At 69.2% G+C, this 107771-nt stretch carries 120 protein-coding genes and 1 pseudogene (2 of these 121 cut by a window edge); 61 read left to right on the top strand and 60 right to left on the bottom strand.

Annotated features, from left to right (window positions below):
• Nucleotides 1-239, top strand: the final stretch of a protein-coding gene (locus NLF94_RS18435) for an ABC transporter ATP-binding protein (RefSeq protein ID WP_254839102.1). It extends 526 nt beyond the left edge of the window; 239 of the gene's 765 nt are visible here — the last part of the coding sequence; the start codon falls outside the window, past its left edge; it ends in the stop codon at nt 237-239.
• Between the two features lie 31 nt (nt 240-270).
• On the top strand, nt 271-954 hold the full coding sequence (locus tag NLF94_RS18430) for a TOBE domain-containing protein (RefSeq protein WP_254839101.1): 684 nt from the start codon (nt 271-273) through the stop codon (nt 952-954).
• 12 nt (nt 955-966) lie between these two features.
• Here NLF94_RS18430 and NLF94_RS18425 read toward each other — a convergent pair whose 3' ends face one another.
• On the bottom strand, nt 967-1800 hold the full coding sequence (locus NLF94_RS18425) for a TrmB family transcriptional regulator (RefSeq protein WP_254839100.1): 834 nt from the start codon (nt 1798-1800) through the stop codon (nt 967-969).
• A gap of 290 nt (nt 1801-2090) precedes the next feature.
• Here NLF94_RS18425 and NLF94_RS18420 point away from each other — a divergent pair, with 290 nt between their 5' ends.
• Nucleotides 2091-2885: a TrmB family transcriptional regulator gene (locus NLF94_RS18420; protein ID WP_254839099.1), complete on the top strand. Its 795-nt coding sequence runs from the start codon at nt 2091-2093 to the stop codon at nt 2883-2885.
• Between the two features lie 102 nt (nt 2886-2987).
• Nucleotides 2988-3302: a DdfA family disk-determining factor gene (ddfA, locus tag NLF94_RS18415; protein ID WP_254839098.1), complete on the top strand. Its 315-nt coding sequence runs from the start codon at nt 2988-2990 to the stop codon at nt 3300-3302.
• A gap of 93 nt (nt 3303-3395) precedes the next feature.
• Here the strand turns inward: ddfA and NLF94_RS18410 are convergent, their stop codons facing one another.
• Entirely contained in the window at nt 3396-3749 is a 354-nt protein-coding gene (locus NLF94_RS18410; RefSeq protein WP_254839097.1) for a DUF7344 domain-containing protein, read from the bottom strand.
• Nucleotides 3750-3999: 250 nt separating this feature from the next.
• Here NLF94_RS18410 and NLF94_RS18405 point away from each other — a divergent pair, with 250 nt between their 5' ends.
• The 6 genes from NLF94_RS18405 to nucS all read left to right on the top strand — a co-directional run bounded on the left by NLF94_RS18405 (nt 4000) and on the right by nucS (nt 8837).
• Nucleotides 4000-4905 carry a serine/threonine-protein kinase RIO2 gene (locus NLF94_RS18405; protein ID WP_254839096.1) on the top strand — a complete coding sequence of 302 codons (906 nt, stop codon included), beginning with the start codon at nt 4000-4002 and terminating at the stop codon, nt 4903-4905.
• 316 nt (nt 4906-5221) lie between these two features.
• Nucleotides 5222-5812 (top strand): 50S ribosomal protein L15e, encoded by a 591-nt coding sequence (locus NLF94_RS18400; protein WP_254839095.1) that lies wholly within the window; start codon nt 5222-5224, stop codon nt 5810-5812.
• Between the two features lie 96 nt (nt 5813-5908).
• The gene (locus NLF94_RS18395) at nt 5909-6274 is read left to right on the top strand and encodes a response regulator transcription factor (RefSeq protein WP_254839094.1); all 366 of its coding nucleotides are present in this window, start codon (nt 5909-5911) and stop codon (nt 6272-6274) included.
• Between the two features lie 60 nt (nt 6275-6334).
• Complete coding sequence (locus tag NLF94_RS18390; protein ID WP_254839093.1) at nt 6335-7492, top strand: site-2 protease family protein; 1158 nt, start codon at nt 6335-6337, stop codon at nt 7490-7492.
• 42 nt (nt 7493-7534) lie between these two features.
• Nucleotides 7535-8068, top strand: coding sequence for a DUF6735 family protein (locus NLF94_RS18385; protein WP_254839092.1), 534 nt, complete (start codon nt 7535-7537; stop codon nt 8066-8068).
• A gap of 25 nt (nt 8069-8093) precedes the next feature.
• On the top strand, nt 8094-8837 hold the full coding sequence (gene nucS, locus NLF94_RS18380) for an endonuclease NucS (RefSeq protein WP_256558658.1): 744 nt from the start codon (nt 8094-8096) through the stop codon (nt 8835-8837).
• Here the strand turns inward: nucS and NLF94_RS18375 are convergent.
• From NLF94_RS18375 to mutS (NLF94_RS18360), 4 genes are read right to left on the bottom strand one after another with little or no spacing between them, the layout of a single operon-like run.
• Nucleotides 8834-10156, bottom strand: a complete 1323-nt coding sequence (locus NLF94_RS18375; RefSeq protein ID WP_254839091.1) for a restriction endonuclease — start codon at nt 10154-10156, stop codon at nt 8834-8836. The genes nucS and NLF94_RS18375 overlap by 4 nt on opposite strands.
• A gap of 45 nt (nt 10157-10201) precedes the next feature.
• Entirely contained in the window at nt 10202-10681 is a 480-nt protein-coding gene (locus NLF94_RS18370) for a PIN domain-containing protein (protein WP_254839090.1), read from the bottom strand.
• Entirely contained in the window at nt 10678-10944 is a 267-nt protein-coding gene (locus NLF94_RS18365) for an AbrB/MazE/SpoVT family DNA-binding domain-containing protein (protein ID WP_254839089.1), read from the bottom strand. Before NLF94_RS18365 ends, NLF94_RS18370 begins: the two co-directional genes overlap by 4 nt.
• 40 nt (nt 10945-10984) lie before the next feature.
• Nucleotides 10985-13600 (bottom strand): DNA mismatch repair protein MutS, encoded by a 2616-nt coding sequence (mutS, locus tag NLF94_RS18360; RefSeq protein ID WP_254839088.1) that lies wholly within the window; start codon nt 13598-13600, stop codon nt 10985-10987.
• 241 nt (nt 13601-13841) lie between these two features.
• Between mutS (NLF94_RS18360) and NLF94_RS18355 the strand changes: the two genes are divergently transcribed.
• The gene (locus NLF94_RS18355; RefSeq protein ID WP_254839087.1) at nt 13842-14666 is read left to right on the top strand and encodes a transposase; all 825 of its coding nucleotides are present in this window, start codon (nt 13842-13844) and stop codon (nt 14664-14666) included.
• A 67-nt stretch (nt 14667-14733) separates the two neighbouring features.
• On the opposite strand, the gene NLF94_RS18350 is transcribed toward NLF94_RS18355, so the two are convergent.
• The 3 genes from NLF94_RS18350 to NLF94_RS18340 all read right to left on the bottom strand — a co-directional run bounded on the left by NLF94_RS18350 (nt 14734) and on the right by NLF94_RS18340 (nt 17398).
• On the bottom strand, nt 14734-15072 hold the full coding sequence (locus tag NLF94_RS18350) for a hypothetical protein (protein ID WP_254839086.1): 339 nt from the start codon (nt 15070-15072) through the stop codon (nt 14734-14736).
• A 218-nt stretch (nt 15073-15290) separates the two neighbouring features.
• Entirely contained in the window at nt 15291-16037 is a 747-nt protein-coding gene (locus tag NLF94_RS18345; protein WP_254839085.1) for an SIMPL domain-containing protein, read from the bottom strand.
• 62 nt (nt 16038-16099) lie between these two features.
• Nucleotides 16100-17398, bottom strand: coding sequence for a TIGR00341 family protein (locus NLF94_RS18340; protein ID WP_254839084.1), 1299 nt, complete (start codon nt 17396-17398; stop codon nt 16100-16102).
• 86 nt (nt 17399-17484) lie between these two features.
• Between NLF94_RS18340 and engB the strand changes: the two genes are divergently transcribed.
• Both engB and NLF94_RS18330 read left to right on the top strand, forming a co-directional pair.
• Nucleotides 17485-18105 (top strand): GTP-binding protein EngB, encoded by a 621-nt coding sequence (gene engB, locus NLF94_RS18335; RefSeq protein WP_254839083.1) that lies wholly within the window; start codon nt 17485-17487, stop codon nt 18103-18105.
• Nucleotides 18106-18334: 229 nt separating this feature from the next.
• A complete protein-coding gene (locus NLF94_RS18330; RefSeq protein ID WP_254839082.1) occupies nt 18335-18790 on the top strand; it encodes a YbhB/YbcL family Raf kinase inhibitor-like protein in 456 nt (151 codons plus the stop codon).
• A gap of 144 nt (nt 18791-18934) precedes the next feature.
• Here NLF94_RS18330 and NLF94_RS18325 read toward each other — a convergent pair whose 3' ends face one another.
• The 4 genes from NLF94_RS18325 to NLF94_RS18310 all read right to left on the bottom strand — a co-directional run bounded on the left by NLF94_RS18325 (nt 18935) and on the right by NLF94_RS18310 (nt 22452).
• On the bottom strand, nt 18935-19633 hold the full coding sequence (locus NLF94_RS18325) for a TMEM165/GDT1 family protein (RefSeq protein ID WP_434085379.1): 699 nt from the start codon (nt 19631-19633) through the stop codon (nt 18935-18937).
• A gap of 153 nt (nt 19634-19786) precedes the next feature.
• The gene (locus tag NLF94_RS18320) at nt 19787-20293 is read right to left on the bottom strand and encodes a redoxin domain-containing protein (protein WP_254839081.1); all 507 of its coding nucleotides are present in this window, start codon (nt 20291-20293) and stop codon (nt 19787-19789) included.
• Nucleotides 20294-20372: 79 nt separating this feature from the next.
• Nucleotides 20373-21131 (bottom strand): endonuclease/exonuclease/phosphatase family protein, encoded by a 759-nt coding sequence (locus NLF94_RS18315; RefSeq protein WP_254839080.1) that lies wholly within the window; start codon nt 21129-21131, stop codon nt 20373-20375.
• A 37-nt stretch (nt 21132-21168) separates the two neighbouring features.
• Nucleotides 21169-22452, bottom strand: a complete 1284-nt coding sequence (locus tag NLF94_RS18310) for an eIF2B alpha/beta/delta subunit family protein (protein WP_254839079.1) — start codon at nt 22450-22452, stop codon at nt 21169-21171.
• Nucleotides 22453-22507: 55 nt separating this feature from the next.
• Here NLF94_RS18310 and NLF94_RS18305 point away from each other — a divergent pair, with 55 nt between their 5' ends.
• The 3 genes from NLF94_RS18305 to NLF94_RS18295 all read left to right on the top strand — a co-directional run bounded on the left by NLF94_RS18305 (nt 22508) and on the right by NLF94_RS18295 (nt 24875).
• Nucleotides 22508-23002: a metallophosphoesterase family protein gene (locus NLF94_RS18305; RefSeq protein WP_254839078.1), complete on the top strand. Its 495-nt coding sequence runs from the start codon at nt 22508-22510 to the stop codon at nt 23000-23002.
• A gap of 48 nt (nt 23003-23050) precedes the next feature.
• On the top strand, nt 23051-23806 hold the full coding sequence (locus NLF94_RS18300) for a coenzyme F420-0:L-glutamate ligase (protein WP_254839077.1): 756 nt from the start codon (nt 23051-23053) through the stop codon (nt 23804-23806).
• Between the two features lie 79 nt (nt 23807-23885).
• Nucleotides 23886-24875 carry a 5,10-methylenetetrahydromethanopterin reductase gene (locus tag NLF94_RS18295; protein ID WP_254839076.1) on the top strand — a complete coding sequence of 330 codons (990 nt, stop codon included), beginning with the start codon at nt 23886-23888 and terminating at the stop codon, nt 24873-24875.
• Here the strand turns inward: NLF94_RS18295 and NLF94_RS18290 are convergent.
• Nucleotides 24826-25056 carry a DUF8024 family protein gene (locus NLF94_RS18290; RefSeq protein WP_254839075.1) on the bottom strand — a complete coding sequence of 77 codons (231 nt, stop codon included), beginning with the start codon at nt 25054-25056 and terminating at the stop codon, nt 24826-24828. The two genes, NLF94_RS18295 and NLF94_RS18290, sit on opposite strands and share 50 nt — an antisense overlap.
• Nucleotides 25057-25132: 76 nt before the next feature.
• Here NLF94_RS18290 and NLF94_RS18285 point away from each other — a divergent pair, with 76 nt between their 5' ends.
• From NLF94_RS18285 to yciH, 6 genes are all read left to right on the top strand, one after another.
• Nucleotides 25133-25411, top strand: a complete 279-nt coding sequence (locus NLF94_RS18285) for a DUF7573 domain-containing protein (RefSeq protein WP_254839074.1) — start codon at nt 25133-25135, stop codon at nt 25409-25411.
• Nucleotides 25412-25523: 112 nt separating this feature from the next.
• Nucleotides 25524-25718, top strand: a complete 195-nt coding sequence (locus NLF94_RS18280; RefSeq protein WP_254839073.1) for a cold-shock protein — start codon at nt 25524-25526, stop codon at nt 25716-25718.
• Between the two features lie 248 nt (nt 25719-25966).
• Nucleotides 25967-26929 carry an AAA family ATPase gene (locus NLF94_RS18275; protein WP_254839072.1) on the top strand — a complete coding sequence of 321 codons (963 nt, stop codon included), beginning with the start codon at nt 25967-25969 and terminating at the stop codon, nt 26927-26929.
• 8 nt (nt 26930-26937) lie between these two features.
• On the top strand, nt 26938-27936 hold the full coding sequence (locus NLF94_RS18270) for a DUF58 domain-containing protein (protein WP_254839071.1): 999 nt from the start codon (nt 26938-26940) through the stop codon (nt 27934-27936).
• Nucleotides 27933-30149: a transglutaminase TgpA family protein gene (locus NLF94_RS18265; RefSeq protein ID WP_254839070.1), complete on the top strand. Its 2217-nt coding sequence runs from the start codon at nt 27933-27935 to the stop codon at nt 30147-30149. The genes NLF94_RS18270 and NLF94_RS18265 overlap by 4 nt, the downstream gene beginning before the upstream one ends.
• A gap of 35 nt (nt 30150-30184) precedes the next feature.
• Complete coding sequence (gene yciH, locus NLF94_RS18260; protein WP_254839069.1) at nt 30185-30478, top strand: stress response translation initiation inhibitor YciH; 294 nt, start codon at nt 30185-30187, stop codon at nt 30476-30478.
• A 66-nt stretch (nt 30479-30544) separates the two neighbouring features.
• On the opposite strand, the gene NLF94_RS18255 is transcribed toward yciH, so the two are convergent.
• From NLF94_RS18255 to NLF94_RS18220, 8 genes are all read right to left on the bottom strand, one after another.
• A complete protein-coding gene (locus NLF94_RS18255) occupies nt 30545-30904 on the bottom strand; it encodes a rhodanese-like domain-containing protein (RefSeq protein ID WP_254839068.1) in 360 nt (119 codons plus the stop codon).
• 37 nt (nt 30905-30941) lie between these two features.
• Nucleotides 30942-31535, bottom strand: a complete 594-nt coding sequence (locus tag NLF94_RS18250) for an NUDIX hydrolase (protein WP_254839067.1) — start codon at nt 31533-31535, stop codon at nt 30942-30944.
• Nucleotides 31532-31966: a hypothetical protein gene (locus tag NLF94_RS18245; RefSeq protein ID WP_254839066.1), complete on the bottom strand. Its 435-nt coding sequence runs from the start codon at nt 31964-31966 to the stop codon at nt 31532-31534. Before NLF94_RS18245 ends, NLF94_RS18250 begins: the two co-directional genes overlap by 4 nt.
• A complete protein-coding gene (locus tag NLF94_RS18240) occupies nt 31954-32376 on the bottom strand; it encodes a DUF5809 family protein (RefSeq protein WP_254839065.1) in 423 nt (140 codons plus the stop codon). Before NLF94_RS18240 ends, NLF94_RS18245 begins: the two co-directional genes overlap by 13 nt.
• A gap of 25 nt (nt 32377-32401) precedes the next feature.
• Entirely contained in the window at nt 32402-32872 is a 471-nt protein-coding gene (locus tag NLF94_RS18235) for a DUF5810 domain-containing protein (RefSeq protein WP_254839064.1), read from the bottom strand.
• 39 nt (nt 32873-32911) lie between these two features.
• Nucleotides 32912-33373 (bottom strand): ribosomal protein S18-alanine N-acetyltransferase, encoded by a 462-nt coding sequence (rimI, locus tag NLF94_RS18230; protein WP_254839063.1) that lies wholly within the window; start codon nt 33371-33373, stop codon nt 32912-32914.
• Nucleotides 33374-33696: 323 nt separating this feature from the next.
• On the bottom strand, nt 33697-35682 hold the full coding sequence (locus tag NLF94_RS18225; protein WP_254839062.1) for an aconitate hydratase: 1986 nt from the start codon (nt 35680-35682) through the stop codon (nt 33697-33699).
• A 401-nt stretch (nt 35683-36083) separates the two neighbouring features.
• Complete coding sequence (locus NLF94_RS18220; protein ID WP_254839061.1) at nt 36084-37061, bottom strand: NOG1 family protein; 978 nt, start codon at nt 37059-37061, stop codon at nt 36084-36086.
• 146 nt (nt 37062-37207) lie between these two features.
• Between NLF94_RS18220 and NLF94_RS18215 the strand changes: the two genes are divergently transcribed.
• From NLF94_RS18215 to NLF94_RS18205, 3 genes are all read left to right on the top strand, one after another.
• Complete coding sequence (locus tag NLF94_RS18215) at nt 37208-37570, top strand: DUF5518 domain-containing protein (RefSeq protein WP_254839060.1); 363 nt, start codon at nt 37208-37210, stop codon at nt 37568-37570.
• Nucleotides 37571-37594: 24 nt separating this feature from the next.
• Complete coding sequence (locus tag NLF94_RS18210; RefSeq protein WP_254839059.1) at nt 37595-37915, top strand: ASCH domain-containing protein; 321 nt, start codon at nt 37595-37597, stop codon at nt 37913-37915.
• 63 nt (nt 37916-37978) lie between these two features.
• Nucleotides 37979-38173, top strand: a complete 195-nt coding sequence (locus NLF94_RS18205) for a hypothetical protein (protein WP_254841449.1) — start codon at nt 37979-37981, stop codon at nt 38171-38173.
• Between the two features lie 2 nt (nt 38174-38175).
• Here NLF94_RS18205 and hisE read toward each other — a convergent pair whose 3' ends face one another.
• The gene (hisE, locus tag NLF94_RS18200) at nt 38176-38478 is read right to left on the bottom strand and encodes a phosphoribosyl-ATP diphosphatase (RefSeq protein WP_254839058.1); all 303 of its coding nucleotides are present in this window, start codon (nt 38476-38478) and stop codon (nt 38176-38178) included.
• Nucleotides 38475-38918, bottom strand: coding sequence for a bifunctional nuclease family protein (locus NLF94_RS18195; RefSeq protein ID WP_254839057.1), 444 nt, complete (start codon nt 38916-38918; stop codon nt 38475-38477). Before NLF94_RS18195 ends, hisE begins: the two co-directional genes overlap by 4 nt.
• Before the next feature lie 132 nt (nt 38919-39050).
• On the opposite strand from NLF94_RS18195, the gene NLF94_RS18190 reads away from it, so the two are divergent.
• The 3 genes from NLF94_RS18190 to NLF94_RS18180 all read left to right on the top strand — a co-directional run bounded on the left by NLF94_RS18190 (nt 39051) and on the right by NLF94_RS18180 (nt 41187).
• Nucleotides 39051-39812: an SDR family NAD(P)-dependent oxidoreductase gene (locus NLF94_RS18190; RefSeq protein WP_254839056.1), complete on the top strand. Its 762-nt coding sequence runs from the start codon at nt 39051-39053 to the stop codon at nt 39810-39812.
• Nucleotides 39813-39877: 65 nt separating this feature from the next.
• Nucleotides 39878-40933, top strand: coding sequence for a S66 family peptidase (locus NLF94_RS18185; RefSeq protein ID WP_254839055.1), 1056 nt, complete (start codon nt 39878-39880; stop codon nt 40931-40933).
• Between the two features lie 62 nt (nt 40934-40995).
• Nucleotides 40996-41187, top strand: coding sequence for a DUF7333 family protein (locus NLF94_RS18180; RefSeq protein WP_254839054.1), 192 nt, complete (start codon nt 40996-40998; stop codon nt 41185-41187).
• On the opposite strand, the gene NLF94_RS18175 is transcribed toward NLF94_RS18180, so the two are convergent.
• The 4 genes from NLF94_RS18175 to NLF94_RS18160 all read right to left on the bottom strand — a co-directional run bounded on the left by NLF94_RS18175 (nt 41184) and on the right by NLF94_RS18160 (nt 46378).
• Nucleotides 41184-42548: an MFS transporter gene (locus NLF94_RS18175; RefSeq protein WP_254839053.1), complete on the bottom strand. Its 1365-nt coding sequence runs from the start codon at nt 42546-42548 to the stop codon at nt 41184-41186. The genes NLF94_RS18180 and NLF94_RS18175 overlap by 4 nt on opposite strands.
• 43 nt (nt 42549-42591) lie before the next feature.
• Entirely contained in the window at nt 42592-43803 is a 1212-nt protein-coding gene (locus NLF94_RS18170) for a carboxypeptidase regulatory-like domain-containing protein (protein ID WP_254839052.1), read from the bottom strand.
• Between the two features lie 180 nt (nt 43804-43983).
• Nucleotides 43984-45198 (bottom strand): hypothetical protein, encoded by a 1215-nt coding sequence (locus NLF94_RS18165; protein ID WP_254839051.1) that lies wholly within the window; start codon nt 45196-45198, stop codon nt 43984-43986.
• A 43-nt stretch (nt 45199-45241) separates the two neighbouring features.
• Nucleotides 45242-46378, bottom strand: a complete 1137-nt coding sequence (locus NLF94_RS18160) for a PGF-CTERM sorting domain-containing protein (RefSeq protein ID WP_254839050.1) — start codon at nt 46376-46378, stop codon at nt 45242-45244.
• 141 nt (nt 46379-46519) lie between these two features.
• On the opposite strand from NLF94_RS18160, the gene NLF94_RS18155 reads away from it, so the two are divergent.
• Complete coding sequence (locus tag NLF94_RS18155; protein ID WP_254839049.1) at nt 46520-47110, top strand: TetR/AcrR family transcriptional regulator; 591 nt, start codon at nt 46520-46522, stop codon at nt 47108-47110.
• Here NLF94_RS18155 and NLF94_RS18150 read toward each other — a convergent pair.
• From NLF94_RS18150 to mutL, 5 genes and pseudogenes are all read right to left on the bottom strand, one after another.
• A complete protein-coding gene (locus NLF94_RS18150) occupies nt 47107-48036 on the bottom strand; it encodes a PfkB family carbohydrate kinase (RefSeq protein WP_254841448.1) in 930 nt (309 codons plus the stop codon). The two genes, NLF94_RS18155 and NLF94_RS18150, sit on opposite strands and share 4 nt — an antisense overlap.
• 63 nt (nt 48037-48099) lie before the next feature.
• A pseudogene (locus NLF94_RS18145) lies at nt 48100-48260 on the bottom strand (site-specific integrase); the annotation flags it as partial.
• 25 nt (nt 48261-48285) lie between these two features.
• On the bottom strand, nt 48286-48786 hold the full coding sequence (locus NLF94_RS18140) for a DUF8154 family protein (protein ID WP_254839048.1): 501 nt from the start codon (nt 48784-48786) through the stop codon (nt 48286-48288).
• On the bottom strand, nt 48779-49474 hold the full coding sequence (locus NLF94_RS18135; RefSeq protein WP_254839047.1) for a nucleotidyltransferase domain-containing protein: 696 nt from the start codon (nt 49472-49474) through the stop codon (nt 48779-48781). Before NLF94_RS18135 ends, NLF94_RS18140 begins: the two co-directional genes overlap by 8 nt.
• Before the next feature lie 108 nt (nt 49475-49582).
• Nucleotides 49583-51613: a DNA mismatch repair endonuclease MutL gene (gene mutL / locus NLF94_RS18130; RefSeq protein ID WP_254839046.1), complete on the bottom strand. Its 2031-nt coding sequence runs from the start codon at nt 51611-51613 to the stop codon at nt 49583-49585.
• Between the two features lie 95 nt (nt 51614-51708).
• Here mutL and NLF94_RS18125 point away from each other — a divergent pair, with 95 nt between their 5' ends.
• Nucleotides 51709-52011 carry a putative quinol monooxygenase gene (locus tag NLF94_RS18125; RefSeq protein ID WP_254839045.1) on the top strand — a complete coding sequence of 101 codons (303 nt, stop codon included), beginning with the start codon at nt 51709-51711 and terminating at the stop codon, nt 52009-52011.
• A gap of 29 nt (nt 52012-52040) precedes the next feature.
• Here NLF94_RS18125 and NLF94_RS18120 read toward each other — a convergent pair whose 3' ends face one another.
• From NLF94_RS18120 to mutS (NLF94_RS18110), 3 genes are all read right to left on the bottom strand, one after another.
• Nucleotides 52041-53417, bottom strand: a complete 1377-nt coding sequence (locus NLF94_RS18120) for a DolP-mannose mannosyltransferase (RefSeq protein WP_254839044.1) — start codon at nt 53415-53417, stop codon at nt 52041-52043.
• An 82-nt stretch (nt 53418-53499) separates the two neighbouring features.
• Nucleotides 53500-54525 carry a helix-hairpin-helix domain-containing protein gene (locus tag NLF94_RS18115; protein WP_254839043.1) on the bottom strand — a complete coding sequence of 342 codons (1026 nt, stop codon included), beginning with the start codon at nt 54523-54525 and terminating at the stop codon, nt 53500-53502.
• Nucleotides 54526-54674: 149 nt separating this feature from the next.
• On the bottom strand, nt 54675-57326 hold the full coding sequence (mutS, locus tag NLF94_RS18110) for a DNA mismatch repair protein MutS (RefSeq protein WP_254839042.1): 2652 nt from the start codon (nt 57324-57326) through the stop codon (nt 54675-54677).
• A gap of 145 nt (nt 57327-57471) precedes the next feature.
• On the opposite strand from mutS (NLF94_RS18110), the gene NLF94_RS18105 reads away from it, so the two are divergent.
• A complete protein-coding gene (locus tag NLF94_RS18105; protein ID WP_254839041.1) occupies nt 57472-57642 on the top strand; it encodes a DUF1059 domain-containing protein in 171 nt (56 codons plus the stop codon).
• Between the two features lie 10 nt (nt 57643-57652).
• On the opposite strand, the gene NLF94_RS18100 is transcribed toward NLF94_RS18105, so the two are convergent.
• On the bottom strand, nt 57653-58378 hold the full coding sequence (locus NLF94_RS18100) for an alanyl-tRNA editing protein (RefSeq protein ID WP_254839040.1): 726 nt from the start codon (nt 58376-58378) through the stop codon (nt 57653-57655).
• A gap of 66 nt (nt 58379-58444) precedes the next feature.
• On the opposite strand from NLF94_RS18100, the gene NLF94_RS18095 reads away from it, so the two are divergent.
• A complete protein-coding gene (locus tag NLF94_RS18095; RefSeq protein WP_254839039.1) occupies nt 58445-58735 on the top strand; it encodes a hypothetical protein in 291 nt (96 codons plus the stop codon).
• Here NLF94_RS18095 and thiD read toward each other — a convergent pair.
• Nucleotides 58700-60085, bottom strand: a complete 1386-nt coding sequence (gene thiD / locus NLF94_RS18090; RefSeq protein WP_254839038.1) for a bifunctional hydroxymethylpyrimidine kinase/phosphomethylpyrimidine kinase — start codon at nt 60083-60085, stop codon at nt 58700-58702. The two genes, NLF94_RS18095 and thiD, sit on opposite strands and share 36 nt — an antisense overlap.
• A gap of 82 nt (nt 60086-60167) precedes the next feature.
• Between thiD and NLF94_RS18085 the strand changes: the two genes are divergently transcribed.
• Nucleotides 60168-60344 (top strand): hypothetical protein, encoded by a 177-nt coding sequence (locus tag NLF94_RS18085; protein ID WP_254839037.1) that lies wholly within the window; start codon nt 60168-60170, stop codon nt 60342-60344.
• Here the strand turns inward: NLF94_RS18085 and NLF94_RS18080 are convergent, their stop codons facing one another.
• Both NLF94_RS18080 and NLF94_RS18075 read right to left on the bottom strand, forming a co-directional pair.
• Nucleotides 60345-60737 (bottom strand): DUF5611 family protein, encoded by a 393-nt coding sequence (locus NLF94_RS18080; RefSeq protein WP_254839036.1) that lies wholly within the window; start codon nt 60735-60737, stop codon nt 60345-60347.
• Between the two features lie 25 nt (nt 60738-60762).
• Nucleotides 60763-61380, bottom strand: coding sequence for a DUF7093 family protein (locus tag NLF94_RS18075; RefSeq protein ID WP_254839035.1), 618 nt, complete (start codon nt 61378-61380; stop codon nt 60763-60765).
• A 98-nt stretch (nt 61381-61478) separates the two neighbouring features.
• Between NLF94_RS18075 and NLF94_RS18070 the strand changes: the two genes are divergently transcribed.
• Together NLF94_RS18070 and ygfZ are read left to right on the top strand one after the other, a co-directional pair.
• Nucleotides 61479-61790: a DUF6432 family protein gene (locus tag NLF94_RS18070; RefSeq protein ID WP_254839034.1), complete on the top strand. Its 312-nt coding sequence runs from the start codon at nt 61479-61481 to the stop codon at nt 61788-61790.
• 63 nt (nt 61791-61853) lie between these two features.
• Nucleotides 61854-62939 carry a CAF17-like 4Fe-4S cluster assembly/insertion protein YgfZ gene (gene ygfZ, locus NLF94_RS18065; RefSeq protein WP_254839033.1) on the top strand — a complete coding sequence of 362 codons (1086 nt, stop codon included), beginning with the start codon at nt 61854-61856 and terminating at the stop codon, nt 62937-62939.
• Between the two features lie 54 nt (nt 62940-62993).
• Here the strand turns inward: ygfZ and NLF94_RS18060 are convergent, their stop codons facing one another.
• The 3 genes from NLF94_RS18060 to NLF94_RS18050 all read right to left on the bottom strand — a co-directional run bounded on the left by NLF94_RS18060 (nt 62994) and on the right by NLF94_RS18050 (nt 65736).
• Nucleotides 62994-63488: a DUF7979 domain-containing protein gene (locus NLF94_RS18060; RefSeq protein WP_254839032.1), complete on the bottom strand. Its 495-nt coding sequence runs from the start codon at nt 63486-63488 to the stop codon at nt 62994-62996.
• Nucleotides 63489-63583: 95 nt separating this feature from the next.
• Entirely contained in the window at nt 63584-65419 is a 1836-nt protein-coding gene (locus tag NLF94_RS18055) for a ribosome biogenesis/translation initiation ATPase RLI (protein ID WP_254839031.1), read from the bottom strand.
• A complete protein-coding gene (locus NLF94_RS18050) occupies nt 65419-65736 on the bottom strand; it encodes an EMC6-like membrane protein (protein WP_254839030.1) in 318 nt (105 codons plus the stop codon). The genes NLF94_RS18055 and NLF94_RS18050 overlap by 1 nt, the downstream gene beginning before the upstream one ends.
• Before the next feature lie 132 nt (nt 65737-65868).
• Here NLF94_RS18050 and NLF94_RS18045 point away from each other — a divergent pair, with 132 nt between their 5' ends.
• Nucleotides 65869-66150, top strand: a complete 282-nt coding sequence (locus NLF94_RS18045) for a MarR family transcriptional regulator (protein WP_254839029.1) — start codon at nt 65869-65871, stop codon at nt 66148-66150.
• Between the two features lie 527 nt (nt 66151-66677).
• Here the strand turns inward: NLF94_RS18045 and NLF94_RS18040 are convergent.
• Nucleotides 66678-68537, bottom strand: a complete 1860-nt coding sequence (locus NLF94_RS18040; RefSeq protein ID WP_254839028.1) for a PINc/VapC family ATPase — start codon at nt 68535-68537, stop codon at nt 66678-66680.
• A 133-nt stretch (nt 68538-68670) separates the two neighbouring features.
• On the opposite strand from NLF94_RS18040, the gene NLF94_RS18035 reads away from it, so the two are divergent.
• The 3 genes from NLF94_RS18035 (at nt 68671) to NLF94_RS18025 (ending at nt 73328) form a co-directional block, all read left to right on the top strand.
• Nucleotides 68671-69747 carry a M20 family metallopeptidase gene (locus NLF94_RS18035; protein WP_254839027.1) on the top strand — a complete coding sequence of 359 codons (1077 nt, stop codon included), beginning with the start codon at nt 68671-68673 and terminating at the stop codon, nt 69745-69747.
• Nucleotides 69748-69822: 75 nt separating this feature from the next.
• Nucleotides 69823-71328 carry a carboxypeptidase M32 gene (locus NLF94_RS18030; RefSeq protein WP_254839026.1) on the top strand — a complete coding sequence of 502 codons (1506 nt, stop codon included), beginning with the start codon at nt 69823-69825 and terminating at the stop codon, nt 71326-71328.
• Between the two features lie 188 nt (nt 71329-71516).
• Nucleotides 71517-73328: a flippase activity-associated protein Agl23 gene (locus NLF94_RS18025; RefSeq protein ID WP_254839025.1), complete on the top strand. Its 1812-nt coding sequence runs from the start codon at nt 71517-71519 to the stop codon at nt 73326-73328.
• On the opposite strand, the gene NLF94_RS18020 is transcribed toward NLF94_RS18025, so the two are convergent.
• The 3 genes from NLF94_RS18020 to NLF94_RS18010 all read right to left on the bottom strand — a co-directional run bounded on the left by NLF94_RS18020 (nt 73238) and on the right by NLF94_RS18010 (nt 75900).
• Complete coding sequence (locus tag NLF94_RS18020; protein ID WP_254839024.1) at nt 73238-74665, bottom strand: hypothetical protein; 1428 nt, start codon at nt 74663-74665, stop codon at nt 73238-73240. The genes NLF94_RS18025 and NLF94_RS18020 overlap by 91 nt on opposite strands.
• Nucleotides 74662-75405: an ABC transporter ATP-binding protein gene (locus NLF94_RS18015; protein ID WP_254839023.1), complete on the bottom strand. Its 744-nt coding sequence runs from the start codon at nt 75403-75405 to the stop codon at nt 74662-74664. Before NLF94_RS18015 ends, NLF94_RS18020 begins: the two co-directional genes overlap by 4 nt.
• Before the next feature lie 87 nt (nt 75406-75492).
• On the bottom strand, nt 75493-75900 hold the full coding sequence (locus NLF94_RS18010) for a hypothetical protein (protein WP_254839022.1): 408 nt from the start codon (nt 75898-75900) through the stop codon (nt 75493-75495).
• A 126-nt stretch (nt 75901-76026) separates the two neighbouring features.
• Here NLF94_RS18010 and NLF94_RS18005 point away from each other — a divergent pair, with 126 nt between their 5' ends.
• Entirely contained in the window at nt 76027-76941 is a 915-nt protein-coding gene (locus NLF94_RS18005; RefSeq protein ID WP_254839021.1) for an oxidoreductase, read from the top strand.
• Here NLF94_RS18005 and NLF94_RS18000 read toward each other — a convergent pair.
• The 5 genes from NLF94_RS18000 to NLF94_RS17980 form a co-directional block, all read right to left on the bottom strand.
• Nucleotides 76938-77075 carry a DUF7331 family protein gene (locus NLF94_RS18000; RefSeq protein ID WP_254839020.1) on the bottom strand — a complete coding sequence of 46 codons (138 nt, stop codon included), beginning with the start codon at nt 77073-77075 and terminating at the stop codon, nt 76938-76940. The two genes, NLF94_RS18005 and NLF94_RS18000, sit on opposite strands and share 4 nt — an antisense overlap.
• Nucleotides 77076-77138: 63 nt before the next feature.
• The gene (locus NLF94_RS17995) at nt 77139-77771 is read right to left on the bottom strand and encodes a DsbA family oxidoreductase (protein ID WP_254839019.1); all 633 of its coding nucleotides are present in this window, start codon (nt 77769-77771) and stop codon (nt 77139-77141) included.
• An 80-nt stretch (nt 77772-77851) separates the two neighbouring features.
• Nucleotides 77852-78832, bottom strand: coding sequence for a magnesium/cobalt transporter CorA (gene corA / locus NLF94_RS17990; protein ID WP_254839018.1), 981 nt, complete (start codon nt 78830-78832; stop codon nt 77852-77854).
• Nucleotides 78829-78996: a hypothetical protein gene (locus NLF94_RS17985; RefSeq protein WP_254839017.1), complete on the bottom strand. Its 168-nt coding sequence runs from the start codon at nt 78994-78996 to the stop codon at nt 78829-78831. Before NLF94_RS17985 ends, corA begins: the two co-directional genes overlap by 4 nt.
• A 54-nt stretch (nt 78997-79050) precedes the next feature.
• Entirely contained in the window at nt 79051-79809 is a 759-nt protein-coding gene (locus NLF94_RS17980) for a CehA/McbA family metallohydrolase (RefSeq protein ID WP_254839016.1), read from the bottom strand.
• Nucleotides 79810-80012: 203 nt separating this feature from the next.
• Here NLF94_RS17980 and NLF94_RS17975 point away from each other — a divergent pair, with 203 nt between their 5' ends.
• A complete protein-coding gene (locus NLF94_RS17975) occupies nt 80013-81215 on the top strand; it encodes a potassium channel family protein (protein WP_254839015.1) in 1203 nt (400 codons plus the stop codon).
• A gap of 2 nt (nt 81216-81217) precedes the next feature.
• Here the strand turns inward: NLF94_RS17975 and NLF94_RS17970 are convergent, their stop codons facing one another.
• From NLF94_RS17970 to NLF94_RS17960, 3 genes are read right to left on the bottom strand one after another with little or no spacing between them, the layout of a single operon-like run.
• Nucleotides 81218-81733 carry a magnesium transporter gene (locus NLF94_RS17970; RefSeq protein ID WP_254841447.1) on the bottom strand — a complete coding sequence of 172 codons (516 nt, stop codon included), beginning with the start codon at nt 81731-81733 and terminating at the stop codon, nt 81218-81220.
• A 44-nt stretch (nt 81734-81777) separates the two neighbouring features.
• On the bottom strand, nt 81778-82353 hold the full coding sequence (locus NLF94_RS17965) for a magnesium transporter (protein WP_254839014.1): 576 nt from the start codon (nt 82351-82353) through the stop codon (nt 81778-81780).
• Nucleotides 82354-82397: 44 nt separating this feature from the next.
• Nucleotides 82398-82700: a hypothetical protein gene (locus NLF94_RS17960; RefSeq protein ID WP_254839013.1), complete on the bottom strand. Its 303-nt coding sequence runs from the start codon at nt 82698-82700 to the stop codon at nt 82398-82400.
• 774 nt (nt 82701-83474) lie between these two features.
• Here NLF94_RS17960 and NLF94_RS17955 point away from each other — a divergent pair.
• The gene (locus tag NLF94_RS17955) at nt 83475-83927 is read left to right on the top strand and encodes a hypothetical protein (protein ID WP_254839012.1); all 453 of its coding nucleotides are present in this window, start codon (nt 83475-83477) and stop codon (nt 83925-83927) included.
• A gap of 542 nt (nt 83928-84469) precedes the next feature.
• On the opposite strand, the gene NLF94_RS17950 is transcribed toward NLF94_RS17955, so the two are convergent.
• Nucleotides 84470-85081 (bottom strand): translation initiation factor IF-2 subunit beta, encoded by a 612-nt coding sequence (locus tag NLF94_RS17950; protein ID WP_254839011.1) that lies wholly within the window; start codon nt 85079-85081, stop codon nt 84470-84472.
• 75 nt (nt 85082-85156) lie between these two features.
• Between NLF94_RS17950 and NLF94_RS17945 the strand changes: the two genes are divergently transcribed.
• The 3 genes from NLF94_RS17945 (at nt 85157) to NLF94_RS17935 (ending at nt 87131) form a co-directional block, all read left to right on the top strand.
• On the top strand, nt 85157-85507 hold the full coding sequence (locus NLF94_RS17945) for a dihydroneopterin aldolase family protein (protein ID WP_254841446.1): 351 nt from the start codon (nt 85157-85159) through the stop codon (nt 85505-85507).
• 66 nt (nt 85508-85573) lie between these two features.
• Entirely contained in the window at nt 85574-86605 is a 1032-nt protein-coding gene (locus NLF94_RS17940; protein ID WP_254839010.1) for a DUF7544 domain-containing protein, read from the top strand.
• 109 nt (nt 86606-86714) lie between these two features.
• Entirely contained in the window at nt 86715-87131 is a 417-nt protein-coding gene (locus tag NLF94_RS17935) for a DUF5790 family protein (protein ID WP_254839009.1), read from the top strand.
• Here NLF94_RS17935 and NLF94_RS17930 read toward each other — a convergent pair whose 3' ends face one another.
• From NLF94_RS17930 to NLF94_RS17920, 3 genes are all read right to left on the bottom strand, one after another.
• Nucleotides 87132-87857 (bottom strand): creatininase family protein, encoded by a 726-nt coding sequence (locus NLF94_RS17930; RefSeq protein ID WP_254839008.1) that lies wholly within the window; start codon nt 87855-87857, stop codon nt 87132-87134.
• 132 nt (nt 87858-87989) lie between these two features.
• Nucleotides 87990-88523 (bottom strand): 50S ribosomal protein L16, encoded by a 534-nt coding sequence (locus tag NLF94_RS17925; protein WP_254839007.1) that lies wholly within the window; start codon nt 88521-88523, stop codon nt 87990-87992.
• Nucleotides 88524-88666: 143 nt separating this feature from the next.
• A complete protein-coding gene (locus NLF94_RS17920; protein WP_254839006.1) occupies nt 88667-89461 on the bottom strand; it encodes a hypothetical protein in 795 nt (264 codons plus the stop codon).
• A 243-nt stretch (nt 89462-89704) separates the two neighbouring features.
• On the opposite strand from NLF94_RS17920, the gene NLF94_RS17915 reads away from it, so the two are divergent.
• The 7 genes from NLF94_RS17915 (at nt 89705) to NLF94_RS17885 (ending at nt 97680) form a co-directional block, all read left to right on the top strand.
• A complete protein-coding gene (locus NLF94_RS17915; protein ID WP_254839005.1) occupies nt 89705-90928 on the top strand; it encodes a PGF-CTERM sorting domain-containing protein in 1224 nt (407 codons plus the stop codon).
• A 208-nt stretch (nt 90929-91136) separates the two neighbouring features.
• Entirely contained in the window at nt 91137-92282 is a 1146-nt protein-coding gene (locus NLF94_RS17910) for a PGF-CTERM sorting domain-containing protein (RefSeq protein ID WP_254839004.1), read from the top strand.
• Nucleotides 92283-92521: 239 nt separating this feature from the next.
• Entirely contained in the window at nt 92522-93988 is a 1467-nt protein-coding gene (locus NLF94_RS17905) for a substrate-binding domain-containing protein (RefSeq protein ID WP_254839003.1), read from the top strand.
• Nucleotides 93988-94917: a branched-chain amino acid ABC transporter permease gene (locus tag NLF94_RS17900; RefSeq protein ID WP_254839002.1), complete on the top strand. Its 930-nt coding sequence runs from the start codon at nt 93988-93990 to the stop codon at nt 94915-94917. The genes NLF94_RS17905 and NLF94_RS17900 overlap by 1 nt, the downstream gene beginning before the upstream one ends.
• A complete protein-coding gene (locus NLF94_RS17895; protein WP_254839001.1) occupies nt 94917-96128 on the top strand; it encodes a branched-chain amino acid ABC transporter permease in 1212 nt (403 codons plus the stop codon). Before NLF94_RS17900 ends, NLF94_RS17895 begins: the two co-directional genes overlap by 1 nt.
• Nucleotides 96125-96916, top strand: a complete 792-nt coding sequence (locus tag NLF94_RS17890) for an ABC transporter ATP-binding protein (RefSeq protein WP_254839000.1) — start codon at nt 96125-96127, stop codon at nt 96914-96916. Before NLF94_RS17895 ends, NLF94_RS17890 begins: the two co-directional genes overlap by 4 nt.
• Nucleotides 96913-97680 carry an ABC transporter ATP-binding protein gene (locus NLF94_RS17885; RefSeq protein ID WP_254838999.1) on the top strand — a complete coding sequence of 256 codons (768 nt, stop codon included), beginning with the start codon at nt 96913-96915 and terminating at the stop codon, nt 97678-97680. The genes NLF94_RS17890 and NLF94_RS17885 overlap by 4 nt, the downstream gene beginning before the upstream one ends.
• Here NLF94_RS17885 and NLF94_RS17880 read toward each other — a convergent pair.
• Nucleotides 97677-98633: a CPBP family intramembrane glutamic endopeptidase gene (locus tag NLF94_RS17880; protein ID WP_254838998.1), complete on the bottom strand. Its 957-nt coding sequence runs from the start codon at nt 98631-98633 to the stop codon at nt 97677-97679. The genes NLF94_RS17885 and NLF94_RS17880 overlap by 4 nt on opposite strands.
• A gap of 76 nt (nt 98634-98709) precedes the next feature.
• Between NLF94_RS17880 and NLF94_RS17875 the strand changes: the two genes are divergently transcribed.
• The 9 genes from NLF94_RS17875 to NLF94_RS17835 form a co-directional block, all read left to right on the top strand.
• The gene (locus NLF94_RS17875) at nt 98710-99639 is read left to right on the top strand and encodes a hypothetical protein (RefSeq protein ID WP_254838997.1); all 930 of its coding nucleotides are present in this window, start codon (nt 98710-98712) and stop codon (nt 99637-99639) included.
• A 65-nt stretch (nt 99640-99704) separates the two neighbouring features.
• Complete coding sequence (locus tag NLF94_RS17870) at nt 99705-100868, top strand: alpha-1 4-glucan-protein synthase (RefSeq protein WP_254838996.1); 1164 nt, start codon at nt 99705-99707, stop codon at nt 100866-100868.
• Complete coding sequence (locus NLF94_RS17865; protein ID WP_254838995.1) at nt 100865-101986, top strand: extracellular solute-binding protein; 1122 nt, start codon at nt 100865-100867, stop codon at nt 101984-101986. Before NLF94_RS17870 ends, NLF94_RS17865 begins: the two co-directional genes overlap by 4 nt.
• Before the next feature lies 1 nt (nt 101987).
• Nucleotides 101988-104039, top strand: a complete 2052-nt coding sequence (locus NLF94_RS17860; RefSeq protein WP_254838994.1) for a DUF7846 domain-containing protein — start codon at nt 101988-101990, stop codon at nt 104037-104039.
• Between the two features lie 117 nt (nt 104040-104156).
• Nucleotides 104157-104876: a competence/damage-inducible protein A gene (locus NLF94_RS17855; protein ID WP_254838993.1), complete on the top strand. Its 720-nt coding sequence runs from the start codon at nt 104157-104159 to the stop codon at nt 104874-104876.
• Nucleotides 104877-105038: 162 nt separating this feature from the next.
• Nucleotides 105039-105248, top strand: coding sequence for a hypothetical protein (locus NLF94_RS17850; protein WP_254838992.1), 210 nt, complete (start codon nt 105039-105041; stop codon nt 105246-105248).
• 154 nt (nt 105249-105402) lie between these two features.
• Nucleotides 105403-106530 carry a pyruvate dehydrogenase (acetyl-transferring) E1 component subunit alpha gene (gene pdhA / locus NLF94_RS17845; protein WP_254838991.1) on the top strand — a complete coding sequence of 376 codons (1128 nt, stop codon included), beginning with the start codon at nt 105403-105405 and terminating at the stop codon, nt 106528-106530.
• Nucleotides 106527-107528: an alpha-ketoacid dehydrogenase subunit beta gene (locus tag NLF94_RS17840; protein WP_254838990.1), complete on the top strand. Its 1002-nt coding sequence runs from the start codon at nt 106527-106529 to the stop codon at nt 107526-107528. Before pdhA ends, NLF94_RS17840 begins: the two co-directional genes overlap by 4 nt.
• Nucleotides 107529-107531: 3 nt before the next feature.
• Nucleotides 107532-107771 carry the start of a dihydrolipoamide acetyltransferase family protein gene (locus NLF94_RS17835; protein ID WP_254838989.1) on the top strand. 1368 nt of this gene lie beyond the right edge of the window, so the window shows 240 of its 1608 coding nt (coding positions 1-240); its start codon is at nt 107532-107534; its stop codon lies off the right edge, out of view.

Below are 107771 nucleotides of genomic sequence, written 5' to 3'. Positions count from 1 at the left end.
CGTCGGATCTGGATCCGCGGAACACCGCGGTCATCGAGGAGGCGATCGGGAAGGCGTGCGACCGGGGCATCGGGGTCGTGGTGGCGACGCACGACATGCACCAGGCCGAGCGCGTCGCCGACCGGGTCGCCGTACTGCTCGATGACAGTATCACCGAGGTGGCCCCGACGGAGGTGGTCTTCGAGAACCCCTCGGACGAGCGCACCCGGAAGTTCATCTCGGGGGAGTTGGTATACTGATGGCACCCGTACGGACCAGGAACGACAACCGATGACTCTCAGGAAAGGTTTCGAACCCCACCTCGCCGTCGGGGAGACGACCGTCACCGGCCGCGACGTCGAGATGCTCCGCGGCATCGACCGCCACGGGTCGATGCACGCCGCCGCCGAGGAACTGGGCCGGTCGTACCCGCACCTCCAGCGGCGCGTGGTCGAACTCGAGGAGGCCCTCGGTCAGTTGACGCGGCGGGACCGGGGCGGCAAGGACGGCGGCGGCACGCAGTTGACGCCGGCGGCCGTCGACCTCATCCAGCGCTTCGAGCGGCTACGGGTCGAACTCTCGGGCGTCACGGCCGTCCCCGAGTCGGTCGTCTCCGGGACCGTCACCGAACAGGACGGCGAACTGGCGACGGTCCGGACGCCCGCCGGCGAGGTGACCGCCCGCGTCCCGGCGGGAACGACGGACGTCGAGATAGCCGTGCGGGCCGACGCCGTCGTCCTGATGGACCCCCGCTCGGAGGGGGCCACGAGCCTCCGGAACCGGCTTCCGGGCGTCGTCAGCGACCTCACGATCGAGGCGGCGATAGCCACCGTGACGGTCGATGTCGCCGACGGTGTGACCGTCGAGTCGGTCGTGACCGAGGAGAGCGTCGAGGAACTCGACATCGAGGTGGGCCGGGAGGTGGTCGCGGCGTTCAAGACGACCGCGGCGCGGGCGATTTCGACCGACTCGTAGCGCCGCGGATTACTAATCGTGCCGGCCGTCGCCCGGGTCGTCGCCGACCGGCAACCCGGTCGCCATCAGCCGCCGAACTATCGCGACCAGCCCGTTGTCGAACCCGCGGCCGAACACGCCCTGTTCGTGCCTACGGCCGTCCACGTCGGTTTCGGTGAAGGAGCTCACGAGAATCGCCTCGCGGTCGGCCAGCAACAGCCGGCTTATCTCCGTGTCGTCGGACGGGAACGGCGACCCGCTCAACCAGTCCAGCCCCGACACGAACACCTCGACGCCCGGGAGTGCGTCCCGAATCTCGTCCCGGAGTTCCTCGTCTACTGCCCCGACGATGACGTTGACTCCGCGTTCTCGAGCCGCTCGCAACTGCCCGGCCAACTGGTCGGTGAAGATACCCTCGTGGCCGATGACGAGAATCACCTCGCTCGTCGCATCCTCGACCAGTTGCCGTGTCCGGCTCGTGAGACCCTGATCGCCCGAGAGAGCCCACACCTCGTGGGTCGCGTCCACCGTCCGGTCCTCTTCAGTCGGTTCGAGCCCGCCCAGTGCGTCCCGGAGGGTCTCCGTCCGCTCGACGTACTCCGACTGGAGGGTGTCGACGGCCTCGTCGATCGTGACGGCGCGAAACACCTGCGGGTTCGAGTGCTGCGTCTCAACGAGCCCCTTCGATTCCAGTACGCGAATCGCGTCGTAGACGCGCGTTCGGGGCACTTCGGAGGTCTCGCTGATGTCCTTGGCCGTCCCGCGCTGCCGGCGTGCGAGCGCCACGAACGATTTGGCCTCGTACTCCTTGAGCCCGAGTTGCTGGAGCAGTTCTATCGCTTGGTCCTGGTTTGAGGTGTCGTCCATTGGTCCCAACCCGACTGCAATCACCTCCTTGGTCCCCCAGGGGTTTAGTACGTCGCACCGTGATTGTAGTGTGTAACTCGAATCATCACACAACTCTGGGGAATTCCGGGGCGTACACCCCCCAGCACCCCGACCGTCCGGGGCGTTCACTCACTTAATCACAGTAATTCTATGTACGGGCAGCACGGAGAGGGAAGTGGCGTGGAGCCGCAGAACTGGTCCCAACCTCTCTGTCGCTACACGCCGAAACCACCTCACTCGGTGGTTTTCACGAGACCGGTGACGCGTCAATGACCCGCGACCCATCGGATCGGACACGGTCCACGGCGGTCGAACAACTCGAAGCGCTCGGCCTCAGTACCTACGCCGCCCGGACGTTCGTCGCGCTCGTCAGCCTCGGCGAGGGAACCGCCCAGGAGGTGAGCGAGTTGGCCGACGTGCCGCGAACGCGCGTCTACGACGCGGCCGACGAACTCCGTGGCCGCGGCCTCGTCGACGTCAAACAGTCGAGTCCCAAGCGCTACTGGGCCATCTCCACCGAGACGGCCGGCCGCCACTTCCAGCAGGAGTACGACCACCGCGTGACCGCGCTGACGGACGCCCTCGACAGGCTCGAAACCGAAACTAACACCGCGGAACAGCGGGGGGTCTGGACGGTGACCGGCCGGGACACCGTCTCCGAGCGCGTGGTCGATTTCGTCTCGACGGCCGACGACGAGGTCGTCTACATGACGGCCGAGGCGCTCCTGACCGACGACATCGCCGAGGCCCTGTCGAGTACGAATGCTCGTGGAGCGTCGATTCGGCTCGCGGAGATGTCCCAGTCCGCCGAGGACGAACTCGCCGAGGCGGTCCCCGACGCACAACTGTTCGAGTCGCTGTGGGACTGGTCGGATACGCCCGCCGGTCGTCTCCTGATGGTGGACTGGAAGAAGACCCTCGTGAGCGTGCTCGTCGACGGCAACGGTGCACACCCGCCCGAACCGCGCGACGAAACCGCCATCTGGGGGACGGGCCGGAACAACAGCCTCGTGGTCGTCCTGAAGGCGCTGTTCACCTGGCAACTCGGGAACGAGTATGAGTGAACTCATTCTGTTAACCCGAACAATCACAACAAGACTATACCGACGGGTGTCGAACCCCGCCAAACGGTATCGAGGCCTTCGAGATTCAGCAAGGAGTACACGATGAGCAACGACAGGGACGAGGATTCGGATACGACCGAACGGAACGGGAGTGTAGATGCGGGACCGACGACGGTTCGACACGACTGGACGCAGGCGGGGCGGCCAAGTGTGACCCTCGTCGAGGCGGTTGCTGCGGCGACCGGCCGGAGGACGACCGATCTGCCGCCCCTGCACGGGACCGTCGACACGGACGCACTCGATACGCTGCTCGACGGACGGTCCTCGTCAGTGACGGTCTCGTTTCGGTACGCCGGTACCGGCGTCACGGTAACATCGAACGGCAGCGTCGAAATCCGGATCGACGATCCCCCATAACCGGAGACGACGAGTAGTGTGTAGACTGCTGAGGCACACCTGACGGTTCCTCTATTCGGCCAGCCCCCGCCCGTCGTGGGAGGACTGCGGCGGTCAGGACAGCTCCGTCGGCGTCTCCTCCCGGTGGTCTTCGATCACCTCCAGCAGGGAGAGCACGTCGTCGAATCTCCGACCTCGACGCACGACTCCCCGCTCGGCATCGTAGTCGATGACGTTCGCTTCCCGTAACATCGGCAGGTGGACGTGGTGGAGACGGATACCGTCACCTCCTGCGCTCCCGTTCCCGGCCGGATCTCCCGCGTCTTTCCCTCCCAGGTGGCTCCTGAGTTGATCGACGGTCGTCCCGTCGGGCGTGTCAGTCACCCGGCGGAGGATGCTTCGTCGCTGCTGTTCGGCCAGCAACCGTAGTGCTGTCTCGGTCGATATCGGCTGTTGTACGTCGCTCATGTGTGGTCCCTCCATGCTCAGTCGGGACTCCAGCTCGCACGAACATGGATTGAATACTTCACATGGCTAGCGGATATCGGTGACGTTCACCCGAATCGTCAAAGCACACGGGAGTGCAGTGGACGAACGACTCGATTCGGGTGGGTCTCTATCCGGCGCCAGCGATTTCTATATCCCGATATGTGGTTTATCAGATAAACGACGCCGCACGCGGGGCGCTTTTGGGCGTGCACGCGCTACGTAGGGTGAGATGGTCCAGAACGTCGCCACGCAGATGGCCGAGTTGGAACCGGAGGACTTCCACCTCCTGTCGGGGCTCGAACACGGGATGCGCTTCTCGAAGTGGGTCGCGGCGGGCAAGATCCCGGAGTTCTCCCGACTCGACGAGGAGGAGGTCGACTACCGGATCGACCGCTGTATGGACCGCGGCCTCGTCGAGCGCAAGACCATCCAGTACACGGGGTATCGGCTGACGTTCGAGGGGTACGACGCCCTGGCGCTGCGGGCCTTCGCCGAGCGGGACACCGTCGAGGGCGTCGGCGCGCCGCTGGGCGTCGGCAAGGAGAGCGACGTCTACGAGGCCCGCTCGTTCGAACCGCTCGCCCTGAAGTACCACCGCGAGGGGTACACCAACTTCCGGGAGGTCCAGAAGGAGCGGGAGTACACCGCCGAGAAGGAACACCGGTCGTGGCTCTACACCGCCCGAAAGGCCGCCGAACGGGAGTACGAGGCGCTCGAGGCACTGTATCCAGACGTTGCGGTGCCCAAGCCGGTCGACCAGAACCGCCACGCCATCGTCATGGAGAAGGTCGACGGCGTCGAACTCTCGCGGGCGAAACTCGACCCGGGACAGGTGGTCGGCGTCCTGGAGTTGATTCTGGAGGAGATGGCCGCCGCCCACCGGGCCGGCTACGTCCACGCCGACATGAGCGAGTACAACGTCTTCGTCGCCAGCGATGGCGTCACGATATTCGACTGGCCCCAGGCGGTGCCGACCGACCACGAGAACAGCCGCGAACTGCTCCAGCGGGACGTCGAGAACCTGCTCGGTCACTTCGAGCGAAAGTATCCCAACGAGACCCCCGACGTCGACCGCACGGCGCTGGCGGCGGCGCTGGCGGCCGACACCTTCGACGGCGTCGCCGAGACGGCCTGAAGGCGATTCGGAGCCGTTCTCCGCCGGTTTTCCGTTCGTGACGGATCTCCTCCCGACCTGCCGGTATAAACTGTATGTCGCAATACGAAACTCGGTCGTCCGGCAGAGAGGGGCCTGCGAAAGCGGGCCTCGTCGGCAGTGGTGCTACCGCGCCCGGCCGCGAGCGCAGTGGCTTTCGAAGCGCTTAACCGATATCGCGGGGAATTCACGACAACTCGCTGGACGACGGGCACCAGCGGGCGCCTGTCTACGCAGGTCGGGATGTGATTTCCCCGCTCGGGGAAATTGAACCACGCAACGCCCGTGGTGAACACACATGGCACGAAGCTTCTACTCGCACATCCGCGAGGCGTGGAAGACGCCGAAGGAAGGAAAGCTCGCCGAACTGCAGTGGCAGCGCCAGCAGGAGTGGCGCGACCAGGGCGCCATCGAGCGAATCGAGCGCCCGACCCGGCTGGACAAGGCCCGCTCGCTCGGCTACAAGGCCAAGCAGGGCATCGTCGTCGCCCGGGTGTCTGTCCGCAAGGGCAGCGCCCGCAAGCAGCGCTTCAAGGCCGGCCGCCGCTCGAAGCGCCAGGGCGTCAACAAGATAACGCGCCGGAAGAACCTCCAGCGCATCGGCGAGGAGCGCGTCAGCCGGAAGTTCCGCAACCTGCGCGTCCTCAACAGCTACTGGGTCGGCGAGGACGGCTCCCAGAAGTGGTTCGAGGTCATCCTGCTGGACCCGGAGCACGGCGCCATCGAGAACGACGACGACCTGAACTGGATATGCGACGACAGCCAGCGCGGCCGGGCGTTCCGCGGCCGCACCTCCGCCGGCCAGCGCGGCCGCGGCCAGCAGAAGCGCGGCACGGGCACCGAGAAGACCCGCCCGAGCATCCGCGCCAACGACAAACGCGGCAAGTAGTCCGCACCCGGACGGCCTTCGTCGCTCGTTTTTTCGGAACCTACCGCCGTCGCGCGATGCCGATAGATACAACCCGGGCGGGGCTCAGACCACGGTATGGGCGAGACGCGACGGGTCGTCCTCGCGGAGGACGACGAGGACATCCGCACGCTCGTCACCCGGACGCTCGATGGCGAGTTCGAGGTCGAGGCGTTCGAGAGCGGAACCGCCTGCTGGGAACGGCTGGAGTCGGGACCGCCCCCGGACGTCCTCCTGCTCGACGTGATGCTGCCCGGAACCGACGGCCTGGACCTGTACGACCGGGTGCAGGCGGACGACCGGCTCTCGACGGTGTCCGTCGTCTTTCTCACCGGGCGCGACGAGTCGGACCTCGTGGCGGCGGTCGGCGAGGAGGTCGACTACGTCGCCAAGCCGTTCAGCCCGAGCGAACTGCGCGAGCGACTCCGGGCGCTGACCGGCTGACCCGGTGGCGGCGTGGATGGCCCCACAGGCTTTTTTCGCTCCCCCGTGTCGGTACGACCCATGTGGAACTTCCGGGTCGGCACCGTCACCGACATCCCGATACGGCTGAACGTCACCTTCCTCGTCTTTCTGCCCGTGCTGGCGTGGCTCATCAGCCGCCCGGAACAACTGGCGTTCTACGCGGGCGCCGTGGAGTGGATATCGCCGCACCCCGTCGACCTCGCCGCGCTCCAGGCCGGCAACACCCCCATCGTCCTCGGCGTCGGCGCCGCGGTCGGCCTGTTCGTCGGCGTGCTGCTGCACGAACTCGGCCACTCTTGGACGGCACGCCGGTACGGCATCACCATCACCTCCATCACGCTGTGGATATTCGGCGGCATGGCCCACATGGAGGACCTCCCGGAGGACTGGAACGTCGAGTTCTACGTCGCCCTGGCGGGTCCGGCGATGAGCCTCCTCGTCGCAGCGGTCTGCTACGGGCTCCTGTTCGTGATTCCCGCCTCGCCGGTCGTCGTCTTCGTCGTCGGCTGGCTCGCGGTCATCAACGCGACGCTTGCGGTGTTCAACATGCTCCCGGCGTTCCCGATGGACGGCGGCCGCGTCCTGCGGGCACTCCTCGCCCGGTCGCGCCCCTACGCCGACGCCACCCGGACCGCCGCGAGCGTCGGCAAGGGGATGGCCCTCCTGCTCGCGCTGGCGGCCGTCTTCTCGTTTGCGCCCATCCTGCTGCTCGTGGCGATGTTCGTCTACGTCGCCGCCGGCGCCGAGTCCCGGGCGACCGTCCTCCGGGACCTGCTCGCCGACATGATCGTCCGCGACCTGATGTCGACCGACGTCCGGGCCGTCGCGCCCGACACGACCGTCGACGAGTTCCTCGAACGCGTCGTCACCGAGCGGACGACGGCCTACCCCGTCGTGGACCGCGACACCGTGACCGGCCTCGTCGCCCTCGCGGCGGTCCGCGACGTGCCTTCCGCCGAACGGCGGTCGCGGACCGTCGCCGACCTGATGGGCGCGGCACCGCCGTCGGTGGGACCGGACGCCGACGCCTTCGACGCGCTGCGGACGATGAGCGAGGCGGGGAGCGACCGCGTGCTGGTCGTCGAGGACGGCCGGTTCGTCGGCCAAATCACGAACGCCGACTTCCTCGACGCCATCGAGGTCCTGCAGGGACTCGGCCCGGGGCACCGCATCGAGGCACCCGACGGCTACGCCTGAGTCGGCCGCGAGTTTATGGCCGAAGGCGCGGCTACCCGCCCCATGGGACACCGGACGCTCGTCGCCTACGACCGCGACGGCTACGACCTCCACTACGCCCACTGGGGCGTCGACCCCGCCGACCTCACGCCGGAGACGCCGTTCGGCGGCCCGCCCGACGACGGGACCGTCCGTGAGCGCGCCGCCGACCTGCTGGACCCGTCGGGGGGCCGCCTGACCGACGAGCGACGGACCGCGGTCGACCCGGACCCGCTTGCGACCGGCCTGACCTTCGAGGAGGCGTGTGCCCGTCTCGACCCCGTCGAACACGAGGCGCTGTACGTCGTCGACCCGGACTTCGCGGTCCGTCGCTACCTCGTCTTCGCGCTCCGGGACGACCGCGCCGGCCCGCGGACCGCCCTCGTCGGCTACGACGACGCACGCGACGCCGCCTACCTCCGGGGGTGGCTGGCCGGCGCCCGCGCGGTCCGTGCCGTCGCCGCCCCCGCTCCCGGCGCCGTCCTCGCGGCGCTGCGGTGGCTCGACCCCGGCCGCGGCACCGTCGTCTATCCCCTCGACGACGAGCGAGGCGCTTAAGCGCACGACACCGCTACCCGGGCGTGTGTCCCCCGACGACGCGACGACCGACGCCCGCACGCTCGCGGCCCCGGACGCCGAAACCGCCGCCGGGTTCGTGACCGACGGCGTCGAGGACGGCGCCCTGGTCACGCTGTTCGGGCGCTGTACCGTCGACTACGAGGGTCGGGCGGCCTCGGAACTGGGCCCGGGCGACCGCCACGTCATGCTCAAGCCCGACGGCGCGGCGCTGGTCCACACCGACGAGGGCCAGCAGCCGGTCAACTGGCAGCCCCCCGGCTGCGAGCACGGCTGTCGCGCGGCGGACGGCGAGGTGGTCGTCGAGAGCCACCGGACGACCCCCGAGGAGTCGCTGGTCGTCCGCTTCTCGGCGGTCGCCCACGCCGCCGCCTTCGACGTCTCCGACCCCGAGAGCCTGGAGGTGGTCGGCACCGAGGCCGACCTCAAGGAGCGCGTCCTCGAGGACCCGGAACTCGTCGAGGCCGGCTTCACGCCGCTGGCGACCGAGCGGGAGACGCCTGCCGGCGCCGTCGACGTCTACGGCGAGGACGACGCCGGCCGGACCGTCGTCCTCGAGTTGAAGCGGCGGCGGGTCGGTCCCGACGCCGTCGGGCAACTGAACCGCTACGTCGAGGCGCTCCAGCGGGACCTCCACGCCGACGCCGAGGTCCGCGGCGCCCTGGTCGCTCCCTCGGTCACCGAGCGCGCCGAGGCCCTGCTGGCCGAGAAGGGCCTGGAGTTCGTCCCGCTGACTCCCCGGGGCGACTAGAGCGCGGCCACGGCGACGACCAGCAGGACGACCAGAACGACCGCGAGCGCCGCGGCAGCCGCCAGTTTCGGGTTCTCCATGGCCTTCCGGTGGGGCGGCATCGCCTCGTACTCCTCGCGGAACGCGGCGGCGTTGCTCTCGTCGAAGAAGTGCTTCTCGGCGTAGAAGAACTCCGCCGTGACCGAACAGCCGGTACAGACGACCTCGCCGGTGAGTCGCTCGGTTTCGGTGTGGGCCTCGCAACTGACGCTGCCGCAGTTCTCGCAGTAGGTGTAGGTCTCCCCCTCGCCCGACGCCCCGCAGTGGACGCAGCGCCGCACCGCGTCCCGGCGAATCGCCCGCCGCGGGCCGGCGGCGTCGTACGCGAGACCGTGCTCGTACCCGCTGAGTTCGACGCTCGCCTCGACCCGGGGGACGTACAGCGGCCGCACCCGGTGCAGTTCGACGTCGTCGGGCGAGGGACGGCACTCCCGCCGGTACGTGACGTTGTTGTCACCGGTGTAGGTGACCGTCGTCTCCAGGGCCGAACACAGCGTCTCCTTGGCGGCCTCGCGGTACTCCGCCTCGGTCGCCCCGAACCGGCGGGCCTCGCCGCCGTGGCGGTCCCGCTCGCGCCCGAGGTCGACGGGATCGACGCCGACCAACTCGACGACGCCCTCCGGTGCCGGTTCCGGCCCCTCCCGGTCGGCCTCGAGGACGAGGTGGTCCCGGCGGTCGATGCGGTGGATGACGCCGACGCTCGTCTCGAAGGTGGCCCGCGTGACCGCCTCGACGTCGACGACCGGCCGGTAGACGACCGACGTCTCCGGTGCCGGGAGTTCGGCCCGCGGCGGCGCGTTGGCGACGGTCTCGAAGGCCTCGGCGACGGCAAGTGCGGGCTCGCCGACCGGCAGCGTCTCCTCGCAGAGAATCTCGATGCGGCCGTTGTAGAGGTCCATCCCGACGGCCTCGCTGAGTTCGCGGAGGTCGTCGCCGTCGACGAGTTCGACCGGGTGGGGGTCGCCGCTGTCGCGTAGTTCGTCGGCGTAGGTCTCGGCCGGGCCGGTGAACCGCCCGGAGGTGACGACCATCCCGCGGGTCGGCCCGTCGTGGTCGTAGGTCGCGGCCGCCGAGTGGGTCTTCTGGACCGTCGGCCGCGAGACGGTGTCGGTGTGCTTGCACTCGACGACGTAGGCGGCGTCGCCGTCCCGCATCGTCACGTCGCGGCCCTCGTCGGCGACCCGGGCCGCGACCGCGACGTCCTCGTAGCCGTGGGCGCGGAACAGCGACGCCACCGCGTCCTCGAACTCGTGGCCGGAGAGGTCGTCGAGCAGCGTCACTGCCGGCGTGTGGGTGGCGGCCGACAAAAACCCGACGGCGGGCGGTTACTCCGTCAGGACCAACGTGGACGGGAAGTACGTCCCGTAGAACGCGGCGTCGAAGCTGACGAGCGCGTCGGCGTCGACACTGGCTTGGGCGCCGACGAGGAAGTCCGCCGCGATGTGCTGCCGGTCGGCGAGCGACTCGCCGCAGTCGGGACAGTCGGCGGTCCGCTCGGTTCCGCAGGCGGGACACGCGAGGCCGTCGGGCCGCCGGTCCAGGTACTCGCGGAACGACTCGCCGGCGCGGAACGTCGCGTCGCTGGAAGGCGGTTCCAGCCGGATGCTGAAATCCGACAGGAACGCGTCCAGGTCGGTGGACTCCTCGAAGTGGCCGTCGGCGGCGAGTTCGGCGTAGACCACCGGCGGGACGACGAGACGGCCCTCCCGGTAGGCCTCCCGGAGGGCGGCCTCGCTCTCGTCGGCGTACTCGTCGTCGTACAGGAGCGCGAGCAACGCGTTCGTGTCCACCACCGTCGTCGTCACGAGTCCGCCTCTCCGTCGTTCTCGACTCGACGGGGGTACTCGCCGCGGAGTCGCCGCATCCGTTCGGGCATCGCCCCGTCGCCCGCCGCGCCACGATGCCGCTCGAAGGGGTCCCCGCCGGCTTCCGTCGTCGGGGCCTCCTTCCGTATCTCGTATCCCGACCCCGTCTCGACGAACGTCACCTCGTCGCCCGGTTCGATGCCGAGTTCTTCGCGTATCCGCTTGGGAATCGTCACCTGCCCCTTCGTCGTTACTCGTGGCATGGTAAGGGATTTCGAGTAATACTGGATAAGTATTACCCGGCTACTCCACGCGCTTCTGGAGCCGTGCCAGCAGGTTCAGCGCCTCCAGCGGCGTCGTGTCGGCGAGGTCGACCGCCCGCAGTTCGGCGAGCAGCTCCTCGGGCAGTTCGCCGCCGTCGGTGGAGGCGGTCGCGTCGGCGGTGGAGACGGTAGCGTCTGCCGTTCGACCCGAAGCGGGGGGGTCGTCCGGGGCCCCGGTCGTCTCCTCGCCCAGCAGGGCGTCGGCCCGCTGGACGACCCGCGGCGGGACGCCTGCCATCTCGGCCACCTCGACGCCGTAGGAGGCCGTCGCCGGTCCCTCCCGGAGGTCGTGCTCGAAGGCCACGCCGTCGGCCGTGCGGTCGGCCGAGAAGTGGTAGTTCTTCGTCCGGGGAAGTTCGGCCGCCACGTCGGTCAACTCGTGGTGGTGGGTCGCAAACAGCGTGAACGCGCCCACCTCGTCGTGGAGGTACTCGGTCGCCGCCTGTGCGATGGCGTAGCCGTCCGCCGTCGAGGTGCCGCGACCCACCTCGTCGAGGACGACCAGCGAGTCGGGACCGGCGTCCTCGAGGATGGCGGCGAGTTCGGTCATCTCGACCATGAACGTCGAGCGGCCGCCCGCGATGTCGTCGGAGGCGCCGACGCGGGTGAACACCCGGTCGACGACCGGCAACTCGGCGCGCTCGGCGGGGACGAACGACCCCATCTGTGCCATGACACAGACCAGCGCGACCTGCCGCATGTAGGTCGACTTCCCGGACATGTTCGGCCCGGTGACGACCGCCATCGGTCGGTCGGCCGGCAGGTCGGTCGGGTTCGGGACGAACGCCGCCTCGGTCCGCTCGACGACGGGGTGGCGGCCGCCATCGATGCTGATCCCCTCGCTCTCGACCGTCGGCCGGCAGTAGTCGTACCGGGCGGCGACCGTCGAGAGCGAGCAGAGGGCGTCGAGTCGGCCCACGGCGGCCGCCGTCGCCTGGATGCGCTCGGTCGCCTCGGCCACCTCCTCGCGGACCTCGCGGAACAGTTCGTACTCGAGTTCGTCGGCCCGTTCGGTCGCGCTGATGATCTCGTCCTCGCGTTCCTTCAGTTCGGGCGTGTAGAACCGTTCGGCGTTCTTCAGGGTCTGGCGCCGCTGGTAGTCGTCGGGCACCGCATCCAGGTTCGGGTTCGTCACCTCGATGTAGTAGCCGTGCACGGAGTTGTGGCCGACCTTCAGCGAGTCGACGCCCGTCCGCTCGCGCTCCCGCTGTTCGAGGTCGTCGATCCACGCTTTCCCCTCGCGTTCGGTCGCCCGCAACTCGTCCAGTCGGTCGTCGTAGCCCTCCCTGACGACGCCGCCCTCGGTTATCTCGACTGGCGGGGAGTCGACGACAGCGCGGTCGATCAGGTCCCGCACCTCGGGGCAGTCGTCGAGGTCGTCGTGGATCGCCGAAAGCAGATCGCTGTCGTCGGTCGCCGCCGCGATACACTCCCGGAGGTCGGGCACGACCGACAGCGTCGACTCCAGGGCCCGCAGGTCGCGGGCGTCGGCCCGGCCGCGGGAGACCCGCGAGACGAGCCGTTCGAGGTCGTAGACCTCCGCCAGGAGATCCGTCGCCCGCTCGCGGTCGCCGACCCGGGCAACGAGCGCCTCGACGGCGTCCAGGCGGGCGTCGATGCGGTCGGCGTCGAGCAGCGGCCGGCGCAGCCAGTCCCGGAGCGTCCGGCCGCCCAGCGCGCTCGCCGTTTCGTCGACGGTCTCGACCAGCGCCGCCCCCTCCAGCCCGTGGACGTGTCTCGGCTCGAACACCTCCAGCGAGCGCAGCGCAACCGCGTCCAGCAGCATGTACTCGCGGGGGTCGTAGCGGGTGAGGTGGTTGATGTAGTCGAGTCGCTCGACGTCGCCGTCGGTGCTCGTCCCGCGGGCGTACTCGGCGTACGCGAGCAGCGCGCCGCAGGCCCGGATTTCGGACTCGTCGGCCAGCGACGCCGACCCGAAGTACGCCTCGACCGTCTCGCGGGCGTTCCCGAGGTCGAAGGCCGACCGCTCGTAGGGCGTCACCATGCAGTCGGCGCCGAACGGGTCGGTCGGCGCGTCGGGTCCGACGACGGCCTCGGCGGGGTCGAACCGCTCGAGTTCGGCCTCGACGGCCTCGAGGCGGTCCAGCCGTGTCGCGTAGAACTCGCCCGTCGAGACGTCGAGCAGCGCCAGCCCGTACCCCTCGGTGAGGCAGGCGACGAAGTTGTTGTCGGCGTCGGCGAGCAGTTCCGTCTCCGTCAGCGTTCCGGGCGTGACCACCCGCGTGACCGCGCGGTCGACCAGGCCCGTCGTCTCCTCGGGTTCCTGGACCTGGTCGGCGACGGCGACCCGGTAGCCCGCGTCCAGTAGCGTCTCGATGTACGACTCGGCGTTGTCGATGGGGATGCCTGCCATCGGGTACGTGCCGGTCGAGTCCTCCCGCTGGGTGAGCGTGATTTCGAGGATGCGCGCGGTCGCCTCGGCGGCCTCGCAGAACGTCTCGTAGAAGTCGCCGACCTGGAACAGCACGAGTGCGTCGTCGTAGCGCTCGCACAACTGGAGGTACTGCGACAGCATCGGTGTCAGCTCGTCGGCCTTCCCGGCCATCGCGGGCGGCGGCCCCAGCGCCTCGTCCATATCCGGGGGTGCGCCTCGGCGGTCAAATAGCCGTCGGACCGCCCGGGCGGTCACCGGCGGGCGACGGAGACCGACGGTCGCCAGTACTGTTCAGGAAAGTGGATTGCTATATCAGACTGACCCGGTAGCTTGCTAACATCTGTCAGGAGCCAGTTGCTGAATACAGTGCTCTATTGAAAATGGAAGACAGCGGCAGGATTACTCCGTAACGGTTTGAGGAAATGAGGTCGAGAAGGCGATTATGGGCGTCGCGTTGCTCGACCTCGTTGAGACAGCACTACGTGTAGCTAAACAAGCGTTGGGGAATCGAGCGGGCAAGCCCGACTCGGGCGGGCTTGCCCGCGAGGCCCACATCGTCGCGCACTGTATTCGCAAAGAAGAAGGTCACAGCTACGCCGAACTCGTTGATCGAGTGAGCCTCATGCCAGCGGTGTGTGATCGGCTCGGCATCCACCCAGACGCACCGCCTGATCCAACCACGTTCTACCACTCCTTCGACCGCTACGCGATGTACGTCTGGCGGGCGTTGCTGCGCATCTCCGCGCAGCAACACCCGCAGTCTGGTCACGCCGCATTAGACAGCACGTTCTTTGAACGGGAACAAGCCTCACAACACTACCTCCAGCGGTGTGGGCGAAGCGTCAAGACGATCAAAGCGACGACGCTGACCGATACAGAATCGTTGGCGGTGCTGGATGTCCACTGTTGTATCGAGCGTGAACACGATACAAGGGCTGGCCCGCGGGTCGTCCGCCGGAACGCGGACGACCTGCGGGCCGTCGCCGCCGATAACGGCTTCCAAGACTGGCACACTGAGTACGAGGTCGCTGCACTGGACATCGACTACCTCGTTCACTACCGCGGTTCAACAGCGAAGGCAACTGCGAATAACGCACTCATCCGGGCAAAGGGCTACACGCAGCGATGGATGGCAGAAACGTCCTACTCGACGGTCAAGCGAACACAGGACTCCGCCCTGCGTTCGCGGTTCTGGTACCGACAGTTCCGTGAGATCGTTCTCTTGTTCGCTCTCAACAACCTCAAGAAGCTCGCCAAAACGTTATGATCCTACTGCCGTACCGCATTTTCAATAGAGCAGAATACAGAGGGATAAGTTCAGCACCCACCACCGATTATTCCTGGGAAGTCGCTTCTGAGGATGCAACGTAGCGTTGTGTCGCGTAGAATCCGACGGCATAGATTCCGAATGCAAACGGTCCGATGGCGAAGATACCGACTGAAAAAATCCCGACCGCAAAGACACCTGCGGAGAAGATTCCGACCGAGAAGATGCCTGCAGAGAGCACACCAAGACTGAAATTCCCCGCTGCGAGGAATCCGAAGGCCGATTGTCCAGCCGAAAGCACTTCGTATCCTGCGACAGTCTCGATCCCGGCCAGCGTCAACACCAACGCAATTGCCAACAAACCAAGCGCAACAATACCACCTGAGTTTTGCCAATCTACGTTCATATACGACAATTTATCGGGCTTATGAATATAGGTGTGGGGGCGAGTGCGGGAGATCAATCGGGAGAACTTATACTGCATACGCGCCCTCTATTCAGCAGCGCTCCGTGAACATCAACGCAATCCGGTAGAATCTACGGCGGTACGTTCGCACGCCGGGTCTCACGGCTATCCCGGGTAGGTAATCGGGTGAAAACGAAGCGAAACCGAACGTCGGAGGTTCAGGCGCGGGTCGCGTTGTAGGTCACGCGCACCTGGTAGCTGACCGAGACCTCGCCGGTCTCGACGGACGTGTCGGCACCGCCGGCGTCGGCCGCGCGGGGAGCGGCCGACTCGTAGGCGACGGGGCGGTACTGCTGCTGGGAGGCGTCGACGCGGGCGACGCTCGTCACCTGCAGGTCGCCGTTGTCGGCGATGGTGACGGCCTGCGCTCGCGCGTCGTCCATCGCGTTCTCGATTGCCCGCTCGCGGAGTTCGGTGCGGCGCTCCTCCGAGAGGGTGAACCGGACGACCTGGATTTCGGCGCCGGCGTTCGCGGCGGCGTCGACGACGTCACCCGCCTTCTGGGGGTCGTCGAGTGTGACGACGAAGCCGTGGATGCCCCGGTAGTCGGGGGTCTCGCCGCCCTCCTCGGGCGGCCGTCGGTACTCCTGGATGCGGTACTCCTCGGTCTCGTAGTTGCTCTCGTTGACGCCGGCGGCGGCCAGTTCCGAACGGAGCGCGTCGGCGTTCGCCGAGAGGTTGTCCCGGACGGCGCCGGGGTCGTCGCCCGCGGCGGTCGCGGCGACCCTGACGACGGCCTCGTCGGGGGCGGCGTCGGCGTCGCCGGTCGCGTCGACGGAGATGGTCCGGTCGGCGTTCGCGTCGGGGTCCTGGGCGCCGGTCGGCGCCACCAGGGCGGCCCCGGCCAGCGTCGCGGCCAGCAGCGCCGCGACGACGACCAGGATGGGGAGTCTGTCTCGCTGCATACGTGACGGTGGACGACCGGATAGCGCTTATAAACGACGTAAGCTCAAACGGCCGTTTGAGCCTACCCGCTCCGCTCGATTTCGAGGTAGAGCACGTCGACGGTGACGTTCACTTCGTGGCGGGCCGCGAGGCGCTGCTCGATGGGGTCGGCTAGCCCGGGACGGGGGGCGTCGGGCGGGACGCCGACGGTGACGGTGACGTTCCGCGGCTGCCGGAAGAGCACCCGCTGGGCCTCGTTGCTGACCTCGATTTCGATGAGTTCGTACGCCTGGTAGGCCGAGCCGTTCAACTCGGCGACGACCGCGCCGCGTATCTCCTGTTCGGTCTGGGCCGTCCGGTAGGAGTCGTAGGTGACGCCGCCGAGGAACAGCGACAGCACCGCGATGGCGGCCACGAGGACGGCCACTCGCTTGAGCGTCGCCACGCGGGCTTCGTCCTGCCGGAAGAACTGCTCCGGGCGGTACCCCGAGTACCACAGGACGACCAGGGCGGCGAGGTTGATCGAGAGGACGTTCACCGCGACGAGGACGACCGACCCGAGCGCCAGCGCCGGTTCGCCGTAGGCGATGCCGATACCGACCGTCGCGGCCGGCGGGATGAGCGCCACGGCTATCATGACGCCGACCAGCGCCGTCGAGACGCCCGTCGTGAGGCTGATTGCGCCGGCGACGCCCGCGCCGATGGCGACCGCGAGCGACAGGAAGTTCGGCGAGAGCCGTTCCTCGACCTCCGACAGCGCCAGCGGGTCAAGCCCCGGCGGGACGAGGTTCGTCGCCTGCACGAGGATGGCGAAGGCCGTCGCCGCGGCAACGGCGAGCGTGACGCCGAGCGCCTGCAGGACGACCCCGCGGCGGAACATCTCGGCGTCGTCGACGACGCTGCCGACCGCCGCCGACATCGCGGGCCCGATGAGCGGCGCGATGACCATCGACCCGACCACGGTCGCCGGCGAGTCCAGCAGGAGACCGGCCGTCGCGATGACCGCCGACACCACCGTCATCACGAGGTACGTCGGCAGCGACGGCGCGAGGTCGTTGGCACGGGCCTCCAGTTCCTGGCGGGCGATGCGCTCCTCGCTCTCCTCGCGCTCGGCGTACTCCTCCTGGAGCGCCTCGAACTTCTCGGAGGCGACCGTCTCCGCGCTCACGACGACGGTGTAGGCCTCCCGTTCGAGGCCGGCCTCCCGGAGGGCCTCCAGTATCGGCTCGACGGCGTTGGTCGGCAGCGGGAAGTACGCGACCGCGGTGTACTCCCGGCCGCTCGTCTCGTCGGTGACGACGTAGTCGATGCCCTCCTCGTCGAGGAGGTCCAGTACCGCCTCCCGCTTGCCGGCGGGGATGGTCACCTGAACGAGTCGCACGCCCGAGGGTCGAACCCCGCACCGATAACGCTACCGACCGGCGACGGGACCGGTCGCCTTATCAGCGCCAGCGGCCAACCGACGGTATGTTCGACACGCGCCCGGACCGCGACGCCGAAATCGTGCTGGTCGGGCGGTCCAACGTCGGGAAGTCGACGTTGATGCGCGAGATCACCGGCCACGACTCGTTTGCGACCGGCGGCAGCCCCGGCGTCACGACGGAACCGAACCACTTCGACTGGGCCGCCGAGGATTTCGTCGTCACCGACCTGCCCGGCTTCGGCTTCATGGCCGGCGTCCCCGAGGACGTCCGCGAGCGCATCAAGACCGACGTCGTCCGCTACGTCGAGGAGTACGCCGAGAACATCCTCGTCGGCATCCTCGTCGTCGACGGGAAGGCCGCCGTCGACATCATCGACCGCCACTCCGGCCCCGACGAAATCCCCCACGACGTCGAGATGTTCGGCTTCCTGCAGGAGGTCGGGGTGCCGGCCGTCGTCGCCGTCAACAAGATGGACAAGGTCGACGACCGCGACGAGCGCCTGAACGAACTCGCCGAGCGCCTCGGTCTCTACCCGCCCTGGCAGCAGTTCGACCACGTTCTGGCGCCCGTCTCCGCGAAACGCGGCAGTATCGACCCGCTGAACGAGGCCGTCCGACACCACCTCCACGAGCAGCAGCGGGACGACCTGTTCAAGTTCTTCTGAACCCACTCTCGAACGCGCCGACGGCGTGGCCACTGGCGGTCGAGTCGAGCGGTGGCTCGGATGAATCCCTCATCACAAGGGGCTCAGCGGGGGTAATCGCTCGTCATCGCCACCATCGGTTCTCCGGCGCCGGGGCGCAAAAACCCGTCCCTCCGCGCCCGGCCGGGACCACCACCCACGCTTTTGTGTCACGGTCCGAACTACGAACGGGACAGGGGTCCCGACACCCATGACAGAACTCACCATCTCCAGTCCAGCGTTCGACGACGGCGGACCGATTCCCGACAGGTACGGCTACACGGCCGAGAACGTCAATCCCCCGCTGTCCATCGCGGGCGTCCCCGACGGCACGGTGTCGCTCCTTTTGCTCGTCGACGACCCCGACGCCGTCGAACCGGCGGGTCACATCTGGGACCACTGGCTCGTGTGGGACGTCCCGCCCGACACCGAGGAGATTCCCGAGGACTGGGACGCCGAGGGTGCCGTCGAGGGGCAGAACGACTACGGCGAGCAGGGCTACGGCGGCCCGAACCCGCCCGACGGCGAGCACACCTACCGGTTCCGGCTGTACGCGCTGGACGCCGAGTTGGGCCTGCCGCCGTCGGCCACCCGGGACGACGTCGCCGACGCCGTCACCGGCCACATCGTCGAGAAGGCGACGCTCGAGGGAACCTACGCGCCGTAGCCCGGTGGCGGTCGGGCACCTCGCGGACGCCCAGTTCCATCTCGACGGGAACCCGTATCGGTTCCGTCATCGCGTCGGCGCCGTGGTGCGACCCCCGGTAGCCGCACACCGTGCCGCCGTCACCGACGACGGGGCGTTTCGACCCTACGCGAGCGCGACGAGCAACTCCGCGACCGTCTCGACGACCGTCTCCCACACCGAGAAGCCGGTCAGTATCGCCAGCACGGTGTCCAGCCCGAAGAACGCGAAGAGACCGGCGGCGACGAAGTGGGCCGTCCGCATCTCGAAGAGGTGGGCGAACCGGTGGAAGAAGTACGCGTTCAGGAGGCTGACGGGGACGATGGCGGCCATCTCGCCGACCCAGATAGCCGAGGTTGCGCCGTACTGTGCGGCCAGCCCGATGGTGACGAGCTGGGTCTTGTCGCCGACCTCGCCGACAGCCATGAGTACGAAGATGGGCAGATAGCCGCCGAGGGCGTCCGGGACCGTCCGGTCGACGACGGGGACGCGGACGTCGTCGACGGCCAGGCGACCGCCGTCCGTCTCGGTCGGCACCTCCCGGTCGGACGCCGGCGCCGACCGCGCGAGCAGGACCGCGAAGACCAGAAACAGCCCGGCGGTGACCGCGTCGAGGACGACCGTCGGGAACGCCGACCGGAGCGCGCTGCCGAGCCAGATTTCGAGCGCCGTCCAGCCGGCGAAGGCCGCGCCGGCCGCGGCGACTACCCCGAGCGGGTGATACCGGGTCGACAGCCCGGCGATGATGAACTGCACCTTCTCGCCCGGCAGGACCGCCAGCTGGGCGACGAAGGCGACGGCGACGACGGTGAGGTAGTCGGCCACGGTCAGTCACTCATCCACGCACGCAACCGGGACACTGCCGGCGAGGACGACGCCCCCGCGTCGCGACCTCCTGGTTGCTGTCCCGTCACGTCTCGTGCGGACAATAGACGGAGCGAACCGCAAGGGCCTTTCCATCCGATTCCCCGGCGGGTCTCACAGCGCGGCCGAGTCGAGGTCCCGGACGGCCGCGAGGAACGCCTCGACGTCCGGCCGGTCGGCGGGCGTCGACCCCTCGTCGACGGCGGCGACCTCCGGGGTTCCGGAGCGGGCGTCGAAGACGACCGCCTTCGGCATCCGGCCGACGAGGTCGTGCAGCGACCCCAGGGCACCGAACCGGGTCGGCTGGTCGTACTCGTCGCTGACGGCCTTCGAGGCGTCGGCCAAAAGCGGGAACGGGAGGTCGTAGCTGTCCTGCCAGTCGGCCGCGCGGTCGTCGGGTTCCGGGAGTACCGCCGCGACGACGGCGTCCTCGGCCTCGAACTCCTCGTAACGGGCGGCCACGTCCTGTACCTGGCTCCGGCACTTCGTGCAGTGGTAGTCCCGCTGGAACAGCAGGACGACGGCGTCGACGCCCTCGTCGGATGCGACCTCCGAGAGGCGGAATGGGTCGGGACCGGCCGCGACGTTGGACAACTCGAAGTCGTGTGCTGACGTGCTCATTCGTGGGCGGCCGTTCGCCCGCCGGCCGATTACCCGTTTGGCGGTCCTGCGGAGTCCGCGGGAAAGCGCCGCCGCGCCCTCAGGGAGGTAGTTCCAGGTCCGCCAGCACCGCGAAGTGGTCGGAGGGGTACAGCCCCCGGTCGTCGAGGTCCGCGAGGACGGCGAACCGGCCGACATCGACGTCGTCGCTGACGAAGACGTGGTCGATACGTTTGCCCTCCTGTGGGTGCTCGAAGTCGTTGAACGTCGTCTCGGGGCCGTGGGGCGCGTCGGCGACGGCGCGTGCGTCCCGGAATCCGGCCTCGGTCATCGTCCGGTAGGGTCGGTCGTCCGGCGTGCAGTTGAAGTCGCCCGCGACCACGGCCGGGGGTCGGTCCCCGAACCGGTCGGCGAGCAGGGCCGCCCCCTCCCGCCGGGCCCGCTCGCTGTCGTGGTCGAGGTGCGTGCTGGCGACGACGACGGCCGCGCCAGTCTCGGCGTCCCGGAAGCGGGCCGCCGTCGTCACGCGGGGGACCGTCGTCTCCCAGTCCATCGCGTGGAGGTCTTCGGGCGTCTCCGACAGCGAGAACACCTCCCGGTCGAGAACCGACAGTCGGTCGGCCCGGTAGCCGACCGGCGTGTGCTCGCCGCTGGAGGTCCGCTCGCTGACCCACTCGTAGCCCGGCAGTCGCGCCTCGAGGTCGGCCAGTTGCGTCTCCCAGACCTCCTGCAGACAGACCACGTCGGGACGGTGAAAGCGGACGAGGCTGGCGACGCCGTCGCGGCGCTCCGGCCAGGCGTTCGGGTCGCCGTCCAGCGTCGCGTACCGGACGTTGTAGGTGAGGAGTCGGATGGACATCGTGGTTGCCGTCGGTCCGGCTTGGGTCCCGACCGGCTTAACGGTCGGTCCCGTCGTCCCCGCCGTCCGCTCCCGTCCGCTCCCCGGCACGCTCGGCCAGGGCGGCGTGCTCGTCGGCGACGGCCGCGATTCCCTCGGGCGACAGCACGCCCGTCTCGGTTATCAGGCCGGTGAACCGGTCCGCTGGCGTCGCCTCGAAGGTCGGGTTCAGGACGTCGAAGGCGCCGGCCGCGTCGTGGACCGCCCCGGGCGGACCCGATTCGAGGTCGGCGTCCGTCTCGGGGACTATCTTGTCCTGCGCGCAGACGGCGTAGCAGTCGGCGCCGGCGTCGGCCGCCGAGAGGGCCGCGGGTCGAGTGCCGACCTTGTTGACGACGGCCCCGTCGGCCAGCACCGTGTCGGCACCGACGAGGACGGTGTCGACGTCGTACTCGGCGAGGACGTGCCCGACGGCGGCGTCGACGCAGAGCGAGACGGCGACGCCGTCGTCGGCCAGTTCCTCGGCGACGCCGACCCCCTCGCGCGCCGGGCGGGATTCGGCGACGTAGACCGCCTCGGGGTCGGCCCGACGGAGCGCCTCCAGGACCGTCCCGGACCGCGAGAGCGTCAGGACCCGCTCGCCGATCCGGGCGGCGGCCTCGGCGGCCGCCTCCGCGTCGACCGCCACCGCGCGCTCGCAGGCCGAAGCCGCGCGGTCCCGCAGCGCGGCCGGGTCCCGGTCGTCGGCCGCAACCACGCGATTGACGCGGTTGCGGACGACGCCCATCGAGGGCCGGGCGGCCCGGAGGTCGGCGGCGGTTTCGAGGACCGCGTCGGCGCCCTCGCCCGTCGCCGCGGCCGCCGCGGCGGCGTCCCGGATGACCTCCAGGGCGCGCAGGGCGACGTAGGCCGATCCGTGGTCGGCGTCGCCGGCGACCGTCTCGACGGTCGGCGCGACCGCCTCGTAGGTCTCCCAGAGCCGCGGCACGGTCTCGCGGGCCAGGATTTCGGGCGGCTGGACCCACTCGTGGGCGGCTATCTCCTCGTTGGGGTCGACATCGGTCGACGCACAGTCGAAGAGGAACGGGTGGACCAGCCACCGGGTGCCGCGGCCCTCGTCGTCGACCGCCAGCGGGTCGGCCGAGCGGACGAACTCGACGGCGTCCAGCAGGCCGACCTCCTCGTCTATCTCCCGGCGGGCGGCCTCCTCGGGAACGCCCTCGGCGTAGCCGGAGACGGCGCCCCACCGGCCGCGGTAGGAGCCGACGGCGCCGCTGCGGCGGACCAGCAGCACCTCGGTGCCGTGGCGGAGAAAGCAGGTGACGACGGCCTTTTCCTCCATGACCGGGGACAGGAGCCACGGGCGGTTATACGTCCGGGGCGCCCTACGGGACGGTATGCAGGTCGTCGTCCTCAGCGACACGCACGTCAAGTCACGCGCGCCCGAGATATCGGAGTGGGTCCGGGCGGCGATAGCCGACGCCGACCACGCCATCCACGCCGGCGACTTCGACTCCCGGCCGGCCTACGAGACGGTGGCCGACCTCGCGGCCGACCTCACCGCCGTCCGCGGCAACACCGACGGCAACTACGGTCTCTCCGAGGTGGCGACCGCCGACCTCGGTGGCGTCAGGTTCGTCGTCACGCACGGCACCGGCCCGGACGCGGGCTACGAGGAGCGCGTCGCCGGAATCGTCGCCGAGAACGCCGCCGCGGACCGCCCGACCGTCGGCGTCTCGGGCCACACCCACCGCCTGCTGGACACCCGGGTCGACGGCTACCGCCTGCTGAACCCCGGCAGCGCGACGGGCGCCTGGCCGGCGGGCGAGACCACGTTCCTGGCGGTCGACGTCGAGGCCGGTGACCTGGACGTCGAGGTCCGGCGGGCGTGATTCGGCCGGGACCGCGACCCTTTTGACCCGCTCTCCCGCACTGCGGGTATGGAAGCGTTCGCCGTCGAGGGATTGCCGGAGGTCCGGGAGGGAGACGACCTCGCCGCGCTGATCGAGGAGCGGGTCGACCTCGAGGACGGCGACGTCCTCTGCGTGGCGAGTACCGTCGTCTCGAAGGCCGAGGGCCGGAAGGCCGACCTCGATGCGTTCCCGGCGAGCGACCGCGCCGTTGCCATCGCCGACCGGCTGGAGAGCCTCACGGGCGAACCGAAGGACCCCCGGTTCGCCCAGGCGGTCCTCGAGGAGAGCGAGGAGTTGCTCACCGAGGCGCCCTTCTTGCTGGCGGTGACCCGGTTCGGCCACGTCACGGTCAACGCGGGCATCGACCGCTCGAACGTCCCGGGTGCGGACCTGCTGTTGCTGCCGGAAGAGCCGACTGTCTCCGCGGAGCGGCTCTCGGCGGCGCTGGAGGTGCCGGTCGTCGTCACCGACACCTCGGGCCGACCGTTCCGCTACGGCCAGCGCGGCGTCGCCGTCGGGTGGCACGGCCTCCCCGCCGCCCGCGACTGGCGGGGCGAACACGACCGCGACGGCCGCGAACTCGGCGTCACCGTCCAGGCCGTCGTCGACGAACTGGCCGCGACCGCCAACCTCGTCGCCGGCGAGGGTGCGGGCGGCACGCCCGCGGTGGTCGTCCGCGGCTGGGAGTTCGGCGACCACGGCGAGAGCGACGACCTCTTTCGGGCCGACGAGGACGACATCGTGCGAGAGGCGCTCCGCGGCTGGGAGTTCGGCGACGGGTAGGCCGACGGGTTTTGCCCCTACGCCGCCGTTACAAGAGCGTCCGGAACGAAGACGGCGAACACGAGGAACCCCGCATCAGATGATAGGAATCGAACTCACGCCGGAGCATCCGGTCGACCGAATCGCGGAACTTGGCGAACGCGCCGAAGCGGAGGGCTTCGATGCGGTCTTCGCCTCGTGTCACTACAACAACCGCGACCCGTTCGTCGCCCTGGACCGAATCGCCCGCCGGACCGACGATGTCGCGCTCGGCCCGGGGGTCGCGAACCCCTACGAGAGCCACCCGGTCGCGCTGGCCTCCCGAGTGGCGACGCTTTCGGAGGCCTCCGGCGGGCGGGCCGTCTTCGGGGTCGGCGCCGGCGACAGATCGACGCTTGCGAACCTCGGCTACGACCACGAGCGGCCGCTCCGGCGCGTGCTGGAGACGTTCAAGGTAGCACAGGACCTCTTCGACGGCGAGCGGGTGGACCACGACGGGACTTTCCGGGCCCACGACGCCGGCCTGAACTTCGCCGACGAACTCGGATCGACACCGGTCTACGTCGGCGCCCAGGGACCGCACATGATACGGATGGCGGCAAAACACGCCGACGGCGTGCTGCTGAACGGGTCGCACCCGCGGGACTTCGAGTGGGCCCACGAGCGGGTCGAGGAGGGGCTTGCCGACCGGCCCGACCGTCGGGGCGAGTTCGACTTCGCGGCCTACGCCGCGGTCTCGGTCGCCGAGGACGGCGAGGCGGCGCGTCGGGCCGCCCGCCCGCCGGTGGCGTTCATCGCGGCCGGGGCGGCCCCGCCGGTCCTCGAACGGCACGGCGTCGACGCCGAGTTGGCCGGGGAAATCGGCGAACTGATCTCCGGCGGCGAGTTCGAGGCGGCCTTCGAGGCGGTGACCGACGGGATGATAGACGCCTTCTGTATCGCCGGGACGCCGGCGACGGTCGAAGAACGGGTCGAGGCGGTGCTGGAGTACGCCGACAGTTTCGTCGCCGGCGCGCCGCTGGGACCGGACCTCGATGCGGCTATCGAGCTCGCTGGGGCGGTGCTCGGCCGCTCGGGAGCGCGCGCCTGAGCGTCGAGAGGACGCCACCCAGCGTCAGCACGCCGAAAACGCCCGCCGCGAGCGTGACGAACAGCGCACCCGAGAGCAACATCGCGGCCGCGATGGGGTCCGTGGTCGCCACCTCGAGGAACCGCTCGACGAGGCCGACCGTGTTCTCGTAGAGGCCGGACTGGATTTCGACTTCTGCCATACCCAACGGTTCGGCGCCTCCTACTTGTGTGTGTCCGTCCCGGACGATATAAGCCGGCGGCGGCCCTGTATCGACCATGCGCGACACCTCGCTCGACGACTTCGCACGCGGGGCGGAAAGCGAGGACGCCGACACCGAGGACGCCGAAAGCGAGCGGGCGGCGGCGGCGTCCCCGACGGACGACGACCCGACGCCCGAGGCAGCGGACGAACCCGACGGCGAGGGCGTCGAGGGGGCCGTCCCGACGTTCGACTGGACGCCCGAGGGGGCGACCTGCGAGACCTGCGGCGACGAGACCGACCGGCGCTGGCACGAGGACGGCGGCCTGGTGTGTGCGTCGTGCAAGCGCTGGTGAGGCTCCCGAACCCGTCCCTGGAGGGGTGTCGTTCCGGGCTCCCGAGAGGACGTATCACGATGGGGAGATATTCGGAACCCTTATCCGTCTGACCCGTCTTCCTCTACTCGCAATGGCGAACGGAGAAGTTGACTTCTTCAACGACACTGGCGGCTACGGTTTCATCTCGACTGACGACGCGGACGAAGACGTGTTCTTCCACATGGAAGACGTCGGCGGTCCGGACCTCGAAGAGGGGCAGGAAGTCGAATTCGACATCGAAGAGGCGGAGAAGGGCCCGCGCGCGGCCAACCTCACCCGCCTGTAAGGCCCCCGTAGCCCGGAAGAACACGTCGCCTCGCGCGACTGAACTGTACTGCGGTTATTTTTTCACCGACGAGCGACGGCGCTCCCCAGATCCGTCGGAACGGCGGTCCCTCGGTACCGCTCCGTTGTGATACATACACACAACCCCCGTGACCCTTACGTCGCTTCGGTCCTTTCGGGGCACAATGTCAGGCCCGCAGCGACCGAAAGACGTATGCCGAAGTTGTCCCCGGAGCCGGTAGGCCCTCCATGAACGACACCACGAACCAGGCGACGGCGCGGTCCGGTCCCGGCGTCGAGGCGGCCGGCGAGACGGCCCGTGCCGTCATCGACAACGTCCAGCGGGTCATCGTCGGCAACGACGAAGCCATCGAACACCTCGTGACCGCTCTGCTGGGCGGCGGCCACGTCCTGCTGGAGGACGTACCCGGGGTGGGGAAGACGATGCTTGCGCGTGCGGTCGCCGAGTCCTTCGACTGCTCGTTCAACCGGGTGCAGTTCACACCGGACCTCCTGCCGGCCGACATCACGGGCGCGAACGTTTACAACCGGAAGGAAAGCGAGTTCGAGTTCCGCGCCGGCCCGGTGTTCGCAAACGTCGTGCTGGGCGACGAGATAAACCGCGCGCCGCCGAAGACGCAGGCCGCACTGCTCGAGGCCATGGAGGAAGAGCAGGTCAGCGTCGACGGCGAGACCCACGGCGTCCCGGACCCCTTCGTCGTCATTGCGACGCAGAACTCCGTCGAGCGCGAGCGGACCTACGAACTCCCGGCGGCCGAACTCGACCGGTTCATGCTGAAACTCCACCTGGGCTATCCCGACGAGAGTGAGGAGGCGACGGTCATCGACCGCGCGGTCGGCGGCCACGCCATCGAGGACATCCGCCCGGTGGCAAGGGCCGAGGACCTGCGGGCCGCACGGACCGCGACCGCCGACGTCGAGGTGAGCGACGCCGTCGGGAGCTACGTCACCCGGCTGGCGAACTACACCCGCGAACACGCCCAGTTGGGCGCCAGTCCCCGCGGCTCCATCGCCCTGGTTCGGGCCGCACAGGGGCAGGCGCTTCTGGACTCGCGCTCGTACGTCGTCCCCGACGACGTCCAGGCGTCGGCGCCGGTCGTCTTCCCCCACCGGATTCGGACCGACCCGGGCGCCGACGACGCCGAGAGCGTCGTCCAGCGAGCCCTCGAGGACGTCCCCGTCGAGGAGTGACCCGGTCGATGGGTCACAAGTTTCGCGAGCTGCGGCCGACCCGTCGCGGCGTCGCCGTCGCCGCCATCGCCGGCCTGGCCTTCCTGGCCGGGGCGACGACGGGAGCCCGCTCGCTGAACGCCGTCGTGGTGCCGGCACTGGTCGCGGTGGCGGCCGGCGCCGTCCAGCTTTCCCGCGCCGATCCGCCGACCGTCGAGCGGTCCGTCCCCGAACCGGGGTTCCCGGGCGAGCGCCGAACCGTCGCGGTCACCGTCGAGTCGGCGGTCCCCTGCCGGGTGCGCGACGCCGTCGGGGACGGACTGACGACCGGGGCGGACCCGGCAGTGTCGGTCGGGCACGGCGGCAGCTTCGAGTACGAGGTCGGTCTGCAACGGCGGGGCGACCACCGCCTCGGGCCGGCGACCTGCCGGCTCACCGACTCGCTGGGGCTGTTCGCCGTCGAGGTCGAAGTCGAGGCGACCGCGACCACACTGGTGTACCCGAACGTCTACGAGGTCGACGGCGGGGAGCTATCCGCGCTCGTCCGGCGCGTCCGCGGCGACGAGCGGCGTTCCTTCGACCGGCTCCGGGAGTTCACGCGGGGCGACACGATGCGGGACATCCACTGGCGAGCGAGCGCGAAGCGGGGGTCCGAGGAGTTCGTCGTCGCCGAGTACGACAGCGACGCGGTCGTCGACGCCGTCACCGTCGTCGGGGAGGCCGAGTCGGACGGCGTGGACGCGATGGCCTCGACGGTCGCCAGCGTCGTTGCCTTCCTCAACGACGCCGGGATTCCGGTGACGGTCGTCGCCCCCGGTGGACGGTGCGTCGCCCACCCGGGCGAGACGACCGCGATGCTCCGACTGCTCGCGCTCACGGGCGCCGGGTCCGTCGATGCGGACGGCCGCAGCGGGGCTGAGGTCCGTGTCGTCGGCGACGACGACCGGGCGAGGCTCTCGCTTTCGGACCGCGAACTGTCGTTCGACGGTGTCGCCGGAAAGCGGCGCGGGCGGGAGGTGGTGGCGTGAGCAGCACCACGACAGGCGACGCCCGCGGGCGCCTCGCCGGACTGGTCGACGGCGTCCCGGTCGCCAGGGGCGTCGCACTCGTCGGGATCGGCCTCACCCTCGGGGCCTTCCTGTCGGTGCTTCACGAGATTCTCGTGATCACGGGCGACCCCGAGTCGCTCTACTACGTCGTCGGCGGGGCGGTGCTGTCGGGGACCGTCCTGGCACGCCTCATCCGACCGCGAACCGCGGCGACCATCGGCATCGTCGGCATCGCCGCAGGGATGTACCTCTACGTCACCTCGCTGCCGGGCGGCTTCGGCTTTCTCGCGTTGCTGAAGCCGATGCTCGGCGACGCCGTCGCGCTGCTGTCGGGGCTGTCGGTGCTCCGCATCGTCAACGCCGACGTCTGGGCGCTTGCGGCGGCGCCGGCACCCGTCTTCCTCGCGTGGTATCTGGCCGTTCGCCGTCGCTACGTCGCGGCAAGCGGGGTCGCCGGGGCCGGGCTGGGACTGGTCGTGCTGACCGGCGACGCGACGACGACGACGACGCTCGTCGGTGTCCTCGGGGTGACGCTGTCGGTCGCCTTCGGCGACTGCGACCGCCGGGGCGAACGGCTCCGCAACGCCGACGGCGTCGTCGTCGTCCTGGCGACGATGGTCGTGCTGACGCTTTTCGTCGGCGTCGTTCCGGGGGCCGCGGGGTCGTTCGTCTCGACGGACGGGATCGGCAGCGAGACCTCCACGGTGGAGTCCAGTCTCGTCTACGCGGGCGACAGCCTCGCCGTCGCCGGCTCGGTGGAGCTGTCCCCCGGGGTCCGCTACACCGTCGAGGCCGAGGAGTCGGCCTACTGGCGCGTCAGCACCTACGACCGCTACACCGGCGGCGGCTGGGTCCGGACCGGCGAACGCCGGAACTACCGGGGGCCGCTCCCCGAACCACCGGGACGGACGCGGGCCCTCCGGCAGACCTACACTGCCGAGACCGCCATCGCGACGCTGCCGGCCGCGAACAAGCCGACCGCCATCCGTGACGTTCCCGTCCCGGTCCAGGTGACCGCCGCCGGCTCCTTCCAGCCGGCCAGCCCGCTGCAGGCCGGCGAGTCCTACGAGGTGATAAGCGAGCGACCGACCGCCGGGGCGGCGGAGCTACAGGCCGCCGGCACGGAGTACCCGGACGGAATCGAGCGGCGCTACACCCAGTTGCCCGCCAGCACCCCCGACCGGGTCGGCGAGCGGACCGCCCGGCTGACGGCCAACGCCGACAACCCCTACGACACCGCCCGCGTCGTCGAACGGTACCTCGAGAACAACTACGAGTACTCGCTGGACGTCGATCGGCCGAGCGGCAACGTCGCCGACCGGTTCCTCTTCGGGATGGACGCCGGCTACTGTACCTACTTCGCAACCACGATGGTGACAATGCTGCGAACGCAGGGGATTCCCGCCCGCTTCGCGGTCGGCTACACGCCGGGCCAGCAGGTCGCCGACGACGAGTGGGTCGTCCGGGGGTACAACTCCCACGCGTGGGTCGAGGTCTACTTCCCGGAGCAGGGCTGGGTGAAGTTCGACCCGACGCCGTCGACGCCCCGCGAGCGGGCCGAGCGCCAGCGGCTGGCCGCCGCCCGCGAGGACGGCGCTCCGGCCGTCGACACGAACGACTCCGGCGACTCCGAATTGGATAGCGGGACCCCCGAGCCGACCGCCACGCCCACCGACGACGGGAGCGCCCCGTCGCCCGGGAACGACTCCGGCAGTGCCGGCCCGACGCCCGGCGGCGACGAAACCGCCGGCGGCAGCGGCGGCGACGGTCCCACCGTCCCGGCGGTACCGCTGCCGAGCCGCGAGCAGGCGGGCTTCGGACTCGTCGTGCTGGCGGGGCTGGCCGCCGTGGGTCGCCGGACCGGCGCCGACCGCCGCCTCTACCGGGAACTGTGGCTGCGGCGGCTCCCCGACGGCCCGCCGGAGGCGGTCGTCACCGGCGCCTTCCACCGGGTCGTCCACCTCGAGGAGCGGGCGGGCCGGGAGCGGGCCCCCGGCGAGACGGCCCGGGCGTTCCTCGCTCACAGCGACGAGCGGGCCAGGCGGCTCGGGGAACTGCACGAGCGCGCCAGGTACGGCCACGGCGTCGACGAGGCCGATGCCGCCGAGGCCGCCGACCTGCTGGCCGACCTGCTCGAGGAGCGGTCTCGACTGCCGCATCGACTAAAAAAGCCGGATACAGGGTCCCGATAGTGTTTAATACGGCCGTCGTGTAGACCCGGGTTGTAATGTCGGAAGTCTGCTCGACGTGCGGGCTCCCTGAGGAACTCTGCGTCTGCGAGGACGTCGCAAAGGAGTCCCAGGAGATCAACATCCGCATCGACGAGCGCCGATACGGTAAGGAGGTAACGGTCATCGAAGGGTTCGATCCACGCGACGTCGACATGGACTCGCTGTCCAGCGACCTGAAGTCGAAGTTCGCCTGCGGTGGTACCGTCGAGGACGACGCCATCGAACTCCAGGGCAACCACCTCGGTCGCGTCGAGGACTTCCTTCGCGAGAAGGGGTACAACGTCGCATGACCGCCCTCTGACCGCGCGTCGAGCGCCGTTCTCCCGTTTTTCGCCGTTCGCGAGCGCCGCCAGCGGTCAGAACGGCGCTTCCGGCCCCTCGTCCGGCGCCGACTCCCGTTCGCCGTCGGTCTCCAGGTCGTAGGGCCACCCCTCGATGCCCGGCGCCAGCGAATCGACGCGGCCGGTGAAACCCTCGAAGGCGCCGACGAGGCGGGCCGCCTGGACGCTGGCCTGCCCGTGGGGACAGACCGTGACGACCCGTTCGGCGTCGGCGACGGACTCGATGCGGTCGGTCAGCGCCTCGAAGGGGACGTTCTCGCTGCCGGGGATGTGTCCGCGGCGGAACGCCGCCGGCGATCGGATGTCGACGACCCGGACGTCCGCGCCGCTATCGAGTAGCTCGCGCAGTTCCTCGGCCGAAATCTCGCCGTCCATACCGACGGAAGGGCCACGAGCGGCTTAAGCGACCGGGCTACAGATAGCCGTCCGCCTCCGCCAGCAGCAGCCCCTCGATGGTGGCGTCGTTGGCCGACCCGCCGCGGGCGACGTCGAGCGCGTCATCGAGCGGCACGGTCCGGACATCGAGGAACTCGCTGCCGTCGAGTTTCCGCTCGCCGGGCGTGAACCCCTCGGCGGTGACGATGCCCCGCTCGTGGCGCAACACGCCCGTCGAACACCAGAACTCCTCCAGCAGTTCGACCTCGTCTGCGACGATGCCGACCTCCTCTTCGAGTTCCCGGGTGCCGGCCTCGGCGTAGCTCTCGCCGTCCTCGACGATGCCGGCCGGCAGTTCGTAGCACAGTTCCCGAATGGTCGGGCGGAACTGCTCGACCATCACGACCGCCGGCCCGTCGGACTCGACGGGCGGCAGCCCCAGCGACGACGGCGATTCGACGACCGCGACGACGACGACCGCGGGCGGTAGCTCCGCCCAGTAGTAGCGTTTCTCGCGGCCGTCGGGCAACTCGACGAGGTCGTAGCCGCCGGTGTACCAGCCCGTCTCGTACTCGGTGGCCGACTCGACGACCCGCCACTCGTGGTCGGCGGGACTCGGGTCGCGGCTCATCCGCTCGCCTCCGGCACCCGGACGATTTCGAGCCGGTAGCGCGTGCCGTTGGCCCGGAGGTAGGCGATGTCGCCGACCGGCGAGTCGTCGGCTCGCTCGACCGCGGCGGGGTTGCGGGTCTCGAACTCCGAAAACTCCGAGAACGGCGTGTGCGTGAACGCCTCCTTGAACCCGACGACGCCGGTGTAGTACGGCTCCGAGCGGGCGGGGTCGGCGCCGGACTCGGCGGCCGCAATCGCGCCGAAGGTGTACGGGAAGCGCCGCTCGGAGATGTTCTCGCCCGCGATGGCCGGTCCGGACCCGTCGACGACCGTCGCCTCGACGTAGTAGGGGTCGCCGGTCTGGATGAGACTCGGGAGCGCGCCGAGCGCGAGCAACACGACCAGCAGGCCGACGATGACAAGCACCGCGTTCCGGGTTATCGTTCGCATAGCTCCTCGCGGTAGATTCGGTTGAACGCCATCCGCCGGACGGTCGAGACGGCCGCCTCGGGTTCGGACTGGAAGGTCGCGGCGACGGCCCGGTCGGCGGCCGGCGCGACGTGCCAGGCGACCCGCTCGGCCTCGTCGTGACCGACCACGCGGACCTCGACCGTCGAGGTCTCGCGCCACTCGGCGAAGGCGTCTTCGTCGTCGACCCGGACCGCCAACTGCTCGGCGAACATGGCCTGTCTCGCCGTCTCCACCACGTCGGCGGTGACGCGCTCGTCGTACTCCTCGCGGTCGAACTCCATGGCCCTGGCGACCTCCCGGACGACCGTCTGGGCGGTCGGTCCGAACGCCTCGAAACGGTCGCGGGCGTCGGCCCACGTCTCGGGTGCCAGCCGTCCCTCCCTGCGCATACCCGCCGGTACGGCCGGAGGGATGTTACCCGTTGTTATCCTCGCTCCCCGTCTCGTCCGCGTCGCCGTCCTCGTCGGCCTCGTCGCCGAGCATCTCCCGGGTCATCTCGCGGGCCTCCTCGAGGATGGCTTCCGTCTCCTCGTCAATCGTCTCGCCGCCGTGGGCGTGCTCGCGGCCGGGCCGGGGTCCGTGTCCGTGGTCGTGGTCGTGTCCTTCCTCCTCGAAGAGGGCGCCGGAGCGTTCGGCCGGCGGGTCGCCGCCGTCGTCCAGGCCACCGGCGGTGTCCTCGAAGACCTGCGGGAACTCCGTCTCCTCGACGCCGTCGGCGATGGCGTCGGCGAGTTCGGATTCGCCCATCTCGCCCCAGTCGGGGGCGTGCTCCTCCAGCCACGCCTCGTGGCCCTCGTCGCCGAGCATGGCGGTGAACGCGAGGTGGTTGGCGAGGTGTCCCGTGTCGGCCTGGGGATCCGAACAGACCGGACAGGCGTATCCCATACCCGCCCTCTGCGTTCCAGCCGCAAAACGCCTGCGTCCCTACCGGCCCCGGACCATGATGTGGGCGTCCTCGCCGTCGTCGTAGTAGGCGGGAATGACGTGGTGGGTCTCGAAGCCGAAATCACGATAGAGTGACTGTGCGGCCTCGTTGTCCGCCCTCACCTCGAGTTTTACCCGTCCGGCCCCCTCGACGAAGAGCCGGCCCAGCGCCTCGCCGAGCAACAGTCGACCGATGCCCTCCCCGCGGCGGTCGGGGTCGACCGCGAGGTCCTTGACGTGGCCCATCGAGGTGCCGTGGTTCGGCATCGTGTCGGCGACGACGTAGCCGACCACGCCGCCGTCGTCCGCGACCAGGAAGGCCGGTTCACCGAGGAACCGCTCGAAGGCAGCGTAGGGCCACGGCTGCGGGAACGACCGCTTCTCGATGCGGAACACCTCCAGCAGGTCCGCGCGGACGGCCTCGCGGACCGCCGTCTCGGTCCGCGCCGTGGCTGTGGTCACGCCGGGGTGTAGCGCCGAGACCGATAAATGCCTACCGGCAGGTCGGTCCCGCGCCGGGCGTTCGGCCGTCAGGCCAGAAGATTCATGTACCTACAGCGTAAAGAATCGGACGCACCCATTTGGGTGCATCCCCACCCCCCACCCCGCTTTCACACGCCAGGTAGCGACCGCCCCACACCATCCCTCACCCCCCTGGGGCGGTCGTACCGGGCGCTTTTGCGACCAGAACCGAACGCTCCCCGGAGCCGTCGGCTCGCGTCGCTCGCTCGACGCCCGGCACAGCCGTCGCTGTTCGCCGCGAAAAATACGGAGAAGGTGACGGTTCAGTCGTCGGCGGGCGCGGCGCCGGAGCCTTCCTCGTGCTGCTTCTTGACGTGCGGTAGCTTGCCGCCGTCGGCGAGGATGCGGCGCTCGCGCTCGGAGGCGTCCAGCGTCGCGGTGAGTTCCCACTCGTCGTTGATGCGGACGGTGAACTCCTCCTGGCCGGAGGAGACGGCCTCGGCGACGTCGTCGACGATTTCGATGTCGTCGCCCTGCTCGATGTTCTCGTAGTCGGCCTCGTCGATCTGCAGCGGGATGAGACCGAAGTTGAACAGGTTCGCCTTGTGGATGCGGGCGAAGCTCTGGGCCAGCACGCCCTCGACGCCGAGGTACATCGGGCACAGCGCCGCGTGCTCGCGGGAGGAGCCCTGCCCGTAGTTCTCGCCGGCGACGAGGAAGCCGCCGTCGCTGTCGAGCGCCCGCTGGGCGAAGGTCTCGTCGACCCGCGACAGCGTGAACTCCGAGAGCTTCGGGATGTTCGACCGGTACATCAGGATGTCCTGGGTCGCCGGGATGATGTGGTCGGTCGTGATGTTGTCCTCCATCTTCAGCAGGGCCGGACCTTCGAGTTCGGCGTCGAGTGGGTCCTTCAGCGGCACGTCACCGATGTTCGGACCCTTGATGAGTTCGTCGTCAACGGCCTCGTCGGGGGCGATGAGGTCCGGGTCGTCCTTGCCCATGCCGGGGCCGTACTTGTCGCCCATCTCGAAGCCGGGGTCCTCGAGGTCCCCGAGCTCGTCGGCCAGGTCGCGCGGGTCGACGATCTCGCCAGCGATGGCCGCCGCGGTGGCGACCTCCGGCGAACAGAGGTAGACGTTGTCGTCCTCGATGCCCGACCGGCCCTCGAAGTTGCGGTTGAACGTCCGCAGCGAGACCGAATCGGAGGCCGGAACGTGACCGATGCCGATACAGGCGCCGCAGGTCGCCTCGGAGAAGTTGACGCCGGCGGCCATCATCTCCGCGGTCCAGCCCTCGCGGGCCAGCATCTCGGAGGCCTGCTTGGAGCCGGGTGCGACGATCATCTCGGTCTTCCGGTCGGTGGTGCGGCCCTCCAGCATCTTCGCGCCGGGGAGGATGTCCTCGTAAGCGCCGTTCGTACAGGAGCCGATGATGACCTGGTCGACGTCGGTGCCGGCGACCTCGCGGACGGGCACGACGTTGTCCGGCATCGACGGCGTCGCGATGAGCGGCTCGATTTCCGAGAGGTCGACCGTGATCTGGTCGGCGTACTCGGCGTCCTCGTCGGGCTGGAGGTCGACGTGCTCCTCCTCGCGGTCGAGCCGCGAGAGCCAGTCCTTCGTCTTCTCGTCGGTCGGGAAGATGGAGGAGGTCGCGCCGAGCTCCGTGCCCATGTTCGTGATGGTCGTCCGCTCGGGGACGCTCAGCGTCTCGACGCCGGGGCCAGTGTACTCCAGCACCTTGCCGACGCCGCCCTTGACCGAAAGCTCCTGCAGGAGGTGCAGGATGACGTCCTTCGCGGTCGCCCACTCGCCGAGTTCGCCCTCGAGGCGGACCTCGACGACCTCGGGCATCTCGATGTAGTAGGCGCCGCCGCCCATCGCCACGGAGATGTCGATGCCGCCGGCGCCGATGGCCAGCTGGCCGAGGCCGCCGGGCGTCGGTGTGTGTGAGTCGCTGCCGAGCAGCGTCTTGCCGGGCGCGGCGAAGTTCTCCTTGTGGACGTTGTGGCAGATGCCGTTACCGGGGCGGCTGAAGTAGGCGCCGTACTTGCCCGCGGCCGACCGGAGGAAGCGGTGGTCGTCCGTGTTCTTGAAGTCGAACTGGTAGGTCTGGTGGTCGCAGTACTGCGCCGCGAGTTCGGTCTGGACCTCGTCCAGGCCGAGCGCCTCGAACTGCAGCCACACGAACGTGCCCGTCGTGTCCTGTGTGAGCACCTGGTCGATCTCGATCCCGATCTCCTCTCCCGTCTCGAGGTCGCCCTCGACGAGGTGGTCATCGAGAATCTTTTCGGTGAGCGTCTGTCCCATAACGTCAGACTATCGACTGCCCACAGATATAAATCCGGCGTGTTCGCCACGTCTTGCGGTCTCCCTCGGCCGGTTCGGCAATATTCGCGGCTTACGAACGTCGAGACTAACCGGAACGAAGGTTACAATCTTCAATGGACGGGTACGGACGGTGGCGTCGACGGTACCGTCGACCGGCGTCGCACGAGGATACAGCAGCGACGCTACTCCTCGCGGGTCGCTACCGCTCCCCGCTCGGAATTTCGGAGACGCCTCGCTACGCTCGACCGCCCTGCTCGCGGGTCGCTACCGCTCCCCGCTCGGAGTTTCGGAGACGCCTCGCTACGCTTGGCGTCTCCCTACTCACGGCTCCCGCCGGTCGCCGTTCGTATCTCCGTGGTTCTCGCTCGCTCCGAACCACGCTACTCCTCGAACGGCAACTCGGGCTCGTACCCGATGGCCTCGACGGCCGCCTCCAGCACCCCGTCGACGTTCTCGCCGGTCTCGACGCTCATGTAGTGGTCCGCCTCGACGTCCCGCGACCGATCCGATTTGTTGCAGACCGACAGCACCGGGACGTCGAAGGCCGCCTCCAGTTCCGAAAGCAGGTCCAGTTGTCGCTCCAGCGGGTAGCCGCACTCCTCGCTGGCGTCGAGCAGGACGAGCACCGCGTCGGCCAGGTGTGTCAGTGCCGAAACGGCCTGCGATTCGATGGCGTTGCGCTCCTCGGCCGGCCGGTCGAGCAGGCCGGGCGTGTCGACCAGCTGGTAGCGGACGTGCTCCCGTTCGAGGTGGCCGACGTTCAGCCGCGTCGTGGTGTAAGGGTAGGCGGCCGTCTCGTTGTCGGCGTTCGTCAGGCGGTTGACGAAGGAGGACTTGCCGACGTTGGGGTAGCCGGCGACGACGATGGCCGGCTCGTCGGCGCGGATGTCGGGTAGGGTGTGCAAGGCGTCGCGGGCCTCGCCGATGGTCAGCAGTTCGTCGGCGACCCCCTCGGTCACGTCCGCCAGGCGGGCGAAGGCCTGCTTGCGGAGCTTCCGGGCCGTCTCGGTGTCTGCCGTCCGGATGCGGCCCTGGTACTCCTCCTTGATGTTTTCGGCCTGCCGACCGGCGCTCATCACCGAAGAGAGGTCCTGCCGGAGGGCATCGACGCCCCCCACGTCGGTGTCGGAAAGCGTCGCGTCGGCGAACTCGTAGTAGAAGGCGTCGACGTCGTCGAAGTCCGGCCACGTCGTCACGACGTTCTGGAGGTTGTCGGAGAGGATGTTCGCGGCCGTCTGCAGCATCGATTCCTGGGCCTCCTTGCCCTGCTTGGCCCGCCCCGCCCGCGCCGCCCGCGAGAACGCCTTGTCGACCAGCTCCTCCGACCGGGGCGTCGTCGGAAGGTCTTCGAAGTGCATACCCCGGTTTGTGTATCCGACCGTATAAGCGCCGCGTATCCGCCCGATTCGCCGACGAGGGGGCGAAGCGTGGCTGCCGAGGACTCCTCACTGCGTGGCCGCCCCGCGGCCGACAGCGGTTTGCCCGCCGGCGACCAACTACACCCATGACCGACTGGAGTGCGGTTCTCATCGGGTTCGTCGTCGGCGTCGTCGCCAGCCTCTTCGCGTTCGCCCTGCCGGTGATCGGCCACGTCGGCGCGGGACTGATCGCGGGCCTGACCGCCGGCGCCCTCGCCGGGGGCGGTCTCGCAAGCGGTGCCTGGCACGGCCTGCTGGCGGGCGCCTTCGGGGGTCTCGTCGCCGCCGTCGCGCTGGCCGCGTTCGTCACGCTCGTCGGAACCGCGGTCGGCGGCCCGGCGGGCATCGTCGGCGGCCTCGGCGTCTTCGCCGTCGCCGCGGTCGTCGCACTCGTCTTCGCCGTCGACAGCGCCATCGGCGGCGCTATTGGTGGGCTCCTCGCCGGTTAAGTGTCCGCGGCCCCCAGGTGCGGTATGGCACGCATCGACCCCGACGCCCTGCTCCCGAACGACCGCGTCCAGGAGGCCGCCCTCGCGGGCGACGTGACACAGCTCAGCCGCGGCGGCTCGAACCGCTACGCCGAGGCCGGCGACACCTTCGAACTCGACGGCACCGTCTTCGAGGTGACGGCCGTCGAGGAGCGCACGCTCGGCGACCTCACCGACGCCGACGCGAAACGCGAGGGGTCGCCGTCGCTGGAGGCCTACAGGGCCCGGATGGAGCAGGTCCACCCCGGCGACTTCGAGTGGGACGACACGAGCGAAATCGTCACGTACCGCTTCGAGCGCCAGTAGCCACCCGGTACGCTTTTTTCCGCTCGAGGAAAATCCGGACGTATGCTCGCAACCGCAGGGGCGATGGCAGACGTCTTCCGCGAGTTCTTCGAGGACGACCACGACCGAGTGGTCGTCTACGCCGACCCCGACGGCGAGACGGTCCTCCACGAGGGGGCGGCGACGGTACGGGCCAACGGCTGGGTCGAGTTGCCGAGCGGCCGGCTGCTGTCGCCGTCGGCGGTCCACCACATCGACACCCACCCGAACGCCGCGTAGGGTCAGCGCCGCTCGCGGAGCTCCGCCCGCAGGTCGGCCAGGTCCAGGTCCTTCATCGACAGCAGCACGAGCAGGTGGTAGACGATGTCGGCGGCCTCGTGGGTCAGTTCGTCGTCGTCGTCGTCCTTGGCAGCGAGGACGAGTTCGGTCGTCTCCTCGCCCAGTTTCTCGAGGACGGCGTTCTCGCCCTTCTCGTGGGTGAAAAGCGAGGCCGTGTAGGAGTCCTCGGGGAGTTCGGCCTTCCGGGACTCGATGACCGCGAACAGTTCGGAGACGATTTCGTCGACATCCTCGCCGTCGCTCATGGCATCAGCTCCCGGACGTCGTCGAGTTCGTCGTACTCCTCGAGCGGTTCGCTGCCGGCCTCGAACACCGTCTCGGTGACCTCGATGTCGGCGTTGGTCCGTGCCGCGAGCGCCAGCGAGTCGCTCGGGCGGGCGTCGACCACGGCGTCGGCCCGCGGCGTGTTTACGTGGAGGTCCGCGAGGTAGGTGTCGTCCTCCAGGTCCGTGACGACGACCCGCTCGACGCGACCGCCGAGTTCCTCCATCACGTCCAGAAAGAGGTCGTGGGTCAGCGGTCGGCCGATGTCCTCGGCGTCGAGGCCGCGGGCGATGCTCGTGGCCTCCTCGACGCCGATGAAGATGGGCAGCACGTCACCGGTCCCGTCGACGCCGAGGGTCACGACCGCCGCGAGTCCGCCCGGCGTCTCGGCGACCCGGACGCCCTCTATGTACGCGTCCATACCGTACCGAGAGCGGCGAGCGTCAAAAGCCCGTCCTTCGGGGGCGGTCCGTCGGCGGCGTTCGGGGTCGCGCGTCCACGCCCCGCTCCGCCGTTAGCGAGGTTTTATACTCGGCCCTACCATCGTACGGCTATGCGATTCGAGAACGATACGGTGTTCATCACGGGCGCGGGGTCGGGCATCGGACGAGCGACCGCCCTGAACGTCGCCGAGGCCGGTGGGTTCGTCGTCGCAACCGACATCGACGACGAGGGCGGCGAGGCGACCGTCGCGGCCGTCGAGGAGGCCGGCGGCGACGCCGTCTTCCACCACCTCGACGTGACCGACGCCGACGAGTTCGAGGCCGTCGTCGAGACGACCGTCGAGGAGTACGGTCTCGACTGCGTGGTCAACAACGCCGGCATCGGCCACCCGCCGGCGACCGTCGAGGACGTCACCGACACCACCTTCGAGTACGTCCTCGACGTGAACCTCCGGGGCGTCTGGAACGGCTGTCGGGCCACGCTGCCGCACCTGAAGGCCCAGGAGTCGGGCGCCATCGTCAACGTCGGGTCGCTGGCCTCCTTCCTCGGGATGGCCCGCCAGTCGGTGTACTCGCTGACGAAGGGCGCCGTGTTGAACTTCACCCGCGCCGTCGCCGCCGAGGCCGGCCGCGACGGCGTCCGCGCCAATGCGGTCTGCCCCGGCTTCATCGAGACGCCGCTGGGCGACCAGTACTTCGAGTCGAAGGACGACCCCGAGGCCGCGAAGGAGCAGGCCGCCCAGCAGTACCCGCTGAAGCGCCTCGGCGAACCCGAGGAGGTCGCCGACGCCATCGCCTTCCTGCTGTCGGAGGAAGCTTCCTTCGTCACCGGCCACGGCCTCGTCGTCGACGGCGGCTTCTCGATTAGCTGATCGGGCCACGTCACTCTCTGTCACCCGCGAGGAAGGTTTTTGCCGGCCTCGGCCGACGGCCCGCCATGGACGAGTTCGTCACGCCGCCGCCGCTGTCGCCCGGTGACCGCGTCGCCGTCGTCGCGCCCTCCAGCGGCGGTGCCCACGACGCCTCGCACGTCTTCGAGTTGGGCCTCCAGCGGCTCCGCGACGTCTTCGACCTCGAGCCGGTCGTCTACCCGACCGCCCGCCAGAGCAACGCGTTCCTGGACGACAGCCCGCGGGCGCGGGCCGCCGACATCCACGCCGCGTTCCGCGATCCCGACGTCGTCGGCGTCGTCGCCACCATCGGCGGCTCCGACCAGCTCCGGATCCTGAAGCATCTCGACGCCGACGTGCTCCGGGCGAACCCCACGCGATTCTTCGGGATGAGCGACAACACCAACCTCGGCCTGTTCCTGTGGCGGGCCGGCGTCGTCTCCTACAACGGCGCCCAGTTGATGAACGAACTCGCTATCCCGGGCGAACTGCCGGAGTACACGGAACGCTACTGCCGGCGGGCGTTCTTCGAGGACTCGCTGGGCGAACTCGAGGCCAGCGACGAGTGGACCGACGAGCCCGCGGCGTGGTGGACCGACCCCTCGAAGATGGGAACCCCGCCGACCTACGAGCCGAACCCCGGACCGCGGTGGGCTGGCGGCGAGAGGGCCGTCTCTGGCCGACTGTGGGGTGGTAACCGCGCCATCGTCGAGTGGCACCTGGCGACCGACCGGTACCTCCCGCCCGTCGAGGCGCTGGAGGGGGCGGTGCTGTGTCTCGAGACCTCCGAGTGGATTCCCGAACCCGAGGAGGTCGCCGCGACGCTGACCTGCCTCGGCGAGCGTGGACTCCTCGAGCGGTTCGACGCAGTCCTGCTCGGGCGGCCGGCGACCCGGAGCCACCTCACCGAACCGCCGCGGGAAGAGCGGGAAGCCTACCGCGAGCGCATCTACGGGACGGTCGTCGAGACGGTCGGCCGCTACGCTCCCGAGGCGCCGGTCGTGCTCGGTCTCGACTGGGGCCACACGACGCCGATAGCGCCGCTGCCGCTCGGCGGCCGCGTCGAGGTCGACCCCGCGACGGAGACGATTCGATTCCCGTAGCCCGTCCGGGCGGGACTGCCGGAGACGGGGATATTATGTCGTCCAGACTCCAAGCGTCGGGCATGAAGTTCACCCTCCCCGTCGCGCTCGGTGCCCTGCTGGCCGTCGTCGCGGTGGGCGTCGGCGGACTCATCGCCAGCCCGATACCGATGGCCACCCGGACTATCCTGATGATGGTCGCACCCTCGATGCTGGTGTTCGGCCTGCTGGCGTTCGGTCTCGGCGTCAAGCACGGCGAGTTCCGGGCGGCCTAGCCCGCGACGGCCGCCTCGAACTCCTCGCCGAAGCGGAGGAACAGCGCCACCCCGACCAGCCCGATGGCCGACGCCACGGTGAAGGCCGCACGCGGCGAGACGGCGTAGACCGCGCCGCCGACGGCCGCCGACGGGATGACGACGACGTTCCTGACGAGGTAGTAGGTGCCGGTCACCCGCCCGCCGGCGCCGGTCTCGGCGGGCCCGACGATGAGCGCCTTGTGCGCCGGCAGGCCCGCGAACCGCAACCCGGAGACCGCAAAGAGCAGCGCCACGACGAACGGGTCCGCCGGCGCGTTGACGAGCAGCACGGGAAAGACCGCGTAGACGGCGAAGCCGACGGCGACGACCGGTTTCAGCCCCACGCGGCGCGACAGCCGCGAGACGGGCACCATCACCGCCAGCGCCACCAGCATCTCGACCGCGAGCAGGACGCCGAAGTACGACTCCGGCGAGAGCCGGCCGACGACGGGCAGCGTCACGCCGACCGCGAGGAACTCCGTGACGACGATGACGAAGAAGACGTACACCATCCCGTTTGCGAACCGGACGACGGTGTCGGCGACGAGCAGCGGCCGCATCGGTTCCGGCATCGACCGGAGGTCGGCGAGGACGGTCCCGAGTCCCTCGAAGGACCTGCCGACCGCGTCCTCGCCAGCGTCGTAGAGGAGGTGCTGTGCGACCGTCGCCAGCAGACCGAAGCCGGCGGCAATCGCCAGCACGGCCCGGAACCCCGTCTCGAAGCTGAAGGCCGCGAGCACGGCCGCTGCCAGGAGTGGCCCCACGAGGAACGCGGTCCGGCGGAAGGTCTCGGTGCTTGCGAACCCCGTCGCCAGCCGGTCGGGTTCGACCGCCTGCTTGACGATGGCGAACGTCGCCCCGAGGCCGAAGGACTTCCAGGCCTGTGCGAACAGCAGTCCGAGGAAGATACCGACCGGGAGGACGGCGGGGTCGAGCCAGCCGACGACCACCTCTCGGCCCGCCACCTCGAGGGTCGTCCCGACCGCCGGAACGGTGAGCGTCCCGAACCGCTCGGCGAACAGCCACACGATGAACCCGACCGTCGAGGCGAGACCGAAAAGCGTCAGCGCGCGCCGCGAGCCGATCCGGTCGGAGACGGCACCGCCGGGATAGGGGTAGACCGCGCTCACGAGGTTCCCGAACGTGCCGAACAGCCCGATGGCGACCGCGCCGGCGCCCAGCGCCGACATGTACCGCGGGACGTAGCGGCTCGTCATCTGGAAGCCGAGGCTGAACGCGAACATCGCAACCGAGAGAACGAGCACGTCCCGTTCCAGCGCCAGGAACCGCCGGAGGATCGACCGGACGCCGGCATCGCCGTCGGTCTCCCCGTCGGCCATACGGGGGCGTTGCGCTGGGGCGACGTAAAACGCCCCGGTGTCGTCAGCGGCGACGGGCCAGGAGTGCCGCCCCGACGAGACCGACAAGGGTGACGACGACGCCGAAGCCGGGACCCTCTGATTCCGTCCCCGTCGCGGTCGACGCCGTCCCCGATGTCCCGGACGGGTCGGTCTCGGCGGGTTCGACGCCCTCGACGACGACGCGTTCGGATTCGAGGTCGCCCTGCGTCGCGCGGAGCGTCTGGTCGCCGGCCGCCGGTATCGTGATGACGAGTTCGCCCTCGCGGTCGGTCTCGCCGACCGTCTCGTTGTTCCTGAGGACCGCCGCGCCCGCGACGGGTTCGCCGTAGGCGTTGACCACCTCGACCGTCGTGCTCTCGCCGACCACGACACGGTCGTTCCGCGGTTCGAGCGTCAGCCGCGGGACGCGCTGGGTGGCGATCTCGACCGAGCGATCCCGCTCGCGGACAGTGACCGTCGTGTCGCGCTCCAGATAGCCGTCCTTCCGGACGGCGACCGTGTAGCGGTTGTTCACGTCGACGCTGAGCGAGGCCGTCCCGCCGGAGGTCCGCACGACGGCGACCTCGCCTTCCTCGTCGTCGATGCTCACACTCGCCTCCTCGATGGTCCGGGGGTCCTCGAAGTGGTCGTCGACGACGGTGACCTCCAGTTGGACCGTCCCGCGCTCCAGTTCGATCTCCCGTCGGCTGTCGCTTTCGACGGTCGTCTCTATCTCCCGCTCGAAGTATCCCGGCTTGACGGCGGTGACCTCGTAGACGCCCTGCTCTATCGTGTCGGTTCGGAACCGGCCGTCCTCGTCGGTCTCGCCCCGGGCGTCGATGCGGAACTGTCCCTTCTGGAACTCGACGGCCACCCCGTCCAGCGGCTGGCCGTCGGCGTTCCGCACGACGACGGTCGAGCGACCCTTCCGGGCCACGTCGACGGTCACGTCCTCCTCGGCGGCGTCCGAGACCACGAGGGGGTGATTGCGGACGTAGTCGGGGTGGGTCACGTTGAGTTCGACGTCGGCACCCTCCCGGACGTCGACGAACGCCCGGCCGTTGGCGGCGGTCGTCTCCGTGGTGCTACCGCCGTCCCAGGTGGCGGTAACGTCCGCGTCCGCGACGGGATCGCCGTCGCTGTCGACGACCGAGACGGTGAGCGTCGTCTCCGACTGCGCCGCGGCGATCCCCACGGACCCGAACGACCACCCCACGATCATCGCTACGACGAGAAGCCGCAGTAGACGGGACATACCGGATCCTCCGTTCGACATCACTTAAGTACGGGTGATCTAACAGCGGGCAGTCAGCGACGGCCGCCTCGACGGTCGGGACGACAAGCAGTATCGGCGGATCGACCCGCCTTCGCACGACTGGGGCGAGTAAAGCGGGTGTTAAAACGTCACGTTTCGTCCGAACCGGACGGCTGGGGGTTACGGACGGCGGCGAACCGCGACGAGCGCGGCCGCCAGCGCGGCGACGACGGCGACGACGCCGAAGCCGGCACCGTCACCGCTGGTGCCGTCGTCGGCCTGGTCGCCCTCCGCCGAGTCGTCCTCGCTGTCGGACTCGTTGCCGTCGTCCATCGAGTCGTCGGTCGACTCGTTGCCCTCGGCGCTCTGCATGCTGACCGACCGCTCGGAGAAGTGGTTGATGCCGACGACCACGTCCGCGGCGGCCTGAGCGCTGGAGTCCTGCCGGACGAGGTACCGGGACTGCTCGCCGTCGTTCGTCGCCGAGCGAACCTCGCTGTAGGAGTCCGCCTGCGCGGCGGCCTCGCCGTCGACGTAGACCTCGATGTCCTCGGCGTTCTCGACTGTGGACTCGGAGACGGTCGTGATGACGACCTTCCCCTGGCTCTCGGCGCGCTCGACGGTCATGTTGACGCTGCTCTCGCTGCGCTCCTGCACCTCGACGGTGGTGTCCTGCCCGTACTCGACGACGCTCGTGGCGTTGTCCTCCGCGTCGTCGGAGGCGTTCGCGCCGCTCTCGGCGGCACCGTAGACGTACACCTCGGCCGTCGCGGTCCCGTTCCGGATCATCCGCTCCTGCTTGCGGTCGGACTCGCTCCGTTCCTCGTCGTACTGGCGGTAGACGAGCTGGCTGTCCTCCTCGACCCGGGCAGTCACCTGGCCGTCGTCGCCCGTCGTGACGTTGCCGTCGCCGACGACGATGAAGGTCCCCTGCGTGCCGTCGCCGTTCGAGACGACGACGCGTTCGTCGCTCTCGGCTTCGGCCTCGCCGCTGACGTTGGCTTGGACGATCTGGTCGCCGTCGCTGGCCGTGAGCTGGACGACGCCACGCTGGTTGTCGTGGGTCTCCATCTCGGCGCCGCTGCCGAAGGCCACCGTCGCCGCCGCGTCGGCCTGGGTCTCGAGTTCGACCGCCGAGCCGACGATGCTCGAGGAGATGCCGGCGTCGAGACCGATGCCGCCGTCGGTCTCGCTCGCGGACTGGACGGTCACGTTCTCGACGACGACCGATCCGTCGACCGCGTAATCCGTGACCGCGCTACTCGCCGTCTCGAACTGTACGAACGTCCCGCTGTACGCTTCGCCCTCCGCCTGCTGGGTCGCCGCCGGCGCCGCGGCGGCGCCGATCACGGACGTGACCAGCAGGGCTGCGAGGGCAGTCGCTCTGATGTTCATACGCGTCATTGAATTGACTTGTTGATAACTTAAGGATTGTCGTTTACGCTCGGTACCGGGCTGCAACGAACGCCGCGCCGAGGGCCGCTAGCGCCACGAGGGCGCCGAACCCGGGGCCATCTGCGCCGGAGAGACCGCCGTCGCCGCCGGTCTCGCCGTCGCTCTGCATGCTGATCGACCGCTCGGAGAAGTGGTTGACCCCGACCACGACGTCCGTGGCCGCCGACGCGCTGGAGTCCTGACGGACCATGTAGGCCGATTCCTCGCCGCCCTGGGCGGCCGACCGAACCTCGCCGTAGGAGTCGACCTCGGCGGCAGCCTCGCCGTCGACGAACACCTCGGTGCTCTCGGCGCTGCCGAACGCCTCCTCGGAGACGGTCGTGATGACGACTTTCCCCTGGCTCTGGGAGCGCTCGGCGGTCACGTTGATCTCGCTCTCGCTGTGTTCCTGCACCTCGACGGTGGTGTCCTGCCCGTACTCGACGACGCTCGTGGCGTTGTCCTCCGCGTCGCTGCCGCTCTCGGCGGCGCCGTGGACGTACACCTCGGCGGTCGCGGTCCCGTTCCGGATCATCCGCTCCTGCTTGCGGTCGGAATCGGTGCGCTCGCCCTCGTACTGGCGGTAGACGAGCTGGCTGTCGCCCTCGAGTCGGGCGACGACGTCGCCCTCCTCGTTGACGGTGGTCTCACCGTCGCCGACGACGATGAAGGCGCCCTGGCTGCCGTCGCCGTTCGAGACGACGACGCGCTCGTCGCTCTCGGCTTCGGCCTCGCCGCTGACGTCGGCCTGGACGACCTGGCTCTCGCCGCCGGCGTGGATCTGGAGGACGCCACGCTGGTTGTCGTGGGCCTCCATCTCCGCGCCGCTCTCGGTCGTCACCGTCGCCGCCGCGTCGGCGCCGAGGTCGACGCCCGCCACGGAGCCGTTCACGCTCGTGACGCTCTCGAGGCCGGCGTCCAGCCCGAGTCCGGACTCGCTTGCGGACTGGGCCGTCACGTTCTCGACGACGACCGACCCGTCGACGGCGTAGTCCGAGACGGCGGCGCTCGTCGTCTCGAACTCGACGAGCGCCCCGCTGTACGCTTCACCTTCGGCCTGCTGGGTCGCGGCCGGTGCCGCCGCCGCTCCGACGGCCGACGCGACCAGTAGCATCGCCAACGCTGCTGCTCGAAACCTCATGTTCCCCGGTCGTCGACAGCGGGATATAAATTTCGTGGCTAAGCGTGGGACACAATATCACGCCGGCGCTCCCGGTCGAGGCGGTCCTTCGACCGCGAAACCCGCAAGCATTAAAAAGCCTAACTGACTAGTCAGTCAACAATGGCGGCCGAGACCCGCGAGCGCATCATGGACGCGACCTACAGGGCGCTCTGCGAACAGGGCTACGCGTCGCTCACGATGCAGGACATCGCCGACGAGTGCGACTGCAGCAAGTCGCTTCTACACTACCACTTCGACACCAAGGAGGACCTGCTCGTCGAGCTGCTCGCCCACTTGCTCGAACGGTTCGAGGAGCGGGTCGCCGACGCCGACACCGACGACCCCCGCGACCAGCTCGTCGAGCTCGTCGATATGTTCCTCTTCGGCGACGAGCGGGGCATCGAGGAACACCGCGCGTTCCACACCGCCCTCCTGGAACTGCGGGCACAGGCACCCCACAACGAGGCCTTCCGCGAGCAGCTGGCGGAGAACGACGCCCGGGTCCACGCCGCCGTCGCCGCGGTCGTCGAGCGAGGGGTCGACGACGGCACGTTCAGGAACGTCGACGCGACGCGTGCTGCCGCCCACCTGCTCGCGGCGGTCCAGGGCGCCCGCATCCGGTGGGTCACCCTCGGCGACGACGCCGCCCCCCAAACCGTCCGGGAGGCAGTCGTCGAGGACGCCGTCGACGGGTGGCTCGCCGCCCGCTAGGGCCGCTCGACGGTCTCGCCGACCGCCTCCAGTTCCGACCGGGTGAACACCGGCAGTGCCCCCGGCGTCGTCTTCACCAGGGCGTCGGCGGCGACCGCCCCGCGCAGCGCCGTCTTCACCTCGCCGTCGACGAGGCCGACCAGGAACGCCCCGGCGAAGGCGTCGACGGCACCGGTCACGTCCACCGTCTCGACGGCCGGGAGCGCGAACTCGTGGACGGTCGAGTCGTGCCAGGCCGCCGCGTCGCCGTCCCGCAGCAGTGCCACCGTCTCGAAGCCGCGATTGGAGGCCAGCGCGTGGGTCACTCGCGTCGGCTCGCCGCTCCGACCGAAGGCGGCCTCGACGGCCGGTGCTGTCGCCACCAGCACGTCCACCGCCGGCAACAGCCCCTCGAGGGTGTCGGTGTCCGAATCGTCCGCCACGGCCGCCGCGTCGAGCAGGCCGAGCGCGGTCGTCGCGCCACCGTCCCGCGCCGTCTTCAGGAACTTCGCGGTCGCCTCCGCCAGCCCCGTCGAGGTCGTCGGCGTCCCCGCCGCGACGTAGGCGACGTCCGCCACCTCGACCCGCTCGGTCGGCAGCGAGTCGAAGTCCAGCCCCTCGACGGCCGCCCCCGCCCGGTCGTCGACGCGGCCGTCCTCGCGGGGCGTCGCTCCGCGCTCGAAGAACGTCAGGCCCTGTCGACCCCCGCCGAACGGCGCCAGCACCTCGACCTCGTGGCCCCGGAGTTCACCCGCGACGCGTCGCCCCAGCGGGTCGTCGGGGAGCCGGGAGAGCCAGGCCGCGTCGGCGCCCAGTCGGCTCGCGGCCACCGCCGCGTTGCACTCCGCGCCCTCGACGTCCACCGACAGGGCGTCGGCCGTCTCGAGCCGTTCGGTTCCCCGCGGCGCCAGCCGGAGGGCCGCCCCGCCGAGCGTCGTCAGTTGCATAGCGGGCACCTCGCGCTCCATCGGTTTCAATTCGCGGGCCGATTCGACGGTCGAGACGCACCCGCCGGCGGTCCACTCCGCAAATCGGTCGAGTCGCAAGCGGCGTTTCGGCGGTAGTTTCCGCCTTCGCAGCCGCGTCCTTTCTCCTTGTCCTGTAAGTAGCGCTCGAACGACTCGGAGAGTGAGGCCGATGGCGTCCGTTCGGTGGGTGTATCCCGGTCGATCGTACTCCTGACCTGTCGAGCGCAGTCAGTCACACAGACAGACGCCACCGTCCCGAATCTGACTCACTGCGAACCGATGGACCGCACTGGCGAGGTCGGTCATTGCTTCCGCCTGTTCTTGGGTTGGACGCCAGCCGCCGTAATAACTTTCGGTCCGGTTCTCGCTGTAGAGGTCGTTCATCGCCTCGGCAGTCTCTCGCTCGAACAGCCCGATCTGGTGGGCACGCTCGTAGGCAAACTGGTGATCCTGAAAGTCCTGGAGCGTATCGTTCGTCATCGAGAGCGCGTACGCCTCGATCGACCGTTCGATCGCGCCGAAACAGACCTCGATGACGGCCGTGTAGTACCCATCCTGTGACTGGACGACCTTGAGGAGGCGACACGCTTTCGTCAGCTGTGTCTTCCAGTCTTCGTCGGCACTAATCCCGTCCTCGAACGCTGTCCGACCGTGTCCGACCATCTCGAAGGCATCCTGTGCGCGGTCGAGTGCTGCGAGCACAGCGGACGGGTCCGAACCGTTACTCATCGGTCGCTCCGTGCTCCAAGAGGAGGTTTTCGACGGTTTCGAAGTCACTCGTCTTGTAGACCGGGATCCCCGAAACGACGATCTCCCGGATATCCTCGGTGTAGGCCGGAATCGACTGGACTGTCTCGACGTCGATATCGTACGCGTACCGATCACCATCGAACTCCGTGTCTTCGAGGTCACGGGCGATCGCATTCGCTTCTCGTTGGCTTTCGGCCCGCCCGGAGCGAGTCAACACCCAGAGATCGATATCGCTCCGTCGGTCAGCGTCGCCCCGAGCGACACTTCCGTACAGGACGATGCCGACGAGGTCGTCGACGCTCTCACGAAGCCTCGTGACCGCAGTTTTGACCGGTCGGTGATACCCCGATTGGGGGATTCGGAGGATCGGATCGTTCGGGATAGACAGCCGCTGTCTGTTGATCTCGACGAGCCGTCGGTTGCTTTCCGGAGATTCAACGACCAGATCGTTCGCACTGAGAACGTTCACTGCCCGTCGGACGGACTGGTGGGAATGACCGATCTGCGTTGCGAGTTCGCGCAGTGAAAAGTCACTGAACCGGTGGTTGGTCAAAAAGAGAAGGACATCGCTCGTCGCCTTGTGTTTGAATAAATCCGGATCCGAAGGGGGTATCGAAAGAGAAATAGATGCCCCCGGCGGATTCGTACTATCCGTCTCGCGGTTCATATGCCGTGTCACGGACCACTACTATAAAAATATTATATATGAATCGCGTTTTACCTAAATATCCACTCCTGTGGCGAAATGCCGGGATTTGTTTCGTAAGTGCCCCGATTAGTGACCGGGGTAGTCCCGCTCGAAGCGGTCCTCGATCTCGTCCGAGTCGATCTGGATCAGTACCGGCCTTCCGTGCGGACACGCCCACGGGTTTTCACACTCGTCGAGCGCCGAAAGCAGGTCGACGACCGACCCGTCGGTCAGCGACGTGTTCCCCGTAATCGACGGGTAGCAAGCCATGTCGGCGAGCAGGTCATCGGCGATGCTCTCGACGGTTCCCTCCGCCGTCCCTTCGCCACCGACCAGGTCGGATAGCACGTCGCGGACGACCGACGGGTCGCCAGCCTCGGCGACGAGCGCGGGAACGGTCGTGACCTCGACCGTTCGGTCGTCGACCCGGTTCGCGTGGAACCCCAGACGGGCGAGCGCGTCCCGGTAGCGTTCGAAGAGGGCGGCTTCGCGGGCCGTCAGTTCCAGTTCGACCGGGTCGGCCAGCGCCTGGGTCGTCACGTCGCCCGCGAACCGCTCCCGGAGCCGCTCGTAGTTGACCCGCTCGTCGGCGGCGTGCTGGTCGACCAGGAGCAGTCCGTCGGCCGTCTCCGCGACGAGGTAGGTGTCGTCGTACTGCCCGAGCACCTCCATCGACGGCAGCCGTTCGAGGTCCTCCGGCGTGCCCGTCGTGGCCTCCCCGCCGAGGGTCCGCTGGGTCGGCGCCTCCCGGAACGCCGGCTTGCCGGGGGCGTCCGTCCGCCCGTCGGTGCCGTCCGCTTCCTCGCTCGTCGCCCCGTCGCCGGGGGAGTCGGCCGGTTCACTCGGCGGTGCGGACGAGGGAGTTGCCCGGCCGGTCGGCCCCGTCTCGCCGGCGTCGTCGAGCGCACCCGCGTCCGTCCCCGTCTCGCCGCCGTTCCCGGTGTCCCGACTCGTCGCGTCGGCGGTTCCACCCGAAGCGTCCCCCGCGTCCCGACCCGCCCCCGTTTCCGGTGGACGCTCCGCCGACCCCGAACTCGCGTCGTCGGGGATTTCGGTCTGCTCCGGCGCCGACCGTCCGCGCGGCGCCCGCGAGCGGACGAGACCCTCCGCCAGCAGCGCCGACCGCACCGCCTCGCGGACCTGCTCGCGGGCCCCCTCGTCGTCGGCGAACAGCACCTCCAGTTTCCGGGGGTGGACGTTCACGTCGACGCCGCCTGGTGGCACGTCGATGTCGACGACGGCGAAGGGGTACCGGTCGGGCGCGAGCTGTGCGCCGTAGGCGTCGACGACCGCTTCGCGGACGACGCTCGCGGTCACGTACCGGCCGTCGACCAGCGTCGTCACGTACTCCCGGCCTGCGCGGTTGGTCTCGGGGTGGCTGACCAGCCCCTCGACGCCGTCCAGCGGTCCGTCGACGGCGTCGGCGTCCTCGCGGGCCGCGCCGACGGGTATCATCGAGGCGGCCACCTCGCGGCCGTACACCGCGAGTGCCGCGTTCCGCCGGTCGCCGTCGCCGGCCGTCGAGAAGCGTTCCCGGCCGTCGTGGGTCAGGGTGATGGCCACGTCCGGGTTGGCCAGCGCGTAGCCCGCCACGACCGACTGGACGTGGTCGAACTCCGTCGCGGCCGTCTTGAGGTATTTCCGGCGGGCCGGGACGTTGCCGAACAGGTCCGTCACCTCGACGGTCGTCCCCTCGGGACAGCCGACCGGCCCGCACTCGAGGCGGTCGCCACCCTCGACGACGAGTTCGGTCCCCCGGCTACCGCCACGGGGCTTCGTCCGTATCGCCATCCGCGAGACCGATCCGATGGCGTGCAGCGCCTCGCCGCGAAAGCCCAGCGTGCCGATGGCGTCCAACTCGTCGATGGCCCGGAGTTTGCTCGTCGTGTGCTCCTCTATCGCCTTCCGGGCGTCGGTCTCGGACATCCCTACGCCGTCGTCGCCGACGGCGATTCGCTCGGTGCCGCCCGCCTCGACTTCGACGGTGATTCGGGTCGCGTCGGCGTCGAGGGCGTTCTCGACGAGTTCCTTGACGACCGAGGCGGGTCGCTCGACCACCTCGCCGGCCGCGATCCGGTCGCGGGTCTCGGCGTCGAGTTCGCGGATGTCCGGGGTCATGTCGGGATGCTACCGATACTTCGGGCGGCGAGGTATAAATCCAGGCGACCCCGCGGCACGAACGCTTTTGTCGCTGCTCGTCCTCGGTGACGTGTATGATAGTGATGCACGCGGAGATGCCCATCGCCTCCGACAGCCGGGAAGCCGCCCTGGACCTGCTGGAGGAGTTGGCCGAGCAGTCCCGCGCCGAGGACGGCGTCGTCGACTACTGCGTGACGACCGACGTCGAGTCGCCCAACACGGTCCGGGTCGTCGAGGAGTACGAGGACGCCGACGCCGTCGACGCACACATGTCCAGCGACCACTTCGAGTCCTTCCAGGCGGACATCGCCGCCCACCTCGCCGGCGAACCCGAACTCTACCGGTTCGATGTCGACTCGAAGACGCGGGTGATGTAGGCGCCCCGCTTCTCCGGCCGCCGCACGGCTCACCCCGGCAGCGCACGCTCCAGCAACCACTCGCGGGGCGGCGACGCGAAGGGCCACTGTCCGCACCGCGATTTCTCGAGGCTGCCGCCGGTCTCCGCCGCGAAGTACCGCTGTTTCTTCCCGAACCGGTAGTGACACCGCTCGGGCCGTCGCTTCTCCCAGTAGACGGTCGACATCGACGGCGCGTCGGCGGGCCGCTCGGGGAGCCGTTCGTAGTCCGAGACGCCGACCGACTCCTGTGCGGCCTCGACCTCGTCTTTGATGGGCGTGACCGGGCCGGCCGCCCAGTAGCCGTTCGCCGCCGCCAGCAGGATGACGACCGCCAGCACCCGGAGCCGCCGGTCGGAGCTCCGCCGCCCCGCGACGACCGCCCCGGCGCCGACCCCGACGAACGCGAACAGGAACACCAGTTCGATGGCGCCCTGCATCTCGAGGAGCGCCTGCAGCGCGTAGGCGGCGCCGCCGACCGCGACCCACCAGTACCGTCCCGCCCGGTCGAGTCCCCGAATCCAGCCGTAGGCGCCGACGACGAGGAGGGCGACGCCGGCCACTCCCACCTCGACGATGGCCTCGAGGAGCCGACCCGCGAGCGTGTACCGCTCGACGGCGTAGACCGGCGCGACGACCGTCTCGACGACCAGCGGGACGACCAAGCCGGCGGCGACGAAGGGCGCGACGACGGCGGCCGCGACCGCGACCCCGCCGGCGACCGCCAGGGCCGCCCCGCGCCGGCCGCCGCGCCGGTAGCCGACGGCGACGACGAGACCGGCCACGAGGACCCCCAGTTGCCAGAAGCCGGCGCTCGCCGCGGCGGCGGCGCCGCTCGCTCCAGGCCTGTCGTCGACAGCCAGCACCAGCGCTCCCATCCCGAAGCAGAACGCGAGGTACTTCGGGCGGATGCCGAGGCTCGGGAACGCGTACACCGTCGGAAAGACGAACAGCGACACGCCGGCGGCGTAGGCGGCGGTGCCGTCGCCGGTCAGCCGGTGGGTGAGGACGCCCACCAGCACGACGCCCGCGCCGACGGCAGCGGTGCCGACGGCCACGCTCAGCAGGTGCAGGACGGCCATGTTCCCGCCCGAGAGCGCGGCCAGCACCGCCGTCACGGCGTAGATCAGCGGCGGCTTGACGTCGAAGAAGTCGACGTACGGCGTCGCTCCCTGCAGGACGTACCAGCCGGCGTGCTGGAACAGCGCCGAGTCGCGGTTCACCGCGAAGGGAGTCAGGAGGAACCGCCCGGCCGTCGCCCCGGCGAACACGACGACGACCGTGGCGACCAGCAGCGAAAGCCAGTGGCGGTCGAGGAACTCGTCGAGGCGGCCGAGACGCTCCTCGAGGCGGTCGAGCCGGGACCGGGCGACGCCTTGGGTCGCCATCCGCCTAGTCGTCGGTGCCCGAAGGAAATACTCTGTCGGTCCGGCCGGGGGCCGCGTCGCCCGCCCCCGATTCGTCGGGCCGTCAGGCCTGCTGCTGTGCGCGCTGGACCCACTCGCCGGCGCGGTCCTCGCTCACGCCGGCGGCGTCGGCCACCTCGTCGGCGCTGGACTGGGCGAGGTCGCCCTGGGTCCGGATGCCCGCGTCGGCGAGACGGTCGGAGTAGGTCTTGCCGATGCCCTCCAGGTCGGCGATGGCCTCGCCTTCCGCCTCGACGGCGACGTCGAGCAGTTCCTCTGCCTCGGCCTCCGTCGCGTCGGCGGCGTCGGCGACCGCCTCGGCCTCCGCCTCGGCGAGGTCCGAGAGCGTCCCGATTCCGGACTCGACCAGCCCCTCGACGGCGTCGTCGTCGACGACCTCGGACTCCGCCGCCAGCGTCGAGCGGAACTCCTCGAACTCCTCGACGGTGGCGTCGACGTCGGCCTCCAGGTCATCGAGGAACTCCTCGGCGGTCGTCCCGGCGGACTCGACGGTATCCTCCGTCGTCTCGGCGGCCTCGTCGGCGGCTTCCTCGACGGTTTCGGCGGCCTCTTCGAGTTCCTCCTCGACGGTTTCGGCGGCCTCTTCGAGTTCCTCCTCGACGGTTTCGGCGGCCTCTTCGAGTTCCTCCTCGACGGTTTCGGCGGCCTCGTCTATCTCCGCCTCGACGTCCTCGGCCGCGTCTTCGACCTCTTCCTCGACGGCTTCGGCCGTCTCCTCTATCTCGGCTTCGACGTCCTCGCCGGCCTCCCGGAGGCGCTCGAAGCCCCCCTCGAAGAGGTCGACCGACCAGCCGGTGACCTCCTCGGAGGTGTCGACGCCGCGCTCGGCGGCGCCCTGGATGTCATCGAACAGCTCCGCCTGCGTGTCCTCTATCTGGTCGAAGGCGTCCTCGAGCTGGTCCTCGGCGTCCTCGTCGGCACCGGGCGCGACGCCGACGAGCGGGCGTACCGCCTCCCGCGTCAGGTCCAGCCCCTGTCGATTGAGCTTCTCCTGTGTCTCGATGGTCCGGTCGATGAGGGTCCGCTGGGTCTCGAACAGCGAGTCGAGCGGTGTCGACGTGTCACTCATAGCGACTAGAACCAGTAGCTCCAGCCGGTTGTGTTCGCTCCCTCCTATTTACGGCGGGTTGAAACGTGCATCGTCGAACGCGACGGAGAGAGCGTTTGAACGCTGGAATCGGGTGTTTCGGTCCTGCCAACCGTTCCCGCGGTTCCGTCTCACTCGTCGTCGAGGCGGCGCTGCCACTCCCGGACCGTCGACAGCACCTCGACCGGCGGCGTCGTATCGAGGTCGGCCTCGCGCAACTCCGAGAGGACCGCCTCGGTCTCGGGGTCGAGCGCCGTCCCGTCGCCGCCGTCGGAGGCGGTCGCCTCCCGGTCGGGACCGTCGCCGCTCCCGTCGGTGTCACCGCCCCGGAACTCGCCGCTCCCGAGGTCGAACACCGTCTGGACCGGGCCGTCGCCGCCGCCCTTCGCCTCGATTGCCCGCTCGGACCGGAGGCGGTCGAGGACGTCACGGGCGCGGTCGACGACGGGGCCCGGCACGCCCGCCAATTCGGCGACGTGGACCCCGTAGGAGCGGTCGGTCGGTCCCTCCTCAACGGTCCGGAGGAAGGTCACGTCCCCCTCGCGCTCGGTCGCGGCCACATGGACGTTCTCGACGCGCGGTAGCTCCTCGGCCAGCGTCGTCAGTTCGTGGTAGTGAGTCGCAAACAGCGTGAAGGCGCCGACCTCGTTGTGGAGGTACTCCGTGGCGGCCCACGCGATGGAGATGCCGTCGTAGGTGGCGGTGCCGCGGCCCACCTCGTCGAGCACCACCAGCGACTCCTCGGTCGCCGAGTGGAGGATGTTCGACAGTTCCTGCATCTCGACCATGAACGTCGAGCGGCCCTCGGCGAGTTCGTCCAGCGCGCCCACGCGGGTGTAGACGCCGTCGACCAGCCCCACCGTGGCGGCGTCGGCGGGGACGAACGAGCCGACCTGGGCGAGCAGCGTAACCAGTGCGGCCTGCCGCATGTACGTCGACTTGCCGGACATGTTCGGTCCCGTGACGAGCAGGAAGCGCCGCTCGCGGTCCAGGTAGAGGTCGTTCGGGACGAACTCGACGTCCGTCTCGACGACCGGGTGCCGGCCCGCCTCGACCGCCAGCACCCGCTCGTCGGTCAACTCCGGCCGGCACCAGCCGTGTCGGGCGGCGTGGGCCGCCAGCGAGCAGAAGACGTCCAGTTCCGCCAGCGCCCGCCCGACCGCCTGTAGCAACTCGGCCGACTCGGCAACCGACTCCCGGAGTCGGCAGAACGCCTCGTACTCGCGGTCGGCGCGCTCCTCCTCCATGCGGAGCAGTTCGCGCTCCCGCTCCCGCAGTTCGTCGAAGACGTACCGCTCGGCGTTCTTCAGCGTCTTGATGCCCTCGTAGCTCTCGGGCACGTCGTCGGTCTCGGACTTGCCGACCTGGACGTAGTAGCCGTCGGTCTTGTTCCGGTCGACGGTGACGTGCGTGAGGTCGTGGCGGCGCTTCTCGCGGTCGGCGAGGCCGTCGAACCACTCCTCGGCGGCCTCGTGGCGGGCGACGAGTTCGTCCAGGTCCTCATCGTAGCCCCGCTCGATGAGGCCGCCCTCGTGGAGGGTCTTCGGCGGGTCGTCGGCCAGCGCCGACAGTTCCTCGCGGAGTTCGTCGACTGCGTCGCCGTCCAGCTCCTCAAGGAGGTCCGCCACCGGCGACTCCGACAGCCGGGACGACCCCGCGACGGCCTCGCGCAACTCGGGCACCAGCGCCAGCGTCTCTCGGGCCCGCAGGAGAGCGTCGGCGCCGGCGTTGCCAGAGACTGCCCGGGAGGCGACCCGTTCGAGGTCGTAGGCGTCGGCGAGCAACTCCCGGAGTCGCTCCCGGACGATGGCGTCCTCTGTCAGCGCGCCGACGGCCGACTGCCGACGCCGGAGTTCGCCCCGCCGTCGCAGCGGCCGCGTGAGCCACTCCCGGAGCAGGCGCCCGCCGGCGCTCGTCTCGGTGTGGTCCAGCGTCGCCAGCAGCGACTGCCCGCTGCCGGTCATCGTCTCGGTCAACTCGAGGTTGCGCTGGGTCGTCGCGTCGACGGCGACGTGGTCGTCGGGAGCGTAGGTGCCCAGCCGGGTCACCGACGCGAGCGCGCCGACGCCCGTCTCGGCGACGTAGTCGACGACGGCACCGGCTGCCGCGACGGCCGCCCCGTCGTCGAGGCCGACGGCGTCGACGGCCTCGCCGAACTGCTCGCGGAGCGCGTGTCTCGCCCGGCCGGGCGCGAAGGCGTCCGTCTCGTGGTGGGTGATGCGGGTGTCGAGCCGTTCGTCCAGCGTCGCCAGCAGGTCGTCGTCGCTGCGAGCGGTCGGTCCCGGCAGCACCTCGACGGGCGCAAACCGGTACAGTTCCGTCAGTGCGCGCCCCGTCGCGTCCGGTCCCGACACCGACGCGGTCCGGAACCGGCCCGTCGTCACCTCGCAGAAGGCGAGGCCGTACCCGTCGTCGGCGGCGACGACGGCGGCGAGGTACCGGGCGTCGTCGCCGTCCGGCGACAGCAGCGTCCCGGGGGTGACCACGCGGGCGATTTCGCGGGTCACGTCGCCGTCGTCATCGCGCTGGTCGGCGACGGCCACCCGGTAACCCCGCTCGACCAGCGCCGTCAGGTACGGTTCGAGGTCGTCGACCGGGACGCCGGCCATGTCGTAGGTCTCCCCGCCGGAGCCCTTCTCGGAGAGCTTCAGGTCCAGTTCCTCGCCGACGAGGCGGGCGTCCTCGCCGAAGAACTCGTAGAAATCGCCCAACTGCATCGCCAGGACGTCCGCCTCGGCCTCCTCCTTCAGCGCGAAGAACTCCCCGACGATACCCGATGCCATGTGGCTACCGGCGGCGGCCGGGAGGTAAAGCGTGACGGAACGGCGGTCGGGCCGGCGGCCCGTCGGGGGACGCCGCCCCGGTATCGCGACCGTGGCGCACGACCGACCCAGCGTTATGCGAGCGCGCTACCTGCTAGCAGAGGCCATGTCGAAGGAACTCCACTGCGTCGTCGACGGCTGTGAGGCGACCATCGAGGCCGAGACGGAAGCCGAGATACTCGAACAGGCGGAGGCTCACGCCGCCGACGCCCACCCGGAACTCGAACTCGACGAGGAGACCGTCGAGACGCTGAAGGGCCACATCCAGGAGACGTAGCGCCCCCGGCTTAGTTCTCGCGCAACTCGAAGGCGATCCGCTCGACCTCGGCGCCCTTCGAGGTCCGGTCGACCACTTCGATTCGGCCGACGTCGCCGAGTGAATCGACGTGGGTCCCGCCACAGGGACACATGTCGAACTCCTCGATTTCGACCACCCGGAGCGGGTCCACCGAGTCCGGAATCAGCCCCAGCAGCGCCCGCCCCTCGTCGACCTCGCGTTCGACCCGCTCGCGGGGGCGGTTCTCCTTCTCGACTTCGAGGTCCCTGTCGAGGGCCTCGTTGGACAGGCGCTCGATTCGTTCGAGATCGGCGTCGTCGAAGTCGGCGGGCTCGAAGTCGATTCGGGAGCGTTCGGCGCCGACCTGGTTGCCCGCCGTCTCGGCGCCGTACTCGTCGAGGACGACCCTGCTGACGACGTGCTGTGCGGTGTGCATCCGCGAGAGGGTCGCGCGGCGCTCTGCGTCGATCTCAGCCTCGACGGTCGTGCCCGCCTCGGGCGGGTCGCCCGCTATCTCGGCGACTTCGTGGCGGACGTCGCCGTGGTCCTTCCGGGCACCCTCGATTTCGGCGCGGCCGCCCGGCCACGACAGTTCGCCGTGGTCCGGTGGCTGGCCCCCGCCCTCGGGGTAGAAGTAGGTGCCGTCGAGGACGACGTACTCGTCGGTCGCCTCGACCACCGTCGCCGTGAACGAGGTCACGTCGTCGGCGTCGGGGAGGTACAGCAGGTCGGTCATCGACGGCTCGTAACCGCCGGACCGTCAAAAGCGGTCGGGGCCGTCGCCCGCTTCAGACGTCGGCCGGTGGTTGCGACCGAGGACGGCCGCGTCGCGGACACGATTCCGGCCGCCTGGACCGTCGACACCGCCTTCGGCGACGCCGTTGCCGTCGAGGAGACCGAGAACGGCAAGCGCGTCATCCTGCAGGCCAGCGGCGACGGCGAACTCACCTACTTCACGGAGGCACCCGAGGGACTCTCCAGTACGGGTCGCTACGAGTTCGGACCCGTCGAGGTCGAGCAGGACGGCGAGTACACCGCCGTCGACGGCACCAGCGAGTCAGTCTCCGTCGTCGGCGCCAGTACCGAGCTCTGACAGGGTCGCACGCAACTCGAGGAGTCGCTCGCCGAGCGTCCCCGCCTCGCCGGCGACGAGCTTGGTCATCGCCTCCTTGCCCACGTCGCCGCGGTCGACGACGGCGACCGGTCGCTCGCCGGCGCCGGCGAACGCCTGCTCGGCGCCCCAGTCCATCGTGCCGGCGGCGTCGTCCGGTTCGGCCGCACGGTCGTACTCGGCGACGGGCCACCCCAGCGATTCGAGCGCGGCCTCGACGTCGTCGTCGAACCGGCAGTTGACCGCGAAGCGCAACCCGGGGCTGTGCTCGCGGGCCGCGAGCAAAAAGCGGGCGACGTGGCTGGAGGCGCCGAACCGGACGCCGCGGTTGGCCCGGACGCCTTCCAGCGTCTTCGTGATGCGCCCCTCGACGGCGGCGGTCTCGGCCGTCGACTCGGCGTACGGCGTCGCCCCGACGACGTTCATGCCGACCTCCGGGACCAGCGTGCGGACGTTCTCCCGCTCGAACCACCCGACGAGGTCCGCGACGGACTCGGCGGTCTCGTGCCGCCGCGCCTCGTTCCGGAGCGCGACCAGGTGGTGGACCGCGCCCGGCCCCTCGCCGACGTCGTGGTGGTACCGGACGGCCCGCTCCATGAAGGCGACGCTACGGCCGACGGCGTCGACCAGCGGTTCGCCGTGGGCCAGTCGGGTGGCGATGGCCGCCGACAGCGCACACCCCGACCCGTGGGTCGCGTCGGTGTCGACGCGGGGGTGTCGCGCCGTCTCGATGGTGTCCCCGGTCACGAGGGTGTCCAGCACCTCCTCGCCGGGGACGTGACCGCCCTTCACCAGGGCGGCGTCGACGCCCATCGCCAGCAGGCGCTGGCCCGCGAGACGGGCGCCCGCCTCGTCGCTGGGTTCGACGCCGGTCAGCACCGCCGCCTCGTCGGCGTTCGGCGTGGCGAGCGTCGCCTCGGCGAGCAGGTCCTCGTAGGCGGCCTCCGCGTCCTCGGTCAGCAGGCGGTCGCCGGTCGCCGCCACCATCACCGGGTCGACGACGAGCGGACACTCCAGGTCGGCGGCGTACGCCGTCACCGTCTCGACCACTTCGGCCGTCGCCAGCATGCCGGTCTTGACCGCCCGGACGTCGAAGTCCGAGAGCACCGCGTCGATCTGTGCCGCCAGTTCCTCGACGGGGAGGACGTGACTGGACTCGACTCCCGTCGTGTTCTGGGCGGTCACGGCGGTCACGGCCGAGGTGCCGAACCCGCCGGTCGCCTCGATGGTCTTCAGGTCGGCCTGGATGCCGGCACCGCCGCCCGAATCGCTGCCCGCAATCGTCAACACGACCGGGCGGTCGACCGGGGCCGGCGTGCGCGTCTCGCTCATGTGTCGTGTTATTCTCCGTTACTACAAATCGGTGATGGTAACCGGCGAAACGCCTTCCCCCACCGCGGGCGTACGGTCTGGCATGTACCGGGCCATCCTCCCGAACGGCCAACTGGAGTGTGCGGCCTACGAGAAGCGCGACCACGGCATCGACTGCTACGACGCCGACGAGGAGTTCCTGGCGTTCGTTCCCTACGAGAGCCTCGAAGCACTGTTGGCCGAGGGTGCCTACGAGAGGCGCGCGCCGTCGGTGATGTAATCAGACGTTGTCGGGCTTCTCGGCGTCGTCCTCGACGGCCCGCTTCATCGACTCGCGGCGGGACTTGGCGTCCCGGCCGGTACACTCGAGCAGGAAGTCGTTCTTGGCGTCGTTGGCGTCGCCGGCGGCGTCGACGTCGCCCGTCTCCATCAGTTCCTCCAGTTCGCGCTCGTGGAAGTCGACGGCGAGTTTGTCCTTCTTGCCGGAGTAGGAGACCGCCCCGGCGACGACCCGGTCGAAGACGGGGTTGTCCGGCTCCTCGACGACGTAGAGGTCGCTCCCCTTGAACTCCTCCGTCCCGGTGATGGGTCCGAAGTACTCCTCGATGGTGCCCTCCAGGTCCGGTACGCGCTCCTCGAGGTACTCGCCGCGACGCATCTTGTACTCTTCCATGGTGGTGGTATCGGAAGCCGATGGTTTACCGATTTCGCTCGCTCGTCAGCCACGCGCCGCACTCCGGACAGGGGTCGCCGTCCCGGTAGGAGGAGTCGGCCTCAACGCTGAACTCGCACTCGGTACAGACGATGGTCCCCTCGGGGACCGTGATACCCGAGAGGGTCTCCTCGTCCGGCTGGACGGGGTCGACATCGGCGTCGTCACCGCCGTCACCGGCGTCCTCCTCGGGGGCCGGCGTCGGCGCCTCCTCGGGGTCCCACGACTCGTCGGGGTCGTCGGGCCAGGCGCCCGGTTCCCGTTCGGGCTCCTCGTCGGTGAGTATCTCGGCGTCCTCCTCTGCGGGGTCGCGGGCCTCGTACTCGCCGCCCTCCAGGGTCTCGCCGGCGTCGGCGACGCCGCTCCTGTCGACGGCCCCGCCGACGGCCGTCTCGCCACCTCCGTCGTCGTCGAGGTCGACCTCCTCCTCGTCGACGACCGCGGTCACTTCGGTACTCTCGGAGACGACCCGTTCCTCCCCGCAGCGGACGCAGCGCTCTATCTCCCGGTGGACGGTCACGACCTCGGAGCCCTGCTCCTTCCGTTCCTGCTCGAAGTCGGCGGGCTCGAAGGAGTGGCCCAGTAGCGAACACTTCAGTCCCATCGTGGTGGTGTGGCCGTCTCGGGGGCATAAAACTTGAGACGCGAGTCGGCGACCGACCCGGCGAACGGTTAAGAGACCTCCGCGCAAAACCCTCACGTATGCAGGCGAAGGGGGAGTACCGCGACCGCGAGGACACGCAGGTCGCCGTGCTCGATGCGCTCGTCGAGCGGACCGAAGAAGGAATGACGGTGTTCGAACTCCGCTCCGACGCCGACGTCGACATCGACGACCTCGAATCGGCGCTGGCCGACCTCAAGCAGGCGGGGCTCATCACCGTCGAGAACGACGACGAACCGATGCGTATCTACCCCGACGACCGCGTCGTTCCCGACCCCGACACGGAGTCCGACGGCGACGAGACCGACGAGCGGTCGCTGTTCGAGCGGGTCCGCGAGCGGCTCGGCGTCTGAGACTCCCCGCCGACCCGGGACGGACCCGCGGCTGTTTTACCGCGGCGGCGCCTTGAACCGGCAATGACAGTCGTCGCGGACATCCACGAGGCACACGGGGCGACGTTCGCCGAGCGCGGCGGCCGCCGCGTCGTGGCCAACTACGGCCGTCCCGAGCGGGCCCACCGCGCGGTCCGGAACGTCGTCGGCGTCGTCGAGATGGGGTACGGGGTCGTCGAGGTGACCGGCGACGACCGCGTCGAGTTCGTCGACAACGCCGTCTCGAACCGCGTCCCACCCGAGGACGGCCGGGGCGTCTACGCGCTCCTGCTGGACCCGCAGGGCGCCATCGAGACCGACCTCTACGTCTACAACGCCGACGAGCGCCTGCTCTGTTTCGTCCCGCCACAGCGGGCCGAACCGCTGGCCGAGGAGTGGGCCGAGAAGACGTTCATCCAGGACGTCGAGGTTCGGGCCGCGACCGACGACCTCGGCGTCTTCGGCGTCCACGGTCCGAAGGCCACCGAGAAGATCGCCTCCGTGCTGACCGGTCCCGGCACGCCGGACGACCCGCTCGCCTTCGTCCGCGGGACCGTCGGCGACTGGGGCGTCACCGTCGTCCGCACCGACGACCTGGCCGGCGAGGAGGGCTACGAGGTCGTCTGTGCGGCCGACGACGCCGCCGGCGTCTTCGACGCCCTCGTGAACCACGGACTCAACGCCGCGCCCTTCGGCTACGACACCTGGGACGACCTGACGCTGGAGGCGGGAACGCCGCTGTTCGACACCGAACTCGAAGGCTCCGTCCCCAACGTCGTCGGCGTCCGCAACGCCCTCGACTTCGAGAAGGGCTGTTACGTCGGCCAGGAGGTCGTCTCCAAGATCGAGAACCGGGGGCGACCCTCCCGGAAACTGGTCGGTCTCCGGCCCGACGCGGTCCCCGACGCCGGCGCCGCCGTCTTCGAGGGCGACGCCTCGGTCGGCGAGGTCACCCGCGGCAGCCACGGTCCGACGGTGGAGGCGCCGATCGCGCTCGCCGTCGTCGACTACGGGCTGGAGGCCGACGCCGTGACGGTCCGAATCGACGGCGAGGAGGTCGACGCCGACCTCGCGCCGTTGCCGTTCGTCGAGGGGTCGGCCCGCTCGCGTCGGCTCCCCGAGTACGTCTGAAACGGGGCCGTCGGGGAGGAAGCAGCCGTCGTCGCCGGGACGGCGACCCGGCCGTCAGTCGTACGCGCGATAGAGGAGACCGCCGCCGAGGACGCCGAGCAGTCCCAAAACGCCGACGAACGCGACGCTGACCAGAACGGTCGTGAAGACGAACGTCCGGGGGTCGGCGACGCCGACGGCCCTCGCCGTCAGCCGGTAACAGTCGCCGTCGACCAGGACGTACTGCGGCGGTCCCGGATCGAGCAGACCGCCGTACTGGAAGTCGCCGACGGCGACCCCGGTCCGGACGGGCTGTTCGGGTCGTGAGACGGCCCTGTCGACCACCGTCTGGCCCTTCGGCGAGAGGTCGGCGTACTCGTAGCGGGCGTCGGCCGGCGCGCCGCCGGCGTCACAGCGGGCGTCCTCGGCGGGGGTGACGGTGTGGGTGTAGCCCGAGGCCTGCACCTGCGAAAGGAGCACGCCGCCCGCCAGGAGCGCGCCGACGACGGCGGCCGCTCCCAGGACCGCCAGGAGCACGCCGAGCGACTTCCGACCCTCCGGCAGCACCATACGCTCGCCGTACTCGGCTGGAGCGTTTAACGGTTCCCCGTCCGGTGGCTGCTGGTCCCGTTGGAGCGGCTACCACCGCCGGTCCGTCGACGCGGCTACTCGTCGGTCGGCGCGTAGTAGTACTCGCCTTCGGCCTTCTGCTCGCGGTCCTTCTGGGAGCCGGGTTTGTTGATGCGGGGACGGCCGGTCCGCTCGTCGCGGCGGAACGTGACGTCGAGGTTCGAGAGGAAGGCGTTCATCCCCTCCCGCATCGGGACGGGTCGACCGGCGCGGCCGTGCGCGGCGGGTTCGCCGTCGAAGACCTGCAGCCGGTCCGACAGCAGGTCGATCATGTAGATGTCGTGGTCGATGACCATCGCGGTCGCGTCGTGTTTCTCCGTGTAGCGCCGGATGGCCCGCGTCGCCAGCACCCGCTGTTCGACGTCGAGGTGTGCGGAGGGTTCGTCCAGCAAATAGAGGTCGGCCTCCTTCGAGAGACAGGCCGCGATTGCGACCCGCTGGCGCTCGCCGCCGGAGAGGTCGGTGAGGTTCTGCTCCATGATCCGCTCCAGCTGGAGCGGCTGGGCGATCTCGGTGTTCCAGTAGGAGGTCCCGAACTCGTCGGTGATGGAGCGGAGGAAGGCGTCGACGCGCATGTGCTGGTCGATCTCGACGTACTGGGGCTTGTAGGAGATGTCCAGCGCGGCGTCGAAGCTTCCCTCGTCGGGGTCGAGCCGCCCCGCCAGCAGTTTCGCAAACGTCGACTTCCCGATGCCGTTCGGTCCGACGATGCCGAGCACCTCGTTTTCGCGTATCTCGCCGCCCTCGACCTCCAGCGTGAACTCGCCCTCGCCGTAGGACTTCGTCAGGTCCGGGTACTCGACGAGCGTGTCGCCGTGGGACACCGTCCGGGGGGCGTGCTCCTCGAACTCGATTGCCTCCGGCCGGATGCGCATGTTCTCGTTCTCCAGGTAGCCCTCGAGGTACTCGTTGATGCCCGATTTCGTGGACTTCGGCGGTGTGACGACGCCGAAAACGCCGGGTTCGCCGTAGGCGACGTGCAGGGCGTCCGCCAGCAGGTCCAGCACCGCCAGGTCGTGCTCGACGACGAGCATCGAGCGGCCCTCGGCCGAGAGTTCCTGAACGAGTCGGGCAGCCGTGACCCGCTGGCCGATGTCGAGGTACGGCGTGATCTCGTCGAGGAAGTAGAAGTCGGCGTCCCGGACCAGCGTCGCCGCCAGCGCCACCCGCTGGAGTTCGCCGCCCGACAGCGTGTCGATGGGCTGGTCGACCACGGGGCCGATGCCGAGCCGCTCGACCAGTTCGTCCGCGACGCCGCGCTCGTCGACGCCGGCCAGCAGTTCCTCGGTCTTCCCGTCGAAGCTGTCAGGGATGCGGTCGACGTACTGCGGCTTGCGGGCGACGGTCACCTCGCCATCCTGGAGGTCCCGGAGGAAGCCCTGCAGTTCGGTGCCGCGGTAGGCCTCGAGTACCGTCTCCCAGTCCGGTTCCTCGTCGAAGCGGCCGAGGTTCGGCGTGATCTCGCCGGCCAACGCGTGGACGGCGGTCGTCTTCCCGATGCCGTTCGGCCCGAGGATGCCGGTGACCCGTCCCTCCTGAGGCGCCGGCAGGCCGTACAGCGCGAAACTGTTCTCGCCGTAGCGGTGGGTCGGCTCCTCGTCGAGTTCCTGCGGCAGGTTGATTATCTCGAGGGCGTCGAAGGGGCACTTCTCGACGCAGATGCCGCAGGTCTCGCCGAGGCAGAGTTCCTCGGAGATGGAGACCTGGTCGGGGGCGCCGGCGTAGAGGCCGTCCTCGCCGTGGCGCTCCTCGCGGGTGACGATACACTCCTCGCCCGTCCGGTTCGGCGGGCAGAAGTTCGCACACTCGTAGTTGCACCGGTCGGGCTGACAGCGGTCCAGGTCGACGACGGCGATGCTGTCGTCGGCCATTAGACGGTCGTTCCCGTCGTCAGGAGGATCGTCCAGCAGACGAACCACAGCGCGAACGTCATGAAGGCCACGTAGAGGTAGTCCTTCGCGCCGAACTCCTCGACGTCGAGGTCGACGCCGGCCGCCTCCAGCGCCCGGTGGAGCGGGAACTGCGCGACGATGGCGGCGGCGAGTACGTAGACGCCGAGGGGGTCCGTCGCGCCGCTGGCGACGCTCCCGGAGATTACCGCCGCGACGACGCCGGCCAGACACGCGAGGAACGTGACCGTCACGCCGCGGACGTGTGCGGCCCGGCGCTCGGCCGTATCGGTTGCCATACTCCACCTTCGTCCGTCCGGCGGCAAAAGCGGTTCGTTCCGACGCCGCGGCCGAGCGGGCGCGTCGCCGTCGGATACCCCACACGTTGGGCTCAATCTTTATACACATGGCTACCCTATTTTTGGGCACAGATGGCCGATTCTGACGGGGAAGACCTCTCGGACCTCCCACCAAGCGCGAAACTCGTCTACAAGGTGCTCGAGTACAACGGGCCGATGACCCAGAAGGACATCGTCGAGGAGTCGATGCTGTCGGCCCGAACGGTTCGGTACGCGCTCGAACGCCTCGAAGAGATCGACATCGTCACCGAGGACGTGTACTTCGCAGACGCACGGCAGAACCTCTACGAAATCGAGGCGCCGGTCGAGGCCGCCGCCGACGGCGGCACCGACGCGGCCGCCTCCGACGACTAACACCCACTTTTTACACGGCCCTCTCGCGCAGCGAGAGGGCCGGCAAAAACGTGGGGAAAATATGCGCGCGCTCCTCCAGCCGCTCAGCCTCCCTGCGGTCGGCTGAGCGTTAGTCGTCGCGCGCTACGGCGACTCACTCGCTTCGCTCGTTCGTCGCCGGGAACCGCCTCGGGGGCCTTCTTCGAAGGCCCCGCTCGGCGGATACTGGCCGGGGGTTTCGATTTCCTATCGCTTCGACTCACCGGCGATGACCGGTGACGAACTCCGACCGGGAGTTCTCGGGTTTAGACTGCCGATACGGAACGTCCGGTTTCGACGCTCGACCGAATACAGTGGATAGCATCCGCCGAGGGGGCGTCCGTCAGGTCGCCCCCGAGGCGGTTCCCGGCGATGAGGCGCCGGAGGCGCCGAATCGCCGTAGCGCGCGCGGACTGGAGGCGAGCCGAAGGCCCGCCGAAAGGAGCATGCGCGCATATTTTCCCCACGTTTTTGCCGACCCCCGGAGGGGGTCGTGTAAAAAGTGGGTGTTACTGCGGAACGACGGTCACCTGTCGGCCGTGGTCGATGGCCGCCTCCAGTTCCTCGGCGATGGCGGACCCGCGCGAGACCTGGATTTCGCCGCCCCGGGAGACGGTGGCGGTGAAGAGGTACTCGCCGTCGGCCCGCACCTCGACGGTCTCGCCCTCGTGGGCGCCCAGCGGGATGACGACGTGGCGATTGGTCACCTCCGGGGTCACGACCTCGCCAGCAGTGCCGCCACCGCCGCCCGCGCCGCTCGTGGCGCTCTTGCCGCCGGGGCGTTCCGAGAAGGTTCGGACGTCGATGTCGATTCCGAGGCGGTCCTCGATCTTGCTGATGCGGCCGCCGCCCTTCCCGATGACGTAGGAGATGTCGTCGTCCTCGACGTAGGCGACGGCCTCGTTGCCGCCCTTCAGTTCGACCTCGACGTGGCCGCGGGCGGCCGACCGGATTTCGCGCTCGATCTCCTGCTTGGCGACGCGCTCGACGCCGCTGGACTCGGCCTCGCCGTCGGCGCCCTCCAGCGGGACGGTGACGACCTGACGGTTGAAGGTGTAAATCTCGTAGGCCGGCTTGCCGGTCTCGAAGTCCTCGATGACGATGACGGGCCGGGCCAGATCCTCCTCGACGAGGCCGTGGGGCACCTTCACCTCCGTGGAGACGTCGTAGACGGTGTCGACCTCCCCGGCCTCGATGTAGACGACGGTGTCGACGACCTGCGGGATCATCCCGAGTTCGACGCGGCCGACGAGTCGCTGGAGAGCGTCGATGGCACGGGTCGCGTGGACGACACCGATCATGCCGACGCCGGCCATCCGCATGTCCGCGAACGTCTCGAAGTCCGAGGTCTTGCGGACCTCGTCGTAGATGGTGTAGTCGGGCCGGACCATCAAAAGCGAGTCGGCGGTGTTCTCCATCGAACCGCCCAGTTCGGTGTACTGCGTGATTTCGGGACCGACCTGGAGGTCACGGGGTTTCTCCATCGTCTTGACCGCGAATCCGGCGTCGTTGAGGAACTCCGCGACCGCCTGTGCGAACGTCGACTTCCCGGCGCCGGGCGACCCCGAGATGAGGACGCCCCGCTGTCGTCCGGCCAGTCGGTCCCGGAGTTCGTCGGCGAACTCGTAGTCGTCCAGTTCGGTCTTGACGATGGGACGGACGGCGGTCACCTCGATGGCGTCCGAGAAGGGCGGCTCCGCGACGGCGATGCGGAGGTCACGGATCTGGACGATTGTCATGCCGGGGTGGGAGAGCTCGACGAACCCCTCCGAGGCGGAGCGAGCGGTGTCGACGACGTCGGTGGCGAACGACCGCATCTGCTCCTCGGTCAGGACGTCCTCGCCGATGTGCTCGTAACTCATCTCGCCGACGGTGCCGCGCTTGGCCATCGGCGCGACGCCGGTCTTGAGGTGGACCGACATCGTCTCCTCGTCGAAGTACTGCTCGATTGCGAGTTCGTCGTCATCGTCGCCGTCGTCCGTCCGGGGTTCGACGTACTCGACGGCGAGTCCCTTGGCCTCGGCGACCTCGCTCTGGACGATGTCGCTGGTCAGAAGCGTCGCGCCGTACTCGGCGGCCAACTCACGGATGATGGCGTCGATTTCGCCCTCGCCGGCGTCCCGCTTCTCGACGGCGTCGGGCCGGCGGCCGACGTACTCGACGGTGATGTCGCCCGAATCGGCGTAGTCGGCGAGCCGTTGCAGTTCCTCGAGGCCCTCCCAGCCGCTCTCGCGGCCGTCGTTGGCCTGGGCCTCCAGTTCGCCGACGACGGCCTCCGCGACGTAGACGGTCCCGTCGAAGCCCTCCTGCTCGACGCGTTCCGACACGCGGCCGTCGACGACCGCGCTCGTGTCCGGCAGAATATTCATACCTGAAATAGGGGTACCGAGGCGTATAAATACGATGATGGGTCGTTCACGACCCCCACGCGGCGGGGCGTCCGACCGGCCCGCGACGAAGCCGACCCCGGAACTGAAGCCCCCTCGCCACCTCGCTCCGACGATGTCTGTCCGCGAGTTGACCCGCCAACTCGTCGCCACGCCCAGCCACGACGACGAGACCACGGCGGGCGACCGAATCGAGTCCTGGCTCGCCGAACACACCGACGCGGCCCTCGCCCGCGACGGGGCGGGCAACGTCGTCGCCCGGCGGAACACCGGCGCCGACACGTCGCTCGCGCTGGTCGGCCACCACGACGTCGTCGAACCGGACGACTCCCAGCGCGAGGACGGCGAGTACGTCCTCCAGGAACGGGACGGTCGGCTGTACGGCCGCGGCGCCGCCGACATGAAGGGCAGTCTCGCGGCCGCGATGGTCGCCTTCGCCGACGCGGACCCGGCCTGCGAACTCGTCTTCGCCTCCTTCGTCGGCGAGGAGTCCGGCGGCGTCGGCTGTCGGGCCGCAATCGAGGACGGCTTCGCGCCGGACTACGCCGTCGTCGGCGAGGGCTCGACCGGCTACTCCGCCGAGGGGGTGACCGACGTCGCCGTCGCCCACAAGGGCCGTCGCGGCGCCACCGTCGTCGCAGCGGGGACGGCAGCCCACGCCAGCGAACCCGAGGCCGGCGAGAACGCCATCTACCGGGCGACGGAGGCGGTTTCGCTCGTCCGGTCGGCGGCGGTGCCGGGGGCGACAGTGCTGGGCCACGACCTCGAGGGCAGCGTCGTCGTCACCGAGATCGAGGGCGGCAGCGCCTGGAACGTCGTCCCCGAGCGCTGTGCGTTCACGGTCGACGAGCGGACGGTGCCCGGCGAGCGGGCCGACCTCGGCGCCGTCGAGTCGGTGCCCGGCGTCTCCCTCGAGGTGGACCAGGACCTCCCGCCGATGGCCTGCGACGACGGCGAGTTCGCCGACGCGGTGCTTTCGGCGGCCGACGCCGCCCAGGCGGGGACGCCCGAGTCGGTGGTCAAACCGCACGCGACGGACGCCGGGTGGCTGGCGGGTCGCGCCGGAACGACCACCGTCGTCTGCGGGGCCGCCGAACCGGGCGAGGCACACACCGCCGACGAGTCCGTCTCCTTCGAGGTGGTCGAGCGGTGCGCGGAAATATACCGGCGCGTCGCGGAGACGTGGGGCTAACCGGGGGGCGGTCCCCGACCCCGAGACGGACCCGCTAACCGTGGCTTCTTGACGCGGGAACCCGCAGTGTCGGGCATGGCAACGGAGCAATCCTCGGTCCCCGAGGCCTACGACGACCTGCTGGAGCAGTACGGCCGGTCGACGTACCTCGGCGACGCCAACATGGTCCTCTCGTGGGACCAGGAAGTGATGATGCCGGAGGGGGGCACCCCGGCCCGGGCGAAGCAGCGCGGCGCCATCTCCGGGATGCAGCACGAGTTGCTCGTCGACGACGATGTCGGCGCCTGGCTGGAGGACCTCGACGGCGCCGACCTGCCGGCCGAGCAGGCGGCCGTCGTCCGCGAGATTCGCCGCCAGTACGACCGGAAGGCGAAGGTCCCGACCGACCTCGTCGAGGAGATAAGCGAGGCAACGAGCGACGCCCACCCGGTCTGGCAGGAGGCCAAGGAGAACGACGACTGGGAGACGTTCGCGCCCACCGTCGAGCGCCTGCTGGACCTCAAGCGGGAGTACGCCGAGCACATCGACCCCGACGCCGACCCCTACGCGGTCCTCTTCGCGGACTACGAGCCGTACATCGACCTCGAGACGGCCGAGCGCGTTCTCGAGCGACTCCGCGACAGGCTGGTCCCGCTCATCGACGACATCCGCGAGACCGACGCCGACCTCTACACGGTCGAGGGCACGTTCCCCGAGGCCGACCAGATGGCGCTGGCCCGCGAGACGCTCGAGACGCTCGGCTACGACTTCGAGCACGGCCGCCTCGACACCGCGCCGCACCCCTTCTCCAGCGGCACGCAGTTCGACGCCCGCGTCACCACGCGGTTCGACGAGTCCGAGCCGCTGGACTCGCTGGGGTCGACCATCCACGAGTTCGGTCACGCCACCTACACCCAGGGGCTCTCGACGGACGACTACGGGACGCCGCTGGGCGAGCACCGCGGGCTGACCGTCCACGAATCCCAATCGAGGCTCTGGGAGAACCACGTCGGTCGTACCGAGGCGTTCTGGGAGGGGTTCGTCCCCCGGTTCAACGAGCAGTACGGGACCGACCTCACCTCGCGGCAGGCCTACGAGGCCGCGAACCAGGTCTACGAGGACAACCTCATCCGGGTCGAGGCCGACGAACTCACCTACCACCTCCACATCATCCTCCGGTTCGAGATCGAGCGCGACCTGATCGCCGGCGACCTCGACGTCGCGGAGGTGCCGGCGGTCTGGAACGACAGGATGGAGGAGTACCTCGGCGTCCGGCCCGACGCCGACGGCGAGGGCTGTCTGCAGGACATCCACTGGAGCCACGGCTCGTTCGGCTACTTCCCCACCTACTCGCTCGGCAGCGTCCTCGCCGCACAGCTGTACGCCGCCGCGGAATCCGACATCGACGACCTTGCCGGGAAGGTCCGGGGCGGCGAGTTCGGCCCGTTGCACGAGTGGCTCACCGACAACGTCCACGCCCACGGTCAGCGCTACACCACCGACGACCTGATAGAGCGGGCGACGGGCGAGCCGTTCACCGCCGACCACTTCCTCGAGTACGCCGACTCGAAGTTCGGCGCCCTCTACGGCCTGGACCGCTGAGACGGGACGAAAAGACATTTGCCCGACCTCTCCGAGTGCTCGCCCATGACCGCCCGTCCTCGCCCGGTTCGGCCGCCCGCTGGCCCCCGTCCGTCCCGGGGTCGACCGCCCGCCGGCTGTCGCCCCCGCGGGGTCGTCGCCCGCCAGGATAGCTCGACCGCCCGCCCGTCCGCCCCCGACGCCCGTCGATGAACCGCGGCGACCGAACCGTCCGGGCCGTCGTCGCTATCACCGTCCTCGCGCTCGTGGCCCGGTTCGTCCTGCTGGGGTCGCGGGTCGCCCACTTCGATGAGGCCCGCGTCGCCTGGTGGGGGCTGGACTACCTCGAAACCGGCGCGACCAGTTACCGGTACATCATCCACGGTCCGCTGATGCAGCACCTCCACGCGGCGCTGTTCGCGGTCTTCGGCGCCTCGGACTTCGTGATGCGGGCGCCGGTCGCCCTCGTGGGCGGCCTGCTGCCGCTCGTGGCGCTGTGGTTCCGCCAGCACCTCGACGATGTCGAGGTCGTCGCGCTCGCCGTCTTCCTTGCGGTCGACCCCATCCTCCTGTACTACTCGCGGTTCGCGCGGTCGACGGTGTTCGTCGCCGCCTTCTGCTTCGTCGCCTTCGCCGCGCTGGTCCGGTGGTACGACGGCGACGGACACGGCTATCTCCTCGTCGCAGCGTCGTTCCTGGCGCTCGGCTTCGGCGCCAAGGAGAACGCCGTCGTCTACGTCCTCTGTTGGTTCGGTGCGACGGGGCTGCTGCTGGCCGGGAGCCGAGTCGGTCTCGCGCCGCCCGTCGGCGCCCGGACCACGCTGGGCGAGTGGGTCGAGGCGCGCCGGGAGCGATACCGCCGCGACCCCGCGAAACGCCGGCTGTACGCGGCGGGCGCCTATCTGCTCGGCGCCGCGGCCGTCGCCGTCGCCGTCGTCGTCTTCCTGTACGCGCCCCGTGGCGGCGACGCGGGACTCTGGACCGGCAACCTCGGCGCCACCTTCGACACGATGTGGACGGACATCCGGACGGGGATGGAGTACTGGTTCGGCCAGGGCGAGGAGAAGGACCTCGCCGCCTACCGGAGCAACCTCGAGCGGTTCGTGTCGACGAGCGTCGAGTACGCCGGCGCACTCGTCGTCCTCTCGGTCGCCGGCTTTCTCGCGGAACTGACTCGCCGCGAGGAGGCCCGAAAGCTCGTCCTCGGCTGTAGCTACTGGGGGTTCGCCAGCGTCGTCGGCTACCCGCTCGGGACCGACATCTGGGGCGCCTGGATAATCGTCAACGCCCTGGTGCCGCTCTCGGTGCCGGCGGCGGTCGGCCTCGGGACGCTAATCGAGGTGGGCCGGGAGGCACTGGCCGACGCCGACCGCATCAGCGCCGGCATCGTCGGCGTCCTCCTCGTCCTCGTCGTCGGGCAGGTGGCCGTCGTCGGCGCCTCGGCCGCGTTCGTCCAGCCGACCAGCCCGGACAACGACCTGGTGCAGTTCGCCCAGCCACAGCAGGAGATGCGCCAGCCGGTCGACGAGATAGCCGCCGTCGCTGCCACCCACGAGTCCGGTCCCGACGTCCTCGTCTACGGCAGCGACGACTTCGTCGGCGACGGCGGGTTCCGGAGCCCCGAATGCATCCGCTGGACCCGGACGCTCCCGCTGGCGTGGTACCTCGAAGGCCCGGGCGCGTCGGTGACCTGTGCGGGCAGCGCCGACGCGGTTCCGGAGGAGCTACCGCCCGTGGTGGTCGCGGAGGCCGACTGTACGCTCGACAGGACCGTCGAGTGCCGGCGGGAAGCGGGACGGCTGGCGGTCGACGACGACCTCCGCGAGCGAATCCCGGACGACTACGAGCGGTACGGCTTCCTCCACCGGACCACTGGCGGGTCGTCCTTCGACGGGATGGTCGTCTTCGTCGACCGGGACGCCCGGGCCGCTCAGTCCGTCCCGGCGAGTGCCTTCCGCTCCCACCGCGGCCCGGCCCGTCGGTACAGCGCGATGCCGGCGACCCCCGACAGCGCGGCGTAGGCGACGCTGCCGAGCGCCAGCCCCGTCGGCGCCAGCGTGAACGCGATGGCGGCGACCACCAGCGGGATGAGGACGACCATCATCGCCAGCGTGAAGCCGGCGAAGACGGGCGTGTCGAACAGGAGTTCGGTCGGTTCCAGCCCGGCGACGTAGGTGGTGACGCCGAAGACGTACAGACACAGCGGCGCGAAGACGGCGACGCCGACGAGCATCGTCCCGGTGCCGAACACGAGGACGCCGGCGCCGAGGAAGGCCAGCCCCGACGGCAGCGCCAGCAGACAGAAGCCCAGCAGTTTCGCCCGGAAGACCTCGGATAGCTCGACCGGATACCGGAGGTAGAAGTCCGTGTCGTCGAACTGGCAGAGCCAGTTGTAGGTCGTGAACGAGCCGAGCGCGAGCACGCCGGCGATGGTGAGGCCGGGTTCGGGTCGGACCGGCACCACGTCCGGCAGGAATGCCAGCAGGACGGCCAGGACGGCGAAGACCAGCCCCTGCGAGAAGACGACCTTCCAGAGCCCGCCCGACGAGCGGACGACGTCCAGCAGCGACTTCGCCAGGAGGCCCTGCGTGTCGGCCGCGCCGAGCGCCCGGTGCAGCGTCCCGAAGCGGTCGTCGGCGGTCCGGGTCGGCGTCCGGCGGTCGAACCGGAACAGCCCGACACCGACCGCACCGAGCGCGACGGGACTCAGGACGCTGCCGACGACGGCCGCCGGCGTGATTCCCGACAGAAGACCGTACGGCGTGAACGCCAGCAGGCGACCGCCGTCGACGACGAGCGCGGCGACGGCGCCCAGCGCGACCAGCGCCGAGGCGACCCGCGAGCGGGTGTGGATGCCCACCAGCGCGAAACTGGCGGCGACGCCGACCGCGAAGACGCCGACGCTCGTGACGAAAAGCAGCGGGAGCCGCGTCGCCGCCACGTCCGCCATGACCACCAGCGGGACGAGTCCGACCGTCAGCGGCAGCAGAAAGAGGACGGCGTAGTACGCGACGTCCTTCACGAGGAAGGCGACGAGGAGCGTTCGGGGCTCGACGGGGAGGGTGCGTGCCGAGAACAGCAGCAGCGTCGTCTCCCCGAGCAGGTCCTCGAGGGCGTCGCGGCCGACGAGACCGACGGTGCCGACCTGCAGGCCGAGCGCGGCGACGACCAGGTGCAGGCCGTCGACGAGCAGGCCGGTCTCGGCGTCCGCAAGCGCGAAGAAGGCGGCGGTGCCGCCGGCGACGGCGGCGACGAACACCGGAAACAGCGCGAACCGTCGCCCGCCGAAGGTGCGGCTGTGCAGTCGCCACTCCTCTATGGCCATCAGCCGCAGGAGGTAGCCCGTCGAGAGGCTCATGCCGACCTCGTGAGGGTGGCCTCGGTCACGTCCTCGTCGACCGACGTGAAGAACCGGTCGAGCAGGGCGTCGCCGTCCATCCCGCGGGGCCGCAGCTCCTCCAGCAGCCGCCCGCGGTTGATGATGCCGACCTGGGTGCAGACCTCGGCGGCCGTCTCCACGAAGTGCGTCGACAGGAACAGCGTGTTGCCGGCCGACCGGTAGGTCTCGAAGAACTCCTTGACCCGCTCCTGCATGATGGGGTCGAGGTTCGTCAGCGGCTCGTCGATGAAGACGACCCGCGGCTCGTGGATGAACGCCTGCGTGATGAGCACCTTCTGCCGTTCGCCCTGCGAGAGGTCGGTGCACAGCGTGTCGAGCTTGTGGGCGAACTCGAGGCGCTCGGCCCAGCGGTCGACCCGCTCGTCCATCGTCGACTCCTCGAGCCCGCGGGTCGTGGCGGCGAACTCGAAGTACTCCCGGACGGTCAGAAACGAGGGGGGCCGGCCGCTCTCCGGCAGGATGCCGACGCGTCGCCGGGCCTCGACGGGCGTCTCGACGGGGTCGACGCCGGCGACCCGTGCCTCACCCGAGTCCGGGACGAGCTGGCCGGTCAGGATGTTGATGGTGGTCGACTTGCCCGCGCCGTTCGGCCCGAGGAAGCCGTAGCACTCGCCGTCCTCGACGGCCAAAGAGAGCGAGTCGAGCGCGACCACGTCACCGTACCGCTTCGACAGCTCTCTCGTCTGGATAGCCGGCATTCGAGAACGGGTTCGGACGCGAGCGGCCTATACTCTGTGGGCCGTGTCGGGACGTGAAACGGAAGGACCGGGGCGGTCGCTGTCGGTTCAGTTGCCGCCGGGGTCGGGCGGTTCGACCGGACAGGGGTTGCCCTCGGGGGCTTCGAGACCGATGTCACAGGTGAACGCGACGGTGAACTGCCGGTCGCCCACCGTGATGACGAAGGTGTCGCCGAAGTTCGACGAGCGCTTCTCGAGGCTGTCGTCGTTGAACCCCTCGTAGTCGATTGCGACAGGCCCGGCGTCGAGCGCGCCGCGCTTGTCGCAGTCGTGCTCGGTGGGGGAGCCGACGCACTCGACGCTGGCGAACCCGCCCTGGTCGTCGACCGTGACGGAGGTGTTCGAGTCGATTTCCGAGTCGCCGAGGTCCTGGGCAGCGGCGACGCCGCCGAGGGCACCGACCGCCAGACAGAACGCGGCGACGGCGAGCAGCGCTCGCAGGTGTGCCTGACGCATACCAGTATCCGGCGGTCCCGCACGCATCGGCGTTTCGCCTGACATGAACGGGCATATAAATAGTGAACGCAGTTCCGGTTGCCGCCGTCGCGGAAGACGTATTCGGCCGGCCCCCGAGGTGGGCGTATGGCCGACTGGACTGCCGACGAATTGCCGGACTGTACCGGTCGAACCGTCGTCGTCACCGGCGCCAACAGCGGCATCGGACTGGAGGCGACCCGGGAACTCGCCGGCGCGGGTGCCCACGTCGTGATGGCGTGCCGGAGCCTCGACGACGCCGAACGCGCCCGCGAGGGGATACGCGACGACTACCCGGGCGCGTCGCTCACCGTCCGGGAACTTGACCTGGCGGATCTGTCGTCGGTGCGGGCGTTCGCCGCCTGGACCGACGAGGAACTCGCCCGACTCGACGTTCTCTGTAACAACGCCGGCGTGATGGCGATTCCCCGCAGCGAGACGGCCGACGGCTTCGAGACGCAGTTCGGCGTCAACCACCTCGGACACTTCGCGCTGACGGGCCTGCTGTTCGAGCAGTTGCGGGAGGCGCCCGACCCCCGCGTCGTCACCCAGAGCAGCGGCATGCACGCCCGCGGCGAGATGGACTTCGAGGACCTCCACGGCGTCGAGGACTACGACAAGTGGGACGCCTACGCCCGGAGCAAACTGGCGAACCTCCTCTTCGCGTACGAACTCGACCGGCGGTACGGCGACGAACTGACGAGCGTGGGCTGTCACCCGGGCTACGCGGCGACGAACCTCCAGTACCGCGGTCCGGAGGCCGAGGGGTCCAGGGTCCGCAAACTGGCGATGAAGGCCGCGAACGCTCTCCTGGCCCAGTCGGCCGAGGCCGGCGCGTGGCCGCTGCTGTACGCGGCGACGGCCGACGACGTCGAGGGCGGCGACTACGTCGGTCCCGGCGGCCTCCTGAACATGCGCGGCGCCCCCGAGAAACAGCACTCGGCGAGCCAGTCGTACGACGAGGCGACCGCCGAGCGACTCTGGCGGGTCTCCGAGGACGCGACCGGCGTCGAGTTCCCCTAGGTCTCGACGGTGGCGGGCGACTCGACGTGGACCCACGCGCTGGGGTTCTCCCGGTCGTAGACGACGAGGCTACCGTCGACCCGGAACTGGCCGTACCGGCCGTCGTCGCCGGCGTGCAGGCGTGTCGTGTTCATCTTCGGGACGGGCGAGGCTTCGAGCGGCCGGGAATAGGCCTCACGCCGCGCTGTGCCGGCCGTTTAAGCCCCTTCGACCAGCCGGCGGAGCTGTTCCGGTGGCACCGCACCGCGGGCGGCGTACTCGTCGTGGACGAACGTCGGGACGCCGGTGATTCCTCGTTCCTGGGCCGCCTCGAAGGCGGATTCCAGGGCCGTCGCGCTGTCGTCGTCGGCCAGCGTCTCGGCGACGTAGCCCTCGGGGAGGCCGGCGTCGGCCGCCACCTCGGCCAGTACGTCGGCGTCGCCGACGTCGCGGGCCTCCGTCCAGAGCGCCTCGAAGACGCCCCGGTGGAACGCCTCGAAGGCGTCGGGGTGTTCCTCGCGGGCGCGGAGCGCGACCCGCTGGGCGTCGTAACTGTCGACGTCCTTGCGAAGTTCGCCCGCCATCTCGACGTCGTACTCCTCGGCCAGCCGTCGGACGTTCTTCCGGGCCTCCTCGTAGTAGGACTCGTCCTTTCCGTCGTCGACCGAGTGGTCGATGCTGCCGTCGGACCGCCGCTTCCGGGAACGGAGATCGAAAGGCTGCCAGTCGGTCTCCAGCGGCGCCTCCCGGGTCTCGCGGTACTCCTCCAGCGAGGCGTAGCCGAGATAGCAGAACGGGCAGACGTAGTCGGCGTACACGCGGACGGTCGGGACGGGTTCGGTGTCGCTCATACCGGTGGTCGGGGACGGACCGACAAAAGCCCGCGCCCGGTGTGGCGGCCGGGCACACTGGCGGCCCGGGAGGCGGCCCGCTAGAGGTACTCCTTCCGGCGGAACGCCCACAGCATCGCCAGCCCGATACACAGCATGCCGGCCATCGCGGCAGGGTAGCCGAACCGCCAGCCGAGTTCGGGCATGTTGTACGGTCCGCCGGCGAAGTTCATGCCGTAGACGCCGGCGACGAACGTCAGCGGCAGGAAGATGGTGGCGATGACGGTCAACACCTTCATCACCTCGTTGCTGGACTGCGACAGCGTGTTGAGGTAGATGTCCCGGGCACCGGCCACGAGGTCGCGGTACGTCTCGATGAGGTCGACCACCTGGACGAGGTGGTCGTAGACATCCCGGAAGTACTTCTCCGTCTCGGGTTCGACGTGTGCGGGGTCGCCGCGGGCCAGCACCGACAGCGCCTCCCGGGTCGGCCACGCCAGTTTGCGGAAGGACAGCAGGTCCCTCCGGACGGCGTTGATTTCCTCGAGGACGTCGGCACCGCTCGCGTCGAGGACGTCCTCCTCGATGGACTCGATGGCGTCGCCGACGTGGTCGAGTAGCGCGAAGTACTCGTCGACGACGACGTCGATGGCGCGGTAGGCGGTGAAGGCCGGCCCGCGCTGGAGGAGGCGCTCGTCGCCCCGGACGACGGCCTCCCAGACCCGGCCGATGGGGTCGTCGTCGTAGGTCGACAGCGAGACCAGCCAGTCGTCGCCGAAGAACAGTCCGACGGGTTCGTCGCGGACCTCCTCCTCGAAGGTCGTCTCGCCGCGGGTCAACTCGGCGGTCTTCACCAGGACGAACGTGTACTCGGGGAACTCCTCGGTCTTCGGCCGCACCCCGTTGACGATGTCGTCGACGGTGAGACGGTGGATGTCGAAGGCGTCGGCGACCGCCTCGATCTCGGCCGTCGTCGCCTCGTCGACGCGGACCCAGGTGGTGCCGCTCGCGGCCCTCGCGGCCGCGATGTCGTCGTACTCGGTGGTGCCGCCGGCGTCGTAGACCACCGCGCGGACGGTCATGGCGTCGCCTCCTCCAGGGAGGGGCCGATGGCCACTAGGACGATGCCGAGCGCGACGGCCGTCAGCGAGAAGGCCCGGCCGGGGTAGGGGACGGCGACGCCGACGCCGTACCCCACGAGGCCGACGGCCAGGAGCACCGCACCGGCGGTCGAAACCGGGTTCATGGCCCCCATCTCGGCGGCGGCGGCCAAAAGCGTTCGCCGCGTCGACGGCCCCCGTCAGACGAACGGGACGGCCGCCGAGACGGCGTAGCGAGCGCCGTTGGACCCCTTCCTGGCGGCGGTCCGGCCGGCCCACGCCGTCTTCCGGGCGGCCGCCTTCGTGTAGTGGCCGCTGCAGCGCTTCAGCGACGCCCGCTGGCCGCGGATGGCGGTGTCGCCGGCGCGGATGGCCTCCACGACGTCGGCGCTCTCGACGTCGGCGATGGGACTCTCGACCCGAATCTCGGTGAACGCGCGGCCGACGGTCAGAAGCGAGTGGGCGTCGCTGCCGCCGACGGCGGGGTAGCCGTACCGGCCGGCGTACGCCCGCGCCCGCCGGTTCCGGTAGCCCGTGAACAGCCAGGCGTTGTACGTCTCGATGGCGTCGGGGTCGACCCGCTTGAGGCGGCGCTTGCGGACGCCGTGACGCGTCCGCTGGAACGGGTGCGGGACGACCGCGACGCCGCCGGCCCCCTGGACCGCGTCGATGGTCTCGCCGACCGGCCGGCCGACCGGCGGCATCTCCTCGACACCGATGGCCAGCAGATGGCCGTCGGCGGTCGACACCTCGACGCCCGGAACCCCCACGAGACCGTACTCACGGGCCCGCTCGGCGGCCTCCAGCGAGGCCGAGATGACGTCGTGGTCGGTGACGACGACGGCATCGAGGTCGATGTCCGCGGCGTGCTCGAGTATCATCTCCACGGGCTCGTGGCCGTCGTATGAGGCCTCGCTGTGGACGTGGAGGTCCACCTCGAGGGTGCTCGGGCCGCTCATCGACCCACCTTCGGGTCCGAGCGGGATAAGCCGACGGGCCGGTTGTCGTGCCTCGCTCGTTCGGCGGTCGCCGAACAGCGTGAGGCGACCGTCCGGCCGCTCGCGGGTCGCTCCGCTCCCCGCTCGCGCAGTCCGAGGCGCTCCCTGCGGTCGCGCCTCGCGGCCCACCAACCCTTTTCATACCCGCTCCGTATTGGAGCGGTATGGCAGGCTTCGAGGGGGAGGCCCCGGCCGAGCGCGTCGCCTACGAGCCGATGAACGTCAAGGAGCTACTGGTCGAGATGAAGGACACCTCCGAACTGCTCATCGACCTCTCGTACTCGGCGGTGCTGCACGGCAACGCGGACCTGGCACGGGAGGTGCTCGCCCTCGAGGAGAAGATGGACGTCCTGCAGTTGCGCGCGCGGATGAGCCTGATGATGGCCGCCCGCAACCCCGACGAGGTGGAGGCGCTGGCACCGGTGCTCGGGCTGGCGGCCGGCGCCGACCGCATCAGCGACGCCGCCGGCGACATCGCCAAGATCGTCCTCGAGGACATCGGGCTGCCGGATGCGATGCGGGCGGCGCTCCCGGAGGCCATCGAGGTGCTCGTCCGCGGCACGGTCGCGCCCGACTCGCCGTACGCCGACCGGACGCTGCTCGACATCAACCTCGAGAGCGAGACCGGCGTCCGCGTCATCGCCATCCACCGCGGGGACGACTGGCTGTTCAACCCCGGGCCCGACACCACCGTCCGGGCCGGCGACCGCTGTATCCTCCGGGGACCGGAGCGGACGGTCGGCGAGGTCTACGAGACGGTCACCGGCGAGGCCTTCGAGTCGCCGGACCTGCCCGAGTCGGAGATCGACGACCTCGAGCGGGCCGTCGACTCCATCGTCCTGATGAAGAACCTCTCGGAACTGGCGGTCGACCTCGCCTACGGGAGCATCCTCTTCGACAACGACGACCTCGCCGAGGAGGTGCGCAACCTCGAGGTCGAGGTCGACGCCCTGCGGTCGCGGTTCGAGGCGTGGCTGCTCCGGGCGGCCGCCGACGCCGAAGACCCGGTCGCGCTGCGGGGGCTCATCCACCTCGGCGTCTCGACGGAGGTGATAAGCGACGCCGCCCTCGACATCACCGAGGGCGTCCTCCGGGGGCTGTCGGTCCACCCGGTCGTCGAGTTGGCGGTCCAGGAGTCCGACGAGATCCTCGTCCGGGTCGCCGTCGGCGAGGACAGCGCCCTCGACGGCGAGCGGGTCGCCGACGGCGTCCCGACCGCCGAACTCGGCCTGAACGTGCTGGCCATCCGCCGGGGCGACGACTGGATGCTCGCGCCGGCGGCCGACGCGACGCTTTCCGCCGGCGACGTCGTCATCGCCAAGGGGACCCGGACATCCGCGGCGGAGTTCCGGGACCTGGCGGCGTGAGGCTACAGCACGAGCGTTGCGACGCCCGAGAGGACGAGCACGCCGAGGATGTCGCAGACGTTCGTGACGACGGGGATGGTGGTGTCGTCGGGGTCGAGTCCGCGCCGGTAGGAGACGTACGTCGCGGCGACGGAGATGACGACGGCGAGCGCCGCCAGCAGCAGGCCGCTGACGACCGAGATGACGAACAGGTCGACGAACGCCATCGGGCGGGCGATGGTCCGGCCGACGACCCAGGCGGCGACGCCCAGCGCCGAGAAGACCGTCGCCGCCAGCAGCATGATAGCGGCGACGTTGGCCCACAGCGCCTCGTCGCGAGGGTCGAACGAGAGCGTCCCCAGGTGCAGTCGCGTCGAGAGTCGCGCCGAGAAGATGGCGCCGAGGTTCCCGCCCATCCCTATCATGACGGGCACGAGCACCAAGAGCGTCGGATTGTCGAGGTAGGTCGACTCGAGCGTTTCGAGGACGTAGCCCGACCCCATCTCCAGGACAGACAGCGCGACCAGAAGCGGGAACATGGTCGCAACGATGCTCCGGGCCCGCCAGGTGCCCAGTTCGTCGGTCACAGCACCACCCCAACGACGACGACGGCGACGTAGAGGAAGACGACGCCGAAGACGTCGCCCAGCATCGTCACGATGGGGCCGATCAGGTTGTCGGGATCGAGGCCGAACTCGTAGCTGCCGAACACCAGGAGTAGCAGGCCGAACACGAGGACGACCGAGGTCAGTACGCCCGAGACGAACGTGATGCCGACCAACTCGACCAGCCGGGCGGATTCGCGGCCGAGCGCCTGCAGGATCCCCCACGAGAGGGCGCCGACGAGTACCGAGATGCCGATGCCGTTGACGAAGGAGGCGACGACGGCGTTGACGAGCCGTTCGTCGTACGCCAGGTCCGGTTCGATGAGCCCCTGGTGGAGCCCCGAGGAGAGCCGCGCACCGAAGGCGCCGTAGACGTTGCCCCGCGTGGCGAGGAAGGCGGGGAGCAACAGCAGCAGGCCGGGGTACTGCCGGAACGCAGCCCGCATCGCGTCGCTGCCCAGCACCGCGCCCGCGAACAGCCCGCCGAGGAGGCTCACCGAGAGGATGCCGACCGACTCCCGGTATATCCGCCGTACCTCCTCGCGGACCTCCATGTCGGTGCCGTCGCGCGGTCCGGTGATAAAATCGGCGGCGAGGCTCAGCGACCGAGCGCCCGCACCAGGACGTTCCCGACCAGCACGACGGCCAGCGCGGCGCTGACCTGGACGGTTGCGCCGACCGGCGTGAGAACGCCGAACCCGACCACGAGCAGCGCGAAGGCGAGGACGCCCAACTCGATCCGGCGGACGGGAATTTCGTGGTCGACATCGAGAGTGTGGTGGACCTCGACGCTGGTGTCGCCGACGTCGATGCTGTGGTCGACGTCCTCGGCGAGCAGTTCCGTCGGCGCGAACAGCGTCGGGTCGAGCAGGGGTCGCTGTCGGTCGTCGTCGTCGGCCATTGGCTACCCTTCTACGTCGGCGGTACATAATGCGTGGGGCTGGCGGGAGGGCGGTGTTCAGATGTGTGTGCGAATGTACCGTTGTAGCTTCTACCAGTTCGCGTCGATATTTTCGGCGGCGTGCTGAATACAGGGCGCGTATCTTGCACGGTGCGCCTTCCAAGCACAGACCATTTGATGCGGTACGGGCGGCGGATAATGTGGTCGGTAGCTCAGCTATTGCTGTCCAGAGCAAACGCTCCGGTCTCGCGACAGAGGGCACACGGGTTCGTGTCCGAACGGAACGCTTCCTCGACGGAGTCGTACACGTCCTCCGAGGAGATTGTCGACACATCCCCTGAGGCGAGGCCACAGACTGCCTCGAAACGATTTTCCCCCTCCTCATGAACTCGTTCACAGGCGTGAACAGCCGCCCAGACATCCTGTACACGGTGGGCGTAGTAGAAGTCAATATCTCGCGGAGTCAGGTCAGTTGGCCGACCCATCAGTCGCACGTCGCCGGCGGCTTACAAAGGGGTTCTGGCGAGGAGTTCGATACGAGTATGAAAACTGGATTCACGGGCCTGAGGGTTCAGAATCACTGATTGCGTCACGACAGACTCATGATCTATATTCAGCAGCCAGTTCCTGATAGGGATTCGGTAGCTACCGCGTCAGCCCGATACAGCATTCCACTTTACCGACCGGTTCCCCGGCACTCCCGAGCGGCGTTCGACCCGTCTCCCGACGTTCCCGATTGCTGTCGCTTATGTCCTCGCCCCTCCTACGGGGCGTATGGACGAGCGCATCGCCGGCGACTGGGACGAGGCCATCACCCTCGCCCGCTCGCTGGAAGAGGGCGAGGAGGTCCGACTCTCGAAGTCCGTCGAACCGGCACTCCCGGCGGACATCGACCTCCGGCGGTCGAACTTCCCGTGGTCGATACACAAGGGCGCGACCGCCGTCTACCGGGAACGAGAGCGCGGCCGGCACCTCCAGATACGGGAGTACCCCGCCGCGTGGGTCGTCTCGACGGACAGCTACAACCCCCGCTACCGGCCGATCGGACACGCCACGGTCGACATCCCCGCGACCATGCTCATAGCGATGGGGACGCTGACGCCCGTCCAGAGCTACCGGTGGGTGTTCGGCGACCGGTTCCCCTCGCCCGCATCGACGCTCTCCTTTACCGCCTCGACCGTCGAGAAGAGCCTGGAACTGGGCAAGAACCTGCTTCCACTGCCGTAGTCGACGTTCGCGGGTCACTTCGTTCCCCGCTCGCAATTCCGAGGTCCTCCCGGCGATCAGCCCTACACTCCCTGCGGCCTCGCTGCTCGCGGGTCACTTCGTTCCCCGCTCGCAATTCCGAGGTCCTCCCGGCGATCAGCCCTACACTCCCTGCGGCCTCGCTGCTCGCGGGTCACTTCGTTCCCCCTCTCGCAATTCCGAGGTCCTCCCGGCGATCAGCCCTACACTCCCTGCGGCCTCGCTGCTCGCGGGTCACTTCGTTCCCCGCTCGCAATTCCGAGGTCCTCCCGGCGATCAGCCCTACACTCCCTGCGGCCTCGCTGCTCGCGGGTCACTTCGTTCCCCTCTCGCAATTCCGAGGTCCTCCCGGCGATCAGCCCTACACTCCCTGCGGCCTCGCTGCTCGCGGGTCACTTCGTTCCCCGCTCGCAATTCCGAGGTCCTCCCGGCGATCAGCCCTACACTCCCTGCGGCCTCGCTGCTCGCGGGTCACTTCGTTCCCCGTTCGCAATTCCGAGGTCCTCTCTCCGGTCGGCCCTCGCTTACGCCAACCGCGAGAACGCGAGGTTGCCGCTGGTGTCCTCGATGAATATCTCGACCACGTCGCCCTCGCTGGCGCCCGGCACGAAGATAGTGTAGTCGCCGCGGTGGGCGACGCCGTCGCCCTTCCGGCCCGTATCGGTGACCTCGACGGTGTAGGTCTCGCCGGCTTCGACCTCGTCTTTCGTCTGCTGGGTGGTCGCCGACCCGCTCTTCTTCTGAACCGGCCGGAACGCCCCACAGGCGTCACACCGCAGCATCATCGTCCGGTCCTCCTGGACGAGGCGGGTGTCGGGCAGCCCACACTCGCTGCAGCGGACGTACTCCTCGGTGTACTCCTCGACGGCGGCCTCGAACTCCCGCTCGGAGAACTCGCCGTTGTAGCGGCCCACGCCCGCCTCGAGTTTCCCGGAGGTCGCAAGCGACCGCTGGATGAACCGGTGGAGGTGGTCGGTGCTCCGGTTGAGGGCGTCGGCGACGGCCTCGAGGTTGTTGAAGCGGGTGAACGCGCCGTCTGGCTGGGCGTCGGCGTCCGGGACCGAGAGCCGGTCGCCGCCCGACTCGATGTCGGGAACGGCCTCCAGCGCCCGGTCCAGGCTGGCTTCGTATTCCATACGAGAGGGAGGCGGCCACGACCTAAAGGGGTTCCGAGAGCGAAACGACTTGTGGCCGCACGCCCGAACCCCGGCATGGAGCCGACGACGCCACAGGAGGCCTGCTTCGAGGCCGGCATCAAGTTCGGGACGCTGTACCACCAGTTCGCCGGCACGCCGGTCTCGCCCGACAGCGCCGACAGCCTCGAACGGGCGATGGAGGAAGCCATCGAGAACCAGCCGTTCTGCGAGTCCGTGACCGTCGACATCCTCGAGGAGGTCCTGGCGGCGGAACTGGCCGAGCGGTCGGCCGACTACGCCGAACTGACCGGCCGGTTCGTGGAGGTCGAGATGGTCGTCGCCTACGAGGGCTGTACGGTCCGGACCTCGATGGCGATGGACGGCGACTACCCCCGAATGAGCGTCGACGAACTCCGCGAGGGCTGACCGTCACGGAATCGGCGTGCCGCCTTACCCCGGTGTTTTAAGTTCTCGCTCGGCGGAACCGGGCGTATGACCCTCCACGCGCTGGACGCACTCGGCGACGCGATAACCGCCACAAGGGAGTACCGCCCCCGCGGACTGGGGGAGTGGCTGTGGGTGGCCTTCGTCGCTATCCTGGTCGGAACTCCCGGTATCGGTCTGCCGACCGGCGGCGCCGGCGGCACCGGCACCGGCGGGGAGTTCTCGCCGCAGCAACCCTCGGAGTTTCCCGGCGAGATCCCGCAGGCGGTCCTCGAGGTCCTCGCGGTCATCGTCGCCGCCCTGATCGTCGTCTGGGTGCTTCTCCTTCTGGTCGGCGCCATGCTGGAGTTCCCGTTCCTGGCGTGGCTCCGGGACGGCGAGGTCGACACTCTCGCGGAGATACGCACGCATCTCGGGCAGGCGCTCGGACTGGCCGTCTTCCGTCTGGTGGTGGGCCTCGTCGGGTTCGCGCTCGTGGCGGGGCTGCTCGTCGCCTCGGTCGGAACCGGCGGTACGCCGACGGAGTACCTGCTCGGGGCCGCCGACCTCGGCGTCGTCCTCGGTCTCCTCGGCATCCCGACGAGTCTGGTCACCGCCTTTACCACGGCGTTCGTCGTCCCGACGATGCGACTCGAGGACACCGGCGTCGTCGGCGGCTGGCGGCGGTTCTGGTCGACGCTTGCCGGCGCGCCCAAGCAGTTCCTCGCCTACGCGGTCGCCGTCGCGGTGCTGGCCTACATCGGCGGCCTTCTCGTCGTCATCGCCGCGTTCCTGGCGATGATTCCCGCGGTCATCGTCGGCGGCATCCTCGGTGTTGTCGTCGGGTTCGGACTCGGAGCGACGGCCGGAATCGTCGTCGTGGCGGCGTTCGGCGGGCTCGCGTTCACCGTCGTCGCACTGGCCGTCTACGCCCTCGTACAGGTGTTCCTCCGCTACTACGCGCTGTTCGTCCTCGGGGCCATCGACGAGGAACTGGACTTCGCGCCGGAACGACGCCGCGCGGTCGGCAGCGGCGACGATGCCGACGACGGACCCGAACGGGCTGGCGGCACGGACGATCCCCAGGTCGACCCCCAGTGAGCCGACCGGCGGCCGGCGGCGCCGTGCCCGACCGTCCCCGTTCTTGCGGTCGGTTTTCACTTTCGCTTTCCGGCGTGTTTTTAACCAATAGCCCGACGAACAGGTCGGTATGAGCCAGGCGACACTCGACGACGACGAGCTGTTCGACGAGGCGGCCAGCGAGATGCGCGAGGATGTCGAATCCAGTCTCGCGGACGCGAAGGCGGCGCTCCCCGAGGCCGACGACGTCTGGGACGCCGACGCCGACAACACGCTGGGCGTCCTCAACGGCCTGAAGGGTGCCCTCGACACCGGCGACGCCGAGGCGAACCTCCGGGACGCAAAGAAGTGGTTCGCCGTCGGAAAGGAGGCCGACGCCTTCGAGGACGCCGACGATCTTGAGGACGAAATCGCCGATCTCGAGGACCTGCTGGACGACATCGTCGCGGCCCACGAGCAGGTGAGCGAACTCACCGCGACGATTCCGGAACTCCGGGGCGCCCTCGAGGACGCCCACGCCGAGGCCGACGACGAGGACGGGGAGTAACTACGGCGACCGCCGGGCAACCGCATCGAGCAGTTCCGCCAGCGCCGCCGCCGATTCCTCGAGCAGTTCCTCGCCCAGCGCCGCGTCGCCGTCGCGCGGGTCGCCGACGACGCCGCTGTCGGTGAACTCCGCCGAATCGTACGCCAGGTTCGTCCCGTGGAGCCACTCGCCCCACGTCTCGGCGGCACCGTCGGCCGCCGCCTCGGTGCGGTCCTCGTGGACCAGTTCCGGCCGGAGGTGCCGGACGAACGACGTCTCCGCGGGACCGGCGTGGCCCAGTTCCTCGACGGCGACGGCGTCGAACCAGGTGTAGGGGACCGCGTAGCCGTCGCCGTCGCGGGTGAACCGCCCGCAGGCCTCCCGGAGGGCGTCGACGTTGCCGCCGTGGCCGTTGACGACCACCACGCGGTCGAGACCGTGGTGGGCGAGACTCTCCATCGTCTCGCGGACGTAGGCCCGGAAGGTGTCCTCGCCGACCCACAGCGTGCCGTCGAAGGCGCGGTGCTCCTCGGCGACGCCGACGGGGATGGTCGGGCCGACGAGCGCCCGCCCGTCGTACTCGTCGGCGTAGCGGTCGGCGCCCGCCTCGGCGACGGCCTCGGCGGTCATGAAGTCGACCCCGAGCGGCGCGTGCGGGCCGTGCTGTTCCGTGCTGCCGACGGGCAGGACCGCGAGGTCGGCGTCGGCGTCACGGACGTCCGTCCAGGTCGACTCCGGGAGGTTCATGGGGCCGTCCAGGGGTGGGGTCGGCTTGTATGCGGTGGTTCGGCGGCGGGTCGACCGACGGGGTCGTGCCCGGGAACGGAACGGCCGCTGTCGGGTCGTGGAGAACGAAACCGTACGGAGAACGAGCCGGCGTCAGGCGATGAGCAGTTCCTCGCCGCGCTCGACCCGGATGGTGCAGGGCGGCGAAATCTTGTTGTATGCGCGGCGGAAGGCGTCCTTGGCGACCTCGGCGTCCTCGGGGTTACACCAGACGGTGAAGAGGCGCTCGCCCTGCTGGATGCGGGCGGCGGTACCGACGATCTTCCCGAACGCCTGCCGCATCCCGTCGGAGACACGGTCGGCGCCGGCGCCGGTCGCCTGCTTGTTCTCCCGGATGACCTGGTGGGGGAACTTCCGGAGGATCATCTTGTAGTCGCCGTCCTCGCCGAGTTCCTTCAACATTCGGCGGTTGGCCGACAGCCGCGAGGCCTCCAGCGAGCCGTGGCGAATCTGGACCTCCTCGTCGACGACGAGGCTGATCTGGACGTCGTAGTCGTCGGGGTCGGCGTCGATGTTGCCCATCTTGTACTGGGCGACCTTCGAGCCGGGAATGCCCGTGATGTACTCCCGTCGCGTGTACGCGGGCTTGTCGATGTCCCGGTACATGGAGGCGGGCTTGTCACTCATAGTACGTCGAATCAGGTCGAGTTCGCGGATAAAGCCTTCGAAGCGCGGTGTTCGTGGGATGCTCTAGCGTGAGTCGAGCACCGACGTCGCGGACGGGACGCGGGTCGAGAGGCTGCGGAGGGCGGTCTCGGAAACGCGACGGGTCAGCCGCGATGGGGCAGGAACGCCAGCGCCGCGATGAGGAAGACGGAACTGGCGCTGAAGATGATGACGTACATGAGGCCGCTGGTCCGCTCCTGGTAGTATTCGACGTTGTTCTCGTAGGTGTCGTACCCCTCGACGTCCGTCGAGAGCACGACCGTGCTGTTGTCGGGGAAGGTGGCGACGTACTCCGTGTCGCCGAGCGCGAACACCTTGCCCTCCGAGAGCCCGACGGTGGTCTGCTCTTGGCCCTCCCAGGTCACGAGCACCTCCGAGGAGGTGACGTTGGCGACGGTCTTGGTTGTGTTGTCGTGTTCGATGGTGTCGCCCTCGGAGAACGTCACCCGTTCGGGGTCGAGGTACTCCTCGAGCGGCCGGGTCGTCCCGTTGCGGTAGACGACGACCTCGGTACCGTCGTCGCGGGTGAACGTGCTGTTTTCGACCTCGGAATCGGCTTCCAGCACCGCCGTCACGTCGAACTCCTCGACCAGCGTGAACGACTCCGAATCGTTGCCCGGTTCGATGCTGACGTTGTAGCTGCCGTTCCGGTAGTCGATGGCGGTGTTGTTCGCAAACGTCTCCTCGTTTTCGACGGTCCGGTTGGTGGCCAGATCGCCCGCCCCCTCGCTGACGGTCACGGTGTAGGTTGTGCCGTTCGCCTGGAGGGTGTCGCCGTCGCCGTACTGCTCGCCCTCGACGTCGACGGTCGGCGCCTCGGCCAGCGCCATCACCGAGTACGCACTCGCGGCCATGACGACGAAGAAGGCGATACAGACCGCGGCCCAGCGTCGTTGCATACGCGAGGCAACGTAAGGCCGTCGTATAGGCGTTACTAACTATCGCCACGAGGCCGGAAACAGCTCCAGGACGGGGCTTCGACGCCCGAGCGTCGGGCGCCGAGGGGGGACGACTCCTCGACCGAAGTACGACAGACGATAACAAGTGGCGCGTTTCGCCGGCTCTATTCGGTCATTTATTTAAAACGCTGTACATTCCCTGCGACAGCTATTACATACTAGACCAGAACCGTCCGGTACCGCATGGACGAGAGTACGAAACGAGTTTCGGCGACGCTTCTGGCGGTCGTTTTGGCAGTGTCGGCCGTCGGGGGCGTGACGGTGCTGGCGTTTGCCGGCACGGTCGCGGCCGACCAGCACGAACGCGAGGACGCACCGACGTACAATACCAGCGATGGAGGCGTCAACTTCACGATCAACCTTCCGACACAGACCGACCATCTGCCGGGCAGTCAGAACCAGCAGAACGGCAGTATCGAGTACTTCGCCACCGGCCAGCAGGCCTTCACCGAACAGGGTGCCGAGGACGGTCTCTGGATGAACTTCATCATCATCGAGGCCGAGTGGATCGACTACAGCAACTGCGACGTCACCCAGAACACGAAGGTCTTCGGCATCGACCGGGGCAACACCCGCAGCGGCACCCGCGTCGACGAGGACCTCGTCGAACACCGCAAGGGCTCGACACTCGCGCAGGGTGGCCTCACGATCGACTTCTACGACTGGGGCGACCTCGGGGGCGGGCCACCGTACCTCTCGCCGGACGACGCCGTCGTGGCCGCCCAGGGTGTCGGCTCCAACGCCGGTCCCTGCCTGACGATGACCAGCGAACCCGGCTGGTACCAGCTCCAGGGCTTCACCAACGGCAGCATCGCCACCAAGTGCACCGAGGAGGGCAACTCCCAGTGTGAACCCGACAACAAGCAGCGTCGCGGTATCAACCTGAACTCGAACTACGTCTACATCTGCGACTGCGAGAACGAACAGCAGGCCCGCAACAAACTCGGCCCGCCGCCGACCGCGGAGGACTCGGGTAACAGCGGCGGTGGGGCGACGCCGACGCCCACCCAGAGCGGCGGTGGGGCGACGCCGACGCCCACCGAGTCGGGGAGCACGCCCACGGCGACCCCGACCCCGGTGCCGAGTACAGCGACGCCGACGCCCACGCCGACGCAGGCCAGCAACCAGCAGAACAACCAGAATCAGCAGAACAACCAGAATCAGCAGAACAACCAGAATCAGCAGAACAACCAGAATCAGCAGAACAACCAGAACAACCAGAATCAGCAGAACAACCAGAACAACCAGAACAACCAGAACAACCAGAACAACCAGAACAACCAGAACAACCAGAACCAGAACGCCGACCGCGCGACGCCGACGATAAGCGACGGACCGGGCTTTACGCCGGTCGTCGCGCTGGTCGCGCTGCTCGCGGCCGCGCTGCTCGTCGTCCGCCGGCGGTAACCGACGACTTCTACTTCCTTCGTTTTCGGCGGCTCCAGTGACGCGTCTTCGGTGCGGTCGGCGACGCCGAATCGGTCGAGAGCGGAGTCGACGATTCCCGTTGTCCGGCGGTGTGACGCGTCCGAAGCGCCGCCGTATCGCGGCGTATATAAATTCCCTCGTATGCGGAGCGATACCATTAGACACGTTATCGCACGAACAATCGTCCATGATTCCGAGGCAGGCCAGATCGACTCTTACGGCAGCCCTCGTCGTAGCGGGTGCCGTCGCTGCTGTCGTTCTCGGTGCGGCGGTGACACCGGTCGCGGCCGACGAGCACACGAAAGCGGAGGCGGAGGACTTCACCGAGGAGGCGAACTTCACGGTCACGCTCCCGATGCGGACCGACCACTACCCGGGGAACCACCCGGTCCACAGCGGACAGAACGGCTACAACGCCAGCATCGAATACAACGCCGTGGGCGCACAGGCGCTCAGAGAGGTCGGCGCCGAGGAGGGTGCGTTCATCGACAACATAATCCTCGAGGCCGACTGGATCGACTACAGCAACTGCGACGTCACCCAGAACACCAAGGTCTTCGGTCTCGACTACGGCAACAACGACAGCGGGACGCAGATCGACGAGGACCTCATCCAGTCCCGCAAGAGTTCGACCCTCGCGGAGGGCGGCCTCACGATCGACTTCTACGACTGGGGCGACCTCGGCGGCGACCCGCCGTACGCGGCCCCGGAGGACGCCATCGTGGCCGCCCAGGGCGCCGGCTCCAACGACGGGCCCTGTCTGAAGATGACCAGCGAACCCGGCTGGTACCAGATACAGGGGTTCATCAACGGGACGGAGGCCGACAACGGGCCCGACCAGGAGCCGTCCGAGGAGGCCAACAAAGCGGGGATACTCGCGGACTCGAACTACATCTACATCTGCGAGTGCGACAGCGAGGCGGCGGCCCGCGAGACGCTCGGGCCGCCGCCGAACGAGGCGGGAAGCGGCGGCGAAAGCGGCGGCGCGACGCCCACGCCGACCCCGAGCGGCAACGGGGCCACGCCCACCCCGACCGAGTCGGGTGCTACCCCGACGCCGACCGCGACACAGGTCCCCGACACGTCCACGCCGACCGCGACGCAGGCGCCCAGCACGCCCACGCAGACGCGGGTCCGGGCCACCGGTACCGACGAGAGCGCCCCGGGCGGTGGCGGCAGCCAGGCCACCCGGACGCGGGGCAACGTCGGCGGTGACGGCGCCGGTGGCGCCGTCCGGAACACGCCGACGATAAGCGAAGCGCCGGGCTTTACGCCGGTCGTCGCGCTGGTGGCGCTGCTCGCGGTCGCACTGCTCGTCGTCCGCCGACGATAACGGCCGATCCCGCCGTTTTCCCGACCGTTCGCCGCCGCTATCACGCCGTCCAGCCGCGGGCTCCGTCGACGAGGACCGGCCCGTTTCGGATCGTCCACGGTACGTGTCCGACCCCTCTGATACCGGCGGCGTACTGCCGTTCAGTGGCGATAGCGAGCGACAATAGCCGGATTCTTCATAAAAGCCCGGAGAAAACCAGCGAAACACCCATCCGTTGAACTTCGGTACTTGGGCTACACATGGCAGACGCACCAGACGACGAACAGCAGGACGACGGCGGCCGGCTCGACCGCCGTTCGATCCTGAAATACGGCGGAAGTGGCGCCGTCGCCGCCGGGCTCGCCGGGTGTCAGTCGCCCCAGAACCCGTATCCCGGAAGCGGGCTCCGGTCGGGGAACGACGGCGGAAATCAGGACGACACCGGCCAGGACGACGTCGGCGACGGCGACGGACTGCTCTCCGGCGAGACGGTCCGTATCGGCATCCTCGCACCGATGAACCTGCCGCTCGGGGAGTCGATGTGGGACGCCGCACGGCTCGCCGCCGAACAGCTCAACAACAGCGGCGGGATGCTCGGCGCGAAAGTCGAGGTCGAACTCGGCAACACGAACGTCTCGCCGGCCACGGCCCGTTCCGAGCACAGGCGGCTCGTCACGCAGGCGGGCTGTGACATCACGATGGGTATCTTCCTCGGATCGGCGCTCATCCAGACGCTGCCGTCGATCTCGAACCAGCAGACCATCCACATCACGACCGCCTCGGCGGACCCCAGGGCCGGCAAACTCGTCTCGAAGTCCAACGACGACATCACCGGCGAGGGCGGCGAGACCGAGTACGAGCGGTTCAAGTACCACTTCCGGGCGGGGCCGCTCCACCTGCTCGACCTCGCGGACGCGATGCTGGAGTTCATCGAGAACAACAAGGACAAGTACGGCTGGGAGCAGGTCGCGCTGATGACCGAGAACGTCGGCGAGTTCGACCCGTATCACGACCGGCTGTCGAACCGCCTGAGCGACGTCATCGACGTGCCGGTCAAAAAGCGGGTCGGCGGCATCAGCGACTGGTCGCCCATCTTCAACGAGATAGAGAGCGAGGGCTGTGACCTCTCGCTGGTCGGGCTGGCGCTCATCGGGACCAGCGCCGTCAACCAGTGGTCCAACCAGGAGCGGGACTTCGAGTTCGGCGGCATCCATGTCCCGAGCCAGAGCTTCAGCTACTGGGAGTCCACGAACGGCAACACCGAGTTCGTCTTCTCGATGAACGCGATGACGCCCCAGACCAGCAACACCGAGCAGACCCAGGACTTCGTGCAGGCGTACCAGGAGAAGTGGGACACGGTCCCCATCTACAGCGGGGCGCTCACCTACGACGCGATCACCCTCACCGAGCAGGCGCTCCGGGCGACCATGGAGGGCGAGGGCATCGAGGGCGAGATTCCGGACGACGACCTCATCATCCCGTACATGGAGGAGAAGACGTTCACCGGAAGCACCATCCTCAACGAGTTCCAGTTCACGCCGAAGGACGCGACGTACGCCCACGAACCGCAGTGGACCTCCGTCGAGGAGACGGGCGTGCCGGTCTTCCAGCAGTGGCAGAAGGACCCCGAAATCCGTGAGGACTACGGGACGATGCACTCCTTCTACCCCGAGCAGAACAGGACCGCCGACTACGCCGTTCCCGACTGGATCGGAGGTGGTGGCTGATGGTCACGCTCGGTGCCATCGGCCAGGCCGTGCTGTCGGCGACGTTCATCAGCGCGCTGTACGCCATCATCGCCATCGGATTCACGCTCATCTTCGGCGTCGGTGGCATCCTGAACTTCGCCCACGGCGCGTTCATCACTGTCGGTGCCTTCGCCGCCTACCTCGTGACCAACAGCTCCGGGCTGGTCGCGCTCCCGGTGTGGGTCGGGCTCGTCGTCGGGGCGGCCGCCGGGGCTGCCACCGCCGCCGTCACGTACCTGGGCATCATCCGGTACGTCCGAAAGCGGCCGGTGACCGTCCTGATACTCACCTTCGTCATCGGTTTTTTCCTCATCTACTCGATCCGCATCATCATCAACAGCGGTATCTTCACCTTCATCGGCATCGACAACCCGCTGTCGATCCCGGTTAGTCCGGTCATCAGGGACCCCGCGTTCGGTCTCGGCGGTAGCCTGCTGAACGACGTCTTCATCTTCGTCACCTCCTGGCTGTTCATCGGGCTGCTGTTTTACTTCGTCAACTACACGCGGACCGGCCGCGCCATCCTCGCGGTCAGCATGAGCGACAAGGGCGCCGCGCTGGTCGGCATCGACGCCGAGAAGATCAACCTCATCACCTGGACGCTCGCCGGTGCCTTCGCCGGCTACGCCGGGGTGCTCCTGGCCGGCTCGCTCGGTAACGGGAGCTGGCTGATGTCCATCCAGCCGCCGGCGCCGCTCATCCTCTCCTTTGCCATCGTCATCCTCGGCGGTCTCGGCTCGATCAAGGGGAGCGTCGTCGGCGCCTACATCATCGGCTTCTTCGAGATATTCACGATTAACTTCGTCCCGAACGGCTCGCGGCTCGCGGGGGTCTCCTCGCTCGCGTTGCTGCTGGTGTTCCTGCTCGTCAAGCCCGAGGGACTGTTCGGACGGGAGGCTGCAGAATAATGGCTACCGAAACGCCACTCGAAGGTGACGTCGACAAGCGCCGCCGGGAGGCGGTCAAGGAGAAGCTCATGTTCCAGGACGTCTCGTTGCGCCACCGGCTCGGCATCTACGGGATCGTCCTCCTGGGGCTGTTGCCGACGATACTGCAGCCGAGCGAACTGCTGGATTTCACGTACGTCCTCTATCTGATGATGTTCGCCATCAGCTGGGACGTCGTCTCGGGTTACACCGGTCAGCTCAGCTTCGGGCACGCGTTCTTCTTCGCGCTGGGCGGCTACGGGACGGCCGTCGTCACGACCCAGCACAGCGTCTTCGAAATCACCATCCTGAACGTGCTCTTCGGCATCCTCGTGGCGACGCTCGTCGCCGCCATCGGCGGCGTGCTTATCGGCGTGCCAGCCCTCCGGCTCGACGGGCCGTACCTCTCTTTGGTGACGCTCATCGCGCCGTTGCTGCTGTACCAGAGTTTCATCCTGTTCAGCGGTGGCTTCCCGTACCTCGCTCCCGACGGCTTCGGTGGGACCAGCGGTCTGGTCGAGCGTCCCCCACAGATAGTCGGGCTCGGATCCGACGCCATCATCACGGCCCAGGCGGCCTGGACGGAGGCGCTGGGCAGATACTACCTCTCGTTCGTCGCGCTGCTCGTCGTCCTCGCGGTCACGTACGCCGTGACCCGTTCGGCTGCGGGCAGCGTCTTCACCGCCATCCGGGAAGACGAAGACGCCGTCCGGTCGGTCGGGCTGAATCCCGCGAAGTTCAAGATATTCGCGTTCGTCCTCTCGGCGGCCGTCGGCGGCTTCGCCGCCGCCGTGTGGATGCACGCCGGGCCGTCGTCGTATCCCAACACCGAGAGCGTCTTCGGAGCGGGGCGCATCGACCTCAGCATCAACGTCATCGTCGTCGCCATCATCGGCGGCATGGGCACCATCGTCGGGAGCGTGGTCGGTGCGATGCTGGTCTTCTTCGCCAGGCTGACCACCAGCACCTTCGTCCCGTCGCTGTCGCCGCTCCCGACGTTCCTGCTGGGGATGCTCGTGCTGGTCTTCCTGCCACGCGGCGTGGTTCCGGAACTGGCCGACGCCGGCAAGCGGTACATGGCGCGCCGTCGCGGCGAGGAGCCGCGGGGTCAGACCGGCCGCTCGGCCTCCGAGAGCACGCTGGCGAAGTATCGTGAGGAGATCGAGGACATCCTGGGGCGTGATAACCGATGAGCTCCGAACCCGAGCGCGCTGCGGACGTCGAGGAGGAGACCTACGGACCGAACGACGGCATCCTGGTCGCACGGGACCTCCGCAAGGAGTTCGGGGGGCTCGTCGCGGTCGACGACCTCTCGTTTGCCGTCCAGGAACAGGAGATCCTCGGCTTCATCGGGCCGAACGGCGCCGGGAAGTCGACGACGTTCAACTGCGTCACCGGGACGTACCCGCCGACCGGCGGGAGCGTCTACTTCAAGGGCGAGGACGTGACCGGCATCCCGGCCCACGACATGGTCAAGAAGGGGATGTCCCGGACGTTCCAGGAGTTCGCCCCGCTGGAGGACCGCGCCGTGGTCAAGAACATCGAACTGGCGCTGGCGCCCGACGAACTGTTCACGCTGTCGGGGATGGGCGGCGAGACCGAGCGGCTGGCCCGCGAGATATGTCGCCGGGTCGGTCTCGGCGACGTGATGGACCAGACGCCCTCGGAACTGCCCCACGCCGGTATGCTGAAGCTGGAGTTGGCTCGCGCCATTGCGACCCAGCCCGACGTGATGCTCGTCGACGAGCCGTTCGCCGGGCTCTCGGCCGACGAGGTCCAGGAACTGACCGACGTGATGCTGTCGCTGCGGGACCACGGCATGACGCTTATCGTCGTCGACCACAACATGCGTGGCCTGTTGAACCTCATCGACCGCGCGTTCGTCATCCAGTTCGGTTCGAAGATAGCCGAGGGGTCGCCCGACGAGATCAAGAACGACCCCAAAGTTCAGGAGGCTTACCTCGGAGGTGACGAGATATGAGCACGGACGCCGAAGACGAGTTCCAGTTCGAGTCGAAGACCGACACCACGACCAGCAGCGAGGTGGTGCTCGAATCGAGCGACCTCGCGGTCTCCTACGGCAAGGTGACCGCGCTCCGCGGGCTGGACATAACCGTCACGGAGGGGGAGATCGTCTCGCTCATCGGGCCGAACGGCGCGGGCAAGACGACCTTCTGCAACACGGCGTCGGGCTTTCTGGACTACGACGGGAGCGTCCGCTACCGGGGACAGGAGGTTTCGGACGTCGGCCAGACCGGCCTCGTCGAGCAGGGGATGATCCACTGTACCGAAGAGCGGGACCTGTTCGGTTACATGGACGTCGAGAACAACCTCGAGCTCGGCGGCTACCTGCTCGACGACGACGTCATCGAGGAGCGCAAGGAGTTCGTCTACGACCTGTTCCCGCGGCTCGACGAGCGCCGCGAGCAGAACGCCCGCTCGATGTCGGGCGGCGAACAGCAGATGCTCGCCATCGGGCGGGCGCTGATGGGCGACCCCGACCTGCTCGTCCTCGACGAGCCGACGCTGGGACTGGCACCGGTCATCCTGAAGGATATCGCCGAGGCGCTCGATCCGATCGTCGACCGCGGCGTGACGATCCTGCTGACCGAGCAGAACGTCACGTTCGCCCTGGAGCACGCCGACCGCATCTACCTGCTGGAGAACGGCGAGGCGGTCCGGGAGGGCACGCCCGAGGAACTGAAGGGCGACGACTACATCCGCGAGTCCTATCTCGGCGGCTAACCGTCACCGAGCGCGGGCACCGCGATCTCTTCTTGGAACCCTCGTCCCGTGAGCCGGGCGTAGCCGACGACCACGAGACAGCCGAGGAGCGTCGTTCCCAGCCCGAGCAGGCCACCCTCCGGTCCGAAGGCGCCGCCGTGGACCAGCGGGTCGCCAGAGACCGTCGTCTCGACGAGCCGAACGGGGACGACGAGGCCGCTGACCGGCAGTCCGAGCAGGACGTGGGTGAGGTTCCAGGTGACGTGGACGCCGACGGGGAGGGCCAGCGACCCGGTGTAGACGTAGCCGAGACCGAGCATGAGCCCCGCGAGCGTGATGGTCGCAAGCGAGAGCCGACTCGCCGAGGGATTGAGCCCGTGGAGAAAACCGAAGCCGACACTGGAGAGTGCGAGCGCGCCGACGACCGACCGGCGGCCGTCGAGAAACGCCGTGAGCCCCTCCGCGAGGTTCGTCAGGACGTAGCCGCGCAACAGCAGTTCCTCGTAGACGCCGACGGCGACCATCGCGGCGGCCACGATAGCGAGCCAGACGAGAAGCGAGTAGGCCGAGGGAGCCGCCGGCGCGACGGTGACCCGGTAGACGCCGATTGCGAGACCGACCGCGTAGCCGCCGCCGACGAGACCCACGCCGACGGCGCCGCCGGCGGCGAGGTCGGCCCACCACCAGTCGTCGATTCGGCAGCCGATGTCGCCGAGGACGCGCCGGTCGAGGCGGCGGGCCGCGAGGACGACGACGGCGGTCACGGCTGCGCCGTTGGCGACGAGGACACCGAGTGCGGCCGCGAGACCGGCCCCGGTCGCGGTCGTCGGATCGACGGGGTAGCCGGCCGAAAGCGCCAGCCCCACGACGAGGAGGTTGACGAGGAAGAAGGCGACGCCGACGGCGAGCAGGCGCCACGGCGCCCGGAGCCGTCCGGTCGGCGCGAGGAACCACGAGCGGATGCGAGCGCGCATGGCGGCGCTTCGCCCGGCGAGTCCATCAACGTGTCCGTCGAAAGTTTTTATCACCCTCCTCTGTAGTGATAGCGTAATGACTCGACGCACGCGAACCGTTCTCGCCTTCGTCGCGGTCGTCGTGGCGGTTTCGGGGTTCGCTCCCGGCGCCGTCGTGGCGAGTCACGGCGACGACAGCACGGACTTCACCGTCAGCCCGGACAACCCCTCGCCGGGCGCCAGCGAAGTGAGCTACACCTTCGAGTCGGAACTGACGGACAACTTCGGCGAGAGCCGGTCGGGGTTCGAGAACCCGACGGGCGTCACGTTCACGCTCTCGTCGGGCAACGTGACCGGCTGTAGCGGGGGCTTCTTCAGCCAGCCGTACACCCTCTCGGCCACCGCTTCCGACGGGAGCCAACAGGAGTTCGAGGAGTACGGGGCCTCCTTCAGCGGCGGGACCGCCGACTTCGACATCTCCAGTTCCGGCAACGACTACAAGGTCGGCGAGGTGCTCCAGTTGACCCTCGACGGCTGTGCCGGCAACCCCGGCAACGCCGGGTGGTACCAGGCCGACCTCGTCGTCGAGGGGACGGCGTTCGGCTCCAACGAGACGATAACGCTGGAGGCGACCTCCCACTACTTCGCCGTCTGTGAGGGCTGCGACAGCGAGTCGGCCGCCCGCGAGCAACTCGGACCGCCGCCATCCGAGGCGACGCCGACCCCGACGGCCACCCCGACGCCGACCCCGACGGCCACCCCGACGCCGACCCCGACGGCCACCCCGACCCTCGAGCCGCCGACGGTCGACAACCCCACCGCCACCCCCACGTCGGCGCCGGACGACCAGACGGCGACCGCGACACCGACGGCCGAATCGCAGAACGGGACGCCGACGGCGACCGCGACGCCGACGCCCGCCCCGGCCTCGGACCAGCAGTTCTTCGGGATGGACCCGATGGTCGTCGTCGTGGTCGTGGGGGCGGTCTCCATCGGTATCGCGGTCTTCGGTGCGACCCGGCTCTGAGGCGAGAGGGGCATCGAACGCGTTCCGGCAGGCTTTTAGGTCTCCCTAAAATATTGGCGAGCGAGATGACCGACATCTGTGTTATCGTGCCGACGGTCCGCGAACCGGAGTGCGTCCGCGCCTACGTGGAGAACGCGCGGGCTCACGGGTTCGACACCGACCGACTGCAGTTCCTCTTGGTGACCGAGGAGTTCTGCGATGTCGAGGGGATGGAGGCGATGCTCGACGAGTTGGGCGTCGACGGCGAGGTCTTCGACGGACCGCGCCGGGAGTCCTGGTTCGAGTCTCGCGGTCTCTCCGAGTACGCCGACCTCATCCCGGCGGCGAGCCACGCCGAGACGAGTTTCGGCCTGCTGTACCTGTGGGCCGGCGACTACGAGTACGGCTTCCTCATCGACGACGACACGCTGCCCCACGAGGAGTACGACTTCTTCGGGCGGCACCTGCGGAACCTCGCCTTCGAGGGCGAGATCGAGGCCGTCGCCTCCGACGAGCAGTGGGTGAACGTGCTGTACCAGAACGCCGACGAGCACGGACTCTACCCGCGGGGCTACCCCTACAGCGCGATGGACGAGACCGTCGAGACCGAACCCGTCGCAGTCGACGACGTGGTCGCCTCCCAGGGGCTGTGGACCAACGTGCCCGACCTCGACGCGGTCCGCATCCTGATGGACGGCGACCTGCAGGGCCAGGCCCAGACCCGCACCTCGGCGGCGGACTTCGAGGGCGACTTCGTCGCCGCCCGTGGCAACTACCTCACCGTCTGCTCGATGAACCTCGCGTTCCGGCGGGAGGTAATCCCGGCGTTCTACCAGCTGCCGATGGACGACAACGAGTGGGACGTCGGCCGGTTCGACGATATCTGGTCGGGCGTGTTCCTCAAGCGCGCCTGCGACGTGCTCGGCAAGCGCATCTACAACGGTGCGCCGCTGTGCGAGCACAACAAGGCGCCGCGCTCGACGTTCTCGGACCTGCACAACGAGGTCGCGGGCCTCGAGTTGAACGAGCACGTCTGGGAGGAGATCCACGGCGTCGGCGCCGACGCCGACAGCTACGCCGGCGTCTTCGAGGCGATGGGCGAGGAGCTCGCCGAGGGCGACTTCGAGGCCTACCAGAACGGCGCCTTCCTCAACCTGGTCGGCGAGACGATGCTGGAGTGGCTCGACTGCCTCGAGGAACTGGAGACGGCCGACCGTGCCGTCCCGGAAGCGGAGGTGACGGCGGATTGAGCTCCCGTCGTCGGTTCCTCGCGGCGACGGCCTCGGTCGGCGCCGTCGGCCTCGCCGGCTGTAGCAACATCATGGGAGGCAACGGGGACGGCAACGGCGACGACATCGCGCCCGGACAGATCGGCTCCGGGCGCGAGGGCCGGGACGCCCCCGGCGGCACCTCGATGAAGGAGATGCCGCCACTGGAGGGGACCGTCACCGTCTACTCCGGCCGCGGTGAGGTGCTGGTCGGCGAACTCATCGGCTACATCGAGTCGCTGTACGCCGACCTGACGCTCGACGTCAAGTACGGGTCGGCCAACGAGATGGTCAGCCAGATCCAGACCGAGGGCGACAACAGCCCGGCCGACGTGTTCTACTCGGTCAATGCCGGGGCGCTGGGCCTCCTCGCGGAGGCCGGCCGGACGACGCCGCTGCCGGACGACGTCGCGGGCCTCGTCGGCGAGGAGTTCCGCGACGACGAGAACCGCTGGACCGGGACGTCGGGACGGGCCCGTTCCATCCCGTTCAACACGGAGGCGTTCTCGGAAGGCGACATCCCCGACGACGTCATGGCGTTCCCGGACGCCGACCGCTTCGACGGCGAGATGGGCTGGGCGCCCGGCTACGGCTCGTTCCAGGCGTTCGTCACCGCGATGCGCCTGCTGGAGGGCGAGGAGACGACCCGCCAGTGGCTCGAGGGGATGGTAGACTCCGGCGTCCAGCGGTACCCCGACGAGTTCCAGATCTGTCAGGCCATCGCCGACGGCACCCTCTCGGCGGGCTTCACCAACCACTACTACATCCAGCGCGTCCTCGACGCCCGGTCGGGGGCGCCGCTGTCGACCACCTTCACCGAGAACGACGCGGGCACCATCTTCAACGTCGCCGGCGCCGCCGTCGTCGACACCGCCAGTGACGATGACATGGCCGCCAACTTCGTCCGGCACCTGCTGTCGGCGGAGGCCCAGGACTACTTCGCCCGGACCACCTTCGAGTACCCGCTCATCTCGGAGGTCGAACCCATCGGCGAGCTGCCGCCCATCGACGAACTGAACCCTCCGGATGTCGACCTCACGGAGCTGTCGGACCTCGAGCCGACCCTCGAGCTGATGCGCGAGGCAGGCGTCGACGTCTGAGATGCGGGCGGGCGAGCTTCGGACGCGGCTCCGACGCCGGTGGCCGACGCTCGCCGTCGCCGCCGTCGCCGGCGGCGTCGTCCTCGCGGTCGCGCTCGTACTCTTCCCGTACCTCTCAGTCAACCACGACGAGGGGGTGTATCTCCAGCAGGCCGCGATGCTCCTGGACGGGCAACTGTTCCTGCGGCCGCCCGTCGACGGCCCGTTCCGGCCGTGGTTCTTCGTCGAGAGCGACCGCGGGCTGTACTCGAAGTACAGTCCCGTCCCGCCGGCCGTCTTCGCCGTCGGCATGGCGCTCGGCGAACCGCGGCTCTCGCTCGCCGCCGTCGCCGCCGCGAGCGCCGCCCTCGTCGTCACGCTCGGCCGGTGGGCCTTCGACCGACCGACCGGGCTGGCGGCCGGCGGCCTCCTGCTGACGGCACCGATGTTCCTGATGACCTCGGCGTCGTTCCTCCCGTACGCGACGACGTTCTGCCTGAACCTCGCGTTCGCGGCGGCGTACGTCCGGGCCTGTCGGGTGCGGTCGGTCCGGTGGGCGGCCGCCGCCGGCCTCGCCAGCGGCGTCGCCTTCTTCGCGCGGCCCTACACCGCCGTGCTGTTCGCCGCCCCCTTCGCCGTCCACTCGCTGTGGGTGCTGGCGACCGAACGGGAGCGTGCGGTCCGACCGTACGCGGCGCTGGTCGCGGTCGGCCTCGCGTGGGTCGGCGTCACACTCGGGTACAATGCGGTCGTGACCGGCGACCCCCTGCTCTTTCCCTACCAGGCGTTCGCGCCGCTGGACGGCCTCGGGTTCGGCCAGCGCCGCATCCTGAACCACGAGATGGTCTACACCCCTGCGCGGGCGCTGGAGTCCAACGCCTATGTGCTGTGGTACCTGGCGACCCGGTGGGGGCCGCTCGGCGCCCTCGGGACCGCGCTCGCGGCCGTCGGCGTGGTTCTCGCGCGGTCGGCGCCGGAGCGGACCGCCGGCGCGTCCGGCGGTACCACCGGGACGTGGCTGTCGGACCGACAGTTCCGGGCCGTGCTCGTCGGCCTCGTCGTCAGTGTCGCCGTCGGCAACCTCTACTTCTGGGGCAACGCCAACCTGTTGGCGACACCGACGGACCCCCGGGACGGCCTGCTCGCCAGTTTCGGTCCCTTCTATCACTTCGCGTTGCTGTTGCCGCTGTCGGTCTTCGGCGGCCACGCCGTCGCCCGCGCGGTCCGGGCGCTCCGGGCGGTCGAGGGGCTCTCGACGACCCAGCGCCGTGCCGTCGCCGTCGCGGCGCTCGCAGTCTCGGCGCCGGTGGTCGGGGGCGCGGCCGTCGCCGCCTTCGACCAGCCGGTCGAGCGGAACGCCGCCTACACCGACAACTACGAGCAGGCCTACGCGCCCTTCGAGCCGCGACCGCCCGACGACGCCGTCGTCCTGCTCCCGCCGGCGTACGGCCCGTGGATGAACCACCCGTTCCAGCCGCTCCGGAACGACCCCGGCTTCGACGGCCGCACCGTCTACGCCTTGGACCGCGACGCCGAGACGACCTGGGCCGTCCTCGACACCTACCCGGACCGGACGCCACACCGGTTCCGCTACCGCGGGACGTGGACGCCGGACCCGGCCGACGAGATCCAGTCGACGCTGCAGTCGGCCGAGCGGGTCCGGACCGACGAGTTTCGCGCGCGGACGACGGTCGGCGCGCCGGCGGGGTCGACCAGCGCCACCGTCGCCGTCGACGCCGGCGACGAGGAAGCCCGCACGACCCGGTCGGTCGACGGCGAGTCGCTGGCCGTCGACTGGCGGCTGACGCCCTCGGCGTTGGCGGCGGGCAACGCCACGGTTCCGATCGACGGCCCGACCGACGCCGAACTCCGGGTGACCGTCGTCGGGCCGCAGGGCGGCACCGTCTACTACGAACTCGAGGTGCTGGTGCGGCCCCGTACTGGCGAAATCGAGGTCGTCTGGCCGCCCGAGCGGCAGGTCTGCGTCGGCGCGACGGTCTGTGACGACGCCTACGTGCCCGACACCGACTACCCCTCCTTCGTCGACGTCGAGACGGAGCGGCGGTCGGGATAGGACCGTTCCGTTCGGCCGGTCAGCGCCGGAGTCGCACCGTTTCGGCCCCGGACCTCGCAGGCGACGCACGCCCCCCGACAGCGAAAGCCTAACTGTCGTGATCGCCGAAGCACGGCCATGGACGCGGCGCTGCTCACGGTCGGCGACGAGCTACTCGACGGCGACACGGAGAACACGAACGCGACCTGGCTGGCGCGGGAACTCACCGAGCGGGGGGCGACGGTCCGGCGGGTGTTGACCGTACCCGACGACCGTGCCGTGATCGCCGAGGCCACCGCCGAGTACAGCGACGCCTTCGACGCCGTCGTCGTCACCGGCGGGCTGGGTCGGACGCCGGACGACGTGACGATGGAGGCCGTCGCGGCGGCGTTCGACCGCCCGATGACGGAGAACGACCTCGCGCGCGCCGACGTCGAGCGGACGCTTGCGGCCATCGCGGGCGAGTACCCCGACCTGGAGGTCGACGCCGAAAAGGAGGCGCTGCTGCCGGAGGGCGCCCGGCCGCTGATCAATCACGCGGGGCTCTCACCGGGATGCGTTCTGGAGAACGTCTACGTCCTCCCCGGGATTCCGTCGGAGATGAAGCGGATGTTCGAGGCGGTCGAGGGGGAGTTCGACGGGACGGCCCGCTTTCGGACGCTCTACACCGAAGAGCCGGAGGCGAACCTCGTCGAACGTCTCGACGAGGTACAGACGCGCTTCGACGTGAAGGTCGGCTGTTACCCCGACCGGGGGGCCGGCCACAACCGCCTGAAGGTCACCGGCGACGACGCCGCGACGCTGGAGGAGGCGACGGCGTGGCTCGCCGAGAACGTGACGCTCGCCCAGGAGCCGTAGCAGCCCAGGAGAACGCCTCGACGCGTCCGGTCTCGACAGCGGTCGGCGGGACACGCCCGACGGAACGTAGCGAGACGCGACGCGGCTCCCGCGACGTTTGGAAACGTCTGTCACAATACCTTTCCCCGTCGGTGTGCGATCGTACCACGAGGCGAAACCACGATGGACTCCAACGACCGGTTCGAGGCGGGTGGGGCGGGTAGTATCGAGGAGCAACTCCCCGAGTCGTGGGCCGATACGCCCCGTGACCCGCGCTACCTCGAGGGGAGCGTCGGCACCTGCCGGACCGGTCAGGGGACGATGCTCTACGACCGGGACGCACCGGGTCGGTACCTCATCGGTCCCGGCGTCGACCTCGAGGAGATGGCGTAGGCCGCTCCCGTCGTGTCGGCGTCGGGCCGCCGCCGACCTCGGAGTCGCCCCGAGCCGACGGATGGCGATCTACCGCCGCCGCCGAACGTGGCAAATTTTACGTAAACACTATGCCGCCGGCCTCGGACAGTCTCTCTATGCGACGGAGGGAGTCATGAGTACGCTGCAGCGAGACCCCCGCGACCGAGTGCAGGTACTCGACGAGGACGGACGTGTCGTCGACGGGGCCGATGTCCCCGACCTCGACGACGAGGAGTTGATCGAGATGTACCGTCAGATGCGGCTCGCCCGCCACTTCGACGAGCGGGCCGTCAGCCTCCAGCGACAGGGGCGGATGGGGACCTATCCGCCGCTGTCTGGCCAGGAGGGCGCACAGGTCGGCAGCGCCGCGGCCCTCGACGCCGACGACTGGATGGTGCCGAGCTATCGGGAGCACGGCGCCGCCTACGTCCGGGGTCTGGAACTGCACGAGACGCTCCGCTACTGGATGGGCGACGAGCGCGGCAACAGCCTCGAGGGGTTGAACATCTTCCCCGTGGCGGTCCCCATCGCCTCTCAGATTCCGCACGCGACGGGTGCGGCCTGGGCCTCGAAGCTGAAGGGTAACGACGAGGAGGCGTTCATCTGCTACTTCGGCGACGGCGCGACCTCGGAGGGCGACTTCCACGAGGGACTGAACTTCGCGGGCGTCTTCGACACGCCGACGGTCTTCTTCTGTAACAACAACCAGTGGGCCATCTCGGTGCCCCGCGAGCGGCAGTCGGCCTCGGAGACGCTGGCCCAGAAGGCCCACGCCTACGGCTTCGAGGGCGTCCAGGTCGACGGGATGGACCCCCTCGCGGTCTACAAGGTCACCCGCGAGGCCCTCGAGAAGGCGAAGAACCCCGGTCCGGCGGCCGACGACGCGCCCGGACGGGCGACGCGGCCGACGCTCATCGAGGCCGTCCAGTACCGGTTCGGCGCCCACACGACCGCCGACGACCCCTCGGTGTACCGCGAGGAAGAGGAGGTCGAACGCTGGAAGGCCAAGGACCCCATCCCCCGCCTGGAGAACTACCTGCGGAACCAGGGGGTCCTCGACGACGAACGGATCGACGCCATCGAGCAGTCGGTCACCGACGAGGTGGCCGACGCCATCGACACCGCCGAGGGCATCGAACGGCCCGACCCCGCGGAGATGTTCGAGTACGTCTACGAGGAGATGCCCGAGCGCCTTCGGGAACAGCAGCAGTACCTCGAGGCGCTCCGAGAACGCCACGGCGACGAGGAGCTACTAGAATGAGCACGGAACAGCAGGCGGAAACCCAGAACCTGACGCTCGTACAGGCCGTCCGCGACGGACTGAAAGGAGAGATGCAGCGCGACGAGGACGTCCTCGTGATGGGCGAGGACGTCGGCAAGAACGGCGGCGTCTTCCGGGCGACCGAGGGTCTCTACGAGGAGTTCGGCGACGAGCGCGTCATCGACACGCCGCTTGCGGAGGCAGGCATCCTCGGAACCGCCGTCGGCATGGCGGCCTACGGACTGCGCCCGGTGCCCGAACTGCAGTTCTCGGGGTTCATGTACCCCGGATTCGACCAGATAGTCTCCCACGCGGCCCGCTTTCGGACCCGCTCGCGCGGTCGGTTCACGCTGCCGATGGTCATCCGGGCGCCCTACGGCGGCGGCATCCGCGCCCCGGAGCACCACTCCGAGTCCAAGGAGGCCTTCTACACCCACGAGGCGGGCCTGCAGGTCGTCATCCCGTCGACGCCCTACGACGCGAAGGGACTGCTCGCCGCCTCCATCCGCAATCCGGACCCGGTCGTCTTCCTCGAACCGAAGCTCATCTACCGGGCCTTCCGGGAGGAGGTACCCGACGATCCCTACACGGTCGAGTTGGGCGAGGCGGCGGTCCGCCGGGAGGGGTCGGACGTCTCGGTGTTCACCTGGGGTGCGATGACCCGGCCCTCGCTGGAGGCCGCCGAGTCGATGGCCGAGGAGGGCATCGACGCGGAGGTAATCGACCTCCGGACGCTGAAGCCGATGGACACCGAGACAATCGTCGAGTCGTTCAAGAAGACCGGCCGGGCGGTCGTCGTCCACGAGGCGCCCAAGACGGGCGGCCTCGCGGGCGAAATCACCGCCACCATCCAGGAGGAGGCGCTGTACTACCAGGAGGCGCCCGTCGAGCGGGTGACCGGCTTCGACGTGCCGTACCCGCTGTACGCCCTGGAGGACTACTACATGCCCGAGGACGCACGCATCGAAGACGCCATCCGGGAGGTGGCCGACGCCTGACCCATGGTACGCGAGTTCAAACTTCCCGACGTGGGCGAGGGGCTCACCGAGGCGGAGATAGTCGACTGGCTCGTCGAACCGGGTGATACGGTCAAAGAGGACCAGCCCGTCGCCGAGGTGGAGACGGACAAGGCGGTCGTGGAGGTGCCGGCGCCGGTCAACGGCACCGTCCGCGAGATACTCGCCGAGGCGGGCGAGATGGTGCCGGTCGGAAACGTCATCATCACGTTCGACGTGGAGGGC

Origin of the sequence: Natronomonas marina (genome assembly GCF_024298905.1) — an archaeon.
Classification (GTDB): Archaea; Halobacteriota; Halobacteria; order Halobacteriales; family Haloarculaceae; genus Natronomonas; species Natronomonas marina.
Note: the sequence above shows the minus strand (reverse complement) of the source record. Positions and strands in the feature narration are given on the sequence as shown.

Excerpts from the sequence above, each read along its gene's own strand:
- NLF94_RS18430 (WP_254839101.1), top strand. The coding sequence starts at position 271 with ATGACTCTCAGGAAAGGTTTCGAACCCCACCTCGCCGTCGGGGAGACG.
- NLF94_RS18425 (WP_254839100.1), bottom strand. The coding sequence starts at position 1,800 with ATGGACGACACCTCAAACCAGGACCAAGCGATAGAACTGCTCCAGCAA.
- NLF94_RS18420 (WP_254839099.1), top strand. The coding sequence starts at position 2,091 with ATGACCCGCGACCCATCGGATCGGACACGGTCCACGGCGGTCGAACAA.
- ddfA (WP_254839098.1), top strand. The coding sequence starts at position 2,988 with ATGAGCAACGACAGGGACGAGGATTCGGATACGACCGAACGGAACGGG.
- NLF94_RS18410 (WP_254839097.1), bottom strand. The coding sequence starts at position 3,749 with ATGAGCGACGTACAACAGCCGATATCGACCGAGACAGCACTACGGTTG.
- NLF94_RS18405 (WP_254839096.1), top strand. The coding sequence starts at position 4,000 with ATGGTCCAGAACGTCGCCACGCAGATGGCCGAGTTGGAACCGGAGGAC.
- NLF94_RS18400 (WP_254839095.1), top strand. The coding sequence starts at position 5,222 with ATGGCACGAAGCTTCTACTCGCACATCCGCGAGGCGTGGAAGACGCCG.
- NLF94_RS18395 (WP_254839094.1), top strand. The coding sequence starts at position 5,909 with ATGGGCGAGACGCGACGGGTCGTCCTCGCGGAGGACGACGAGGACATC.
- NLF94_RS18390 (WP_254839093.1), top strand. The coding sequence starts at position 6,335 with ATGTGGAACTTCCGGGTCGGCACCGTCACCGACATCCCGATACGGCTG.
- NLF94_RS18385 (WP_254839092.1), top strand. The coding sequence starts at position 7,535 with ATGGGACACCGGACGCTCGTCGCCTACGACCGCGACGGCTACGACCTC.
- NLF94_RS18365 (WP_254839089.1), bottom strand. The coding sequence starts at position 10,944 with ATGCCACGAGTAACGACGAAGGGGCAGGTGACGATTCCCAAGCGGATA.
- mutS (WP_254839088.1), bottom strand. The coding sequence starts at position 13,600 with ATGGACGAGGCGCTGGGGCCGCCGCCCGCGATGGCCGGGAAGGCCGAC.
- NLF94_RS18355 (WP_254839087.1), top strand. The coding sequence starts at position 13,842 with ATGGGCGTCGCGTTGCTCGACCTCGTTGAGACAGCACTACGTGTAGCT.
- NLF94_RS18350 (WP_254839086.1), bottom strand. The coding sequence starts at position 15,072 with ATGAACGTAGATTGGCAAAACTCAGGTGGTATTGTTGCGCTTGGTTTG.
- NLF94_RS18345 (WP_254839085.1), bottom strand. The coding sequence starts at position 16,037 with ATGCAGCGAGACAGACTCCCCATCCTGGTCGTCGTCGCGGCGCTGCTG.
- engB (WP_254839083.1), top strand. The coding sequence starts at position 17,485 with ATGTTCGACACGCGCCCGGACCGCGACGCCGAAATCGTGCTGGTCGGG.
- NLF94_RS18330 (WP_254839082.1), top strand. The coding sequence starts at position 18,335 with ATGACAGAACTCACCATCTCCAGTCCAGCGTTCGACGACGGCGGACCG.
- NLF94_RS18320 (WP_254839081.1), bottom strand. The coding sequence starts at position 20,293 with ATGAGCACGTCAGCACACGACTTCGAGTTGTCCAACGTCGCGGCCGGT.
- NLF94_RS18315 (WP_254839080.1), bottom strand. The coding sequence starts at position 21,131 with ATGTCCATCCGACTCCTCACCTACAACGTCCGGTACGCGACGCTGGAC.
- NLF94_RS18310 (WP_254839079.1), bottom strand. The coding sequence starts at position 22,452 with ATGGAGGAAAAGGCCGTCGTCACCTGCTTTCTCCGCCACGGCACCGAG.
- NLF94_RS18305 (WP_254839078.1), top strand. The coding sequence starts at position 22,508 with ATGCAGGTCGTCGTCCTCAGCGACACGCACGTCAAGTCACGCGCGCCC.
- NLF94_RS18300 (WP_254839077.1), top strand. The coding sequence starts at position 23,051 with ATGGAAGCGTTCGCCGTCGAGGGATTGCCGGAGGTCCGGGAGGGAGAC.
- NLF94_RS18295 (WP_254839076.1), top strand. The coding sequence starts at position 23,886 with ATGATAGGAATCGAACTCACGCCGGAGCATCCGGTCGACCGAATCGCG.
- NLF94_RS18290 (WP_254839075.1), bottom strand. The coding sequence starts at position 25,056 with ATGGCAGAAGTCGAAATCCAGTCCGGCCTCTACGAGAACACGGTCGGC.
- NLF94_RS18285 (WP_254839074.1), top strand. The coding sequence starts at position 25,133 with ATGCGCGACACCTCGCTCGACGACTTCGCACGCGGGGCGGAAAGCGAG.
- NLF94_RS18280 (WP_254839073.1), top strand. The coding sequence starts at position 25,524 with ATGGCGAACGGAGAAGTTGACTTCTTCAACGACACTGGCGGCTACGGT.
- NLF94_RS18275 (WP_254839072.1), top strand. The coding sequence starts at position 25,967 with ATGAACGACACCACGAACCAGGCGACGGCGCGGTCCGGTCCCGGCGTC.
- NLF94_RS18270 (WP_254839071.1), top strand. The coding sequence starts at position 26,938 with ATGGGTCACAAGTTTCGCGAGCTGCGGCCGACCCGTCGCGGCGTCGCC.
- yciH (WP_254839069.1), top strand. The coding sequence starts at position 30,185 with ATGTCGGAAGTCTGCTCGACGTGCGGGCTCCCTGAGGAACTCTGCGTC.
- NLF94_RS18255 (WP_254839068.1), bottom strand. The coding sequence starts at position 30,904 with ATGGACGGCGAGATTTCGGCCGAGGAACTGCGCGAGCTACTCGATAGC.
- NLF94_RS18250 (WP_254839067.1), bottom strand. The coding sequence starts at position 31,535 with ATGAGCCGCGACCCGAGTCCCGCCGACCACGAGTGGCGGGTCGTCGAG.
- NLF94_RS18245 (WP_254839066.1), bottom strand. The coding sequence starts at position 31,966 with ATGCGAACGATAACCCGGAACGCGGTGCTTGTCATCGTCGGCCTGCTG.
- NLF94_RS18240 (WP_254839065.1), bottom strand. The coding sequence starts at position 32,376 with ATGCGCAGGGAGGGACGGCTGGCACCCGAGACGTGGGCCGACGCCCGC.
- NLF94_RS18235 (WP_254839064.1), bottom strand. The coding sequence starts at position 32,872 with ATGGGATACGCCTGTCCGGTCTGTTCGGATCCCCAGGCCGACACGGGA.
- NLF94_RS18225 (WP_254839062.1), bottom strand. The coding sequence starts at position 35,682 with ATGGGACAGACGCTCACCGAAAAGATTCTCGATGACCACCTCGTCGAG.
- NLF94_RS18220 (WP_254839061.1), bottom strand. The coding sequence starts at position 37,061 with ATGCACTTCGAAGACCTTCCGACGACGCCCCGGTCGGAGGAGCTGGTC.
- NLF94_RS18215 (WP_254839060.1), top strand. The coding sequence starts at position 37,208 with ATGACCGACTGGAGTGCGGTTCTCATCGGGTTCGTCGTCGGCGTCGTC.
- NLF94_RS18210 (WP_254839059.1), top strand. The coding sequence starts at position 37,595 with ATGGCACGCATCGACCCCGACGCCCTGCTCCCGAACGACCGCGTCCAG.
- NLF94_RS18205 (WP_254841449.1), top strand. The coding sequence starts at position 37,979 with ATGGCAGACGTCTTCCGCGAGTTCTTCGAGGACGACCACGACCGAGTG.
- hisE (WP_254839058.1), bottom strand. The coding sequence starts at position 38,478 with ATGAGCGACGGCGAGGATGTCGACGAAATCGTCTCCGAACTGTTCGCG.
- NLF94_RS18195 (WP_254839057.1), bottom strand. The coding sequence starts at position 38,918 with ATGGACGCGTACATAGAGGGCGTCCGGGTCGCCGAGACGCCGGGCGGA.
- NLF94_RS18190 (WP_254839056.1), top strand. The coding sequence starts at position 39,051 with ATGCGATTCGAGAACGATACGGTGTTCATCACGGGCGCGGGGTCGGGC.
- NLF94_RS18185 (WP_254839055.1), top strand. The coding sequence starts at position 39,878 with ATGGACGAGTTCGTCACGCCGCCGCCGCTGTCGCCCGGTGACCGCGTC.
- NLF94_RS18180 (WP_254839054.1), top strand. The coding sequence starts at position 40,996 with ATGAAGTTCACCCTCCCCGTCGCGCTCGGTGCCCTGCTGGCCGTCGTC.
- NLF94_RS18175 (WP_254839053.1), bottom strand. The coding sequence starts at position 42,548 with ATGGCCGACGGGGAGACCGACGGCGATGCCGGCGTCCGGTCGATCCTC.
- NLF94_RS18170 (WP_254839052.1), bottom strand. The coding sequence starts at position 43,803 with ATGTCCCGTCTACTGCGGCTTCTCGTCGTAGCGATGATCGTGGGGTGG.
- NLF94_RS18165 (WP_254839051.1), bottom strand. The coding sequence starts at position 45,198 with ATGAACATCAGAGCGACTGCCCTCGCAGCCCTGCTGGTCACGTCCGTG.
- NLF94_RS18160 (WP_254839050.1), bottom strand. The coding sequence starts at position 46,378 with ATGAGGTTTCGAGCAGCAGCGTTGGCGATGCTACTGGTCGCGTCGGCC.
- NLF94_RS18155 (WP_254839049.1), top strand. The coding sequence starts at position 46,520 with ATGGCGGCCGAGACCCGCGAGCGCATCATGGACGCGACCTACAGGGCG.
- NLF94_RS18150 (WP_254841448.1), bottom strand. The coding sequence starts at position 48,036 with ATGCAACTGACGACGCTCGGCGGGGCGGCCCTCCGGCTGGCGCCGCGG.
- NLF94_RS18140 (WP_254839048.1), bottom strand. The coding sequence starts at position 48,786 with ATGAGTAACGGTTCGGACCCGTCCGCTGTGCTCGCAGCACTCGACCGC.
- NLF94_RS18135 (WP_254839047.1), bottom strand. The coding sequence starts at position 49,474 with ATGAACCGCGAGACGGATAGTACGAATCCGCCGGGGGCATCTATTTCT.
- mutL (WP_254839046.1), bottom strand. The coding sequence starts at position 51,613 with ATGACCCCGGACATCCGCGAACTCGACGCCGAGACCCGCGACCGGATC.
- NLF94_RS18125 (WP_254839045.1), top strand. The coding sequence starts at position 51,709 with ATGATAGTGATGCACGCGGAGATGCCCATCGCCTCCGACAGCCGGGAA.
- NLF94_RS18120 (WP_254839044.1), bottom strand. The coding sequence starts at position 53,417 with ATGGCGACCCAAGGCGTCGCCCGGTCCCGGCTCGACCGCCTCGAGGAG.
- NLF94_RS18115 (WP_254839043.1), bottom strand. The coding sequence starts at position 54,525 with ATGAGTGACACGTCGACACCGCTCGACTCGCTGTTCGAGACCCAGCGG.
- mutS (WP_254839042.1), bottom strand. The coding sequence starts at position 57,326 with ATGGCATCGGGTATCGTCGGGGAGTTCTTCGCGCTGAAGGAGGAGGCC.
- NLF94_RS18105 (WP_254839041.1), top strand. The coding sequence starts at position 57,472 with ATGTCGAAGGAACTCCACTGCGTCGTCGACGGCTGTGAGGCGACCATC.
- NLF94_RS18100 (WP_254839040.1), bottom strand. The coding sequence starts at position 58,378 with ATGACCGACCTGCTGTACCTCCCCGACGCCGACGACGTGACCTCGTTC.
- thiD (WP_254839038.1), bottom strand. The coding sequence starts at position 60,085 with ATGAGCGAGACGCGCACGCCGGCCCCGGTCGACCGCCCGGTCGTGTTG.
- NLF94_RS18085 (WP_254839037.1), top strand. The coding sequence starts at position 60,168 with ATGTACCGGGCCATCCTCCCGAACGGCCAACTGGAGTGTGCGGCCTAC.
- NLF94_RS18080 (WP_254839036.1), bottom strand. The coding sequence starts at position 60,737 with ATGGAAGAGTACAAGATGCGTCGCGGCGAGTACCTCGAGGAGCGCGTA.
- NLF94_RS18075 (WP_254839035.1), bottom strand. The coding sequence starts at position 61,380 with ATGGGACTGAAGTGTTCGCTACTGGGCCACTCCTTCGAGCCCGCCGAC.
- NLF94_RS18070 (WP_254839034.1), top strand. The coding sequence starts at position 61,479 with ATGCAGGCGAAGGGGGAGTACCGCGACCGCGAGGACACGCAGGTCGCC.
- ygfZ (WP_254839033.1), top strand. The coding sequence starts at position 61,854 with ATGACAGTCGTCGCGGACATCCACGAGGCACACGGGGCGACGTTCGCC.
- NLF94_RS18060 (WP_254839032.1), bottom strand. The coding sequence starts at position 63,488 with ATGGTGCTGCCGGAGGGTCGGAAGTCGCTCGGCGTGCTCCTGGCGGTC.
- NLF94_RS18055 (WP_254839031.1), bottom strand. The coding sequence starts at position 65,419 with ATGGCCGACGACAGCATCGCCGTCGTCGACCTGGACCGCTGTCAGCCC.
- NLF94_RS18050 (WP_254839030.1), bottom strand. The coding sequence starts at position 65,736 with ATGGCAACCGATACGGCCGAGCGCCGGGCCGCACACGTCCGCGGCGTG.
- NLF94_RS18045 (WP_254839029.1), top strand. The coding sequence starts at position 65,869 with ATGGCCGATTCTGACGGGGAAGACCTCTCGGACCTCCCACCAAGCGCG.
- NLF94_RS18040 (WP_254839028.1), bottom strand. The coding sequence starts at position 68,537 with ATGAATATTCTGCCGGACACGAGCGCGGTCGTCGACGGCCGCGTGTCG.
- NLF94_RS18035 (WP_254839027.1), top strand. The coding sequence starts at position 68,671 with ATGTCTGTCCGCGAGTTGACCCGCCAACTCGTCGCCACGCCCAGCCAC.
- NLF94_RS18030 (WP_254839026.1), top strand. The coding sequence starts at position 69,823 with ATGGCAACGGAGCAATCCTCGGTCCCCGAGGCCTACGACGACCTGCTG.
- NLF94_RS18025 (WP_254839025.1), top strand. The coding sequence starts at position 71,517 with ATGAACCGCGGCGACCGAACCGTCCGGGCCGTCGTCGCTATCACCGTC.
- NLF94_RS18020 (WP_254839024.1), bottom strand. The coding sequence starts at position 74,665 with ATGAGCCTCTCGACGGGCTACCTCCTGCGGCTGATGGCCATAGAGGAG.
- NLF94_RS18015 (WP_254839023.1), bottom strand. The coding sequence starts at position 75,405 with ATGCCGGCTATCCAGACGAGAGAGCTGTCGAAGCGGTACGGTGACGTG.
- NLF94_RS18010 (WP_254839022.1), bottom strand. The coding sequence starts at position 75,900 with ATGCGTCAGGCACACCTGCGAGCGCTGCTCGCCGTCGCCGCGTTCTGT.
- NLF94_RS18005 (WP_254839021.1), top strand. The coding sequence starts at position 76,027 with ATGGCCGACTGGACTGCCGACGAATTGCCGGACTGTACCGGTCGAACC.
- NLF94_RS18000 (WP_254839020.1), bottom strand. The coding sequence starts at position 77,075 with ATGAACACGACACGCCTGCACGCCGGCGACGACGGCCGGTACGGCCAG.
- NLF94_RS17995 (WP_254839019.1), bottom strand. The coding sequence starts at position 77,771 with ATGAGCGACACCGAACCCGTCCCGACCGTCCGCGTGTACGCCGACTAC.
- corA (WP_254839018.1), bottom strand. The coding sequence starts at position 78,832 with ATGACCGTCCGCGCGGTGGTCTACGACGCCGGCGGCACCACCGAGTAC.
- NLF94_RS17985 (WP_254839017.1), bottom strand. The coding sequence starts at position 78,996 with ATGAACCCGGTTTCGACCGCCGGTGCGGTGCTCCTGGCCGTCGGCCTC.
- NLF94_RS17980 (WP_254839016.1), bottom strand. The coding sequence starts at position 79,809 with ATGAGCGGCCCGAGCACCCTCGAGGTGGACCTCCACGTCCACAGCGAG.
- NLF94_RS17975 (WP_254839015.1), top strand. The coding sequence starts at position 80,013 with ATGGCAGGCTTCGAGGGGGAGGCCCCGGCCGAGCGCGTCGCCTACGAG.
- NLF94_RS17970 (WP_254841447.1), bottom strand. The coding sequence starts at position 81,733 with ATGTTCCCGCTTCTGGTCGCGCTGTCTGTCCTGGAGATGGGGTCGGGC.
- NLF94_RS17965 (WP_254839014.1), bottom strand. The coding sequence starts at position 82,353 with ATGGAGGTCCGCGAGGAGGTACGGCGGATATACCGGGAGTCGGTCGGC.
- NLF94_RS17960 (WP_254839013.1), bottom strand. The coding sequence starts at position 82,700 with ATGGCCGACGACGACGACCGACAGCGACCCCTGCTCGACCCGACGCTG.
- NLF94_RS17955 (WP_254839012.1), top strand. The coding sequence starts at position 83,475 with ATGGACGAGCGCATCGCCGGCGACTGGGACGAGGCCATCACCCTCGCC.
- NLF94_RS17950 (WP_254839011.1), bottom strand. The coding sequence starts at position 85,081 with ATGGAATACGAAGCCAGCCTGGACCGGGCGCTGGAGGCCGTTCCCGAC.
- NLF94_RS17945 (WP_254841446.1), top strand. The coding sequence starts at position 85,157 with ATGGAGCCGACGACGCCACAGGAGGCCTGCTTCGAGGCCGGCATCAAG.
- NLF94_RS17940 (WP_254839010.1), top strand. The coding sequence starts at position 85,574 with ATGACCCTCCACGCGCTGGACGCACTCGGCGACGCGATAACCGCCACA.
- NLF94_RS17935 (WP_254839009.1), top strand. The coding sequence starts at position 86,715 with ATGAGCCAGGCGACACTCGACGACGACGAGCTGTTCGACGAGGCGGCC.
- NLF94_RS17930 (WP_254839008.1), bottom strand. The coding sequence starts at position 87,857 with ATGAACCTCCCGGAGTCGACCTGGACGGACGTCCGTGACGCCGACGCC.
- NLF94_RS17925 (WP_254839007.1), bottom strand. The coding sequence starts at position 88,523 with ATGAGTGACAAGCCCGCCTCCATGTACCGGGACATCGACAAGCCCGCG.
- NLF94_RS17920 (WP_254839006.1), bottom strand. The coding sequence starts at position 89,461 with ATGCAACGACGCTGGGCCGCGGTCTGTATCGCCTTCTTCGTCGTCATG.
- NLF94_RS17915 (WP_254839005.1), top strand. The coding sequence starts at position 89,705 with ATGGACGAGAGTACGAAACGAGTTTCGGCGACGCTTCTGGCGGTCGTT.
- NLF94_RS17910 (WP_254839004.1), top strand. The coding sequence starts at position 91,137 with ATGATTCCGAGGCAGGCCAGATCGACTCTTACGGCAGCCCTCGTCGTA.
- NLF94_RS17905 (WP_254839003.1), top strand. The coding sequence starts at position 92,522 with ATGGCAGACGCACCAGACGACGAACAGCAGGACGACGGCGGCCGGCTC.
- NLF94_RS17900 (WP_254839002.1), top strand. The coding sequence starts at position 93,988 with ATGGTCACGCTCGGTGCCATCGGCCAGGCCGTGCTGTCGGCGACGTTC.
- NLF94_RS17895 (WP_254839001.1), top strand. The coding sequence starts at position 94,917 with ATGGCTACCGAAACGCCACTCGAAGGTGACGTCGACAAGCGCCGCCGG.
- NLF94_RS17890 (WP_254839000.1), top strand. The coding sequence starts at position 96,125 with ATGAGCTCCGAACCCGAGCGCGCTGCGGACGTCGAGGAGGAGACCTAC.
- NLF94_RS17885 (WP_254838999.1), top strand. The coding sequence starts at position 96,913 with ATGAGCACGGACGCCGAAGACGAGTTCCAGTTCGAGTCGAAGACCGAC.
- NLF94_RS17880 (WP_254838998.1), bottom strand. The coding sequence starts at position 98,633 with ATGCGCGCTCGCATCCGCTCGTGGTTCCTCGCGCCGACCGGACGGCTC.
- NLF94_RS17875 (WP_254838997.1), top strand. The coding sequence starts at position 98,710 with ATGACTCGACGCACGCGAACCGTTCTCGCCTTCGTCGCGGTCGTCGTG.
- NLF94_RS17870 (WP_254838996.1), top strand. The coding sequence starts at position 99,705 with ATGACCGACATCTGTGTTATCGTGCCGACGGTCCGCGAACCGGAGTGC.
- NLF94_RS17860 (WP_254838994.1), top strand. The coding sequence starts at position 101,988 with ATGCGGGCGGGCGAGCTTCGGACGCGGCTCCGACGCCGGTGGCCGACG.
- NLF94_RS17855 (WP_254838993.1), top strand. The coding sequence starts at position 104,157 with ATGGACGCGGCGCTGCTCACGGTCGGCGACGAGCTACTCGACGGCGAC.
- NLF94_RS17850 (WP_254838992.1), top strand. The coding sequence starts at position 105,039 with ATGGACTCCAACGACCGGTTCGAGGCGGGTGGGGCGGGTAGTATCGAG.
- pdhA (WP_254838991.1), top strand. The coding sequence starts at position 105,403 with ATGAGTACGCTGCAGCGAGACCCCCGCGACCGAGTGCAGGTACTCGAC.
- NLF94_RS17840 (WP_254838990.1), top strand. The coding sequence starts at position 106,527 with ATGAGCACGGAACAGCAGGCGGAAACCCAGAACCTGACGCTCGTACAG.